The sequence below is a fragment of the Phyllobacterium sp. SB3 genome, assembly GCF_040009165.1.
Classification (GTDB): domain Bacteria; phylum Pseudomonadota; class Alphaproteobacteria; order Rhizobiales; family Rhizobiaceae; genus Phyllobacterium.
In genome coordinates this window covers 1-115,343 of record NZ_JBDYKI010000002.1, presented here as the reverse complement: position 1 = coordinate 115,343, position 115,343 = coordinate 1, and the positions used below count along the sequence as shown (strand labels likewise).

Genomic DNA, 115,343 nt, shown 5'->3' with positions numbered 1-115,343 from the left:
CAACTTCGAGTTGGTCAGACAAGGTGTCGAGGAACCGGACCCGCATGCGATTTTCGGTTAGCGTGCCGGTCTTGTCTACGCAAAGAACCGTTGCGGCTCCGAGTGTTTCGATGACGGCGGGTCGCCGGGCCACACGATCGTGGCCAGGCCGCCGAAAAGCCGAACGATCCGGTTTACAGAGATCTGCAATCGGGTTCGCTCCACGACAATGGATGCCGGCGAAACGCCGATGCGTCCAGCATGCGTGCGGGTTCCGGTGTCCAACACCGTTGCGATCCCATGACCTTTGACGACGAGTGTCGAGGCGTAGACGAAAGGTTGGTCGTCGCCTCCCGGCTCCCCGGAAGTGTCGTTGCCGTCGCCGGCACGCTTGCGGACGGGGACGCTCTCTCCCGTCAATAACGATTCATCAACAACCAGGCCCGAACTATCGTGCAACATTGCATCGGCCGGAATGCGTTCCCCTTCGTCCACAAGGACAAGGTCACCGGGAACGACCAACTGCCCCGCGATGGTACACTCCTTGCCATCGCGAATGACGCGCGCGGACGGCGCACCCAAGGTTACGCAGAGCCGCAAGAGCTTTTTCACTTCTTTGCTGTTGAAAAAACATCAGCCCGATGCTCAAAAAGGCAAATCCAGCCAGCAAAAGCCCTTCCGCAAGGTCACCAATCAAGAGATAAAGCGTTGCCGCCGCAACGAGGAGCAGCACATCGGTTCGGTCAAAATTCCTTTCGCGACAGCGAGACCGACCTAGTGGTGTCTCCCGGCATAGCGTTGGGGCCGTATCGTTCAAGTTGGCGCTTTGCCTCGACACCGGTCAGCCCGGCAACTTTTTGTTTTGGTGGAAGAGCTGCGCTGAAAATCGCTTGAGGCATGGTCGTCTCGTCACGTTGGTCATTCGTTTATGAGTTGGTCAACGCATCATGAAAATCGGGATCGGCGATGTTTCGATCATAGTCCTGGTTACTCCCCCGAAGAGTCGCTCGCGCAGGCGCGAGTGCCCGTATGCTCCCATGACGATCATGTCGGCAGCGATATCAATCGCACGTTGCTTCAAAATATCCGCCACAGCTGAGCCGGATGTACGCAACCGATCGATCCTTACCTTGATGTCATGTCTGGCAAGGTAGGCAGAGATGTTTGCCCGCGCACCAATGTTCCACGCCTCCATCGGCCCGTCTTCGACTATCACGACGCTGACCTCGACGGCCGCCGCCATGACCTCGATGGCTTCGCGCGCGGCACGCACAGCCTCGACCCGCCCGTCCCAGGCAAGCATAACCTTATGCGGATGCATGGTGGCACACCCGCCTGTCGGCACCACCAAGGTTGGTCTTCCGGAGTGGAACAGAGCCCCGTTTAGTGCAGGCGTTTTCAGTGCAGGCTGATGCAGCAGATCAGGTCCGATCAGCGTGAGGTCCGAAAAGCGGGCGCGTTGCCCGATAATTTCGTCCGCCCCGTCCTTTTCACAATAGTAACTGTCGACGTCGGCCTTGAGGCCAGAGTTCTGGACAAGCGATGTGATCTGCTTTTCGCGCCTTTTCATCGCTACAATATCCGCCTCGCGCTCCAGCAACCAGGTTGTGGAAACGACGACCCCATAGCCGCCCATCGGAGTGGGCGCCAGCGATACGATGAAAACAGCCAAATGCGCGTCCAACTCCTTGCAAAGATGGATCGCATTTAAAATCTCACGGTCACATTGATCTATCCCGATGATGCAAAACACGCTCTTGCACGACATGGCAGCTATCCTTGTTTGAGGAACCATATGTTCCATTTTCAGCCATAGGCCGGAGTATTGCAGGGCTCATTGCGTTGGATCAAAGCGCACCGAAAATCTCTTCGATAGGTTCCAGGCCAGCAGGGAGATTTACGATGGTCAAATTGACAGTACTGAGTTCCAAATTCCGCCACGTACGGCTCGTGCTGGCACGCGACAAAGAGCACCCCGATGGCGATCCACACGAAGGATATGACCTTTTGGTGCCCCTCAACGAAAGCGGGCATCTTGATGCAGTTGAATGGAAAGAGAAGCAGAAACTATGCCGCGTCCGGCGTTTTCGACCCAAGGGTGAGGATTTGATCGGGGTCCTGCGGCGAAAGCCCGGAGGGCAATGGTATTTCGACTACGCGCAAGGCGAGTCCGATGACGAAATTGTCTTCAACCTGAGCGATGAAAGCTTTGTCCAGGGAGAATATCTGTCAGTCCGCAACGGCGGAGCAATGCACCCATACAGAATTACTCTCGTGGACAAGCCGTAGCTGGCCAAATTCTGGTGCAAACCTGAGTTTTTCAAAGGAAATGTCATGTCCTACAGAACGATACTCGCAAACGTTAATATCGATGGCCCCACCGCTCCATTTATGGATTTCTCCATCGATTTGGCGACACGGTTCAACGCCCAACTGATTGGCATTTGTGGGGCTGACATCACCCTTCCGATGACGGCACCTGAAGGCGTTATTATAGACGGCGAAACGATGCATCGTCAGAGAGAGGAAATCGAACAGCGCCAGAAGAAAATGCGGCGAGAATTCGAAAGCTTGGCAGGCACCAATGTCTCTCATGAATGGCGCGACGCAATTGCCAATCCGACACGATTTCTGCTCGATAATTCAAGAGTGGCCGACTTGATCGTGACAGGGTGCGAAGACGACTTCACCTTGGGGCACCCTGATAGCTTTATCAATCTGGGCAATATTTTGCTGCAGGCCGGACGGCCCATCTTGGTCGCGGCAAAAGGCACTCGACGCATATTCACCAATACGGCTGTCATTGCGTGGAAGGATACCCGCGAAGCGCGGCGTGCCGTGGTCGATGCCGTTCCATTACTGTGCCAGGCCAGTGAAGTTATCCTCGTCACCGTCGATCGGAATGCGGACATTTTAACGCAGGAAAGCATGGATGATGTTTGCGTGTTCCTTCGCCGGCACGGGATCACTGCGGGCAGCGAGATCATAAGAGACAATCACGAAAGCGACAGCCTTCTCGGTTTCATCAGACAGGTGGACGCGGAGCTCGTCGTATCGGGTGCATATGGCCATAGCAGGGTCAGGGAACTGATATTCGGAGGCGTCACCCGCTCATTGCTTGCGGAAGGCGATTTCAGCCGATTTCTATCAAGCTGATCGTGAGAAGTAACCCCATGCAGGCTACAGATTGAGTGTGGTCCGCATGACGCTTTGATCCGAGGTGTCGCGCGTTACGGAAAAGCCGAATTCCCGGCACAATCCCAGCATGATTTTGTTTTCGCTCAGGATGCGCCCTTCCAGCTTTCTTATCCCCTCCGCCTTTGCAAAGTTGATCAGTTGAACAAGCAACTGCCAACCGAGGCCCCGTCCCTGCAAGTCGGTCCTGACAAGCACGGCGTATTCCGCGACCTCGCGATCCGGGTTGGAAGACAGCCGTGCTATTCCGGCAAGCTCACCGCTGTCCTTGTCCAGGGCAACGAACGCCATGTCGCGGTCGTAATCAAGCTGCGTGAGCCTTCGCAGGGCATCATCCGGGAAGGTCTGGCGCGGAGACAGGAAGCGCAGTCGCAAATCATGCAGCGAAACTTTCGATAGAAATGGAGGATATAAACTCACATCATCCGGCCGGATAGGTCTCAAATGGTAGCTTGTTTCCGCAAGTGACACTTCCTTCTTCCAGTTCGATGGATACGGCCGGATGGCTAGATCGGGATTTGGCCCGGACCGTTTTAAGGCATCCGGACTGATTTCAATGCGCGCATCAAGCGCAACTATCCCGTCCCCATCTGCGAGAAGTGGGTTGATATCCATAGAAACAAGGCACGGAAAGTCGACGATCATCTGGGAAACAGCGGTCAACGCATCGATTATGCTCTCCCTGTGGGCAGCAGGTCGGTCACGAAATCCGGCCAGCAGACGGCCGATGCGTGTCCCGTCGATCAGATCGCCTGCCAGGACGTCGTCGAGCGGTGGAAGGCTAACGGCAGTGTCGTCGATGAACTCCACGCCCGTCCCGCCGGCTCCGAACAAGACCACCGGGCCGAAAACAGGGTCTTGGCTGGTGCCCAGGATCAATTCCTGGGCCTGTTTACGCATGATCATGGGTTGCACTGCAAAACCGTCGATGTGGGCATCAGGCCTTAATGTGCTGACGCGCGCAGCAATTGCTGCCGCGGATTCGCGCGCTGCCCCTGGCGTTGCAATGTCCAGCACCACACCGCCAACGTCAGATTTGTGGGTGAGCGATCTGGAAACCAACTTCACGACGACTTTGCCGCCTCCGGATAGCAGTTCCTCAGCGTGCCGTTCTACCTCTTCCAGGCTCTCCGCCACGAGGGTCGTGGGAACTGGAATTCCGTATGCCGCAATGGCCACCTTGGCTTCCGGTTCGGTCAGCAAGCGGCGGCCTTCAGACGCCGCCCGGTGAAAAAGCCTGTAAACCGCCTCGCGATCAAAGCGCTTGTCGCCATGCCTACTGTCAGGAACACGCATCAGTGCGCGCTGTGCATGGGACCAATCGGACAGATAGGAGATCGCATTGGCAGCTGCGGCCGGGGTTTCGTAGCTTGCGATCCCGGCATCCAGGAGCACACGGCGACCTTCACGGGCTACCCGTTCACCGAGCCAACAGGCGAAGACGGGTTTATTCCCGATCATCCCCAAGTTCGACAACGAAGCAACGGCGGAGGCGGCTTCAACGGGTGACGCCAGTCCGGTCGGGCAATCGAACACCAAAATAACGTCGACCCCGGGGTCGGCGGCTACTGCCTCAACTGCGGCCCTGAATCTTTCCGGCGGTGCATCGCCAACAATGTCCACCGGATTTGCATGTGACCAGCTTTCCGGCAGGCACCGATTAAGACAGTCCATCGTAATTGCTGAAAGCTTGGCAAGCTCACCCTTGTTGTCCATCAACTGATCCACAGCAAGAACACCTGCGCCTCCACCGTTGGTGACGATGCCCACACGCACGTGCTCCTGGATGGGAAATCTTGCGAGGGTTTCCGTGGCATCAAACAGTTCAGCCAGGCCGCGGACGCGCAACACCCCGGCCCGACGCAACGCAGCGTCGGCCACACGATCGGCACCCGACAGGGCACCTGTATGTGTTGTGGCGGCTCTTGCGGCCTCGCTGTGCCGTCCGGGTTTGACCGCAATGACAGGTTTGAGGCGAGCGGCAGCCCGGGCGGCCGACATGAACTTGCGCGGATGGGAAATCGATTCCAGATACATTATGATCGCCTTCGTTCCGGCATCGCCCGCCAGCAGGTCGAGACAATCGGCAACGTCAACGTCAGCCATGTCGCCAAGAGAGACGATCTGCGAAAAGCCGATCTGATTGTCGGCGGCCCAATCGATTAGCGACGTCGCGATCGCGCCCGATTGGGACAGCAGCGCAATCTTGCCGGGCTTCGCATCCATGTGGGCAAAGCTGGCATTCAGTTTGGCACGGGGCAAAAGCAGCCCAACCGTATTGGGTCCGATGATGCGCAACAGATAGGGTTTGGCGGCATCGAGCATTTTCTGCCGCAAACCGTTGGCGTCGTTGAGGCCAGCGGTAATGACCACGACCGCTCGCGTCCCTTTCTCTCCCAGATCACGGACAAGATCAGGGACCGTCTCCGGCGGCGTGACGATTACGGCCAGATCCGGGACGCCCGGAATATCCTGCACGCTATGAAAACAGACCCGCCCGTCAACTATGTTGTACTTTGGATTGACGAACCAGATTTCGCCTTCGAAGCCTCCGTCCACGATGTTGCGCATTACAATGCGGCCGACCGATCCGGCACTGTCCGACGCTCCGATCAACGCGACGGATTTTGGATGAAAGGCGTCTTCAAGGTTTCGAATGCTCACGCGCGTCTCCCTTATTGCTTGTGCTGAACTATGCATACCATCTCATCGTCAACTTTGATCACGATCAAAGGGCGGTCCTTTTGGCAAACTTGATGCGGATCAATGCCGCCATCCAAGGGAAGACTATCGGTGAAAGCCCATACGATAGAACTGAATACCCTTTGTGATGAGAAAGCCCTGCATCGATGCTGTTCCGATCGACACCAAATTATCAAATGTCCGAGGACACGCGGCTTGGCGATGCATATTGGTCTCGCCCTGCTGATCAGTTGATGAGCGAACTGACAACAACAGCAAAGGGGCTTTCTTCTGTCGATGCCGCTAAAAGACTGGCTGCCGCTGGCCCCAATTCTGTCAATGCAACCTATAGTACGACCGCAATACTTACGCTGGCACGCCAGTTCCGCAGCCCCCTGGTGCTCATCCTGGTCTTCGCCGCGGCCGTGTCTGCCCTTGTCGGTGAAGGACATGAGGCAATCATCATTGCCGCCATCGTTCTTGCCAGTTGCTTGCTGAGCTTTACCCAGGAATATGGTGCATCGAAAGCCTTGCAGGCACTGAAGGAGATTGTTGCCCGCAAGGCGATGGTAATCCGGGATGCATCAGAAATCGAGGTGTTGGCAAATGACATCGTACCGGGAGACATCCTGCACCTTTCGGCGGGAAGCCTCATTCCGGCAGACGGAATCATTCTGAAATCCCGCGATTTCAATGTAAGCGAGGCGGCGCTTACGGGTGAAACATTTCCGGTCGTCAAGTCACCGGGCACATCAAAGGCCGGATCCGGTCTTGCAGCGCGCAGCAACACCGTCTTTACAGGCACATCGGTGCGCAGCGGGACCGCTACGGTCCTTGTGGTCAAAACGGGCAGAGATACCGAATTCGCCAGTATTGCCGCTGTCATCGAACGGCGCATCCCGGAGACCGAGTTCGCAAGAGGCATACGCCGGTTCGGTTACCTCATGAGCGAAATCATGCTGGCGATCGTCATCCTAATCCTGTTCGCAAACCTGCTTCTTCATCGTCCTTTGATCGATTCCCTGCTCTTCTCGCTGGCGTTGGCCGTCGGCCTTACTCCTGAACTTCTACCGGCGATCATCAGCGTGACTTTGGCGCGGGGAGCACGCGCGATGGCCAAGAATGGTGTGGTTGTCAGGCGACTGGATGCGATCGAGAATCTCGGCAGCATGGACGTGCTGTGCACCGACAAGACGGGAACTCTGACAGAGGGCGTTATCCATCTCGATGGCTGCCTTGATCTGGAAGGAACGGCATCGCAGCAGGTCGCACTTTGGGCCAAGCTGAATGCGACCCTGCAAACAGGGCTGAAGAATCCCCTCGACGAAGCTATCGCCCACGTCGAAGGGGCAATGGACTGCCTGGCGCACTATGCCAAAGTCGACGAAATTCCTTACGACTTCATACGAAAGCGTTTGTCGGTGGTCGTCCGGGACTTGAAAACGAACGAGAATTTGATCGTTTGCAAAGGTGCCGTCCAAAATGTTCTGGAGGCCTGCACATCTGTTCTGGGTATAAAGGGCCCCCAACCGATCGACGCCAGCATACGGGCAGACATCGAAACGCGCTTCAAAGCGTGGAGCGGTCATGGCTATCGCGTCCTTGGCCTGGCAATCCGGCGGCTTGATCCGGACCGGGCGTTCGGCAGACAGGACGAAACAGAATTATGTTTTGCGGGCTTTCTGCTTTTCCTCGATCCGCCGAAGTCAGGCATCGCCGAAACGCTTGCCTCGCTGGCTAGACGAGGCATCGGCATAAAGGTTATCACGGGCGACAACCGCTATGTGGCAGCCCACCTCGCTGAATCGATCGGTCTTGCCAGCAAAAACATCGTCACGGGTCAGGAACTGGCGCGAATGACCAAAAATGCTCTATTTGCGGCTGTCGCAAGGACAGACCTCTTCGTTGAGATTGATCCCAATCAGAAGGAACGAATCGTCGAAGCTTTGCGAAGCCGGGGCCACGTCGTCGGATATCTCGGCGACGGCATCAACGATGCGCCTGCCCTGCACGCTGCCGACGTCGGGATTTCCGTCAACAGCGCAGTGGATGTTGCGCGGGAGGCGGCCGACATCATTCTGCTTGAGCGCGATCTTGGTGTACTTGAGCGTGGTGTCGATGATGGCAGGAAGACCTTCGCCAACACTATGAAATACATTTCGATCACCACCAGCGCCAATTTCGGCAACATGGTGAGCATGGCGCTTGCTTCCCTATTTCTGCCATTTCTCCCGTTGCTTGCCAAACAGATACTCCTGAACAATTTCCTGTCGGATTTGCCATCATTGGCGATGTCGACCGATAATGTCGATGACGACCAGACCTTGACGCCAAGACATTGGGATATTGCCTTTGTCCGGCGCTTTATGCTGACCTTTGGCCTTGTCAGCAGTGTTTTTGATTTCATAACATTCGGCTTTCTGATTTTTGTCGCCCATGCGACAGCCCAGACATTCCAAACGGCATGGTTCGTGGAGTCACTGGTTACCGAGCTAGCCATCGTTCTGGTCGTCCGCACCAGAAAGGAGTTCTGGCAAAGTCGTCCGAGCGCCTTGCTTGTCTGGCTGACGGCAGGCACCTTTTTGGTCGCCGTTGCGACACCTGTATTGCCATACGCCGCCTGGTTCGGTTTCGTGCCCTTGCCGCTACCGATAATGGCCGGGCTCCTTGCCATCACCATGATATATCTCATTGCTTCTGAAGCCACGAAACGCTGGTTTTTCTCCGGTATGCACCGCCACCCGAAAACAAAGCACATCGCACGAAGAAGCCTCACACATCACTGTCCATAGAGTATGGTCAGTCCTTCAATTCAAGTTTGCTGTTGAGTTCCACTGGATTTTCCTGCTCTGTAGTCCTCCTTGGGAGCAATATGGGGAAACCGCAGCATAATGCCTGCACGTAGTATATCGGGCCTCCGGGGACGGCTTTTGCATCCCGAGCTCTCCTCCCGTTTTGACGGAGTTCGAGGCTATGTGCTTGCCGCCATTGCCGTGTTTGTTGCTTTGTTGCTGCGGCTGGCAATGCAGGACTTGCTTCAGGATCGTGCAACTTTCATTCTGTTCATTCCCTCCATTCTCGTCGCGTCTCTCGCCGGAGGAATAGGTCCGGGACTGGTCGCTCTTGGCCTCTCCTTGGTCAGCCGATTTTACTTGGGCGGGGGGCAGCTCGATAATCCCCAAAACATGGTCGAATTTGGTATTCTGATTGTCATAGGACTGGTAATCGCCTGGGTAGGGGGCCTGCTTCACAACGCGCAGCGGGTGGCCGATAAGACAGTGAGGGATCTTGACGCTCGCGAAGCCCATCTCAGGTCGATTCTGGACACTGTCCTCGATGCGACAGTGGTCATTGAGAAGGACGGAACTATCACGGCATTCAATGCAGCAGCCGTTCGCCAGTTCGGATATACCGAGACTGAGGTAGTCGGCAAGAATGTCCGCGTGCTCATGCCTGAACCTTACCAACGGGAGCACGACGGTTACATAAGCAGATATTTGACGACTGGTGAAAAGCGGATCATCGGCGTCGACCGGGTCGTCGTTGGTAAACGCAAAGACGGTTCGACGTTTCCGATGAAACTTGCTGTCGGAGAAATCAAAACGGGAGATAAAATTTTCTTCACAGGGTTCATTCGAGACCTTACGGAGCGTCAAGAGTCCGCTGCCCGGCTCGAAGAAATACAAGGGGAGCTCGCACGGTTGGCACGGCTCAACGAGATGGGCGAGATGGCGTCGACACTGGCGCACGAACTAAATCAGCCGCTCTCTGCTATAGCAAATTACGTCCAAGGATGTACGCGTCTGTTGCGCGACATGGATGACGCTCTGGCATCAAGAATGAGGGAAGCTCTTGAGGAAACGTCACGGCAGGCCCTGCGCGCGGGTCAAATCATAAGACATTTGAGGGAATTCGTGACCCGTGGTGAAACCGAAAAGGCACGAGAGGACATCCGCAAGCTGGTTGAGGAAGCCGGTGCGTTGGCACTTGTGGGCTCGCGAGAGCGAGGTGTCAGATCAGTGTTCGAATTTGGTCCCGATGCGAAACTCGTCATGGCCGACGGCGTGCAGATTCAACAGGTTTTGATCAACCTGATGCGCAATGCGATGGAAGCGATGCGTGAGAGCGAGGAACGCGAATTGCTCGTCAAAACGAGTCTGGACGCAACAGGGCGGGTAATTGTCGAGGTTGCCGATACCGGAGCAGGCATCGCCGATGACATCGCGGCGCAGCTGTTCAAGCCCTTTATGACCACAAAGCCCGGCGGCATGGGAGTCGGACTTTCAATCTCCAAACGCATTGTCGAGGCCCATGGCGGCGAGATAACCGCAAGAAAAAACAAAAGCGGGGGCACGACTTTCCGTTTCACGCTCCCAGGCATTGAAGATGAGCACAGAGATGGCGATTAACGATTATACTGTTCACATTGTGGACGATGAAGAGGTAGTCAGAAGGTCTCTGGCGTTTCTGCTGACGATGTCCGGTTTCACAGTCCGCGTGCACCAGTCGGCGACCGGATTTCTCGCGGTGGCACCGAGGATCCGAAATGGTTGTCTGATTACGGATCTTCGTATGCCCGATATGAGTGGTGTGGAATTGTTGCGCAGGCTAAAATCGTCTGATCTGCGCATACCCTCTATTGTGATAACCGGGCACGGAGACGTACCTATGGCTGTGGAAGCTATGAGGGCCGGAGCTTTGGATTTTATCGAAAAACCTTTTGAAGATCATCAGTTGATCGAAGCGATAAGGCGCGCGGCCGCAGAGCTGACAGACATCACGGGTGGTTTGGCGGACGTTTCCAGCGTTCAAGCTCGATTGAATGAGTTGACTGACCGGGAGCGGCAGGTCCTTTCAGGTGTGGTGGAGGGCCTTGCCAACAAGACGATCGCCTATGATCTCAACATCAGTCCCCGCACGGTGGAGGTTCATCGTGCCAATGTCATGACTAAAATGAAAGCGAAGAGCTTGCCGGAACTTGTTCGAATGGCACTCAGCGTGAAACTGGATGCCTATTGATTTCGAATCATTCGATCCGCTGAATTGACGCAGCGCAATGCTTTCCCACAAACCCACCGATAAATCATTTGTTGTGACAACCGACAACTCGGTGACGTTTCGAGGGAATCTCATTGTCCAGGTCGAATCAGGTAATTATTGTTGCTCCAGACTGCGGGTTGCGACGCTCTCTTGAGTTTGTACTCGAGGTTGAAGGCTTCGTGGTCCTCACCTTCGAGGCGTTGCCACCTGCCCTTGCGTCGCCTCGGGTGGCAGAATGCGTATGCGCCATCATCGATGAAGAAGCCCTGTTGTACGAGCCATTGGCGTTAGATTTGGTCCGACGAATAAACACGTCTGTTGTGTTGCTGGTAGATCGCTTGCCTCCAGTTCTACAAGCTGCAGGAATCAGAACCCTCCGCAAACCTGTTCTCGGTAATGCGCTGATAAAGGCAATCAAATCAACTGAAGAACCGGCGAGTTAAAATCTACGTAGAAACGCGTAGGTACATAACCGAATTTTATCTCCTGATAATCTCAGCGAATGTCATCCCATCAAATCCTAGGGAAAACAGTCATGCTGGCCTCCACAACAATACAAATGTCGCCACAGCCTGGATCAGATAACGATGCATCCGTCGCCCCATTACCTTTGGCCCTCGCTCCCACGCATCAAAGCTCGTATTATACACCTGGTGCGGAGATCTACGCCCAGGGCGAAAAGGCAGGAACCCTTTATCAAGTCGAGTTTGGTGCCGTCCGCATATATCGATTGCTCGCAGACGGGCGCAGGCAAATCAGTGCATTTCATCTGTCAGGCGAAATCTTCGGGCTCGAAGCCAACGAGAACCATCATTTCTTTGCAGACGCCATAACCGGCACAAATCTGCGTGTGTTTCCGCGCTGGAAGCCCGGCGACATCTTGCAGGAATTATTCTCATTGACCTTGCGCAGTCTGACACGGGCCCAGGAGCATTTGCTTGTTCTCGGCCGTCAGACCGCAGCCGAGCGGGTGGCGGCATTCCTGCTCGATTTGGCCGAGCGTCAGGGCGGGCTGGAACAAGTGGAAATGCCGATGTCGCGTACGGATATCGGCGATTACCTCGGCCTGACGATCGAAACTGTTTCACGGGTATTTTCCAGATTGAAGGACAAGGGAATTATCGCTCTTCCAACCCTGCGCAGCGTTGAAATCAAAAAGTGGAACGCGCTTCGGGCGATGAGCGAGTGAGCGGGTTGAAGCGCATAAGAAACCAGTAAACGATCACTGTATCACCGTGTTCAATGCACTTGGAGCCCGTCAGGTTGACAGTTTGCGTAATTGGTTCATCTCCCCAGCACAGGTAACCCCGTATGCATTACCCCCGACTACACTTTCGCGGCGCGGCCCATGGCGTCGCCGGTTCCTGTTTTGAAATTGAACTGGAGGATGTCCGCATCCTCGTTGATTGCGGAATGTTTCAGGGTTCGAAATCCGAGCGAGCATTGAACTATGAGCCGTTTCCTTTTGACCCTTCGGCAATCAATGCCGTTGTTCTCACTCACGCACACATCGACCATAGCGGCCTTCTGCCCAAACTCGTCAAACACGGGTTTAGCGGTCCCATATTCGCGACGTTGGCGACCGTGGATCTATGTTCGGTTATGTTGCCTGACTGCGTTCATATTCAGGAAACGGAAGTCGAACAATTGAACCGGCGCAATGTCCGCAGGGCAAGCAGACTGTTCTGCCGATTTATACGCCGGAAGATGCGGCTGCCTGCATGCCCCTTTTTCGACCCCGCGAGTACCTTCATTGGTCCGGCAATCGCATGCGGGCGTACTTTGAAGCAGGGTGTCAGGCGCTAAATCGAGCAGATTGCGATAAAATGCAGAGGTTTCAATCCCTGCTGCATCGAATATCCCGCCGGAGCGTTAGACTATCGAGGGCTGGCAATTCTGCCACGGTCCCTGGTTTGCCCGTTGGCACGACTTGCCAGGGTATGACATGGAGAAAGTAAAGAATGCAGATACCAAAGGGTGCGACGGTTGCGGTTGCGGATGGCGAGAAATTCAATCTGTTCCAGAATATCAGTGACGACAACGATCCTCTTCCTGACGCCGATGTTGATACCGAAAGCAATAACGCCAGCAGTGGACGAAAAAGCAGTTCGGCAAATCCTGATCAAGGGCAAGCTGATGAGGATAACTTCGTTGGCGGAATCGCCGAAATTTTAAACAGACGCGTATTGAAGGGTAAAATCACTGACCTTGTAATAATTGCGGCTCCCAAGGCCTTGGGAGAGTTGCGCAAGCACTACCATAAGGAGCTGGAAACGATTTTGATCGGCGAGATTGCAAAGGATTTGACAGGACATTCCATACAGGACATCGAGAAGTCCATTGCAGCCGCCTGAAGAACTACGAAAACGACTGGAGTTAGAGCTCCAGTCGTTGCTCTGAACAGAAATGTCCCGCTAAGTCCGGGGGGCATGTTTTTAAGCGGACCGTCAAACAACTGTTGAGTGAGCCACAACGATGGGTACCTGGCATCTCGTGAAGGCACCGAGATGCCGTTGTGCTCGCTTTCAAGCGGTGAGGGTTGGGATTGAAATGATCTGGTGCGCCTCGCGGTGTGTACTGGTTTCCTATTTCAGAGCGGCAAGCCTTTGCAGAAACACAATGAGGCGTGGAACCGTTGTCTATGACAATGCGTTGACACATTGGCGACACCTGATTGAATCGGGCAGGCGAAAGTAAATTTTAAAATAAAACACTTAAGCATGTGGCTGTTTGGCAACTTTTATTTTCTCAATCGACCACTCCGGTTACAAATACCAGATTAATCCGTAATGGTTCGAAAAGTGTTGTACGTAACAAGCGAAATATAATCTCCTCCACACACACGGCCCGACTTGGGTGATAGGAATTTTCTCATGAATTATGCTTCACGTTATATACTGGCAGGCGTTCTGGCACTTCCGTTTATTGGAAGTGCTTTGGCTGCCGACGCAGTTGATATGGTGCCCGTGGAAGAAGTGGTGATTGATAATGGATCGGGTTTCTATATCGGTTCACTGAGTGCAGCCACTTTCTCTGATGACACCGAATTCGGTGTTGCCGGTGGTCTGGTGAACGTAAACAGCGAATATGACGTTGGGTACTACAGCGCATTGCGCGCTGGCTATAATTTCGGTCGAATGGGTTTTGTATCACCACGCCTTGAACTGGAAGTGGGATACGGTACAGCGTCCATTGACGAGCACAGCGCAGACGGGGTGGATTTTGACTCCATCGATTCATATGGCGATGCGCGGACCATCCAGGGCTTTGTCAACGGTTATATTGATATCCCCCTCTCCGCACCCGGCGATAACGGGTTCCTCAGTGCGGTCACTCCGTATATTGGCGGTGGTGTGGGTGTGATGAACCTTGAATTAAGTAGACAGGGTGTAGGCGGCGTTGGAACGCTGATCGATGACGACGATACAAAGTTTGCTTATCATGTCGATGCGGGCCTCGGCTTCAATCTTCAAAAAATCGGTGTGTTTTCCGGGAGCAGCCTGTTCGAAAATACCACTCTTGATATCGGGTATCGCTACACTGCAGCCGACGATTTTGACTTCACTGCGCGTGACGGTACGAAATCAAGCACGGACTTTAGCAGCAACGCAGTGACAATTGGTTTTCGCAAGCAGTTTTAGGCGGATAAATAAATCAGCTGATCAGCCCGCCCCGGCATCGCGAGAAGCCGGGGCTGTTTGTTCGACTACACCGCCAGACGCAAAGTCATGATGTGCAATGTTATCAACAAAACGGCCAGACAATCATTTTAATCAACGGCGCCACCAAGTGATGCAAACATTGTCCGTTGGCGAAGTTTACTGCTTGCTCCGCTTTTGGGGGAGGACAACCGCAACGCCACCTTGTCTGGCACCGGCTTGCATGTGGGGGCCGGCAGTTTTGGCCAGTTGATCGCACCAGCAATCCCTTAATGTCGGTGGCTTGTTCTTCGGGCTATCATCAGTTCGTCAAACCTGACAGGCACTGTTCTCCAGGATGTCGTTTGCCCCGAACCGGGGATTGTAGTTGGGTGGGATGGTACTAGCTTCTTCGAAGAAATATTCTATTCCTCACCAGCATTTGATGCAGTTTCTGCGGTAGAAATCGCATCAATTGTTCGCAATGTTGAACTAACTGCAGGTTCTGTCGGATCAATTACTATTCGAATGGGACCTGGAACAATATCTCCGAATTGGGACGCGAAAGCGATTTCTGCTGCATCGCGCCCGACCCCGATCCGAACCAATCCGTCGAGATTAGCTTGGCGCGTAGCGTCAAACAGCCACCATCGCCCATCCAGGTAGGCCTCGAATACCGCATGAAAATCGCGCGGTTCAAGACCGTGTGCATAACAGCTGACAAAACGGGCCGGAATTCCAAGCGCCCGGCAAAATGCAATTCCCAAATGTGCAAAATCACGACATACCCCCGCTCTCAGGAGCAAGCTTTCATCGGCCGTTGTCTGCTGGTTTGACGATCCAGGTTGGTACTCGATCTTTTCGTGCAGCCAGTTACAGATTGCCGTGATCCTATCGTGACCTTTCTGCATATGCCCAAACTCCTTGTTGGCAAATGCTGCAAGCCTGTCCGATGGGACAAAACGTGAGGGCAGCAGAAAAGGCATTATATCGAGGGGTATATCGACGATCGGGGTTTCAGATATTTGGCTTGGATCGGCTCTGTATACGTCCAGCATCACTTCGGCCTCATAGTGCAGGTGCAACGGGCCTCCTTGGCAGCAGATGCTGACATATTGGTTCTTTACATCAGGAGAGACATAGATGCGGCGGACATGGTCTGGAGTAATAGTCAGCTGCTCTGTCAAATCGCGATGACTTTGCAGTTTTGCGACCTCAAGATTGAAAATGAAGACAGTTGGACTGATCACTTCATATGAGAGTTCACAGCCGAGTTTGTACTTTACAGCCATATGCAGTCCCTTTTCAAATAAGACGCCGTCATTCGGAATTGGCAACTTTCCTGAGATCTGACAGATCAACGTCTCCGTTTTGAGAGGTAAATCGCAATGAACGCGCTGTGCTTTGCTGCTGAGAGACACCTTGGATCCGGTGATCTTCGGTGTCGTAGAGGGTTAGGCTTGATCCGTCCTTGATGGCGAGTCTGCGGCTTTCCGGAAAAAAAGCGTAATGAAGATCATTTTGTGATCCTGTCGACGAAGCCTGCCCCAATCCGTCTGGCCAGGCCTGCGCTGATGACGAACGAGAGCGATCTCCGCTCCGGCGGTTATGTGACTTCTGTCCTAGGGGAGCATGCCAATCATCCTCCTTTGACACCAATTGAGCGACATCCGCGCACAGAGCTGCAACTTTCTTCTTCAGGTCTGCGTTGAACATGTCACCAATCATAAGCATGCCTCCGCTGGACCACTGCCCCAACCCACCAAGTTCGGGATGATTGAATTGAGCCATACTGCCTCTGCCCGAAGTTATGGCCTGGAGCAAGTGTTCTACCGTCGATTGGCTCATACCGTATCGGTTTGCGATGCTCATCAGGGCAACTGACCGTTCTTCGCTCGCAGCATTCATAGTCTTTCATCCAATCTTTTGTAACTTCAGATCAACCAGGCTCTACCACGCCCTCCACCAGCAACCATGTCGGGCAAGGTTGGTTCCGGGCCCCGCAAACACCTGAGCGAAATACTACAATCAGTATCGTAACCAGAGGATCGCTTCTGAACGGTACAAGCCCTGGTGATGGAGCCCCGTCAATATTTCTCGTTGGAAGCTTTACCCAAGGTGTCGGCAACAACAGCTCCCCGATATCCCATTGGCAGGGGTTCGCCAGTGGTCGTGTCGACCGCAGTTTGATGTTCAAGCTCGGCATTCAATTCTGCTCCAAGTATGAGGATGATGACTGAAATCCAAATCCATACCATCAGTCCTGCTACTGCACCCAAAGCTCCGTAGGTTGCATTGTAGTCGGCAAAATTAGCGAGATAAAACGTAAAACTGGCAGCTGTAGCCATCCATACGAACGTAGAGAGTATCGCTCCGAAAGAAAGCCAGCGCCATTTTGCCTGCTCTCGATCAGGACCAAATCGATAAATTAAAGAAATAGCTCCAATCACAATCAAGCCTGTCAGCGGCCAACGTGCCAAACTGACAAGTACGGTGTTCCAGCTGCCCAGGCCTGCGACCAGCATCAAACGAGGGATGAGTCCGAGGGACCCAAGCAGTATCACGCCAAACAACATGCCTCCGAAAGTGAAAACGAACGAAATCAAGTTAAGTTTTATGAAGCTGCGCGTTTCGTGTTCGCCGTAGGCCACGTTCAAGGCTTCGAAGATTCCCTTGACACCATTGTTGGCACTCCACAGGGCGACCATCAGACCGATAAAAAATCCGAAGCTAAGTACTTTAATATCTTGACCGGCAAGAGCATCAAGCTGTGACTTGATCAACTCGACGGAATCGTTCGGCAGAATGCCTGCAAGCAATGAAGTATTGCCGGCTACTGTAGTACGGTCCGCGAGAAAACCATAGATCGAGACGAATGCAGTCAACGCAGGAAAAAGAGCCAGCAGAAGATAAAACGTCGAGCCTGCTGCGATAAGCATAATGCGGTCTTCCCACAAGGCAGCGTACACCCTCCAGAAAACATCAAGCCATCCAATGGCCGGGACCTCTGACGGAGCCCGCGCATTGCGTCCTCTTCCCGGTTGGCCCGCGCGTTTATGCGAAATACTCTTTACGGTCTTCATTGACATTGCTCGTTCCAAGAGATCGTGGTTTGGAGATAAGGTCCAGGCTCAGCATGATACGTCGAGCTCAAGCCTTCTTTTCATTGATCTTGAACGCTCCATTTTCGGCGGCGCGCGAAGAAGATTTTCGACCAAGTATGTGAGCGCTCGGCGTACTTTTTCCGGGCCCCATCCCGGCTGGATAGCTTCAAACGTGCGATGTGAACTGCGGCTCCTTCTTGAAATGCGAACTCTACATGTCCCCATTGAGGTCGTGCTCTTCGGTGACTGAGGTCCCCGCAGGGGCAATATCGAAACTTCTTGCCTTTCCGTTCAACCATGTCCCAAGACATACAGACCACGTGGAAATGATGGATGGACCACACCCTGAGTGCGCTAATCGCAAGTGTCGGCTCCGGCCAGGCGTGCTCGCTCAGTCACCAATGCATCAATTGCCTGACGGACTTCTTTTAGCCCCCAGCCAGCTATTTGCGCCTCATCCGCGATCGCCAGCATCTCTTTCGTCGAGACTTCTTCAAGAAAACGGTCCCGGAGTGCTTCCATGCAATGCGCGTGTCGCTCCACGGAGCTCTCATATTCGACTTCCGTCAACGGACCGACGATTGCAGCTCTCATCATGGCAAAGAACTCCATTTAGAATAATTTAATGCCGAGCAAACTTTTGGCTTCTGCGATTAATCTTGCGACCACTCGTTAATGTCAGATTAGCACTCGAAAAGGTCCCTCTCGCCGTTTTCGATGAGATGTCACCTGCCAACGCTTGCCTGCAGGCCTGCTCTGCCAATGCCCGCTTATAGCCTTTGCTGCAAGGCCACAGGCTATGAAGAAATCGGACGGCTCCCGTGACTGAATCAATCTTGTGGACTTCACCGGCATTCTTAGCTCCGCAAGCGAGCGCAAATCTGTCTGACATTCCTTCTCCTGATGGCGTCTAGATATTTGTTTCGCGATTAGCACCCATGTCGGGTCGGCCTTCGGATGCGGCTGCAAACAGCATTTTAGCAGCAGCCACCAGCGAATGAGGTCCATCCCAAAACTCTGCTGAATTGGGTACGACGGTAATCAAACGAATATCGGGATCGTCAGGACTGTCCCACCAAGCCTTGGCAAAGGGCGACCACAAATCCTTTATTTTCACTCTATCGTCCGAGACGGTTGCTTCGCCTTCAATAAACAGGAATTCATTACCCGAATGGTTGGCGTAGGAAAGTTGCACACCAGCATCTTTGTCGATATCCGCGACTTTCTCGCTCCCCGCATCTGTGAGGAAATAGATTGCTCCCTCCTCCTTGCGCGGCATGGACGACATCGGCATTTGTTTTTGGCCCGTCAGAAGAAAGCAGGTTTTTATACTTTCGGCTATTTCCCATGCCTTGGCCGGATCTGATGTCATGACATTCCTCCAGTGTACTGGAAGATAACATTCAAATGCGCACATCGTTCCACGGGATTATCCAACTGCAAACAAGCCGGCTCCAGGAGTTAAAACGGGATCCCCGGGATGACCACGACCCCAACCAAGGATAACGCTCAGTTGAGTTCGAATAATTGTGCATCGCAGCAACTATTTCGCATCTGCAGCATTACTGCAGGAGCAGTGTAATCAATTTGCCGCTGAAGAGGTGCACAATGAGAACGATTTCCGATACGATCAAGCGGCTTAACAAGCACCGGATCGCGTTATCGACCGGCAATTCCAACAAGAATGGCCGGTTGGTCCAACTCACCGATTTTGGAACCAATCCGGGGCAGTTGCACGCCTGGTCATACATGCCCGACACACTGGCAACCAATGCTCCACTGGTTGTTGTACTACATGGATGCACCCAATCGGCCAGTGACTACGATATAGGGTCGGGTTGGTCAAAGCTCGCCGAGGAATATGGCTTCGCACTTCTTTATCCGGAGCAACAGCGAACAAACAATCCCAACCTCTGTTTTAACTGGTTTTCAAAGAACGATACCAGGCGTGAAGATGGCGAGGTATTTTCCATCGCCCAGATGATCGAAATTCTTGTGAAGAGACATTCGCTCAACAGAAAGCGTATCTATGTCACCGGCCTTTCCGCCGGCGGAGCAATGGCCGCAGCAATGCTCGCCGCATATCCCGAGATTTTCAATTCCGGCGCTATCGTTGCAGGAATTGCCTACGGAACAGCATCGACCATTCCTCAGGCATTCGACCGGATGCGGGGGCATGGCCTGGAGGACGGTGCCTCACTTGCCACTTATGTCACGCAGGCAACCAGCCACCAAGGACCATGGCCGAAAGTGTCTGTGTGGCATGGCAGTATCGACACGACGGTGGATCCAGTCAACATGGAGGCGATTATCGGGCAATGGGGCAGTCTGCATGGGTTGGACAGGCCGGCTCTAAAATCTACACTCGACGGGCATCAGGTCAGAAAGTGGCAGAATACAGCAGGTGAAACAGTGCTGGAAGCATACACCATTGCCGGTATGGGGCATGGCACTCCCATCAAGAGTGATGGTGAAAACGCTCTGGGTTCTGCCCGGCCCTTTATGCTGGACGTCGGCATTTCATCGACTTGGCAAATCGCCAGTTCATGGCATCTGCTGGATCAGCGCAAAATATCCCGCTCCGCGAAAGATGCCCTTGATCGAGAAACTGCGGCAGCGAAGAGCACAGGCAAAAACCTTGAAGCCATCAGGCAGGGAATTGAAAGTGCTTTGAAGTCAGCGGGGCTTATGCGCTGATCGGGTCAGCGCGGATAATAAAAGAGGAACCTTTGAGATCAGTTTCCGTTGGCCTCGGGATAACAATTACTCAAAGGGAACCCACATGCGCGCACTTTGCTGGCACGGAAAAGAAGATATTCGCTGCGAAACCGTCCCCGATCCAAAAATTCTCGATCCCCACGACGCCATTATCAAAGTAACAAGCTGTGCGATCTGCGGGTCTGACCTGCACCTGATGGGTGGTTTTGTGTCGGGCATGGAGTCTGGCGGCGTCCTTGGTCATGAGACCATGGGTGAAGTCGTTGAAGTGGGTTCAGAAAACAAGAAACTGAAGGTCGGTGATCGTATCGTGGTGCCCTTCACCATAGGTTGCGGACAATGCCGGATGTGCACGTCAGGACTCTGGTCTCTTTGTGAACGCTCGAATCCCGCAGGCAAGAAACAAGCCAAACAAATCGGCTACCCTACCGCAGGCCTGTTTGGATATTCGCATATGTATGGCGGATTTCCTGGTGGCCAAGCCGAATATCTTCGCGTGCCCTATGCCGATGTCGGCCCTATAAAAGTGCCGGATGGACTGGACGACGAGCAGGTTCTGTTTCTCTCCGATATCTTTCCGACAGGATACCAGGCTGCCGAGAACTGCAACATTCAACGGGGCGATACAGTTGCCGTGTTCGGTTGTGGACCTGTTGGATTGTTTGCCATCAAGTCTGCATTCCTTCTGGGTGCCCAGCGCGTCATAGCAATTGACACAATTCCGGAGCGGTTGGCGCTTGCGCGACAGGCCGGGGCGGAAACACTTGATTATACCGATGACGATTTGCAGGAGCAGATCGTCACTATAACCAATGGACAAGGCCCGGATTCAGTTATCGAGGCTGTAGGACTCGAAAGCCATGGCTCAGGGGGCATCGTGGAGTCGCTCGAGACGAAATTTACGGCCATGGAGCGGCCGTATGCGCTTGAACAGGCGATCATGGCCTGCAGACCCGGTGGGACCGTTTCCTTACCCGGAGTCTTCATCAATGCGGTAACCGTACCCATGGGAGCGTTTGTAGGCAAAGGGTTGACCATGAAGACAGGGCAGACCCATGTGCAACGTTACCTCGAACCCCTGATGAAGCTCATTGTCGATGGCGAGATCGATCCATCGTTCCTGATCACACATCGGATTGGGCTGGAGGAAGGTCCCGATGCTTACAAAACCTTTCGGGATAAGAAAGATGGCTGCGTTAAGGTTGTTATCCGGCCGTGATTTCACAGATCCACTATGAGGGACATTGTTATATGAGGCGTGGAGCACTTACAAATCGAGAACGGGAAGAACATGTTCGTCGCGCGCTTCATACGGGCAAGCTGGACACAGCGTTGCAAGGACGAAGATAGATATAAACCGTCTGTAGGAATGGTATTTCGAGAACGCCGCGACGCCGCTCAATACTTTCACATCCAGATCATGGTCCAAATAGCGGGTCTACATGCTGGAGTTGTGGCTGCATTCGCGCATGATCGTTTTCAGGTGCCCCTTCATCCAAATTTCTCTGTGGTAAGTCAGTCCGTTCGGGATATGGGCGCTCGATCGGTCTGGCAATGTGGCAATGATCAATCCGATATGGTTCCCAAACCGCCAGCCCGGATTTTCACGCGGCCATGTGGCGCGGTCAAATCGAGAGCCTGCGCATCGCAGAGAGTCATCGCGATCAAGCCACCAGATGAGTAAGTGGGCTATTGAAAATTTCAGGGAGCGTGATGCCAACAACTGAGCTTGGATAAAACCCGGCAGGATAGGCTGAGATTCAAACCTGCTCACGAAGGCTTCAGGCTTTTGCTGCGATTTCTCCAGACGGCTAGTCATCCAGACCCTTTCCGTCGAGAATTTTCGGCATTGATTTTTCAATTCTCGCTTCACGGGTTTTGGATTGCCTGGCAGACGAAAAATGTAGAAGGTATCCCCTCTGCCGTCCCGGTGTCAGCGCTTCAAAAGCTGTTTTCAAGTCAGGCGTACTATCCAGTCTGGCTTGAAATTCGTGCGGAACTGCAAACTCTCCGGTCTTTTTGAAAACGACTTTCAGGCCCGCTTTCTGTATCTCAATGGCTTCCTGAATATAGGCCTTGATGATGGCTTTCATCGCGGCTATTTCGGACAGACCGGTGAAGCGTATCTGGCGCGCGGACTGCACATTTTTCGTTTGTTGGATCAGCACGCCGTCCGTATCTTTCAATAAAGCGCCCTGAATAAACAGCAGCGCGCAATATTGCCTGAACCCATGGATGAGGACGATATTGCTGCCCCCAAAAGTATAGCAGGGAACGCCCCATTTAAGCTCTTCAGCCAGATCACATTCAAGTGCGATTGATCTCAGTTTCCCGAATTCCTCTTTCCACTGTGTTGACCTGTTCAAAAAGGCATCCACTTTTGGATTGGTAATGCTCTTTGCCATCCCTCATCTCCCTAGTCGATCAACAGACCGCGACCACCCCATTCACTTCTTGGAACGGAACCACCAACCGCAAAGCTGAACGAGACAACTCTGCTTCTGCTGTTGTCAACAGTGCATTTGAAGTTGATATTGTACCAATCTCCCCTGCTGCGAAAAGCTCCCCCGCTGGCATTTAAACCGTAATCCGAAATCCCCTCGCCCGACCGACTGTACGGGACAATCAAATCAGGAAAAGAGCCGGGCCTTTGACGGCGCACCTGCTCAAGCGCCTCGATTGTGCAAAGTTGCTTGATGCGATCTCTGGCCGTCATTTTACGGGCTGACTGCCTGACCCGAAAGCTTGAAAGAGATTCCTCCGAGAAAAGTTGCCTGGCTGGAGCAAGACTGCTCAGCTTCTCTGATGCCCTGGGTTTTGCAGACTCGGCGGCTTTCTCCGGTTCGGGTTGTGGTTTTTCTTCGGGTGCCGGGATCGTGCTATCAGGCGATACAGGTTTTTTGGCGTCTATGGGCTTGTGCGGTTCTGTTGCTTCTTCAGGTTCCGGCTTCGATTCGGCATTATCCGGTTCGGGTGTTGCCTCAGGGCTTGTAACCGGAGGTAACTCTTTTTCGGCAGTCTTCTGCTCGACCTTGGCTGTGGCAGCAGAAAAAGCTGGACTGCCACCTGCGGGTGGAGGCGCTGGTTTCGGTTGGGAGGCTTTTGCAGGTTCAGGTGCCGGAAGTGGTGGTACCAGTTTGACCTCGATGTTCTCTGGCGGCGCTGGTGTTGCCTCGAATGACAGTCCGGTCCACAACAGCAATCCTATGGAAAGATGCAGCACCGCCGAAGCCAATACTCCTGGATTCAATCTCTTCCACGGTTTCGTCGCATAATCGAGCATGGCTGAAAGATAGGCGATCCCGCGGACAAAACCCAGATGTGCGGATAGATTTCACCCAAACTGGACGTTGCAGGGCCGGAAATACGCAGGGACAGCTTGCCGATACCCGCATTTGCACTTGCTGTTGTGCAGGGAGTTTACATTCCTGATTGAACTGAAACCAGGGATCAAAGTGCTTTTTCGAGTTCCGGCAGGATGGTGAAAAGATCGCCCACAAGGCCGTAATCGGCAACCTGGAAGATCGGTGCTTCTTCATCCTTGTTGATGGCGACGATGACCTTTGAGTCCTTCATGCCCGCCAGATGCTGTATCGCGCCGGAAATGCCGACGGCAATATAGAGATCCGGAGCAACCACCTTGCCGGTCTGTCCGACCTGCCAATCATTAGGAGCATACCCCGCATCCACTGCCGCGCGCGAAGCACCGACCGCAGCACCGAGCTTGTCGGCGACCGGAAGGATTACTTCCTTGAATTTCTCGTTAGAGCCAAGCGCACGTCCACCCGAGATGATGATCTTCGCCGAAGTCAGTTCAGGACGGTCGCCGCCTGAAAGCCTGGCTTCGACAAAGGTCGAAAGACCGGGATTGGCAACAGCGGAAACATTTTCAACCGAAGCCGAACCGCCTTCACCGGCTGCGGCAAAGGTTGCCGTGCGCACGGTGATAACCTTCTTGGCATCAGTCGCCTGAACCGTCTGCAGAGCATTACCCGCATAGATCGGTCGCTTGAATGTATCGGCCGAGATGACCTCGATGATATCTGACACCTGCATAACATCGAGCAGGGCTGCAACGCGCGGCAGGATGTTCTTGCCGTTGGTTGTTGCAGCGGCAATGATCGTGTCATAGCCATCGGCAATCGAGACGATCAGCGCTGCTGTTGCTTCTGCAAGGCGGTTGGCCAGATCATCGCTGTCGGCGAGCAGAACCTTTTTAACGCCTGCAAGTTTGGCAGCCTGATCGGCAACGCCCTTGGCGCTCTTGCCCGCAACCAGCACATGCACATCGGAACCGATGGCAAGCGCTGCCGTCAATGCCTTGGCGGTCTGGTCGGAAAGGGTTTCGTTATCGTGTTCGGCAAAAAGAAGAATAGCCATGTGATTTCCTTATCCTTTTCCTTAAAGAACGCCAGCTTCGTTCTTGAGCTTGGAGACCAGCTCCGCAACGTCCTTCACCTTGACGCCAGCCTTGCGACCGCCCGGTTCTTCAGTTTTCAGAACCTTGAGGCGTGGTGCAGTGTCGACGCCATAATCACCGGCAGACTTCTCATCCAGCGGCTTCTTCTTGGCCTTCATGATATTGGGCAGCGAAGCATAGCGCGGCTGGTTCAAACGCAGATCGGTTGTGACGATGGCAGGCAGCGTGATCTCGATGGTCTGCAAACCGCCGTCGACTTCGCGCGTTACCTTGGCCGACTTGTCTCCAAGTTCGACCTTGGAAGCGAATGTACCCTGACTCCAGCCAAGCAATGCAGAAAGCATCTGGCCGGTCTGGTTGGCATCATCGTCGATTGCCTGCTTGCCGAGAATGACCAGCTGCGGCTGTTCAGCTTCAACGACGCCCTTCAAAATCTTCGCAACAGCCAGCGGTTCGACAATATCGTCGACCTTGACCAGAATGGCGCGGTCCGCACCCATGGCCAGCGCTGTACGCAGAGTTTCCTGCGCCTGCGCCGGGCCGATTGATACAACCACGACTTCCTCGACCTTGCCGGCTTCTTTCAGACGAAGCGCTTCTTCCACTGCGATTTCGTCGAACGGATTCATCGACATTTTCACGTTGGCAAGCTCAACGCCGGAACCGTCGCCCTTAACGCGGATCTTTACATTGTAATCAACTACCCGCTTTACCGGTACGAGGACTTTCATGGGGACTCCTTGTATTTTCAGATCAACAGACGGAACGGAACCGCTCGACGCAAATGTCGAGCACTTCATTCGGATCGCGCTTCCACCAGTTCAGCGCAGAGAATATCTCCACCTCGCAGTACCCCTCGTATCCGGCAGATTCGACTGCAGCACGAATAGATTTCAGGTCCGCTACACCATCTCCCATCATGCCCCGGTCAAGCAGCACATCCTGCGTATTCGCAAGCCAGTCGCATAGGTGATAACCGGCAATCCGGTCTGCGCCGAGGCGAAGCAATTCCTGCCCCAGCGTCATATCCCACCAGACATGGTAGACATCGATGGCAACAGTGAGGGCGGGATGCTCGATCTGCTCGCACATATCGACCGCATCGCGAACAGTCACAAGACACGAGCGATTGCCGCCATAGGCCGGATGCAGAGGCTCAAGTGCCAGCTTGACGTTTGCCGATTGTGCCTCCTCAGCCACCCCGGCAACGATCTCGCGCACCTGTTTCAGGCTCTCGGTCATGCTATGCGAGCCCGGCACGATCCCGCCGACACATATGGTCAGACACGAAGCACCGAGGTCTGACGCCATGCTTATCGAAGCACGGAAATCATCGAGTACCGCGCTTCGCGTCGGGGGGGCCAGCGGTCCTACGAGAAATGGTGAGCGGCATAGGCCACTGACAGCAAGCCCGGCTGCACGTGTGCGTTCGCCAATCTCGACGGCCCGTTTCCCGATCTCACGCCGCCAATAGGTGATCGCGCCATAGCCGCGCTGCGCACAGGCATCGATGACCTGCTCCGGCGACCAGCCAGCGCCATGCCCGTCAACATTGTGGCCAAGGGTTGCAGTGTTGAGAGCGAGAGCTGAATGGTCGCCGGTGAAATCACGCATGATCCTGAACACCATAAACTGCAAGCAGCTTGCGCATTCGTTCTATTGCAAGGTCAGGATTGCGTAACAGACCACATGCGTCGGCATGCTTGAACAGGTCGACAAAATACGGCAGCGGACGCATGGCTTGATGGCCGTTCAACATGATGAAGTGATCCTGAAAGCCGTTGAGCCAGGCGAGAAACACGACACCGGTTTTGTAATATTGTGTCGGGCAGCGGAAGATCAGCCGGGCAAGCGGCACGGTTGGATCGAGTGTCTTGTGAAACCCGGCCCTGTCACCGGCTGCAAGCTGCGACATGGCATAGGCAGCAGCGGGAGCCAGGGGGTCAAAAATACCAAGCAGCGCATGAGAGCAGCCTTGCGCGTCACCGGAGATAAGTTCCGGATAATTGAAGTCGTCGCCGGTGTACATTTTAACGCCTTCGGGCAACAGGCGACGCGCCTTGATTTCCTTGTCCTTGTCGAGGAGAGAAATCTTGATTCCGTCAATTTTCGGCTTGTTGTCACGAATGATTGTCAGACAGGTTTCGTGCGCAGCATCAAATGACGACGCTCCCCAATAGTTTTTCAAAGCCGGATCAAACATGTCTCCGAGCCAATGAAGAATAACAGGCTGATCACAGGCAGCAAGAACATCGCGATAGATCGCTATATAATCGTCGGGACTTTCGGCGACTTTCGCAAGCGCCCTGCTGGCCATGAGAATGATTCTGCCACCGAGCTTCTGGATCGCCTCGATTTGCTCAAGATAGGCACGGCGCACATCATCAAGCAACCGTGCATCGGAGACTGCAAGCTGATCTGTGCCCGCTCCATTGAAAACCAACGCGTCGGGAAGCTCCGACTTTGTGCGTTTAATCAGCTCCAGGGCACCTGGCCAATCGAGGCCCATGCCGCGCTGCGCCGTGTCCATGGCTTCGGCAATACCAAGCCCCAGTCCATCAAGATGGTGTCGAAATGCCATGGTTGCATCCCAGTCAATCGCTGCCGGGCCCGAAGGGTCACTGGCCGTGAACGGGTCGGCCACGACATGTGCCGCCGAGAAGACAACGCGATTGAAGTTTCGCGGGAAAGCACTGGTCTCTATCGGGCTTCCGGTCAATTGATAACGCGACAGAACACCTTTGGGATCGGGTAGTTTAATATCCATGAGCTTTCCCTAGAATCGCGAGACCAGCATACCGGCGTCGGCCGAGATAACCTGCCCGGTTGTGTAAGGCAGATCGCCGGTAGCAAGGGTCCTGATGATGCGGGCAACATCCTCCGGGCGCCCAAATCGCGCCAGCAGCGTCAACCCCTCTTGGTCAATGCGGCGCTGATAGGTTTCCCGCACCGCTTTTGTCATGTCTGTCTCGATGACGCCGGGCTGAACATCGAACACAGCAATCTCCTGTGCGCCAAGACGCACGGCAAAGACTTTGGAAGTCATCGCGGCAGCCGCTTTCGACGCACAATATTCACCGCGCTGAACCGCGACGGCGGAAGCATTGGATGATGTAACATTTACGATACTGTAAAACCGGCCATCATTTCGAGTGCGCTGCAGCAGCCGCTTTGCAAAGGCCTGGCTCATGAAGAAATGCGCCTTGGAGTTGATTGCCATGCAACGGTCGTAGCTTTCCTCTGTCACATCAAGCAAATCGCCGCGCGAGAGCACCGAAACACCGGCATTATTCACCAGTGTCGACAGCGGGCCGATGACAGATTCCGCGCGTTCCAGCATGTCATCATGGGCAGCTATGAGGCTGACATCGCCGGCAATTTTGACGACCTTTGCGCCTGTTGCCCTGACAGTCCCGGCTGCGGCTTCAAGCTCGGCATCATCAAGGGGCCCATTCAGTGCAATATCAAAACCTCTCGCCGCCAGGGCAAGCGCGGTTGCCAGACCAATCCCGCGACTTGAACCCGTGATGAAGGCTGCGTGTTTGACCGCTGAACTCATCCCCTTGCTCCATGCCTGACCAGCTCACGCGCGATGATCATGCGCTGTATCTGGTTGGTACCTTCATAGATCTGCGTAATCTTGGCATCCCGGTAAAGCCGCTCGACTTCGAAACCGCGAATATATCCGCTGCCGCCAAAAATCTGCACGGCATCTGCTGTCCTTGCAACAGCCATATCACCCGCGAAGCATTTGGCCATGGAGCAGGCCTTGGTCGCGTTTTCACCGCGGTCGATTTTGATCGCAGCGCTGTGAACCAGCAGACGCGATGCCTCGATGTCCTTTGCCATATCGGCCAGCAGCCACTGAACACCCTGAAAATCGCTGATCTGCGAACCGAACTGCTTGCGCTGCTGCGCATAATCAAGAGCAGCTTCCAGCCCCGCTTGCCCTATACCCACTGCGAGCGATCCAATGCCTACGCGTCCTTTGTCAAGGACGCTCATCATCATGTGAAAGCCCCTGCCCTCTTCGCCGAGAAGTGCCTCGGGCGGCAGAACGACATCGGTAAAATTGAGCGCACCGACCTGACTGGCCCGCTGTCCCATCTTATGCTCCCTGGGCCCGCGCTCCACGCCCTGTGCATGCAAATCGACAATGAAAATGCTCATGCCCTTGTGACCGGCAGCCTTGTCGGTTCGTGCCAGCACGAAGCCGACATCTGCCACGGGCGCATTATGTATCCATATTTTTCCGCCGTTGAGCTTCCATCCCGCCCCGTCACGTTCGGCTGTAGTCCTTATACCCGAAACGTCCGTGCCGGCTTCCGGTTCGGTAATGCAGTAGGCTACTTTGGTTTTGCCGGTCATTGCAGACAAAAGCCATTGTGCCCGTTGATCTTCGCTGCCGTGCCTGACAAGAAGCGTTGTGATCAGTTCGACCAGCCCGCATTGATCTGCAACCGATGCATATCCGCGCGACAGCTCCTCCATCACCACCGAGTATGCAAGAACATCGAAGCCCGGACCGCCCATGGCTTCTGGCACACCAATTCCGAAAAGGCCAAGTTCACCCATCTGCTCGTAAATTTCACCGGGGAATCGTTCGTCCCGATCAAGCGACTCAGCGGCAGGGCGAATGACGTGATCGCAAAACTGCCGGGCCATTTCCTGAACCTGCCTGTGACCTTCGGTGAGGTACATCGGGGAATCCTCCTGATATTTATGTAACCATTTAGTTACTTCGTATCATCAGCCATTTGGACCGTCAAGAGTGGTCTTTTGCCATGTGACACCGGCAATTGCCTTTATCGTGCGGAACACCAGATCCGCTGCAGACTTGCCAATCGTGCCAGGTAGTGTAAATAACCAATTAGTTACTTTACGGGAGGAATGCATGAAACCGTCGGATAAAAGAAAATTCGGGCGCGTAGAACTTCAGGTTACGCCATTCGCATTTGGCACGGCCCCTGTCGGCAATATTTTCCGGCCAATCGAAGAAGCGACCTCGGAAGCAATGATTGAATGCGCCTGGGATGCAGGCGTACGCTTTTATGACACTGCCCCTATGTATGGTCATGGCCTTGCAGAACTGCGGACCGGATATGGGTTGCGCTGGGAAAACCGCGATGATTATGTGCTGTCATCAAAAGTCGGGCGCATTCTCAAACCAAAACGCCGTAGTGAAATCAATTTCGAGCCATGGAACAACGCGGCCGCCAATGAGATGATTTTCGACTACAGCTATGACGGCACCATGCGGTCATTCGAGGACTCGCTGCAGCGTCTTGCCCTTGAACGGCTCGATATCATCTTCATCCATGACATCGATGTATTCACACGCGGTGATGAACAGCCCGAAGTGTTCAGACAGGCGATGGATGGATGCTGGAAAGCTCTTTCGCGGTTGCGTGATGAAGGTGTCGTCAAAGCCATCGGTGTTGGCGTGAATGAATGGGAAGTCTGCCACGAAGCGCTGACGCAACGTGACTTCGACTGCTTCCTTCTTGCAGGAAGATATACACTGCTGGAGCAGGAATCGCTGGACAGTTTCCTGCCGCTTTGCCAGGAGCGCAATGCCGCAGTCATTGTCGGTGGCGGTTTCAATTCCGGAATTCTGGCAACAGGTGCAATCGAAGGTGCCAAGTATAACTACGCGCCGGCACCCGAAGAAATTCTGACCCGGGTCCGTGACATTGAAGCTGTCTGTGCCGAGTATGATGTTCCGTTACCGGCTGCCGCAATGCAATTTGTGGTGGCGCATCCGTCGATACCATCGTTTGTGGCAGGCACACGGACGGTTGAACAATTGAACAGGAATCTGGAATGGTTCAGCCATCCGATCCCGGCTGACTTCTGGTCCACGCTCAAGACAAAGGGTTTTCTCCGGGAAGATGCACCGACGCCTGCCTGAAGGATTTGTCTGAATGCAAACTGAAAATCTGATTTGCGATCCTTCGCTGCGCCTGGCGCCCGGACAATACTATTATGATGATGTCAAACCGGGCAACTGGTACGAAACGCCAACGATCACGCTGCAAGGTGAGCAGATTGATGCTTTTGCAAAAATGTCCGGGGATTTTTTCGTAATCCATATGGATGACAGTGCGGCGCAGGAGCTTGGCTTCCCGCGCCGCATTGCGCATGGACTGCTGGTGCTGGCGCTGGCCGACGGATTGAAGAACCAGTCAGAAACGACTTTTCATGCTGTGGCGTCCCTTGGTTGGAACTGGACGTTTTTACAACCGGTATTTGTGGCAGATCGTCTGTCAGTAAAGATCGGCCTTGTGGAAAAGCTTGCTCCGGGAAAACCGCAACGAGGCATTTTGAGGCTTGCCCTCGAGGTAACCAACCAGGCCGGAAGCATCGTGCAATCGGGCACGAATAAGTTGATGGTCCTTCGGCGTTGAGCCTGGCAAATGGAGACAATCCGAAGCTGTCTCCACTCGTCATTGTCAGGCGGCGCGCGCGGCCGTATCAAGCCCGAACTTTTCGGGGTGGAACAGTTGCGGGTTCATCAATGGCAGGTTGGCGATAACCTGCAAGGGTGTGCCCGCGCGGTCAAGAATATCGCGCTGCAGATCAATGCCCGGTGCAATCTCGGTTACCATCAGCCCCTTCGGTGTGAGCCTCATGACACAACGTTCGGTGACATATGTAACGTCCTGTCCCTGTGCCACGCCGCGCTGGCCGGAAAATGAGATATGTTCCACTTCATCGACGATCTTGGCGATCTTGCCTTCCTTGTCGATGACAAGTTTCCCGTCAACGATGCTGAACTTCGCGCCGGCATTGAAGTATCCCGAGAAAACAATCTTGCGGGCGCGCGATGTTATATCAACAAAGCCTCCTGCTCCGGCAGTCACGTGCGGGCGGGCTGTCAGCTTCGAAACATTCACCGATCCATGGCGATCAATCTGCAGGAAGGAAAGCAGGGATGCGTCAAACCCGGCAGCCTGAAAATAGGCAAACTGGTGAGGTGAGGCTACGAAAGCCTCGGCGTTGGATGAACAGCCAAATTTGAAATCGAGCAAGGGAATGCCGCCGACGGCGCCCTGCTCGATTACCCACGTCACATCGCCGTGCCGGCCTTCCTCAAGGAAAATACGTGGTACATTGGCTGAGATACCAAAACCGATATTCACCGCCCAGCCTTTTTCCAGTTCAGCGGCAACGCGCCGGGCAATCACCTTTGCAACGTTGAACTCCGGGATGCTGAATGTGTCGAGTGGCCGGAAAAGCTCGCCCGAAATTGCAGGGTCATATGGCGTTGCCGTGGTCTGCAGCTGCTCGGGAGCCTCGACAATGTAATCTACCAGAATGCCAGGAACGCGCACATCATGAGGACGCAGCGACCCGGATTGGGCTATACGCTTGACCTGCGCGATGACGATGCCGCCGGAATTACGGCCGGCCAAAGCCAGTTCCATCGCGCCGAGATAAGCGCCTTCATGCTCAAATGTCAGGTTGCCGCGCTCATCGGCGGTGCTTGCCCGGATAATCGAGACAGCAGGTTGGATTGCCGGGAAGTAAAGCCACTCCTCGCCATCAAAGTCGACCTTGCTGACGATCTTTTTCCGGCGGGCAGCGTCATTCATGGCACACCCGTCAATATCCGGGTCGACAAAGGTCTGGAGACCCACTTTGGTCAGAACGCCGGGACGCTTGCTCGCGCCTTCCCGTAATATATCGAAGAGCACTCCGCTTGGCACATTGTACGCGGCCACTTCATTGCGGCCCAGCATCTGCCAGATCAATGGAGGTTCTGCCGATGATGGGCCGGATGGATAGGAACCGCCGATGATCGTCGAAAGCAGTCCCTTGTGTGCCAGATGATCGATCCCCGGCGTACCGAACATATCGCCAGCGGCAATTGGATGGATTGTTGTCAGATTCCGCGGTGCTCCCTCATTGCGGAAGCGCAGACCGATGGCAGCCAGGACAGCATCAGGGCAGCACAGGCCACTGGAGGAATTGACAGCAACAACAGCGCCATCCGGTATGGCGGATGCTGCTTCGGCAGCTGTGCGAATCTTGGACATCATTCCTCCGGTATATTTTTATAAGTAACTAGATAGTTATTATACTATTTGCCCGACTGCCGTCAATTGCCACCTGCATCAGGCAACCTGACGAATTTTCCCCGGCCATCCGGGTCATTTTGCTGCCTGAAGGGTCTTCGGCGGAATTCCGGAGCCTTCGCTTGTGCATCCCGGCTGTTCAATGTAATAAGTAACCAAATAGTGCGTTAAGCAATTTTATCGGGGAGAAAGAACCAATGTCGATCTATTTCGAGAAAACATATCAGAGAAGCTTTGGTACCTTCCCGCTCAAGGGCGAGGAACTTTCGACGGCGGTTTCTCATGCCATCGATGCAGGGTACCGCTCGTTCGACACGGCCCAGATGTACCGGAACGAGGCACATGTCGGCGTGGCTCTGGCGGCAACCGGCGTATCCCGTGACGAATTGTGTATCACGACGAAGGTTCATCCAGACAATTTCGGAAAAGCCAGATTTATAGCATCCGTCGAGCGCAGCTTGAAAGATCTGAAGGTCGAGCGCGTCGACGCCCTGCTTGTTCATTGGCCGCCGCTGGATGGCAATATTGCTCCCTCGCTGAAGCTGCTGGTCGAAGCGAAAAACCGCGGTTTGACCGACCACATTGGAGTGTCCAACTACACGTCAAAAATGATGCGCGAGGCACGGTCGATCATTGATGAACCGCTGATCACAAACCAGGTGGAGTTTCAGCCATTGCTTAATCAGGACATTCTGCTGGACGCGGCTGTCGAGACCGGTATTCCACTCTCGTCCTACTGCTCCGTGGCGCGCGGCGAAGTGTTCAAATACCCGCTCTTTGCCGAGATCGGTGCCCTGTATGGAAAAAGCGCTGCCCAGATTGTCCTGCGCTGGATCTTGCAGAAGGGCGTGCCAATCAACACCATGTCCGTCAAACCTGAAAACATCCGCGCCAATTTCGATGTGATGGACTTTACCCTCTCCAACATCCATATGGCACAGATCGATGCCATGACATCAACCGGTTTTCGTGTGGTTGGCAAGAACCTTGTTCCCTGGGCGCCCGATTGGGACTGACCGCCATGACACCCTCCCCTCGATATTGAGATTGTTGGCATCAGCGCAATGCGTGGTTCGACAGGTGCAATATTGTCTGCAAATGTCTAGCGATTGCCCCGAATAAGATCGCTCGCCTTTTCGCCAATCATGATCGTTGGTGCGTTCGTGTTTGAACCGATCAGGCTTGGCATGATGGAAGAGTCGCAGATGCGCAATCCGTCAATGCCCCTTACGCGCAACTGAGGATCGACAACTGCCATTTTATCTGTGCCCATCTTGCACGTTCCGACCGGATGATATGAGGTTCGCCCGTACTGTTTTGCATAGGCCTCAAACTCGGCCTGAGTTCGCACCTTGTCGCCGGGAAAATGCTCACGCCTGATATATTCCGCCATTGCTGGCTGGTTCATTATTTCGCGGCTTAGTTTCACGCCTTCTGCCGAGAGCTTCAGGTCATCAGGATCGGCAATGAAATTGGGATCAACGGCCGGGTTTTCTTCCGGCCTGCTGCTGCGCAGTGTCACCGACCCCCGGCTTTTGGGACGCAGCGTATAGGAATTGAGCGTGCAGCCTGACCCTGAAGGAATTGCAGGAACGCCTGCTTCGATACCGGCACCGGCGAGGAAATGAAACTGCAAGTCGGGATAGGGCCGGCTTTTGCCGCCGTACCAGAAAGCACCTGCTTCAACGACATTGGAGGTGACAGGTCCCGAATTGAACAGCAGATATTGCAGCCCTGCCCAGATCATCCAATGCGGCTTGTTATACTTGTCGAGGCTTGTCGCACCTTTCAGTTCATAAACGATATCGATGCCGAAATGGTCCGCAAGGTTCTGGCCTACACCGGGCAGATCCTTGACGACGCGAATACCCAGTTTCCGCAAGTGATCGGCGGGGCCTATCCCGGAGAGCATCATGATTTTCGGTGAGCCTATGGCACCGGAAGTAACTATAACCTCACTGTCGGCCTGCGCCTCGATCAGCGCACCTTTCTGCAGATATTCGACACCTGTAGCCCTGTTGGCGGTTACAATGATACGCGTGGTCAAACAGCCCGTCTCAACATCAAGATTGCTGCGATGCATGACAGGGCGCAGATAGGCGACCGCCGCCGAGCAGCGGCGGCCATTGCGGATCGTTGTCTGATAGATGCCGGAGCCCTCTTGCACAGGCCCGTTGAAGTCCGGATTGTAAGGTATGCCCATTTGCTGACATGAGCGCACGAAAGCCCTTGATACAGGACGGGGCTCACGGAGCGTCGATACACCAAGCGGACCCGTCGTGCCGTGATGTTCCGAAGCGACCATTTCGTTGCCCTCGGAGCGGATAAAATAGGGCTGTACATCGGAAAACGACCAGCCTTCGCACCCTTCATCATTGGCCCAGCGATCATAGTCCGCGGCGACACCGCGCGTGAAAATCTCCGCGTTGATGGAACTGCCCCCGCCCAGAACGCGTGCCTGGGCATAGGGAATTTCGCGATTGTTCGCATGCTTCTGTGCAACAGTGGTCAGCCCCCATGTGAGAGGGCCCGTGGTCATTTTTGCAAATCCCACCGGCATATGGATGTAAGGATTCGTGTCCTTGCCGCCGGCCTCGAGCAGAAGCACCCTCACGTCGGGATTTTCCGTCAGTCGCGCGGCGATGACACAGCCGGCCGATCCACCGCCAACGATGATGTAGTCGTAACCCTTGTGCACCATCAGGCCACCCAATGATCCCGACGCCCGAGCGCAATATGGACCGACTTCACCTCGGTATATTCCTCGACGCCATAAATACCGGTCTCGCGACCTGTTCCTGATTGTTTGAACCCGCCGATTGGAAGCTCCGGTCCGCCAGTGATGGTGGTGTTGACCCAGACGCGGCCAGCCTGAATGCGCCGGAACGCATCAGTCGCCTTGTCAAGGCTGGTGGTCCAGATACTGGCCGCCAGGCCATAAATCGTATCATTGGCGATCTCGATTGCCTCATCGAATGTGTCAAATGTCGTGATGGTCAGCACCGGCCCGAATATCTCTTCCCTGGAAATTGTCATGTCCCGATCGACATCGGCAAAGACTGTCGGCTGGATGAATTGTCCGGTTTTGCCGGCAAAACGATCACCTCCGCAAACAAGACGTGCCCCTTCCTTTTTGCCGATGGCAATATATTTCAGGATCGTATCGTTCTGCGTGCCGGTGATGACAGCACCCATCTGCGTGTCCGGGTCGAGCGGATCACCAATCCGCACGCGCGCGAGTTTCTCTACGATCAAGGTTTCAAAGTCCCTGGCAACAGATTTTTCCACCACCAGCCGTGTCCCACCGACACAGCATTGCCCGGCATTGAAACACATGCCGAAGACAACGCCATCGGCGGCGTCATCCAGATTGGCATCAGCAAAAACCACCTGAGGGTTCTTTCCACCGAGCTCCAGTCCCAGCTTCTTGAAGTTTCCGGCGGATGCCAGAAGCGTCCGCTGACCAACAGCCGTGGAACCGGTAAATGACACCATGTCGATATCGGCATGTTCCGTAAGGGCCTGACCGATTTCACTGCCGCTGCCGGTTACGACATTGAACACGCCATCGGGCAATCCGGCTTCAGACAGTATCTCCGCCATGATCAGCGTTGTCGCGGATGTGACTTCACTCGGCTTGGCAATGATAGTGCAACCTGCTGCCAGAATGAACGGCACGCGCTCCGAAAGAATGAAAAACGGGAAGTTCCATGGTGTGATCAGGCCGACAACGCCGATAGGCTCGCGCGTCACCAATCCCATCATCCTGTCGCCAAGATTGTTGAATGAATCGCCGTGCAGGGCCCGGGCAGCGCCCGCAGCATATTCATAGATGTCTGCGCCGCCTTCCACCTCGCCGCGCGACTGGCTGATCGGCTTTCCGGTCTCGAGCGTCTCCAGCAACGCAAGTTCATCCAGCCTTTCGCGGATACCATTGGCTGCCTTCAGCAGCACTGCAGACCGCCGGGCACCGGAAAGGCCGGACCAGCGACGGTCTGCAAAGGCCTTGCGGGCGACAATCACCGCGGCGTTGAGATCATCCGTGGTGCAACGTGTAGTCCGCGTCACCGCAACATCATGTGCTGGGCTCTTGCGTTCGAATATCTCGCGGGAACCCGCATCAACCCATGAGCCATCGACAAAAAAGCCAAAGCTGCGTGGTTCTGCCGGCAAAGAGGCAATGTGGTTGCTCTGATCCATAATATTCTCCGGTCTTGACGGGCGCGCGGTCAAGCCGCTGCGCCAATTGAAATCTGAACCTTCAGAGCCTCCGGATGATCCGGCAATGTTTCAAAGGTTGTCTGTATGTCCTCAAGGGATGCGCTTCGACGCGTGAATGCCTTCGTGTTGAAGCGGCCATGAGCCAGCAGCGACAAGGCGTCGTGCATGTCTTCGCCCATTCCGGCAACAGAACCCTTGATCGAATTCTCCCGCAGCACTGTGCGCAGAAGTTCAAGGGGGATTGTGTCGTCGGGACCCGGGATGCCGAATGCAGCAACATGGCCGCCAGGTCTGATCAGTTCGAACGCAAGTGTGTATAGTTTGGGCAGACCGACACTTTCGATGACGACATCCGCACCACGCCCTCCGGTTCGTTTGAAGACTTCGGATTTCAACTTGGCCGGATCACTCACCACAATATCGGCACCTGCATCCAGAGCCATAGTTGCACGCCGGGCAAAAGGCTCTGCAACGATAATGGGAGCAGCTCCGACAAGCCGCATCATCTGCACATGCAAATTGCCTATTGGTCCGGCGCCCAGAATGACAACGGATTGCCCGAAGCGGACATCGGCCTTTCGGGCGGCTCGAACCACACAGGCAACGGGCTCTACGAGAGCTAGGAGATTGAACGGTTGATCGCCTTGTGCCGGAATGACCAATCGACCTGGCACGGCAACATATTCAGCAAAGCCACCATCACGCGAGATGCCGATTTGCTGCATTTGGGCACAGTTGAGGATTTCATTGCGGCGGCAGTAATAACAATGGCCACAGCCGATATTGATATCGGCGACAACCCGCTGGCCTTTGTGAAACCGCGAAACATTGATGCCTGTCGCTGCCACAGTTCCCGAAAATTCGTGACCGGGAATTATTGGCAGACGCTCCGGTGCGTAGTGACCGTTGAACATATGCACGTCAGTTCCGCAAATGCCGCATCTCTCAACCTTGACAAGCACATCATCGGGCCCGCAATCCGGTAGCGGTACATCTCTGACCTCGAATTTCCGGGGCGCAGTCAAGAGTGCTGCGCGCATGGTTTCCGGCAGTTCGGCAACGACACTCACTTGACTGTTCTCACTTTGCTGCGGTCTATCGTCAACGCGATGGCCACGATGAGAACGAGGCCGAAGAATATCTGCTGAGCCGTTGCAGGCACATCGAGATAGAGCATGCTGGTGCGAACAACCGCGACGATCAGGGCACCTATTGCCGTGTTGAGAACACCGCCAACACCGCCGGTCAGTGGCGTTCCACCGACGAGAACGGCAACAATTGCCGGAAGCAGAAAGCCGTTGGCGATGACGGGCGAGCCTCCTGAAAGCTTGACTGCAAACAGCAGCCCGGCGATTGCGGCACATGCGCCCGACATGCTGAACGCAATCATCTTGTAGCGATCGACATTCAGACCGGACGCGGATGCGGCGAGCTCGCCTGCTCCAATGGCTTTGAGCACTCGGCCGACAACCATGCGGCGTTCGATCACAAGGCCGATAACGAGCAAGACCGCGGCGATAAGCATTTCACGCGGCAGCCCGGCGATATTCCCGGTCATCCAGCCAAAGGCCTGCTCGCGCATGGCGGCATCCATATAGAGCGCTTTCTGACCGGAGGCATATTGGCCGACTGACAGTGCCACACCGCCAACGGCCAGGGTCGCTATGAAAGAAGGTACCTTGAGCCGTGTCGAAACAAAGCCTGACACCAGACCGAAGACCGCGCCGATTGCAATGCAGGCGAGCGCCGCAAACCCGCCCATGAGCGGCAGGAGCAGTGTTGCCAGAACAGTCGTCATATTTGCTACCGACTGGGCAGAAAGATCTATGCCACCGATATAGATGACGAAGGTTATGCCGAGCGCCATGATAAACAGCGTCGAGATATCGCCGGCAAGTTGCAGAAGATTTTCTGGCCGCAGGAAATTGGGATCGAGCAGACCGACGAATATCGCCAGCACAACCAGTGTGATCCACGGAAAGTGCTTTTTGAGTTTGTCGAGGTTCATCGCGTCAGGTCCTAGATCATGTAATGAACGAGGTCGAAAAGCGAAGGCCTGGCGCCCTGCTTGCAATCGAACTGTTTCTGGATTTTACCGTCCTTGATGACAGCGATCGTATGTGAGAGCCCAATGGCCTCCTCCAACGTATCGGCGATCAGGATGATGCCTGCCCCATCGGCATTCATTGCCCGGACCATATCATAGACATCTTCCTTGGCGCCGATATCCAGGCCGCGCGTCGGGTGATCGAGCAGAATTATATCCGAACCGCCGCTCCGCCATTTGGACAGGACTACTTTTTGCTGATTGCCGCCCGACAGGTGACCGCAATCAGCATATTCGGAAGGCGCCTTGATATGGAGCTTGCTGATCCATTCGCGCGCCGTGGCTTTCTCTTTCGGTATCTTCAAAAAGCCCGCGCTGCTGTAGTTCCTGAGCTGTGAAAGCGTAATATTCTCATAAACGCTCATGCCGGACACAATGCCCTCGACCTTGCGTTCGCGCGGAATATAACCAACACCGCGAGCCACGCTGTTGCGGGCATTGAAGGAACGCACCCTGTCGCCCTTGATGCTGATCGTGCCGAACAAGGGGCGCTGCAATCCGAAGATGCTGCGCAGTATGGCTTCACGACCGGAACCTTCAACGCCGACCAGCGTCAGGACCTCTCCGGCATGCAATTTCAAGGATATGTCGTAGTATTTTCCCGGCAGACTGACCTTGTCGAGTTCCACCAGCACTTTCTCCGGCAGGTAAGGCCGCTGCTTTTCCTCGCGATAATATTCCTTGTCGATATCGCGGCCGACCATCCTGCGTTGAATGTTTTCGGCAACCGCTTCGGTGGAAACAACATGATCGACGACTTCCCCGTCCTTCATCACATAGATGCGATCAGCAAGTTCAAGGACCTCATCGAGCCTGTGCGAAACAAATATGAACGATGCACGCGAGCGCAGTTCACGTACGAGCCTGAAAAGCAGTTCAACCTCTTCCTTGGCCAGCACCGAGGTGGGTTCGTCGAGAAGGATAACAAGATCACCGTCTACGCGTTCTTCGAGTGTCAGGACCTTTGCAAGCTCTACCAGCTGGCGCTGTGCAAATGACAGTTTCGACGTGATCGTCTTCGGGTCGATTTTCAGCTTGACCTTCGCCAGCTGAAAGCGTGCGGCTGCAGCCATTTTCTTCCAGTTCACCACACCGAAGCGGACAAATTGCTGCTCGAAGCCGAGGAAAATGTTTTCCATTACGCTCAGGTTGCCGATGAGCGACTGTTCCTGGAAAACCATGCCGATGCCTTTTTGCATGGCCTGTCGCGGGTTCTCGAAACGAACAGCTTTTCCATCAATGAGCACTTCGCCGCCATCATGCTGGTAAGCGCCGTAGATGATCTTCATCAAAGTCGACTTGCCTGCACCGTTCTCACCGACAAGGCCGATGATCTCGCCTCGTTCGATCCTGAAATCGATACCTTTCAATGCCCGGACATTGGGGAAATTCTTTTCAACTTTGCGCAGCTCAAACATGATCCGCCCTCACTTCACGAATGCGAGCGATTTGCGATCCGTCGACAGAACGACCGCGATGATGACGAGAACACCAAGAACCCCATCCTGAATGTAACGGGGCAATCCCATGACAATCATTCCATTGTTGATGACATTGACGATCAGGACTCCGACAAGCGTATTCCACACCCCGCCGCTGCCACCCCAAAGTGCTGTGCCGCCAACGACGATCGATGTGATTGCAACGAACATGAAGTTGTAGCCGGTTGCTGTTTCGGCAATACCGATCTGGGCAACCGCAAACAGGGAACCAATGGCATAGAAAATACCCGCAAGGGCAAAGCCGATGATCCGGACGCGCCTGACATTCAGACCGGAGGCGTGTGCGAGATCTTCACCGCCGCCTACGGCATAAAAATTGCGGCCAAGAGTTGTATGACTTTGGATGAACCACGCGGCTACGAGCACAAGTAGAGCCACGTGTACCATCAGCGGAAAGCCCAGATATCGCTCGGTCAGCAGTGCGCGGAATATGGGGTCTTCCACCCGTATTCGGTCGCCGCCGGTCATGACGAGAGACAGACCGATACCGACAAAGCCCATGCTGAGGCTCGCCATGAATGACGGAATTCGCAGGGCGACGTGGACAATACCATTGATCAAACCGAACACCGCACCGACCAGGCAGCAGGCGGGAATTGCGATCCAGGCCCAGCCATCCAGCGTTCCGCCGAGAGCCATGAAGATATAGGCAAAGACTACGGCGCAGACCGCAACCGCACCTTCCATGGACAGGTCTATGGATCCCATAATGACAATGAATGTCGTGCCGACGGCAATCATCAACGGTGGCGTTGCCGATATCCCGACGCGCGCAAAATTACGCAGCGACAGAAAGTTGGGATTGACGACGGTGAAGAATATTATCAGCGCCACGAGCACCAATACCGGTGTCCATTTTTGCAGTTCGTCGCGATTTGGCAAGCTCAACACCTGTGCCTCCTGCCGGATGACGGTGCCGCGGCACCGTCATTTCCCATCCCGGAATTTGTTTTGATTGTGCCGGGAGGACGAGCACTCGCCCTTCCGGTAAAGCCAGACCTGCCTGGGGTTCCTCAGTAGGTGATTGCACCGTTTGATGGACCCCAGTAGTCTTTCCAGTCATATCTGGGAGTAGAGTCGATATAGTCGCTCTTGAACTTGTCCGCGTCATCCTTGGTTATAAGGATTGTCGGACCGTAGAATTCACGATGTTCCCTGGGCTCATCCGACGGCTTGAATGCGCCGGTGGCCGCATAATAGGCAAGAGCCGAGGTTATGCCGCCGCCCCAATAGGGATTGGTGTAGACGGTCGCCAGGAGCTCCCCGGCCGCCACAAGATCGACCGCCTGGGCATTGCCGTCATAGGCCACGACAGGAACCTGCCCGGTCATCCCTTCAGCCCGTAGCGCCTCAAGCACACCATAGGCCATTGTATCATTGGCGCAGAAAACCCCCGTAATTTCATCGCCAAAGCGTGTCAGATAGCTGGCCATTATACTGTTGGCCTTTTGGGTATCCCAATCTGCCGCCTGATAGTCCAGCAGCTTGATATCGGGAAAATTCTTGAGAGCGTTGTCCATTCCCTTGCGGCGCTCGATTGCCGGATTGTTCGAGGCGATACCGCCCAGTCCAACTATACCGCCCTTGCCGCCCATCGCCTTGAAGAGGATTGTTGCAGTCTGCTCTGCCGGACCGACGTCGGACCAGCTCATATGCGAGACGTAGTTGTCGCCGAAATCCCAGGGGTGCAAGTCGTCGGTCTTGTTCCAGATGGTGGAAACATAAGCGCCCTTTGCAACAACTGCCTCAACCACCGGACGTGCGTTGGGAGAATCGTTTGTATCGATAGCCAGCGCCAGCTTGCCATTGGTCTTGCCGAGCAAGGCCTTCACATCGGAAAGCGACTTTTCACTGCTGCCCTCATTGATCAGATTGACCAGATCGCCCTTCGACTTACCGAGGCTTTCGACAAAAGCCTCCCCGCCGGAGACGATGGCATTCCAGTAAGGATTGGTGCGGTCACGATAGCTCCAGGCAATCGTCGGGCCCTGAATCGCCGCACGCGCGAGCGACGAGCCAAACATACTCGTTGCCGCAACACCGCCAACGCCAAAGGCCGACGCCAAAAGGAAATTGCGGCGACTTACAGTTTCCTGTTCGATAAACTTTTTGATGAATGACATGCGTTCCTCCCGGTTGCTTCTACCGCAGATCTGCCATGCCGGTTTCTCCCGGGCATATAACGGTCTGCGTAATGACTTCAGCCAGCGTCTGAGCATGGCTTACGCACTAACCAGTTACTTTATTAAACGCGTTCTGTCAACGGCGCACGCTCTTGCCAGTCGATTGTTGGCGTGCAAGCATCTTGCTGCAAATATAAATAACCTGTTAGTTCTTCAGTGGAGGCAATCCAGCCGCCGCTCTGCTGTTCAAAATGGAATTTGATGATAGGCTGGGACGATTCGAAGCGACCGTGCCGGTCAGCAGTGCCGACGGCGCCAATTGCAAATATGGGAAACCGGAATGGCCACACCAGCAAAAGCAAAACCGCGGTTGCGCGATGCCGAAGCCACCCAGAAACGCATCCTGGAGGCCGCCAAGAAAGAGTTTGCCAAAAACGGCCTTGGCGGCGCACGCGTCGACGTTATCGCGGAGCGTGCCGCCGCCAACAAGCGGATGATCTATCACTACTTCGAGAGCAAGGAGGCGCTCTTTCAACGGGTTCTCGAAGACGCCTATACCGATATTCGCCAGGCCGAGCAAAAGCTGGAACTCGACCATCTGGATGCGCGGGCGGCTCTTGAGACTTTTGTGCGATTTACATGGAAATATTACCTGTCCAATCCGGAATTTCTGACGCTGGTCAACAGCGAGAATTTGCACAAGGCCAAGCACCTCAAGAAGTCAAATGTCATCCATGTCTTGAGCCGGCGCCTGGTATCGATGATGGAGAAGCTGCTCAAGCGCGGAGTTGAGGAAGGTGTTTTCCGGGATGGTATCGACCCTGTTCAGCTGAACATCACAGTCGCGGCCATTGGATATTATTATCTGACAAACCGTTTTACCGGATCAATCCTTTACGAGCAGAACCTTATGGCTCCGGAGGCCCTGGAGAAGCGACTGGATTTCAACGTCGAGACCATCATGCGTCTCGTGTCCAGCTAGACCGGGAATGCCAGCAGCTTTTATTTTGCCCGGCACACAAAAACAGCTTCGCATTTTGCTGCGTTCCGTTACTCTGGTCCTGCGGAATTTGACCTTCGCCAAAAAAGAGGATGGAACATGAAGAAACTGCTTCTAGTCACCGCCATCATGGTGGCATGCACGTCGGCAGCAAGTGCTCAGGACGGTGCCGTCATAAGGATAGCCACAGAGGGGGCCTACCCGCCATTCAATATCTTGAATGCGGACGGCACGCTTGCCGGGCTGGACGTCGATATGGCAAATGCTCTTTGCGAAGAAATGAAGGCAAAGTGTACAATTGTCGCTCAGGATTGGGACGGTATCATTGTCGGGCTGATCGCCAGGAAATACGATGCAATCATCGCATCGATGAGCATCACCGAAGATCGCAAGAAGCAGATCGACTTCACCGACAAATATTACACAACACCGCTGGCAGTCGTCATTCCCGAAGACAGCGACATTGCAGGCGTGACGGTCACCGATATGAAGGACAGGACTGTTGGCGCGCAGGCCGGCACGACGCAGGCGAACTACGCGACAGACGTTTACGGCAAGGCCGATGTAAACGTGAAGCTCTATCCAACTCAGGACGAGGCTGCTGCCGATATGACCAACGGCCGTATCGACGCGTTGATCTCGGACAAGTTTGTGGTTGTGGACTGGCTCAATAATGCCGGAAAAGACTGCTGCAAAATGCTGGGCGACGTGCCCGGCACGGAGACCGAAGCAGGCATTGGCATCCGCAAGGGTGATGATGAACTGAGGGAAAGGTTCAACAAGGCAATTGAAGCAATTGTTGCCAATGGAACGCACAGAAAAATCGTTTCGAAATATTTCCCCTTCGACATTTACTGATTTTCTTCGGCAAGCCGGCTTCAATCCGCCACGGCACTGCAGGTTCCATCACAGAACCGGTGGACAACCCGTTCGCAAGACTTACGCCGGCCCCCATTACCGCTGTGGGGGCTGGAGCGAAGCCGCACCGGTGGTACGGAATCCCGCTTGCCATTACTTACGACTGAAAAACTATTTTTGGGTCTTCGTGGACCTTTTTTCTATGTGACCGTTAGCAAATTGGGAGGGTAACAACAAGGGGAGCTCCCAAGACGTATTCGGTTCAGTAAATCTCTTCCTCCTGGTAATCAGCCCGAGCTATCACAACTGATGCAAGAGCTGGTGCCAGACACAAACGTCATGCTGCCCGACATTGCTGGTTTTCTCGGTTTCTTCAACTTTGACAGCAACGATGAAAAGCTTTGGGTCGTGGTCTCCCGCTTCTTCCGCTATCTGACCGACAAAGCGTGCGTCATTGAAATACTGGTTGACCCTGTTCCAGAATAGCTTCCGCTTAAGAAAAGCTAGTTCAGTTTTACAGCAGGTGTAAGCAGTCTTACCGGCACCGTCCAGAACGGATAATCACCGGTCGGATCGAGTGTAACAGCCAAACACGGCTCTCCCAACATACGGCTATCGCCAGCAGCAATCCCGTAGTCTGGTTTCACGCAGGTGAAAACGATACTTCCTTTGTGAATCCAGTAATTAGGTTCAGGGAAATACGGAACGTCCTCCAAAAGGATATACGCTTGGAAATTATCGGGAATTGAGATTGTGGCCATGTGTCGAGCGTCAGGCCGAAGAGAATTGCAGACAACGGCCAGATGCTCTTACACACCTTCGAAACTTTAAGTCGATGAAGAAACCGCGCCATTAAAAACCCTACGCGGGAACAGTCACGGGACGATCTTTTTCATTGAGTGCGCCACGGGCCAAATACGCTCTTCCCTTGGCCATTTTGAAGAGAGGCATAAACTCAAATTTAACATTTGTTTCGAGCGCAAAGCATATATGCAGGATCGCCATGTTTCCTACGTTCAAAAAACGAAGTTTAGTTCGCTTTTATTCTAATCAAAAAGCATTAGCTCTCGACGCATCTCTCCGAGCGCCCTAAAACAACGTGAGCATTAGAGTTGGGTTGCAATACACTTGAGGTGCGAATGGAATACGAATTCTTCGACGCTGGTTTGATTCAGGCAGATCGCATTCTTCGCATTTCCACGGTGCTTGGGCTTGATGTTTTTCTCGCCGAAAAGATGGACGTTCGCGAGGAAATCAACGGACTGTTTGAAATCCATGTCGGTGTCAAATCCAAGCGCACTGACCTCAAGCCGGAAGAACTTGTCGGAACACTTGCCGATGTTTCGCTGGAAGTTGCCTATGGCGAGCGCCGTCCGTGGAACGGGCTGATAACAGGCTTTCGCGAAGGGCCACCGGTTTCGCGTGGACTTCGCTCTTATCAGCTGACCATCCGGCCGCAATTGTGGCTGCTGTCACAGCGTTCGGATTGCCGCATCTTCATGGATATGACAGCGCTGCAGATCGCCGAGACACTGCTGTCGGAACACGGCATCAAGGCTGCCGTGACGGGCGGCGTTATCAATCCGCCGGCACCGATCCATTATTCCGTGCAATGGAATGAGACGGACCTCGCCTACCTCACCCGCCGCCTTGAGGCTGATGGCCTGTTCTATTGGTTTGAACACGAAGACGGTGAGCATACGCTTCATATCGCCAGTCATCCCTTTGGATATACGGAGGGTCCTGAGACGGATGTGCGGTTTGCAGCAGGTTCCACCGACAGGAACCACATCAGCGCGTTTGCACGAGATTACCAGTTCACACCCGGAAAGCGGGCGGGCGGCGACTGGAACTTTGAGATGCCGAAGGGACCACAGGGAGCGGTCACTCCTTCGCTGGTGTCCCTGCCCAAGAATGCCGAATATGAGCTGTTCCATTATCCGGCCAAGGCGATGGATCAATCTTCCAATGAAGCGGCTTCAAAGCTTCGCATGCAGGCGGTTGAAGCCGATCACGAGAAGATTGAAGGAGCATCCACAGTCAGAACGCTTGCAGCGGGCCGCAAATTCAAACCTTACGAAGTCGCTCATGCCGAGCACGTGTTTGAAGAATATGTGGTCACCGCCATCGTGCACCGGATTGTTGATCATTCCTACGAGACGGCGGAAGACGGCTCGCTTGATTATTCCAACAGCTTCATTGCGCTTCCCTCAAGACTTCCTGCAACACCGCACCGGACAACACCGCAGCCGAGGGTAGACGGCTCGCAGGTTGCCATTGTCGCCGGACCACCCGGCGAGGAAATCCACCCGGATGAATACGGCCGCATCAAAGTATGGTTTCCATGGCAACGCAACCGCGCCAGAAAGGACGGCTCCGACACCTGCTGGATACGCGTCATGCAGTCATGGGCTGGCAGCACATTCGGCTCGCAGGTCATTCCGCGCATCGGCATGGAAGTGATGGTCACCTATCTCGAAGGCGATCCTGACAGACCCGTTGTGACCGGCATCGTGCCAAATCCAAGCACGAAAGTCCCATACAAGCTGCCGGAGAACAAGACACGTACTGTTTTAAGGTCCAACACACACAAGGGCCAGGGCTTTAACGAAGTCTCCTTCGAAGACGAGAAGGGCAAGGAGAACCAGTTCTTCCATGCCCAGAAAGATCAGACCACGCGGGTTTTGAATAACCGCACGAAGCGTGTTGACGCCAATGAGATTTCATCGGTAGGTGCCAACCGTGCCGTTGAAGTTGCAGGCAACCAGAAGCACGAAATCGGCGGCTCGATGAACATGGTGGTCGGCGGGACAGGTGCCGGTGCATTGGGCCTTGTCGCACAGGTTGCCGGCCTTGCCGGACAAACAGCAGGCTTGATGCAGCAGGCAGGACAAGTTGCCGGAGGCGCGCCCAACCTTGTCAACTTCGCCATGTCACTGGGCCAGTCTGCACTCGGCTTTCTCTCGGCAACTGGCCTTGGTGCACGCGATGGCGTTGTCTCCGGTCCAAGCCCCCGCTCCGATCAGGGGACGGCACTTGCTGCGTCCGGAGACGGCATGGGGCAAGCCACCGGAGCCCTGTTTCAACTTCCCGGTATCATGAACACCATCGTCGGCAATTTCAAATCCGACACAATCGGTGTTGCCAGAGCCGAACAGATCGGCGTCAGCAAGGTAACGAACATTGGATCAACCCACTTTACCCGGATTGGCAAAGAGCAAAACACCAGGGTCGGCGAAACAATCAAGATAGAGGTTGGCCAGCTTTATAATATTGTTTCCGGGGAGAAATATCATGGTGAGGCGAAGACTTGGGAAGTCTATGCTGATGACGAGATACGCCTGTCTGCTCCCGGTGGATATATCACTATCAACAAGAAGGGTATCAAGCTCTACGCTCTCAAAATCGATATCGAAGGCAATGCAATCAACTTCAAAAAGGGCGGCCCGGGCAAAGGTGCGTCCTGCCTCAAGAAGATGTCTCAGTCACAAACGCCTTTCGTGAGAGTGTGAGAACCGTATGGAGACCCCAAAGCTTGATCTTCCAAATGCCGAAAATGCTGCCCGGGCATTTCGTGCAGCATTGGACACATTACCCGGACCACTCTTTGCAGTACTTGATGGCGGCCAATTTGATGATTTGGAAGATGAGCTTGCCGACGCCGGTATTACCAGTCGCTCTCTGTTTCTCGGTGGTGGTGATGAAGCCATGCGTCGCGATGGGCCATGGCTGGTCGCTCTGAACAATCGCAAAACGAGCACGCACATAGAGGAACTCGCCCTCGAAAAGCCATGCGCTGTGTTCTGGTCATGCCATGAAGGCGAACAGGCACTCTGGCGGCACCTTCGGAGCATCAATGAGATCATGATCCCGGATGATCGTATTGAGGGCAATGACGGGAAGTCGGGTACTCCGGTCAAATATGAACGTGTGCTTTTTCGCCATTGGGATCCCAACGTGCTTGGAAGCTTCCTGCCATTGCTCACGGCTGAGCAATTCATGCGCCTCTTTGGACCGGCAACGGCCATTCTCATAAATGCCACAAGTCAGGGCGGGCTGAAACGTGCACTGCGACCAGAGCACTCCTCGAAACCAACCAAAGGCCTCCTCACAATTCGCAGAGATCAACTCGCAGATGTGGATTCTGAGCGCCGGGCCGCCTATTGCAAGCAAATGTCTGCGCACCTCCGGGAGATGGCGCCACAAGAAACGGCCGGTATGAGTCAGCAGGAACTGAATGACCGGGTTTTGAAATACGAAGCGTCGGGCAATCAGCTGGGGTTAACCCAAGAACGATCTCTTGGCATATGGGGATTTCTTATGATCGCCAGCGGCGATCGGTTCGAGCATCAGCCGGAAATTAAACGGTTTGTGCAATCAGGCCCGGGCACTCCGGACGAAAATATGGAGACACTTCTCTATCAGATGACTCGCCTTGCAGGCACAGTTGGAGAGGTGAGCTAATGCCTTGGCTCGGTCTCGGCGCCCCATTGCTGGCAGGTGCTGGTGGCGGGGGTACTATAGCACTGGGAGGCGCCGCTGCAACGACGGCCACGGTTTCAACAAGCACTATTTTAGGTGGTGCAGCTATTGTTGGAACGGGGCTGCTCTTGAGTGGGGATACTCCCGTGATGTCAGAATCGGCCGTAACCGGCGCGTTTCCAGGTCTCACGCCGGAGCAGCAAGCGGAGCGGCTAAAAAAGGTTCAAGAGCTTGCAAAAGGGCTAGCTGCAGCTGCTGCCGCCTCATGCGCAACTGGCAATTGCTGTCAACGAACCATTGTTATTCCGCATTCTCGAGCACCGGAATCTGCAAAGCACATAGACGCGGCACAGGCCGCAGGATTTCCGAGCACGTTGACATATGATGCGAACCCGTCAGCAGCCCGCGCTCGCCGATATCAATCCACAACGGGAGTGCCACGCATAGCGGGATATGAACCGGATGAATATCCACCAGCTTCCTTTGTGGAGAATAATGGAAACGCCAGCGTTTGGAATATTCCAAAAAATGACAACAGGGTATCAGGTGGTATAATTGGAGCGAACTTAGTAGGCGTGCCTCCGGGTTGCCGAATTACAATAGTCACGGGACCATGATAATGCTTACATCACTTAGCGTAATGATTAACTATGGCCAACTGATTATATATTTGCCATCCGTCAAACGTCCGGGGCATTTATGGGGCGAAAATGAACTGAAACAAGGTTTTGCATGGTCCCCCGGAATTGTTAGCCTTGCAGTACCCGAACATGCTTTCATTTGTCTTGTGGAAATCGAAATTACTAATGATTTCAAACTCTCGCCAGATGCGATTTCCTGCTTACGCGTGCCCTTCGATATTTCTGAAACGCCGGTTAATGTGGGCTCTATTTTTCATTATGATCAGGTCACAATCGAGCAAAACAAGTACAGCCTGATCTATGAGGTCCTCCCGGGGAGAGGAATCTGGGAAATTGATGAAAACGGAGAAAAAGAACAAGGGGAAAATAGCTACGTTCTGAAAATTTGGCTTATCCCAGGTGAGGACGACTCCTTTGAGATCTTAAAGACGGGCGGCGCAGTCGAGACCGATAAGATCTTAAGTCATCTGACCGATTTGGCGTGATGTTTCTTTAGTGAAGAAGACATTGTAGATTGGATTAACCCTATGGAGTACGCACCACCACTCTCGTAAAGCGCACGTCCCTTCCGTTCCCGTGGCCCTGAGTTTCCTCTATTGGAGCTGGTAACGATTAAATGACACAACAAATCCCAAATGCTGCATTTTTCAATCAGGTTGATCTGGACCGTATAGAAACCAGTAGGTTGATTTTGCGTCCGCCAGTCTACTCGGATGGCCCTGGGCTACATGAGCTTTTATCGGACGCTGATATCTGCCGGTACAGTCCCTTTCCTCCCTTTACAAACATTGCAAATACTCAGTTTGCAATTGTCGAATGGCGTGAAAAACGTGCGCAAGGGCTCCGCACTTATGTTGGTGCCACTAGATCCGACCCACGGACTCCAATCGGTTTTCTCCAAGTTGGAGCTGATGAGGAACTGGGCGGCGTGATATCTCCTAGGAAAAGCGGCGATGGCATAGCCACAGAAGCACTACAGGTCGTTATCGCAGCATTAGAACTTCGCAATGCGTGGACCATAATTGATGCAGAACATAGCGGTCTCATCCACACACTTGAAAAAGTGAATATCATACAAGAAAAAGCACTTCCAAAGTACAGAATTCATCCTCAGATTTCACCGGAGAAGCGAGATTGTGTGCTACTCCGTCAGCAAAGCACTTGAGTAAACCACAGCGCCGGTGTGCGCATGTTTTAGTTTACTAATTGTTCCACGCAGGAATACAGTTGGTTCTATTGGCGGGTCGTGCAGCAGCCGGATGGATCGCCAACTAAAAGAGCAGCAAGACACCATTAACAATATGGATCCGGAAAAACTTGCCGATAATATTAAGAACTACAAAGGACGGCCAGCTGGAGATGCAGCCGCTCGCCGCCAAACGCGCGAGGATTATCGCCGAACGGAAACACGAAAGTTAAGTGAACAATATCAAGCTGGTGGTGTAAAAAACTTCGCAGAACAAGCAGCCAAGAACGTAGCGACGAAAATGGCAGATATGAATGCAACCCATACGCTAAATTTGGTTGCGGGTGGTGATGGGTCTCTATCTGGCATGGGTGACGCTTCGGTAAACAAATCCATGGGCGCGCAATGGAATGGTGGGCGATCCAAGCAATTGCTGGCTCATGCAGATGAAGCCAAACGGAAAGGGAAAAAAATGGGTGTGACATTGGAAGAGTGTCCGCCCAAGGGCGGTAAAGGCAGCAAGGAAGGCATGGGGGGAGCAGATACTCCGGCACCGGGAACAGGCGACCCCGGCCCGCCACCTACAAGTTAAAATCAACCATATACCTTGACCTTATACATATAAAATTTAGAATCGTGCTCATGGCAGAGCTCTTCCTACCCTTCAAAAAAGCCCTTGAAAAATTTGGCACTCCCGAATTAGGTGAGAAACTGTCGCAGGCGGATTTTAGCGCCTATCGCGGCAGGCTGCCGGACAGCCTGTTGCAGTTCTGGGAGCAATATGGCCTTGGCGTCTGGATGAAAGGTTATTTCCAATTCTGCAATCCGGAAAAATACCGCTCCATCCTCAAATTCGTGTTCGGCAATGATCCGGAGTTCCGGCCAGAGCGAAGCCATGTGATTGGCTTCTCAGCATTTGGGCAACTGCTGGTGTGGAATGAAGATTACAGAACCATGTACATAGATATGCTCTATCATGAGGTTTTATGCCATGAGCGCTTTAAGCCAGAGCCAGAAATTAGCGGCGATGTCACCATTGGTATAGCAGTTCATGGCGTTGATGATGAAGCCAATGATCCACCAGATCAGAACGGTAACGATCTCTATAAACGTACTCTAAAAGCTTGTGGCGAACTGGCCTATGGACAGATTTATGCACTCCGACTTGCTCCGGCGCTCGGCGGGGCCATTCTTGTTGAGAATTTCCGACCCGCTTCGGCGCTCGCAGCCATGGCCATTTCTGCTCAGACCGCCCCTTTTGAATTGCGAGATTCGACAACGCCGCAAGTAAAAGCGGTTCGTTTGATGGGTATGGAGTGAGATGTCAGGCCAGCCCGTCACAATCAAAGGCCATATGCATACTTGTCCAATGGTTGATCCGGGACCGAAACCGCATGTTGGCGGGCCGGTAGTTTCAACCGGACAGAGCTTCGTGACCGTCAACGGTGTTCCGATTGCAACCGTTACAGACAAATGTCTTTGCAGCGGCGTTCCAACAACAGCAGCCATTACCGGCGGCTCATCAGTTGCGAAAATTAATGGCAAGAAGGTTGCTCGTATCACCGATGGCTGCGAACACGGTGGCAAGCTGGTTCAGGGTGTGGATTGGTTAACCTTCGAATAAATGCCGGTCAATTAACATACTTTTGTTCTTGGATAATCATTCATCAATAGCTGTCCGTGTCGCCGCTTTGAAATGACGGAGGAATTTTTCGATACTGAACTACGAAAGTATGAGCTATATCGGGACAAGGCCGCAATAAAATGAAATATTCAGATATATTATTTACGTCAGATAAATATAGACTAGTAACGGTATTTATTTCTATTGAAATATCGTTGGTAAAAATGCTAACAGATTCATTATATACTGATACAATGTTCTTTATTGCCCTTGTGAACTTAGGTGTTGCCTGTTATTTTCTATCTCACAAACGCGGTTCGTGACGTTTCTCCGACCTCTCTCGTCTATGTAAGCCATGGGACCAACCCGCGCAATCGTTCCACTGTCTTCAACTCACCGCTCCATCAATGCCGTCTCATGGGTAGGAAATAACTCTTCATTATGCGACAGCGGGTAGACCTCGATATCCATCAGCACCTCCTCTGCAGGCGCAGGGCGCGCCGATACATATCCGAGACAGCCTTGGCAGAGCAGCAAGCAACAATAACTTTGACAGATGTTACAAATGCACAAGATACATCAATTGTATAAGAAATTCATAGAAGATTTGGTCGGTTTTGGTAATAGCGGTGGAAAATGATGAGAGCGATGATAGGGGCCCTTTTCGATACTTTACTTGGCGTGATGGGATATTTGCTAATGTTATCTGCATTCATGGTGTTAGGAAGTGCTTTATTTATGGGACTTCCTGATTTCAGCGTACTCAACATACTGATAACTATATGCGCGATTGGCCTCTTTTTATTAGGTCTCTGGTTAAACAATCGAGTGACCCGTTAGGGAGGAGTTTAGGCGCCGCTAGTGCGCGCTATGTACTTCGGTGACAGCAGAAGTGCCGGACAGCAGATAAAAATGGGGATTATCGGCACTCCTGATGGATGTAGATTAACCATAACGACAGGACCTAAGATGATTACAGAGTTCGCAGTAACGGTTGTCTACACTCAGATCGTTGTTTTCGATCCTGGCATCCCACAAACTGAACTTGAATGGTCGGAAGATCATGTGGCGCAGGGCTTCACATGGATGCCTGGGAATGTAGCCTTTGGCGCTCCCGACCACGATGGGAGTTGTCTGTTGCAGGTCGACACAGCCCAAGAGCTTCAAGTCAACCCGTAAGCATTATGGGCTGTTTGTGTTCCATTTGATGTCGCTTCGGCCCCGATATCGATCGGGTTAATATTCAACCCACAGCCCGTATCGATACCAGAGGGCAAGTATAACTTGCTATTTGAAGCCTTACCTGGGACGGCCAGCTTAGATGGGGAATATGCATTCGTGTTTCGCCTTAACTTTATAAAATCCGATAACCAGAATTTCGCGATTGTTAGGCAGGGGGACGGGCTAACTACGGATAAGGTTCTACGCAAAGGCCCTTGATGATGGGTGTGCAAAAATGAACTTTAGCAGCGCTAGCGGTCTTACCACAAAGTTTCTGGGCACAGGCCGTATCGAAACCAAGCATCTGATTCTGCGTCCATCGAAGGTGCGGGGCAGATTCCACAAATCCAGACCGCCGATCTATCGATGGGAAACGGCTGTATCCCGGATCATGGATCAGCCCGCTTCAACGATTGATATTTGGCATTTTTGATAAAATTTCGACGCACATCGCTGGCCGCGAATGCTGGTTGTGGTGGGCCGCTGACCATGACGGATCTGTTCTGTCCAAACGCGTTATTGCCGTTTGTAATACAGTCGCAATCCCTTCAAGGTTTCCAGCAAGCTAACTTGCGCTAATTCGATGATGTTCATCGGATAGCTTCCCAAGTCCACATGCTTCCAGGATTAAGGGCCGTTCACCAGTTGGAGGATTAACTGGTGGATATTGCCACCTCCGCTCATCTCATCACGGTCAAAATCCCGGCTTTTCTGGCGTTGCCGCATTGAAAGCTCGGAAAGACGAGGCTGCATCGCGGCACGAATTTTTCGGCAACCGGGATCATTCGCTACAGACAGGCCCACGGTCGATGCTTCTATCGCATGGACCATATCCTTGATCATTTCGCCGTGCACCAATTCGTGTTTTTTTACTCCGGCAATGAACCTGTCCCAACTTTTCTGCACCGTATCCGGCAGACGCCCGGAGGGCTCAGGCAAAGTATAGGTGATTATGAGCTTCGGCCGTGCAGTGACCAACGTGCAGGCGTTATCAGCCTGCCGTTCATACTTTCTGTTCCATGTAAGCTTGAAATTAGTATGCGCAACGGTCCGAATTCTGCCACCGAGCTGCGGACCCTTTTGGCCGATTGAAGCATAAAGCTCGGCTCCGGATCTTCCGGCGATTGCGTAAGGTTCTATATGTTCAACGGCTTTCCACTGAGCCAATGCCGTGTGTGGCATTATCAACAAAAAGGCAGATAGCAGGAAAGCGAAACAAACAGGTGGTTTCAATCTAGCCTCGACTGGCACTGCAGATGTTCCGAAATGAAAGCGAACATACACACAGTTGCAGCGATTCGACCATCCCTGCTCTTGGGGATGGCGTCCCTCCCGCCGGAACGGGAGGGGATAGCAAGTGAATTAGTTCACTGAACTAAGTGTCATCGACGTCCCGGTTGCCGCAACATTGAGACCGATCTGACCCGTCACGCTGACGGCCTGAAGGTGAATTGACCCCGAGGTGCCGCCGAACAGAACATTGGTGCCGATACCTGCGCCAACCGTGGCTTCAGCAGTGGCTCCGCGATAGAGACCGCTCAAAGAACCATGATGATATCCCGCTGTCGGTGCAAACACCGCCCAGATCAGTCGGCTGCGTGTCGTGAAGCCAAGATCCACACCCAGCTTTTTGATAGCGCCAGAGTAATTATCAACGCGCTCGCCGCCCATCGTGGAGCGGAATGCGCAGTCAACTTCCTTAGCTGAACCAAGGACATAGCCAACACCACCGCCGATTGAGCAATCGAGGTAACCGATCTTCACGCCATTGCGTACATCCGGTTCTTCGTATGTTTGTTGCTGCATGTCGGCGGCTTTAGCTATTGTTGTACCAGCCATTGCCAGTGACCCCACGGCAAGCGCCATTGCAAGAGTCTTATTCATTCTTCTCTCCTTCTAAAATTCTGACCGGTACAAAGCACCGGGATTGTCCCGTCCACAAATTCGGCCACAGATCAGAACGTTATTGCAAACGATCCCTGTCGGGAAAGGTTGCAAGACGCGTTAGAAGGTGCCCGAAGGCGCAAATGACAGACATGTTCACAATTCAACGGGCATTAGGACATTTTAAAGGCATTGTGTGCAGCGTGGCCCGGCAAAGCGATAGTGACCCTGCGAAAACTCGCGAGCCGGATGCCGGAAATACACCCAGAGGAACCAACGCGGTCATGAAAAGCTCTGCATTCTCTCAACATACCTGCTGCTACCGAAGAGCGGCGAGGAACAACGCTTATCGGCCAAATCGACCTTGCGTAATAAGTCTTCCGCGCGCAGGCCTGAAGCTTCTCCGGAGATTAAAACTCTGAAACGCCGTTCCTGACCGTCTGCATGGTAAGTTGATTTCCTTTCGGCCGGATATCCGATCCCAACTTTCACATGTCGTTACGGGGACCGCCGATGCCCATATTGGGCTATTCGTTGCTGTACGTCCAGAGCCATTGAAAGCCAGCTATCCGTATCCATCCGGTTGGTTCCTTTCGATAGCCAAGCTCTACTCCGGTATGGCCTTTACGTGGGGCGGTAAAAAGGCAGCCAGCTCGGCAAAAGACCTCTCCAAGTGGTTTGAAATCGCAAGGCCGATCTCAGAACAGAATTATTGCTCCATTTTAATGGGTTGATTTTTAAGAGATAAAGCATTAAATGTTCCATTAAAAGGGGCAATTAATGCGGCTAATGCTTCAAATCCATTTTGATGGTGAGTGGCATCAAGCTGCTACACTCGAGATAAACGACGACGACGCTGGCTATCAGGGCGCCTCGATCATTGACTATGACCTCGATTATTTCATTGCCGCAGCATCTTACGATTTCGCATCAGGCAAAGCGGTCTGCGACCTTCGTGCGCTGTCTGTCCGCTATCCGGTGGACCTCGAAAACCGATATAGCCGCCATTGGGCCCCCTTCCCTTCTGGACCTGATGCCGCAAGGACATGCTAGGCGAAAGCTTGCTGAACATCTTGGACTCATCGAAGCATCCCGCGAATCCGATCTTCCCCTGCTTCTTCGATCGGCGACGGGAGGAATCGGAAATATCCGGATCAGGGAAGCGGCAGACGCGGAAGCGGAACGTTTGCGCGGTATGCAGCGCCAGGGCGTTACCGAGGTGGATATTCTGACGCGATCAGACCGGTTCATCGAAGTTGCCGATCGCTTCGAAATGCTCGCCTCCGGTTCAAGCGGCCTACAGGGCGAGTGGCCAAAAGTTTCGATGACCCAGGCGAGTGACGGATTATATTATCCAGACAGCGTCGTCACTGACGACGAGGCAATGCGTCATATTATTGTCAAACTGGTTCGTAGCGCCGAGCCAGTGGATCGCCTGATTCTCGAAGGAGAAGCGCTCTATTCCCGTATTGCTCTCGAAATCGGCATGAATGTCAGCGAAGTCTCAACTTATGCAGAAGGCGTACTTATTATCCCCCGTTTCGATCGGCAAAAGGGGAAGAATGGCCAAATGGTACGCCTTGGGCAGGAAAGCTTGGTGTCTGCCATTGGTGTGGCCGATTTCAGCCATATCGGAGCGCACGAAAACTATATCGACATTCTGAAGCGGTACTCAGCCGATCCGTTCGCCGATACAGTTGAATATCTGAAGCGCGACATTGCCAACCTGGCGCTCGGCAATCCTGACAATCACGGTCGGAACTCGGCGCTGAGCAAGCATCCTGACGGGATGATCCGGCTGTCGCCGCTATTCGACTTCGCACCCATGCGCCTTGCCAAGGAAGGGATCATTCGCTCCACGCGCTGGGCCTCTATGCGCGACGCCGGCCGCGATCATCTTCCCGATTGGAAACTGATTTGCGCCGAGCTCATGACCGACCCGGATGAACAGGCGCGCCTTGTAATTGCGCTCGGTGAATTTGCCGAGCGGCTCAGACAAGCACCCCAAATGGCGAAAGACATCGGCGCGCCACTCGAAATTCTTGATCGAGCCATGGGCCGCTGCACCGAGATTGCCGAAAGTGTTTTAGTGGCCTGCGCGTAACGCCGAAAAGGAGCAGATCAAATGGCCCGCTGGAAAAAGCCCACGAAAGACGAAATTCTGGAGTATCGCCGGAATTTGGCAGAGCGGTCTCGCCACGGTGCACTGCGCCTGCCCGGCGCAGTGCTGGAAATCCGCAAGAGCGTTGGGATGACACAAGAGGAATTCTCTAAAACCCTCGGTCTTACGCGGCGGCAAGTTGCAGAAATTGAAGCTGGCACAGCAAATCCGACACTTGACACACTAGATAAGATCGGTCGGCTGTTCGGGTTCACTGTCGGTTTTGTACCAAGGGATACGCATGAGGGCACAGCAAAATCGCCGTTCAGCTGACACTTAGAGATACAAAAACTGGTGGGATCATCTTGGTTGCACCATTGCGATGAACTCGTATAATTGTCGAGAAGAACGGTTCGACTTCGGTCAAGAAGACAAAATTGGTATATTCGCCAGCGCAAAACAAAGGCACGTCACGATGTCGGAAGTCATGTCGTGGGAACAAATGGCAGACCATCGAAAACCACGTGCGCTGTCGAGCACGACTTTGCCCAACAGAAAGACCACCAGAAATCTTCATTCGAACCATTAACAGGGCGACGGGGCAACGACCATCGAGATTTTCATCGGTATTAGCCAAGGGCAGTTGTTGATGGCATCTGCAACCGAGTTCGAGAATCGTTGGAACGCTGTGGGTTCTCATTCCCTCAGCCGCCGCACCATAATGACGTCGTCAATTTCCCCGTCATGATCCAGTAGTCCGCCGGGGATGCGGCCAACCTCGATGAAGCCATGGCGCTGATAGAAGCGCGAGGCCGCCAAGCTCTCAGCGTTGACCGCAAGTTCAATCTGCAAAATCCCCTCTCCCCTTGCAAAATCGATGACCACGTCCAGAAGATTTTTGGCAAAACCTGTGCTGCGAAAACTCTCCCGCAAATATACCATGACAAGCGTGGCGCGATGGGCCATCTTTCGCGGACGAAACCGCTTCACCCCCATGATACCGATGGGTTCGCCATTGTTGAATGCAATAAAGACGGGGTCATTCAGCCTCTGACGCCATTCGTCGTCAGAAAGAATGCCCCAATCCTCAAATCGGCTCGCGAAAGATGACGGTTCGGCACGAAGCGCTTCCAGCCGAATTCGTCGGAGCCTCGCCATCGCTCGTTCGGACGGTCGAACCGGTCAGAAACGTGCCATGAACGACAACGTGCGTGCCGATCTCGATATATTGGCCGGAGGTTGCGACCACGCTCTTGATCTGTGGTGCAAAGCCCCCGCGCCAAAGTCCCCGCCCGCGATAGCTGCGCTCGCGCGCTTTGTGGAAGGAGGCGGTCACAGGCGGGCACACGAATACCAGATCGCCGTTCTCGACCGGCCGATCCATCGTGACGATGCGCCACAATCCGATCTGTTCGCTGGGGTCAGGTTCACCCGAAACCCTCCGAACCATGCGGTGCCTGCGACAAGTGCAGGCTCTCGGTCTGCCTGAGGGTCTTTGCGGTGCGTTCGTGGGAGGCGAGTTGCTGCACGGTGCGCATGAGCGGCCATGCCTTTACAAGCTTCCCGCGCTCGAGCGGACCGAGGCCTTGCGCCGCCTTGTCGAAGATGCTGCCGGAAGCATGGCGCGCTGCATTCATGAGCAGGGTACGCTCCCCAAACCGTTCCGCCACTGCCTTGCCGAACGCATCGATCTCGGCCTTGATCTCGCGGTTGCTGACAGAATAGCCGATGGCCCCCGCCACATCGTTGCGGTCGATGGCGTCGCGGGCCTGCTCCAGCACAAGGTGTGCCGCCGGCGAGAGTGCCGGAATGTCACTCAAGACGCGATTGCGCAGTGCCCGTTCTTTATCGCCCGATGAGAAAAACCACGAACGATTGTTTCCGACAATGACACGAAGGTGACAAACCAGGCGTTCTTGAACGGTACCGGGGAGCCACGTTGAGTATCAGCGGCTCGATCACGCACCATTCAAAGTCTGTCAGGTCCTATCGGCTCATGGTAAGTCCTCAATCAGAATTCGGCGCGATGTGACAGCTCCGGTCGGCAAGCGACCTCACTTGTGGACATTTGTCGAATTGGTTGTGCCGCTGTAAACCAGTCGCTAACAAGGTGCCGCGGCCTGGGCGGAGGATAGAAGGAAGCGAGGGACTAATGTGCAGGCGGACTGCCGACGTCATTTACACTGAAGAAATCGTGCGCGATGCTGTCAGGTCTTTTGTTTGGCAGCGGGGTATTGCCACCCAGAAAGGGTTGTGGATGGCAGAGGCTGTGTTGATTGCTTTCCTTGTTTGGTTGCTTTGGAAAGGGGAACAGGGATGGCAGGTTGGCGCCGTGGGCGTCGTAGTTTTTCTTCCCCCTGTTTTTATTATCACGATGTGGGTTGCACACTATCGCAACACAGTCGGAAAATTCCGCAGAATGCCGAGCCATCAAGCCGAGTTCACATTTCTTGATGAAGGATTTGAAGTCATCTCCGAATTGGGTGCGGGGAAAATCCCGTGGTCCGGCGTCACGGAGATTTGGGAGAGACCAGATTACTGGATGATATTTACTGCCCCTAGCCAGTTCACGACGCTGCCGGTTCAAACCATAACGTCAACTGATCTGGAATTTCTGCGATCTAAAGTGCCATCGGCACCGTCGGGCAAATCGTGAAACGCACGGCAGAAGATCCGTGCTGATTTTCAGAAAAATTTCTGACGTAAAAGTCATCTCGAAACCTGCCATTCCGGTTTCCACTGCCATCGCAGGCGTTTGCGTTTATGGGCTCACGGCCGGGTTAAGACAGCGGGTAATAACACATGATGGTTACTATCTTTGCCGTGTATGTCATATAAGTAATGTGCCGCTCATTACATTACTGAGCTTGATTGTATGGCTGACGGGCCGAGCGCAATTCAGTACAACTTCTCGAAAAATAGGACAATCAAATCAATGCAGTATAGATTTTTCCGAAAGCCGCGTTCTCCTCGTCGTTGATATGTCACCATTTGTAATTTACTAACAAACTTACTCGAAGTGCGCGAAATTAAACAACAGTGATTCGACTTCCCAGAGGCCAATACTGCATGCATCGTTCCCTCCGCTCGTTAAAATCAACCACAACTTTAGGCGGGCAAATCCTGCTCCTCGGCGTGGCTTTCATCGGGGCCGGCCTGCTTGCGCCAAGTATCGCTGTTGCACAGCAATATTGGGATGGTCAGGACACAATGGGAGGGTCGGGCGTTTCAGGTGGTGATGGAATATGGGATGACACCTCGACCAATTGGACCGATGAAACGGGAACGTCGAATTCGACCTGGCTAGGGGGTGTCGCGGTCTTTTCCGGCAATCCTGGTTCGGTAACGGTCAACTCCCCTCAAAATATTACCGGTTTATCTTTCCGGACAGACGGCTATATCATTCAGGGTTCGAACCTTAATCTCGTTGGCATAGAAAACGAATTTTCTGTTGACGAAGGTATGTCCGCCTCCATCAATTCTGTGGTTTCCGGATCCGGCGGGCTCGCAAAGACGAGTGCCGGCACACTGGTTCTGACCGGTACCAACAGCTATTCAGGCGGCACAACGATCAGTGACGGCATCCTGCAGCTTGGCAATGGCGGAACCAGTGGCTCGCTGACCGGTAACATCACCAATAACGGTCAGTTTGTATTTAACCGCTCCGACGAACTAGCGCTTGATGGCGATATCAGCGGCGGTGGGAGCGTCAGCCAGATCGGCAGCGGCATCACGATCCTTGCCGGCACGAACAGTTATACCGGCGGGACAACAATCACTGACGGAACATTATCGGTTTCCGCTGACGAAAATCTTGGCGCCGCAGATGGCACCCTGACACTCAATGGTGGAACCCTGCAGGTGACGGGAACGGACTTTGTGGAACTTGGCACAAACCGTAACTTCACCATGACGGGCAATGGCGGTGGTATCGACATATATAATGCGGCCAACTCGTTTGTCATGTCTCAAATCCTGGACGGCAATGGCGGCTTCAGAAAAGAAGGACTTGGTGAGCTTGTCCTTGCAGGCGACAGCAGCGGTTTTGCAGGTGCAACGGAGATTCTAGCCGGCACCCTGCTTGTCGATAACAAGCTGGGTGGCAATGTCAGCGTGCTGGATCAGGGGACACTTGGCGGTAACGGCACAATCGGCGGCAATGTTGATATCGTTGATGAGGGAATAATTGCTCCGGGCGGAACTGTTGGCAAGCTGGCAATCGATGGAGATCTTACCTTAAGTTCCGGGTCCAGTTCTGAATTTGAGCTAGGTGCACTTGGCAAGAATGATTTCATTGCTGTCGGGGGGAACCTGACACTGGATGGAACACTCAATCTCTCGAACGCCGGTGGAGCAAACGGCAATGCAGAGATCGGTTACTACCGCATCATGTCCTATGGCGGCAATCTGACTGACCACGGCATTGCAGTCGGATCTGTTCCGGGCGGTTTGCCTGGAGCTGATATCTCTGTTGATGTGCAACAAAGCGGCTATATCGATCTGGTTGTTTCGGACGGTACCGAGCAATACTGGAATGGTGATGATGACGAGGGAGGCAGCGGCACCTGGAATAGCAATACCGATTGGGTAAATGCAGATGGCGGAACGCCCGCTCCTTTTACGGGCGGCACAGCTATTTTTCGCAATCTTGGCAGTGAACCCGAGAGCTTGGTAACGATCAACGGTTCGCACAGCGCAGAAAGCCTGCAATTTGTCACCAATGGATACAGCCTTGTCTCGGGTGCGAATGGTACTTTGGTCTCGAATAATCTGTTCCGGCCTATGGAACTGCGTGCTCTTGAGGGTGTGAGCGCATCAATCGAGGTGCCAATCGTTAGGGGCTCATTCGGGGCGTGCGGCGGCATTGAGAAAACTGGTGGAGGTTCCGTTAAGCTCGGTGGCGCCAACAGCCATTGCGGAACGACGATCAGCGATGGAACGCTGTCGGTCTCGGCCGATGAAAATCTCGGCACGGCAAATGGCTCACTGACATTGAACGGCGGGGTTCTGCAGGTTACGGGAACAGAGCTGACAGGACTTAGCACAAACCGCAATCTCACCATGACCGGCAATGGCGGGGGTATTGATGTTGCTGCGGCAAACAACACCTTTACCGTATCGCAAGCCCTGAGTGGCAGCGGCGCCTTCAGCAAGCAAGGTGCTGGCACACTGGTGCTGACCGGTAACAACAGCTATTCAGGCGGCACAACAATCAGCGACGGCATCCTGCAGCTTGGCAATGGTGGCATCAGTGGTTCGATGGTTGGCAACATCGCCAATAATGGCCAGCTTGCCTTCAACCGCTCGAACACGCTGACATTTGGCGGGGATATCAGCGGCAGCGGCAGCGTCAGCCAGAACGGCAGCGGAACCACGGTCCTTACCGGCACGAACACCTATACAGGCGGGACAACGATCCGTGGCGGAAAACTGTCGGTCTCGGCGGATGAGAATTTTGGTGCAGCAAACGGTTCGTTGCGGTTGGACGGCGGCGTCCTGCAGGTTACGGGAACTGACCTGACAGAACTCGGCACAAGCCATGATTTCACCATGACTGGCAATGGCGGGGGTATCGATGTTGCTGCGGCAAACAACACCTTTACCGTATCGCAAGCCTTGTCCGGCAGCGGCGCCTTCAGCAAACAAGGTGCTGGCACATTGGTGCTAACCGGTAACAACAGCTACACGGGCGGCACAACGATCAGCGGCGGCGTCCTGCAGATCGGCAACGGCGGCACCAGCGGCACAGTAACCGGCAACATCGCCAATAATGGCCAGCTCGCCTTCAACCGCGCCAACACGCTGACATTTGGCGGCGGTATCAGCGGCAGCGGCAGTGTCCGCCAGGACGGCAGCGGAACCACGGTCCTCACCGGCACAAATACCTACACGGGCGGGACAACCATCAGCGACGGCATCCTGCAGGTTGGCAGTGGCGGCAGCAGTGGTTCGATAGTTGGCAACATCGCCAATAATGGCCAGCTTGTCCTCAGTCGTTCCGATACATTGATGCTTGGTGGTGCGATCAGCGGTACTGGCAGCATCACTCAGAGTGGCCTTGGCACCACTGTGCTTACCGGCACGAACAGCTACACGGGCGGTACAACAATCAGCAACGGCGTCCTGCAGCTTGGCAATGGTGGCATCAGTGGTTCGATGGTTGGCAACATCGCCAATAATGGCCAGCTTGCCTTCAACCGCTCGAACACGCTGACATTTGGCGGGGATATCAGCGGCAGCGGCAGCGTCAGCCAGAACGGCAGCGGAACCACGGTCCTTACCGGCACGAACACCTATACCGGCGGGACAACGATCCGTGGCGGAAAACTGTCGGTCTCGGCGGATGAGAATTTTGGTGCAGCAAACGGTTCGTTGCGGTTGGACGGCGGCGTCCTGCAGGTTACGGGAACTGACCTGACAGAACTCGGCACAAGCCATGATTTCACCATGACTGGCAATGGCGGGGGTATCGATGTTGCTGCGGCAAACAACACCTTTACCGTATCGCAAGCCTTGTCCGGCAGCGGCGCCTTCAGCAAACAAGGTGCTGGCACATTGGTGCTAACCGGTAACAACAGCTACACGGGCGGCACAACGATCAGCGGCGGCGTCCTGCAGATCGGCAACGGCGGCACCAGCGGCACAGTAACCGGCAACATCGCCAATAATGGCCAGCTCGCCTTCAACCGCTCCAACACGCTGACATTTGGCGGCGGTATCAGCGGCAGCGGCAGCGTCCGCCAGGACGGCAGCGGAACCACGGTCCTCACCGGCACGAACAGCTACACGGGCGGGACAACCATCAGCGACGGCATCCTGCAGGTTGGCAGTGGCGGCAGCAGTGGTTCGATAGTTGGCAACATCGCCAATAATGGCCAGCTTGTCCTCAGTCGTTCCGATACATTGATGCTTGGTGGTGCGATCAGCGGCAGCGGCAGCGTCAGCCAGAACGGCAGCGGCACCACCATCCTTACCGGCGACAGCAGCGCGTTTACTGGCACGACAGATGTTACATCAGGCAGGCTGCGCGTAGACAATAATTTGGGTGGTGATGTTAATGTCGCAGCAGGAGGGCAGCTTGGCGGCAACGGAACAATCGGTGGCAATGTTGACGTTGCAAGTAGCGCAACGATTGCCCCGGGTGGCTCAATCGGTCGTTTGTCAATTGGCGGTGACCTGACCCTTGGCGCTGGCTCCACTTCCGAGTTCGAGCTCTCAACGCCTGGCACCAATGCAGACCGAGGCAGCAGTATAAATGATTTCATTGCTGTTGGTGGCAATCTGACACTTGACGGGACACTTAACCTGTCGAACGCTGGTGGTGCTGGCATCGGTTACTACCGGATCATGTCCTATGGCGATAGCCTGACTGATAACGGCCTTGACATTGGAACATTGCCAGATGGCCTGGGTGATGAGATATTTACGATCGATACAACAGCAGAGAGTGGATATATCGATATTGTTGTATCGGATGGAACGGAGCAATATTGGAAAGGCGACGATAACGCCGGCGGCAATGGCACCTGGAATAACGATACTCTGTGGGTGAACGAGGATAGACAAGGCCCTGCTCCTTTTGGGGGCAAGACAGCGATCTTCAAGACCCCCACCGGCGTTGCCTTAGGGGGAGTGGTGACCGTTGAAGGCCCGCAAACGGTGGAAAGCCTTCAATTCGTCAGCAATGGGTATAGTCTCGTTGCCGGCACGAATGGTGCCCTGGTAGCTGGTGATGCAACCAAACCCATGGATCTCCGTGTCCTTGAAGGGGTAACCACATCTATTGACGTACCAGTTACCAGCGGTGCCGGTGGCTGCGGCGGCATTGAGAAAACCGGTGGAGGTTCGGTTAAGCTCGGTGGCGCCAACAGCCATTGCGGAACGACGATCAGCGATGGAACGCTGTCGGTCTCGGCCGATGAAAATCTCGGCACGGCAAATGGCTCACTGACATTGAACGGCGGGGTTCTGCAGGTCACGGGAACAGAGCTGACAGGGCTCAGCACGAACCGCAATCTCACCATGACCGGCAATGGCGGCGGGATTGATGTTGATGACGTGGGTAACACCTTTACCGTATCGCAAGCCCTGAGCGGCACCGGTGCCTTCAGCAAGGAAGGTGCTGGCACACTGGTGCTGACCGGCACGAACACCTATACGGGCGGCACGACGATCCGTGACGGAAAACTGTCGGTCTCGGCAGATGAGAATCTCGGTGCAGCCAACGGTTCGCTGCGGCTGGACGGCGGCGTGCTCCAGGTGACGGGTACGAGCTTTGCGGAATTCGATGCAAGTCGCGATCTCACTATGAGCAGTAATGGCGGCGGGATCGATGTTGCTGCGGCGAACAACAGCTTTACCGTATCGCAAGCCCTGAGCGGCACCGGTGCCTTCGGCAAGGAAGGTGCAGGCACATTGGTCTTGACCGGCACGAACAGCTATTCAGGCGGGACAACGATCAGCGACGGCATCCTGCAGATCGGCAACGGCGGCACCAGCGGTTCGGTGGTTGGCAACATCGCCAATAACAGCCAGCTTGCCTTCAACCGCTCGAACACGCTGACATTTGGCGGGGATATCAGCGGCAGCGGCAGTGTCCGCCAGAACGGCAGCGGAACCACGGTTCTCACCGGCACGAACACCTACACGGGTGGCACAATCGTCAACGCGGGAACCCTGTTGCTAAGCGAAGGAAGCACTCTCGGTGCGTTGAACGGAAGTACAACTGTCAATGGCGGCCTGCTGCAACTGGGTGGTACATCGCAGACCCAGGCCAATTTGTCGTTAACCGGTGGCGGTGCCAGTCTTGTCAATGACAAAACCGGTGATCGTTTTAATATTACTTCTAATTACCAGGGTGGGCAGTCGGGGCAGATTTCGCTCGACATCGACCTTGTAGCTGAAACCGCCGACGTCGTTACAATTGGTGGTGTTGCGATGGGGAAGATGAATCTTCACCTCAATAATATTTCCGAAGTAACAGAACCTGTTCTTGGGAGCTCCATCCTGTTGGTCGACATTCAGGGGTCTGGAAATGACCTTGCCGTCACTGCAGATGGTTTGCCCACCGGTGGCGTTGTCCGTTATGACCTTGTCCGCCAACCTGCCAGCGGCGGTAACGGATACCAGTATGTGGTTAAATCCGGTGTCGACGGGAATGCTGCAAGCGCTGTCGTTTCAGGTTTTATCGCTGCCCAGAACGTCGTTGCTTCATCTTTCTTCAAACCCTCCAGCGGTCTGGTCTCGGCGCCAATTGATCCTGACAAGAATCAATTCGGCATTGCCCCCTGGATGCGGACCAATTCAGGCATGTCAACAATCGAGACGTCAGGAACAATCCGGCAGCCTGATGGGACGCTGATTGATACGCCCGCCAAACTGGATTCCCGGTATATAGGCTATCAGTTTGGCTTTGACGGCGGCTTCTTCAACATCAATGATACAGACGCCAACATCAATTTCGGAGTTACCGCAGGTCAGATATTTGGTAGTTCCGATCAAAAAAACTATGACAATACAACAGATTTCCAATCTGTTTTCTATGGCGCCTATGCCGCCTTTACCAAAGGCCCGCTTTTCCTCGATCTGCAAGTCCGGCAGGAACTGACTGATTATACTGTCAATGTGAATGACGAGGTGTTTCAAATTGGGGGCGAGAAAGTTTCCGGAACCCGTAACTCTATTGGCGGCTCAGCTTCTTACACCTACGCGCGCAACGACTGGAGCTTCATCCCTGCTGTTGGCTTTACCTACTCGATGAACCAGACAGACGACCTCTCCATACCGCGCAATATTCTTCTGAACCAGAAAGAGGGGAAAGTTCGCTTTGATGATGTGGAGAGCATGATCGGCTTTGGAGGATTGACTGTTTCCAGGAATTATTTCGTCCTTGATGATCGTATTCGCCTTTCACCGTTTGTTACGCTAACGGCCTATCACGATTTTGCCGGTGACATTGATGCAACGATGGTCATTGACCAGAGCAGCGCCAATCCGATCGTCCTTCCCGTCAAAACAAAGCGGCTTCAAACCTATGGGGAAGCAAGCATCGGCATGAATCTATTGTCCTTGACGGGCAAAATCGGTGGCGCTGAGCGATTGATGGTTGGAAGTGTGCGGGGTGATTTCCAATTCGGCGAAGATGTCGTCGGTGGTGCATTGACAGCACAGTTCCGCATGCAGTTCTGATCAAGATAAACTTTTCATTGCGTTGATGATCGAGAGTCTTGCTCTTGGATGTTGATTTCCGTGCGGAACTGAACCGGGATTGAGGTGAATCCCTAGGGCCGAACACGGGGCACGAAAAAACCGATACGCTCAGTTGGCCTCAACTGGAGAAGGCTCGTGAAATCCCGAGGATCATCATTGAAGAAAAGCCGCGACATGCCGTCAAGGAACGCTTTTTACCTCAAGGAGGTAACCGCATGAGCGCACCGTTTTTATTGGACAACGCCGCCCTGGACCGGTTTTCAAGGCTTTTCTCAACCGGCTAAGATGAACGTCCACCGCTCTTAAGTCGGTACTTTCACCGTCGGGCCAAGCAACATCGACCAATTCTTCTCGGCTGTGGACGCAATTGGGATATTGCAGCAAATGAAAAAGCAGCCGAAATCCGATAGGGCCGAGATCGAGCCTGCGTCGCTTGAAAGTGGCATAATGTGCGTCCAGATTTATCTCGAAATGACCCTTACGCAAAATTCGAACGGTGCGCTTTGGATGGTACTGCGCAACATCGTCGTCGGCTGGAGAGATACCACGAAGAAATTGCAATAATTTATCAGGCATAAGCGGACGCACAAAGCTATCTTCGACACCGGCCTTTATCAATTTGACGAACCGATGTGCATCGCCGGGACTCAGAAGCGTGGCAATCGGGACGCCCTCCGTCGCATCATCAGATTTGAACTGCCAACATAATTCGATAGCAGCGTCATAATCGTCGCAACAGTCCACGATGATTGCGTGGAGTCTCTCTTCGCAAGTAATTCGCCTCATCTCCGACAATTCAGTGGCCACGACGCTTCCATAGCCCTCAGCTTCAAGGATATATCTTAAAAGTACGTAGAGCTCACCATCCTGTGAACAAACTGCGACTATTGGCTTGACCATCGGATTGCTATCTTTCAGTGAACGCCGCTATTTTAAGGTTCCAAATATTTCCGGGGAAGTTGATGCGAGCATGATCGCAGTGTTCAGGGAGCAACAATTTCACCGCCATTGATATCGATTGTTGCTCCGTTGATGAAACCCGCAGTTTCACCGGCAAGGAACGCGACAAGCGCTGCAACCTCCTCGGGTTTTCCTAAACGTCGTGACGGAATACGCTCAAGAGCAGCATTGTTCGACGGTCGATCAACAGGCCCTGTCATGTCAGTCAGGATACGACCCGGGGCTACAAGATTGACTGTAATTCCGTGATTGGCATACGGTTCGATCAGCGCTCTTGCCAAGCCCGACAAGGCTGCTTTGGAGGTTACATAACTTGCACCGGCAATCTTGGGACGCCCACGGGCTGCTACAGAGCCGACTAGGACGATGCGGCCAAATCCTGCTTCCACCATGTCTCGTAGTACAGCTTGGCAGCATAGCATTGCACCGGTCAAATTGATGCTGATCACTCCATTCCATTCACTGAGCGCAATTTCAGAAAACGGCAGGGCGCCATTTGCACCCTTTGGCGAAATCCCGGCATTGCAGACAAGGATTGTTGGCGCAGCCCATGTTGTTTTTAGTTCCGCAAAAAAAGCTGCAATGGCTTGGGGGTCTGCGATATCAGTTGTGCGGGCAAAAATATTCTCCGGTCCGAATTCCCGGCTGAGGCCTGCAGCCGCGGACACGACATTGTCCTCGCCTTGGCTGAAAACACCAACACGATGTCCCGAACGCAGCAGCGACCGGGCCGTTTCGAAGCCAATGCCAGTGGTTCCACCCGTGACCACGGCGACACGCGACTGTATCCTGTCAATACGCAGTGGCTGTCGCTGGACGGCTACGCCGCGCTGGTTTGCGGCAACGCCTTCAAGCCGAGCGATATCGCCACCGGCCGAAAAGATGTATTTCTCAACATCCCCGCTTCAGTCTTGCGCTCTTATCCGGGCATTGGCCGCGTCATCATCGGCTCACTCGTCAACGCCATGATTCAGGCCGACGGTGCCTTTAAGCGCCGCGCACTTTTTGCACTGGATGAGGTTGACTTGCTCGGCTATATGCGCGTGTTGGAGGAAGCACGTGATCGCGGCCGGAAATACGGCATCAGCATGATGCTGATGTATCAATCGGTGGGTCAGTTGGAGAGGCATTTCGGGAAGGATGGCGCAACTTCCTGGATCGATGGTTGCGCGTTCGCCTCATATGCCGCGATCAAGGCGTTCAACACGGCCCGCAATGTCTCGGCCCAATGCGGGGAAATGACCATAGAGGTGCCGGGCCGATCCCGTAACATCGGCTGGAGTACAGGAAATGGCGGCACGCGCAAATCGGAAAGCGTCAGTTTTCATCGTCGCCCCCTGATTATGCCGCACGAGATCACCCAGTCAATGCGCAAGGATGAGCAGATCATCATCGTGCAGGGACATAGTCCGATACGTTGCGGCCGGGCGATCTATTTCCGGCGCAAGGACATGGATATGGCAGCGAAAGTCAATCGTTTCGTGCGGATCGGATAATCCACTCTACGCTCGCTATGTCCCATCCATGTCATTGTGGTTGAATGATGCGCTCAACTTGTTCGAACTGGAAAATATGACTGGTGATACCATTATGTCAAACGTCGTGACTGGCGAATGCCGGCTAACTTGCGCGGCCATCGCCGCTACGGGCGACGTTGTCATTGGAGACGCGAGCGGTAGGGTGGCGGCCTGGAGCCGGTGATCGTCTTGCGGCTGATTTGGGGGTTCCGAACGGAGAGACCTGCGGTCTGAAATGACGCCGGCCCTGTTTCCAGGGCCGGCAATCCATAGGTCAGGCTGGATTGTTCCAGAGGATGACCTTTCGGTTCGGCTCACCGCCGGGGGCGGATGCGAGATTGCCGAAAATAACGCCGATCTCTGGCGCTTCCAGCTTGACAGAGAGGTATTCTTCACCGGTCTGCCGGGCAATACGGTTCCAGCCGGCGCCGATCTCGAAGCCTGTCTTGCGGTGGATAATGCGGTAGTCCGGGGCTTCTTCGGTGGCCTTGTTGGCGTTCGGGACGATGGCGATCGGGGCATTGACCCGGATGGTGGCGAATACGCCTTCGAAACTGCCGTCAGTCTTCTGTGTCAGCGTTGCGATCGTGGTGGCCATGTGACTTACTCCTGTGGTTGCTCGGGACCATTCCCGATGGCGCCCAAAGAAGGGGCCGCGCCGCAGGCGTCACCGAAGCGAAAGCGAAGGGGAACCCCCTTGCGGGGTTGACGCTGATCGCCGCCGGCACCTTAGGCGACACGAGAAAAGGGAATGGTGTTGAAGCGGCCAGATGCAGGAGACCGAACCGCATGGCCATCCAGTCACCGCCAGACCCGAAGATAGCGGCAGCCGTATTGCGTCGCCTTCCAGGCTTTGCCGGCATCCCTTCCGGTTCCACCAGCGCCCCGCCCCCTGCCGTCAAGGGGGGGCTACTGTGATCCCTCGCAGATCTGGGTATCGATCGCTGGCCACGCAGGATAAACAGACCGAATTCATTGGCGGATTTGATAGCGGACGCACGGCCGGCGATCTGCGGGAACAAAAGGGCGGCAATGGTGGTTGCCTTATTTGTTCATGTTCATCATAAACTCTCTCCGTGAGAAAAGAACTGACCGGCATGCCCAGGCGATTTCCAGCTCCCGCCAGCTATCCTCGTTGGCTCGTCTCCTCCCAACGCCGCCATCAGACCCGCTCAAGCCATGAGCTTCAACGACATTTAACGGGATAATGAGCGAACACCGGAAGAGATTTTACTTTCTTATGTAAGATAGTATAATAGATGAGCATCGTGCTAAATCTTTAGGGACGGTTTGGACTTTTCCAATCGAAGAAAAGAACAATGATGTGCGACATTTTCTGATCGACGACACATTGTTAGATGAAGACTCTCGATGCTTACAAACAAAGGCGCTGGCCACGACGCCCGTGCAAGGAACTGCCGGTTGCGATCTATATCGCCCGGTTGGAAGCATCAACACCCCGTCAAACGCATGCCGCTCTGGGGAGATGACCATGATCCAAGGTGCCTTTCCGCGCGCGGCGTTATGTGTGTCCCGATCATCACTGACTCCCCTTTCCCGCCTTCTCTGCTTAAAGGCTTTGTAACTTGCATGTATATCTCGTTTAAGATATACAGATATTCATAGAGTGATATATTCGGAGTGCCCAACATGTCCCTTTTTATTCGAGACAACGAGGTCGATGCTCTGGCTACGAAGATTAAGCAGCTCACAAATGCACGGACAAAGACCGAGGCAGTTAAACGTGCTCTGCAGAATGAGCTGGCCCGTGCTCAAAAAGCCATACCGTTAAGGGACAGGATCAGGGAAATTCAGAACGATATACGTGCAAGAATGGGTCATGCAAAACCTGATTTTAACATGAAGAGATACACCGACGATATGTGGGAAATCTGATGTTTCTCGATGCATCGGCAATTGTGGCCATTTGTGCCAGCGAAGAAGATGCGGGGTATCTTATCGGCAAAATTGAGACAGCAAAAAAACCGATCTATTATTCCTCGCTTTCCATGTTTGAGGCTGTGATGAGCTTGGCCCGCATCGTATCCATTTCTTTGTATGGAGATCAGAAGCCGACACCGCCCGATCTTATCGACCAGGCACAGCAAGACGTTGCCAGGTTTATGGAGACAATTGGAGCAGAGGAGATGTCGGTGAACGGTTCCCTGCACCGCACGGCAATTCAGGCAGCCAAAGCATATGGCCGTTTTGTTGCGCACCCCGCCCGGCTGAATTTTGGAGATTGCTTCTCCTATGCCTGTGCGAAAGAAAAACGGGTGCCACTCCTCTTCAAAGGCAATGATTTTTCCCAGACCGATATCAATATGGTTTAGTATCAACCTCTCACCTGACAGTTTGCGTTATCAGGCGAGAGAGAGGTGAATCTTACGCCAACAAAGCGGGACATAGGGAATAAGGTCGTGAACCGGTGCCAAAACTGGGGCCTAGCCGTGTTGATGTTCACGACCCTGCAGAGCTGCTGGCTTTGACTACGTCGTCGTGGCGGTAGTAGACTTCGCTCACGCGGAACCGACCATCAGCGCGTTTGCACTGCACGACGACATCGATGGCAACTTTCAAAAGCGCGCGGATATCATGCCTTTCGAGGTCGTGGCCGCCTTCCGATTCCTTGACCAGCAATGTTAGCTGTTCGAAGGCAAGGCGCGCGGAGTCAGCATGAACCGTTGTGATTGACCCGGGGTGCCCTGAATTCACATTGCGGATGTAGTAGAATGCCGTTCCATCTCGCAGTTCCTGCAACAGAATTCGATCTGGTCGCATGCGCATGCAGGATTCAAGCAGATCCTTGGCACCAATCTTCGCTATGCCCTGACCGCCTTTGGAATAAAACAGACGTACGTGGTTGGATTGAGGGATAATCAGCTCGGCCGTATCCTCTATCGCAATAATCCGCTCACTTGAGGGAATATGACGGATCAGCGCCTTGGATAATGTTGTCTTGCCGGATCCCGTTGCACCTGAGATGATAATATTTTTCTTTGCATAGACTGCTTCCCGCAGGAATACCTTATAAGCTCTGTTCCTGTAGAGCTCCAAAAGCTTGCGATCCGACGCATTGACGTCTCTTTGGGCTTTCGCCGTCCCCTCAAACAGGCCGCTCTGATCAAGATCGTCCAAACTCAGCGATATGGATGATGGCTTTCGGATCGTGACACTGACGGTTCCCTTGGTCGTTGCTGGCGGTATCACAATCTGTATACGCTCATCGCCTGGCAGCGTGGCAGACAGGATCGGCCACGTTTCGTTGATCGACTGGTTGGAGTAGCTCGCAACAGCGCGTGCGAGACGCATTAGCTTGCCAAACGCCAACTCCGGCAGATCGTGGTTCTGCCATCCCGCCGTCCCTTCGGTCAGGATCTGTCCTGGTCTGTTGACGATAACCTCAAAGAGCGAATCGTCGCGAAGATAAGGCGAAAATGGCGCCAGAAGCGTCCGCACGACAGTAGAATCTGCCCCTTCGGTCATCGGCATATCTATTTGGTGACCAGAGTTGATGTCGGGCTGAAATCCCCGAGCACAGCACGATCGTAAATCCGATTTCTCGACTCCGTGACACGAAGCCGGTAGACCTGTGAGAAATCGAGATCTCTCGCCACGAAGACCGCGATCAGTTCGCCCTGGTGCTTCAAAAGCGTAGGCGGGATATTGATCGATTGCTCCACGGCAATCGCAGCTGCCTGCTGACCGGCACTCGTGGTGTTTTGCGCCTCGACATCACCTTCGCGCAGCCGATTGTTCGCATAGGAGGTCGCATCACCGACAATCGAAAGCAGGATTGCGCTACCAAAGCGCTCCCACCAATGGGTGTCGACGTAGCCGTTGATGCCGGCGCGTCCAAGCGCATCGGTTGCAGGCGAGGCGAGCGTAATAATCACGCCCCTGGGCGTCTTTGCACGGTTCCACAACACGAACAGGCGTTTCTGGCCGCGGCGCAGGCCTCCCCGGTATTCGCCTACGATCTGCGTGCCCTTCTCCATCAAAACGACGCGGCCATTGTCCGACATCACATCGCGGTTGATGACACAGCTTACAAAGCCCGGCTGATCTGAGGAAAGCGCTGTCTCCAGAACGCAAGGGATCGAGGTTCCCATCGCCACGATGAGGTTTCGGTTGCCGAGTATACCCGCACGCGAGCCTTGCAACTGCGTCGGTGTCAGCGTCCTGTTGAACCGCTGATCTTCGTCTTCGCCGTTCGAACCAGAAGCACCGCGATCAGCGTCGAATGGAAGGTAGTTCGACGGCGGATCTGATCCCTGTTCATCGTTCTGCCCCCCGGTAGGCGGTGTCTTTTCGCCGCCATAGGCTATAACCGGCGACCGTCGAGCAGCATCAAGGAGCTTGTCATCCTCATCATTCTGGTCCTTTTCACCCGCGCCTGGTGTCGGCAGTTGGACTTCGGCCGGCTTGATGACCGGCTGGGCCGGCTCCCTGGCCGGTTCGAAATCCGACGTTTGGCGGATAACAATCCGCTCCGGTCGGGTTGTTTCGTCCGGCCTGCTCTGGCCGCGCATCGACCAAAGTGCAAAGGCGATAAAGGCGACAACCGCCATGGCAACCGCGCCGCGCTTCAAGATCGGATTGTTCTCCATGAGGAGGCCGGTCGATATTTCCGCGCGCTCTCCCGGGATCCGGGTGTCGTCTTCCTCGGCCATGAAATTTCCCTATTGTGGACTGAATGGTTACATCTTGATGACGCGTTCGACGGAGGGCGACGTTGTATCGGTATCCGGATTGATGCCGAGGCGATCATAGGCCTCGTTAAACACGCACAGCACCTCGCCACCCATACGTAGAATGAACTTGCGGCTGATGGCATGGACCAGCACCAGGTTGCCATCCGTGGTTTTCGGGACGAGGCTTTCAGTGCCGTCGGAGTTTTCCATGTAGATTGCTGGCATGTCCCGGTTGCCGGCAAAGGCGAAAGTGGTGATCTTGCCGTTGTCGTAGACCGCCTGCGGTTCGAGTGTGGCGGTGCCTTGTACGGAATAGCGCCAGTTTCGCGGGCCAAAGGCCTCATGAAGTGCCAGCACCTCATCCGCTTTGCCGGCATCACTTGCCTGCCTGCGTACCGCAGCCTCCAGACGGCGGCGCTCCGCCTCATCGGCCGGATAGCGATATTTTACATAGAAGTAGGTGTTCTGTCCGGCTTCAACCGTGCCGTTGCGCACAGTCAGTTCCATCTGATAGCTTCGGGTCGAACCGTCGCGTCTGGTCGTCACAACCGAGATATTGGTGACCGGCTGGTTTTCCCGCGGCTTGAGAAACAGGATGTTGCCGGCCGGCGCCACCTCCCATGCCACGCTGTTGCCAAGTGCGACGTGAGCGATCTCCTCGCCGGTTGCAAATTCGACCTGAACCGAGGATCGCAGCGTCGCGACGATCCTCGTAATATTGTATGGCTGATAGTCTACGAAACGGACGCGGCTGTCTTGTGATGCGCCGCGGGGCACTTCCAGCGCCAGCCCGGTCGAGCATAGACCCAGGATCAGAGCAGAAACAACCAGGAATCTCTGTCTCAATTTACGGCCTCCGGATCAGCCCGATATTCACTAACGGCAAATCCCAGGGGATTGACCAGCCTGTCGGTGGATGACATCGGCGTATTGACGTAAGAAAAGGTAAGTGTTGCCACCCAGTGCGTGGTACCAACATCATCTCCCCGGGTGATCGTCCGCGTGTAGCGGACAGAAACAACATTGGCGTTGATCAGCGAAATGGATACAATGTTGATGCGTGACACGACGCTGCGGCCGTAAATATTTTGCGGCGAATCCGGATTGCTGCCCCGGTAGAGCGTCGCGAAACGGGTCTGTTCCGGCTGCGCTGACAGCAAGGCAACCGTGCGGAAATTCTCCCTGGCCTCGCTCCAGATGTAACTTTCGCGGGCGCGAACATACCTTGCCGCAAAATATTTGGTGACGGCCTCGTCATAGGTGCCGGGATTAGACGTCAGCGCGGAGACAACATCGACGATCCCGGTCGAATTATCGACGCGAACCACGAAAGGCTCCACCGTTTTCAAGGGCGTAAGTCCTGCAATGGCGAAGACGGATACAACCGCAATAATGCCGGCACAACCGGCAGCAAGCCAGGCAATACGGGCCGAGCGTTCAACCTGGATCAACCGATCCTGATCGAACCGGCGCGCCCTGTCGAAATAGCTTTTGAGATTATCCGGCGTAATCATGTCACTCGTTCTCGCATGGCAGGTATGACGCTGCGACTTCAAAACGTGCAATGGCGGCCGGTGTCACAAAAGCCGGTTCCGCTGCATAGGAAGCAGCACGGCTTGCCGGGTCCGCGGGAATGGCCTTCGACGTCTGCTGTTTCAGTTGACCGGTCGCCTCCCACTGCCACATGGAGCGGTTCAGCGGTCGCCGCGAATAGCCATCACATTTGGGCAGGGTTTGCGTCAACGAGCTGCAGGCGGAGATTATCCCGGCAAGAAGAACCCATGAAGCGATACGAAACATGTGCAAACAACCTGTCCGGTGTCTTGAAGCGAGCATCATCATTCGCTCCTTCCCGCACTGAAGCGTCGCCCCACTGAGCGCGCACCACGCTGGACCGCACGTGCGCTGTGCGACGTTGTCCGGGCAAGGGTCCCCTCGTGAGCGTCGCGAGCGGCGCCATATCCGTAGGTCAAAGATGCCCCGCCTGCCGCGAGCGCTGATGCAATGCCGGGCAACTGATAAAAGACGTAAAGTGCTGCAAGGCAGATGGCGCAGAGGGCGATGGGGCGCATCATAACGTCGCTGTAGCTCTCGATCGCCGTGAAGGTTGTATCGATACAGGTAATCAACAGCGAACCGATCGCGATGACCAGAACCTGGAGTATAACGAAATTGGCAAGCTGACCGATCCAGGATTCGGTGAAACGGCGGGTGGACCGGAACATCGCAAGTGCGACGAAGATTGGGCCGATCGCAAGTACGATGGCAAGTGCCAGCCTCGCATAGAGCGAAACAATGTAGCCTATGGCAGCGACGATGAAACTCGCGCCAATGACCATCATCCCGCCGATACCGGTGACGATATCGACTGGCCACGATGCACGGGCCCAGACCTCGTAGGCGCACTTCTGGCCCTTGTCGAGCAGACTGTCGAAGGTAGAGGCACCTGGCGCGGTACCGGCGTTCAGAGCCTGGGAAATCTCTTTCGGCAGCGTCTCGAAGAACAGATTGGTTACATAGGTCTGGTATTCGCCGGCGTTTCTCACCAGCATGACGATGATCGCAAGCTTGATTGCCCGAAAAGCAAACTCAAGGATAGGCTCCTGCACGGAACCACGCAGGACAATGTAGCCATAAAGGACGACGTAAAGGGTCAACGCCGCAGTGAGTGGACCACTTACCCAATCGGCGATGTTCGAGGTGCCGGAGGAGATGAAGTTTTCCAAAGGCGTCTTGAACTGACCATCCACGAAGCTGAAGACCTCATACATTGCCTAGCCTCCGAACGATTTGCGCATGCGTTCAAGACGCATTTTGCCATCAGCCGCCTGTGCATTTATGCAGTTGGTTGTCCCCTGAAGCTCGCCGGGATTGTTGCGGCATTTGCCAAGAAGCTTCGTAAGCAAAGCATCATCGGCCATCAGTTCATCAACGGTATAGGTCTTTTCTGCCTCGCCTGAACAGGCTGACAGCGCCAGCGCGATGACCGCAAAAATTGCACGTTTCATTTGAGCGCTGCCCCCATTGCGTCCATGCGTTTTCGCCAGTCCTCGGCTTTACGCTGGTCTTCGACCCGCACCTGTGCCTGCTGGACCATCTGCAAACCCTGCATGCGCAGTGCGTCTGTTTGCAGGAAAGCCGTTTCCGCCTGCAGCCGCGTCTGCAGATCGGCAATATCCTTGGCATCGGCAGCATTGGAAATCTGCCGGCGCAGTTGATCGATGCCGTCAATGCGCCTGGTGGCTGTATCGTAAATCTGCTGACCCAGGCTCAACTGCCCTGCATTCTGGTTCTGCAGGCGAGATAATTCCTGAGCATAGAAATCACTGGTATCCGTGCGATAGGTCGAATTCTTCTCAAGGAATTTCGACGCGGATTGACCCAAAACGCCCTCGCCCGATCCTTTAAACAGGCCTTCTATCGCATTGAAATCCTGTGGCAATGCCTTGCGGATTGAAGGATCGTTCAGCAGGCTCGCAACATCGGCCATGTTGGTAATCTTGTTCAGCGCTCCGTAAAGTTGCTGAGCCTCTTTGATTTGCCGGTTGAGGGCGTCGAGCTGAGATTTCAGCTGCGTGATACTCTCGATATGTTTGGCAATTGCCGTCTGATCAATGACGGGAATGCCCTGCGCGTGCGTCATATCTGCCGGGAGCATGACAGCGGCTATCGCAAGCGCCGCCAGTTTTCTGTTCAGGCTGATCATTCCGCTCTCCTTCTTTGTTGAAACACTGGCAGCCAGTCCTCGCGCCGTTCGCCGACTTCGCGACGGATTGCATCGGCAAGTTCGACGTTTGCGGTGCGGCCGGACAATATGGCAAGCTCGTCGCCAAAGCCTCTGAGATTCAGTTCGGCGACAACACTGTTATGCCCTTGCTTGACGATGAAGCGCCGGCTTTCGACCGCAAGTTCGCGTGAAACAAGTTCGAATTCGCGTGCGGTCAGTTTGAAGCCTTCGACGTAGTCTGCACGGTTGCCGCGCGGGTTCGGAAGAAATATCTGCGTGGGGCATTGCTCGATAATCGTGTGAGCGATCGAAGAGACAATGGCATCTCGCGGGCTCTGCGTGGCAAACAGCATGAGGCCGTTCTGCTTGCGGATCGTCTTGAGCTTGTTTTGCGCCAGGTCACGAAAACTTTCATCCCGGAGCGCCTTCCAGAACTCGTCGATGACAATGATAATACGGCGACCGTCGATCAACTGCTCGATGCGGAAGAACAGATAGGCCATCAACGGGATGCGGATTTCCTCATTATCAAGGAAATCAGTCATGTCATAACCGATAAATTTGGCACCGATCCCGATGTCATCGGACTCGTTGTCAAAGACCCAGCCGAGCGGCCCTTCCCTTTCCCACCGCCGTAGTCGCGAGGCAATGCCTTCAGGATCTGTGTTGTTGAGGAACGTGCGCAAGGCGCCGACGGAGCGTCGCTCCCTCGGCAGATCAGCCAATCCGTCGACCGCCGCAGCGATGTCGCGCAATTCCATGACGGTTAGCTCACGCTTTGCCGATCCAGCCAGTTTACCAATCCACTGCGCCAGGAACACTTTATTCTGCTCATTAAGCTCGAGTGCCTTCAGTGGCGCGCAGCCGGTGGGAGCGCCGTTACGCAGCGGCAGGTATGTGCCGCCGACAGCGCGCACGAAGAGATCTGCCCCTCGATCCTTGTCGAAAAATACCATGTGCGGATTGTGCTTTTCGAGCTGGGAGAGCATGAAGTTCAACAGCACCGTCTTGCCGGCGCCCGAAGGGCCGCACACGAAGGTATTGCCAAGATCGCTGTGATGAAAATTGAAATAAAATGGCGAACCGGACGCAGTTTTAAGGATGGCGACTGCCGGCCCCCACTCATTGCCGTCCTTCTGGCCGGTCGGATAGGAATGATAGGGAGATAATGCCGCGAAGTTCCTTGACGTGACGGCGCCCGAACGCGCCCGATAGCGGAAATTGCCGGGCAACTGTCCCCACCATCCCGCTTCAAGCCCCAGGTCTTCTCGGGCGACTACCGCACCGCCATTGGTGAGGTAGGCTCGCGCCTTTGCCATATGGTCAGTAAGGACCTTCACAGATGGGGCAAAGACGGACAACACCAGGTGATGCTCGCCCAGGACAAACCGGTTTGATTCCAGATCGTCCATCGCATCACCAAGCTCGTCGATCTGCGATGCTGCCTTGTCACCGCTACTGACCATCTGGTTTTGTTTCCGTCCCATGATCGACCGGGCATCGGCTTTCGAGGCGAATGCGAAGGATTGCGTCAAAATGAGTTCGAACGGCGCGGTCAGAATGCCGTCCAGCAAACCGCTGCGGGTGGTGGCCGGATATTCCTTGATACCGAACAATCCGGCATATCGGCTGTCAGCCTCATGACGAATTTCGGCGGTTTCGCGACCAAAAATGACCCGATCCGAATAGATTGCCGAGGAGATTTTTCCTTCTGTCAGAGGAACCGGCTCGCGTCGTCCGCCAACGATCTGGTGCAGGACTTCGCTTGGCTCGGAGAACAGAACTCCACCCTGCTCGTAAAGCGACAGAATGCGCGGCTCGAAGCGTTTCAGACCTGCGGTGACATCGGCGATTTTGTCCCGCAACTGCTTCACCGCGTCTTCGTCAGGTTCTGTTTCGAAACCCCGCGCCTTTCGCAGGCGGGAAAAGAAATCAGCGGCTTTCCTGGCTGGATATCGAGCGGGATGCCATATCAGGGACAGGTAAAGATCGTTGCGAAACAGATCCTCGCCCACCATACGTTCACGATATTTGGTATTCAGGCCATGGGAAAAGGAAGTACTGAAATGGCCGTCGGGATAGGTGTTGTCGCGGCGGCGGATGACGTGCGTCCACAGCGCCAGCCGCTCATCGGCGATATTGCGATAGAGCGTATTCAGACTGCGGTGAAGACCGTTGAGGTCCAGGACATCAGACGTTTCAAAAGAGACGCCGTCAACCGCGAGCATCACCATCATCGCTCCGGAATCGAGCGCAATGATCGTCTCGTCGACATGGCGGATATAGGGAATAAAGGTCTCCGGCCCAAGTTCGCGAGACCGCAACGTTGCGATGCTAGGCAAGGTTCAAATCCCTTTCATCATAGTGTCTGGTGAGTTTTAGCGGCGAAAGCGTGGCTCCACGCCAATAGGATGTATTGCGCGACCGTCCCCGGGTTTGGATCCACGCGACGAGAATCCTGAACATGTTGTGATCATGTTTGACCAGGGCCCGGAAGACGAAGTGGAAGACAATGCCGACAAGCGCGTAGGCGATCGAACCGGCGGTAATGTAAAGGATCGTGGTCAGCATGATATTCGCGCCCATCGCCTCCATCGTCACGCCCGCGATCATCGCTGGCCGGGTGCAGGCGAGAAAAAGCATGTCTTCTTCAAGGCTCGCAATGTTCTCCATATCGCTCAACTCAACTCCCGACGATGGTGTTTACCAGTTCGGTGGCACCGAAGATTCCACCGATACCGATGATCCAGAAGCCGGCGCGGCGCAGATCCATGTAGCCAAACATCCATGCTATGCAGATGATGATCACGGCTATGACCGCCAGCAGACGGGCGATGTTGCCAGTCAGCATGTCAACGATGTTCTGCAGAACTGTTTCGATACCGGCTGCTTGAGCAAATGCCGGTTCAACCAGGCAGGCGACAATTGTGATCGCCGTGACAACAGAGGCTGCAGCAGGACGAATACCGGTTTTCGGGTTCATTCACTTTGCTCCGGCTGGTTGTTGTTGAAGACAAGCACCGATGATCGCCGTCGGGAGCCGTAAACATCCCATGACGCGGCTTCGGTGGCTGGCGAAAGAGGTTTTGTCAGGGGCCGCGCAACATGACTGTGGGACCGATCGATAGATCTGGCCTGCTCATGCGGCTCCGCAAGGACCAGAGCATCAAGCTTTGGAGCCAATTTCTTCATCTCCTGGCGAACTTGTTCGTCATACCTGACCGTGGCACCGAGGGAGGGATCATTGCGGCCATAGTAGGACTGGAGCATCACTGTCTCGGCCTGTGCCGCCGTGGCGCCGCCTCGAAGGGCGAGCCGATAATAGCCATCGAGAAGAGTGGCCGTTGCCCTGAGGTTCAGGCAGGGTTCGAACGCTTCCGAAATCGAGAGCTTCAGCTTGCGGAGTTCCTCCACGCTGATAGCGCCAAGACCGATCTGGACATCCTGGTGATCGGCGACGAGAGATGTCGCAAGTTCAATTGCCTCAGCTTTCGATGTCGGCTGCGCGGCAAGGGGTTTGCCGCTATTGGTGCGGATGGCGAAGGGCTGAAAACCACTCTCCAGACTGATGACACCTGCAAGCGTCTGCACTTCGATCACCGGCGCGCAACTTTGCGCGATTTCTATGAAAGCGGCGGCCATCGGTCAGTACCACACCCTGTGCGAATCTTTGCCATCGATGCTGACATCGACATAGTGCGGTTGCGATCGCACATTCGGGCGCTTGGTCGGATATCCAACGCACTGGTAACGGTTCCCCTGCCGCCGCCAGTGCGGCGACAGAACCGGACGCCCGTCGATCGTAGGATCACTTCTGTCTGAGCAGACTTCACTGCGCACAGGCAGCAAGGCTGTCGATACGCAGGTTGCTTTGCGTCCGCGCCTGTCGTAATCGCTTTTCAGTCTGTATGCCGTTTCACAGTAGTAGGGCTCATAGCCTGGACGGGAACTTTGAAAGCCAACGCCGCTGCATGTCGGGAACGCGTGGCCCCTGGCCAGTTCCCGCCAGAGTTTCTGGATCGGCGGCCGGCATTGCCCATATTGTGTGGGGCCACCGGGATTGGAGAGGCACAGGATAACCTGACATCCCCAATCACTTGCCTGGGCTTTGACAACAGGAGCAAGATAGAGTGGTGTTATGCTGCAGGTCGCAAGCAATAAACTGAGCAGAAGGTTTTTCATGGAAAGCTCCCTCCGAAGCGGTAGAAGACAGTACAGACTGGAGATGCCACTCCGGTCATGCGCGTTTATACTATCTTATATAACACAGTAAAATCTGATGGCAAGAGCACTTAAATCACAATGGCACAATCTCGCCTTTTCAGGGCTGATCCTGCATGAAATCCTCGATCACCCCATTGAGGACGAAACGCCCCAGGCAAGGTTGAAGCAGGTTGGCATGATGACAATCCTGTACAGCATGAACCAGGCCCACCAACAGCTAACCCTTTCCAATATAATGGAAATCACGGCTTTAACGCGCAGTGGCGTCAAAGAGACCGTTGATCTTCTGGTGAAGCGGGGAATATTGGAAGAGACGATCGTGAAGAACTCTATGGGGCGTGGAACGGCGCGTCAGTTCAGGATTTCCGAGACGCTTCTGGAGAAGCTGAGCTCCTTTGCGCCTTAATAATCAACGGATTTTAAGTGACTTTTTTAGGATTTTCAGAACTGTGATTGGTAGAAGACGTCGTCACGTCCGGGACAACGACAAGGGCTGCTCTCATAGCGAATCAGGTTTTTCGTTAACGCTGAGGACGAACAGGCACGCCAACAAAGAGACGAAAACAGAAATGAACAGCGCCCATCAGGCAGTTGCAAGCGCGTGCCTGTGACATGCGTGAGTAAAGCAGGCGCATCGCAACAGGACCTTGCGACAAGAGGTCTACGCGGATTTTAGGGCTTCGGTCAGTAAAAACCGCGACGAGCAATTGGAAGCAAAGTTATAATAGTGGCAGTTTTGTCCGTACCATCGGAGGGGTACGTTCGATGAATGAGCTCATTGCTTTTATGTTTATAACTATTGCCCAAATACTCATTACCACTCAACAGAGCTCCTATTTAACAGTTTGGCGGCATAGATCGCGGCTGTTGACAGACAACCAGCGAACAGAACGTTGGACGATAGATCCAGGCAGGACAACCTCGATCGAAAATGCAAGCGTGGAGATGTTGGCTCGCCATCGGGAAGCATAAGGTGGGTGAACCGACCTGCTCTCACAGAAACAAGCTGGCTTTACGCCAAGTTTGTAATGTTTCGCATCAAGCGCTTTAACCAATTATCGTGATATTCACTCTAACACACTGTTTCATAAGTTAAATTTATGAATCTTGGTCTTACGCGAGAAGTGATGCATGTCGATCTGTTGGCGTCAGACGTTAACGTTGACGAGTTTGACGCTTTGGTTTTGCCCCGCGGACAGATCAATCCGGATGTTCTGCGCCGCGACGATGACGCAATGCGGATTGTCAAAGATTTCCTTCGCTCAGGAAAAACCGTAGCCGCAATATGTCATGCTCCGTGGCTGTTGGTTGAAGCCGATGCTCTTCGCGGAAAGAATGCCACCTCTTATTGGTCAATCAAGACAGATGTTAAAAATGCCGGGGCCAGTTGGAAAGATGAGGCCGTCGTGACCGACCAGGGGATTATTACCTCCCGTTCTCCCGAGGACTTGCCCATGTTTGTCGACAAAATTGTCAAGGAAGTCGAAGAAGGAACCCACGATCGCCGTGCAGCATAACGGATTCATCGTCAGCTTTTACGCTTCAAGTGCGCGAAGTCGGCGATTCGATAACCTATAATCTGAACGGCAGTGGTTTTCTTTCATAGAGATGGCCTGATATCTATTGTCCGGCCATGTCTCCTTCTGTGTCCAGACTGAGGACAGGATAATGCTTGCTCAGCGCTGTAATCAAGTCCGTGGGAGGCGCGCCAGTCCCTGCCCTTCGCCACCGTATTTCAAATGTGACAACGATCCCGGCTCCGTCGCCATTCCGGACCAGCTTGAGGAAATTCGTCGTATATCCGAGTGGCGCAACAAGAGCCTCGATATCCGGCACTGGATCCTTGTCGTTATCGACCTTTATGGCAAGCAGGGCCTTATGCTCCCTGCGAATGTGTGGATTGGCCCATTTAAATATCCATAATACCAGGAGTGTGATAGCCACAGCTGCCCCTGCGAGCTCCAACTGTCCTCCACCAAAGGCGAGGCCTATGGCGGTCACGACCCATATTGTGGCTGCCGTTGTAACTCCTATGACCAGATTACCACGCTTCAAGATAGCGCCGCCGGCAATGAAACCCACGCCAGTCAGAATGCCCAAGGGAAAGCGCAGAACATCCGTGGCCAGATCGGAACCGCCAGACTTGGCACCTGCAGCCAGAAGGAGATTTGCCTGGATCATCGCGACATTCGCCGCCAATCCGACAAGAATTGTGGTCCGGAATCCGCCGCGTGACCGCTGGCTTCTCGGTTCAAACCGATAAGCGCACAGCCAACAACGGTCAGGACCAGCCGAATGTGGCGCAACTGGATTTGCAGCGGCCGTTGAGCAAGGAATTGCGCGACAGGCTAATAACGACCATCTGCAGTTTCATGGAGCGTGGCATTGCAGACGCCGGCGTTTTAGGAACTTTGGCCTGCAATCGCGAGCGAGCATTGAGAGCCAAAGCAGAGAAGAACAAGCGTATCGCCGAGCGCCGGAAGAGGAAGGAATTGCGCAAATCTCGAAGTGGCAGTTCTGCGCCTGAATAGATCGCGCAGAACTGACTCGCAACAAGAGCCTTTCCGACTCATGAAGTATTTAAGGGCTTAGCGCAGGCGTGGCTCTGCTTCCTCCAGACGGTCCAGCAGCTCTCTAAAAACGTCATCATTGGGAATTATACTGAAGCGGGTGCCCATTGCTTCTTTGAAGGAGCGATCCCTCATCTGTTTGAGCAGGAGCACCTTGCTGGTGTGGTCATTTTTGATTGTTTTTTCACCGGAAGACACTCCACTTCTCAATGCGACAACAGTCTCAAACGTCCGTTGTTCCATTGCACCGGGCGAAGGTGTAATGGAGTCTGAAGCAAGCGGTCTTGGGGGATTGCAACATGAGACGTCTGAACCACAAACTGGAGTGCAAGGATTGCGGAACGATCTATCTTAACATTCCGGACGATGTGAATGGAACGACGGCCATTGCATGCAGCACGTGTGGCCAATTTCTCGGATACTGGGGTGAACTTTCCCGCGATTTCGACCGACAAGGCGGACAAGATGGGATTTTTGAACTCAAGGACGGCCAGATAGAGCGCAAGTCCTAGCGGAACCGATTGGCAGCACGCGTCGTTCTCCGACTCATGGAAGATTTACCGTTCAAAGAAGTAACCGTGATGACCCGCCAAGTCGGGAGCATGAAGGTCATAACCTCCATCATGCAGGCGGCAGAGTTCATTGTGAACGAATGGCCGGGAACTGATAGCGAAAAGCTGGACATTGCCAAGCATGCACTGATCAAATGCTATGACGGGGAGATGTCTCCCGGCGTTGTCCGTATGGCATTCATAGAAGCTGCCAAGGAAGCTGATATCTACGTCGAAGCTCCGGGCCGTCCGGTATCAACCGGCAAGGCGGAGAAATGGCGCAAGGGCAATATGAGGCGTAGGGCGTAGGAGCATACTATGAATAGACAAGCAGCTTGGATACTCGTGGCAATGGTGGCTCTTGTTGTGATCGCATTTGTCGTATTGAGTCCACTTCAGAACAGATCGACGGATGCGCAGCCCTCCCCTCACGCGCTCGACCAAACTCAATAGCTGGAAGCAAAAAAGAGCCGCCTCATCCCGAAGGACAGAAACGAGGGATAGATTGACAACGTTGTGCATGTGAATGTTTGATGTGCGGAATCGGGCCGAACAATCTGGAGGGGACGAATGCCCAGTTTCAACATGAGATATATTCTGATCGCGCTTGTACCGCTGGCTGTTGCCGGTTGCGTCAGCTCTGAAGACCAGCGAGCAATGGATCGGGATAAGTGCGCTTCATATGGCTATCGACAGGGATCAAACAGTTTTGCTGACTGCATGATGAATCAAGACCAGAAACGAGCCGACGACCAGCAGCGCACAATGGATGACCTGGAACGACAGGATCGAAGAGACCGGAGGCGACTGAAAGATCTCGAATCCACTGCCGGGTCTAACATCATCGATGACCGGCCCCAGTACGATAAAGACGGCAGTCCGAATTTTGACATTCAAGGCAACTATCAAGGATGCCATGGTATCGGCTGTAAGGTCGACAACCCGGATCAGTGACACCCAGTGAGCAAGTGATGGAAGTGGGTACAAACCGCCGAAAGTTCTGACGCTTGCATGTCGCTGGTATTTCGCGCATGCCATTCATCGAAGCTGCCAAGGAAGCAGATATATACGTTGAGGCCGCTGGCCGTCCAGTATCAACCGGCAAGTCAGAGCAGTAGCGCAAGGGCAAGTTGCGGCGCGGGGCGTAACATTGGCTGAAATTGTTTCTTACATTATTGTGACTTGATCGGACGCGTTCGATGTCGCAGTCTGTGTAAATGCTTGACCTCATCATTATAATTGGATGCGTTGGTGCAACTTGGCTCGGATGCGCCTACTTCCCGCGAAATCCGCTCGGCTAGACTAACAATTTCACCTGTTTGCAGCCTGCACGCCTGTCGCCACACAAATGAGGATATGCATTGTATTGGTTTGAATGGATCCTCCACTCCTTCGCCGCGCTTGCGGTATTGGCAACGGCTGCAGTGGGAGTGAAGGAATCCAGTCGCTTGCATCGACGGCGCGTGGAGCGCGAGCAACGAAAGAGCGATAGAGCGCGGCGCTAGAGAGATATACAAAGCGCCGTGCACCATCGACTTGATGGATTGAGAAAGATGCGACGCATTAACCTCGCTAGCGAGGCCGTATCGGAAAGGTACTCACAACAATTATTTACTGTGAAGTAATCCTGCCGGAGATATATGAGCAGAGCCCGGCCATCTGAAGGTAGTTTGACATGGCCAAGAATTCAGCGTAACTGTCAGTTCTCGATATTGCTTGTTAGACTTTTGTTATCGCACGATGGCAACGTGCCCTGGACGAACTTCCCCCTTCAAAATCGAAATCATCATCCGCTATGCTTTTTTGCATTGCGGTCTCTATAATTGCTATGAAAGGGTTCGTTATGACCACTGGCACAGTTAAATGGTTCAATTCCACAAAAGGCTTCGGCTTCATCCAACCAGACAATGGCGGGACCGACGCGTTTGTCCATATTTCCGCTGTTGAACGAGCAGGTTTGCGTGAGATCGTAGAGGGCCAGAAGGTCGGATATGAACTCGAACGCGACAACAAGTCCGGTAAAATGTCTGCTTGCAACCTGCAAGCCATCTAATAGTTGGTAATCGCTTTCCTTTGATCACGGATGTACTGGCACTGTCGTAAGCAAATTACCCAAAAGGTCAGGCAATTGTCTGGCCTTTTTCATTTCTAGCGGAGACTTTCAGAAGCTTTCCCGCAAACTCAGAATACTCAAAAGAGAGGTTTGAATGCCAGATTCAAGTAGTGAGTTGCACGCAAGCAATACTGCTTGGCAAATTGCCATGCAGGAGATTCTACGGATAGTTGTTCGAGATATCTATAAAACGGGCGATGAGGGTGTTTTCAGATCTCACATCAAGCGCATTGAAGAGGCAGCAGTGGACAATATCTACAGTGGATTAATGCTTCGGGGCTCGGATCAATGGACAGAAACGCTTGTCAAAGAGAAAGCTAGCAACTTCGTGACGACACTACTCACGTCATTTACATACGATAAAGCTTAGCCCTGTTTGCGGATACTGTGGGGGCGAAAAGGATACTAGCGCCCCTCCCTGATGTAAACACTAGATGTTTTCCTTGGTGATGATTTATTGTACGTTGGGAGTGCTGATTACGGGTCAGCAGAGGTCTGATGCAGATTTCACTCCAGAGGTTCCAGCATCAGACCTCACCTTTAATCTCTTGTTGAGGATACTGGGTCAGAGTGTTGCAAGCTGACAGGCGCAAAACTTCAGCAAGAAACCGGTCTGCCGCTTAGTGTATTGGCAGGCCGGTTTTGCTTCCCATTCCCATTGTCTGTTGCTATGACTGCTCCTGCTGGCCTCTGCCAAGTACAGTGTGGGGCCCCGGGGATATCTGTCGTAGGAAGCAGGTGGAACCGGGCCTCGACCCTAAGCCCAAGCTAAACACATTGAGCTAGGCCGCCCATCTTGAACATTTAATAAAATTTGAATTAACTGGTCTATGCCATCCCCCCGAGACGGCAAAACGATCCCAGCGCTGATTTTGAACTAGCCCTTTGTCGGCGCTGGGATTTCCGGAACCTATTGGATTGGTGCGTGTTGGTTAAAGGCTGACTGGGGATAATGGTCAGCACGGACCCGGTGCACTCTCCTGCCCCAAGCATAGTTGCATCGGGTCCACACTCTCCTGAATGCAACAAGCCCGTTCTTTGGCGCTAGAGCGTCGGCTTTTCTGACAGAATCGAGATGCTTTTCTGAAATGTGATTTCGTGATTCACTTCCTGCTGGAGGTGATTTGCAATGACCAAGGCTTGCTCGCTTGATCTTCGGCAACGCACAGTGCGGTTTGTAGAGGCAGGTCATTCCCGTCATGCGGCTGCCCATCATTTTGGCGTCTCGGTATCGTTTGCTGTAAAATTGATGGCCTCTTTCAGCGCTACCGGGAGCGTTGCAGCCAAACCGGAAGGTGGCTGGCGATATTCGAAACTGGACCCGCACCGGGCCTTTCCGGTGCGCCGCATTGCCGAGAAGGATGATATTACCATGCGGGAACTTGCCGGAGAGTTTGCTGCTTCGGGCGTTCAGATCACGCCTGCAGCGATCTCCCGCCGGTACCGGCGCAATGGCTACCGTTTTTAAAAAGACCTAGCTGGCCAGCGAACAAGAACGACCGGACATCCGATACGCCCGTGAGACCTGGATCCATGGCCGCCAACCTGTCATGCAGAACAATACCCATCGCCTTGTCTTTCTGGATGAAACCAGCACAAACACCAGGATGGTACGGTTGCGTGGACGGTGCCTGAAAGGTCAGCGGCTCAAATCCCATGCACCCTTCGGACATTGGAAAAGTCAGACCTTCATTGCCGGTCTGCGATGTTACGGGCTGACCGCACCATGGGTCATTGATGGTCCAATGAACCGCATCACTTTTGATACCTATATCGAGACCCAACTTGCCCAACCCTTGAACCTGGCGATGTGGTCATCCTTGATAATCTGCCTGCCCATAAAAGCATGCTCGCAGAAGCAGCCATCCGCGAACGTGGTGCCTGGATGCTCTTTTTACCGGCCTGCTCGCCAGACTTGAATCCAATCGAAATGGCCTTTTCAAAACTTAAAGCCCATCTACGAAAGGCTCGCGCGAGATTCTTTGATCTCCTCATCGAGGCCATCGGTGATATCTGCAATCTCTACCAGGCTGAAGAATGCTGGAATTACTTCAAGGCAGCAGGCTATGCACCACATTAACGGCACGATGCTCTAGGCCAATGAGGTCTCGCAACCAGGCAGCTAGAGCGGAACGCTGATTCTGTGAATCAGATGTCTTCCGTTGATCGAAGAACTGTGATTCAACCAGCCTGGAGGTGTCTCATGGGTATATGTCGATCAGAGGATTTGCGTCTTCGTGTTGTTGAGGCGGTTGCAGCAGGCAGTTCGCGCCGAGCGGCCGCACAGCGATTTGCGGTGAGCGTGAGTTCAGCGATCCGCTGGAGCGCACGTGCAGCCAGCGAGGGCGCTCCGCGACCCCGCAAGCAAGGCCGCCCAGCAGGCAAAGGTCCTTTGGCGGATCATCTGGATTATCTGGTTGGGGTGGTTGAAGCCACGCCGGATATCACCATGCCGGAACTGGCGGCACGGTTGCAGGCGGACCGGAACGTTGTTGCGGCCAATGCATCGCTCTCCAAACTGCTCTGCCGCGCCGGGTTCACATATAAAAAAACAGCTGATGGCATCGGAATGCGCACGCGCTGATGTTGCCGAGCGACGAAGGGTTTGGATCAACCGCAGGCAGCCGCGGATGCGGCGGCAACCATACCGGCTGGTGTTCATTGACGAGACTTCCGTCAACACCAAAATGACCCGTCCAAGAGGGCGGACAAAGAAGGGCAAGCGCCTCAAGGCCAGTGCTCCGTTCGGCAAGTGGGGAACCCAGACATTCATTGCCGGCTTGCGCCATGATGCGCTGACCGCCCCTTGGGTGATCCCGGGTGCAATGGACCGGGAGGCCTTCAATATCTACATCGAAACGCAACTGGCTCCGACGCTTGCTCCCGGCGATGTCGTCATTCTTGATAATCTCTCGGTTCACAAGAGCGCCAAGGCCGAAGCCGCTGTACGTCAACGCGGCGCTTGGATGCTCTTCCTACCGCAATATTCGCCCGATTTGAATCCGATCGAAATGGCCTTTTCAAAACTGAAAGCACACTTGCGAAAGGCTGTCGCCAGATCCTTTGATCTCCTCATCGAGGCCATCGGTGACATCTGCAATCTCTACCAGCCTGAAGAATGCTGGAATTACTTCAAGGCTGCAGGTTATGCACCACATTAACAGCACGATGCTCTAGCACGGACCCGATTTCTCCTTGGTCACGGGTGCTTCCATGCGGTCAATTTTTCTGACGAGCACCCGGAGCTATTGTAACTTGCGCGGAATTTCCAAACCATTTCCGACCGCTTGAGTATCCGAGAGAGGCAATGCGGGGATAGCAGATCGCTGCAAAAAATCCTCTGCTGGTTCAACCAGCGAAACGCGGCTCAGAAACTCCCTTGATCCCCAGTCCCGTGATTGTAAACAAGCTGCCGCGCAGGACTCCATCGCCCGGAAATTTTGGCAATGGCGGCTTTGCCATGGATGTCACATAAATAATGTCCAAGTCCGGACCGCCGAACATAATACTGGTGACTTTTTTCACCGGCATATCGATAATGCGGTCTACCGTTCCATCAGGCCGGTAGCGCACGACCTTGCCATTGTAGACTTGTGCATTCCACAAGCAACCTTCTGCATCGACCGTTGAGCCATCGGCAGCACCTCCTGTCGAGGTATCGACCTTGGTAAAGGTCCGGCGGTTGGACACGTTGCCGGTGGCTTGATCATAATCATAGACCCATATCTCACCCGACCAGGAGTCGGCGAAATAGAACAGACTTCCATCCGGGCTCCAGCATGGGCCGTTCGAAACGATGATACCATCATCGAGCTTATGTACACTGAGGTCGGGATCGACACGGTAGAGCGCGCCGTTCGGACCGCTTTCCATCATGTCCATTGAACCGGCAATAAATCTTCCCTGTTTATCGACCTTGCCGTCATTGATGCGGTTACCCGACTTGTCCGGTTCGGGATCGTGGATGAGTTCGAGGTCACCGGTCTTGAAATCGAGCAGATGAAATCCACGCGCCAATGATACAATCGCGCCATTGCCGTCCTTGCGCAGCGCCATTGAGCCGATCTTCATCGGAACATCCCAGCAGCGGATTTCCCGGCCATCTGCTGTGGCACGAAAAACCCGGCCGTCAAAGCTGTCGATCCAGTAGAGCCGCTGTTGCTCAACGTCCCACAAAGGGCCCTCACCCAGCGTAGTCTTTACGTCCACCACCACATCGATTTTCATGTTCTTTCCCTTATCCCTTGAAACGCGGTTCCGGTAAACCGCGAACGCCAAGCCCATGGACAGCAAACATGCATCCGGCCTCGCGTTCGCGGTGGTATTGGTTGTTGAAGGGCCGAGCCATCGACGTAACGAAGGCGATATCAAGCTCCGGCCCGCCAAAGGTGATACTCGTGGTCGATTGCACAGGCAGACCGATAATACGATCGATCACCCCGCTCGGGTCAAAGCGAATGAGCCGCCCGGAATAAACCTCGACGCTCCAAACGTAGCCTTCCGCATCGACAGTTGCGCCGTCGGGATAGCCGCGTAGGCTGTCAAGAGTTGTAAACACGCGACGCGATCCGACATTACCTGTAGTGGTGTCATAGCTGTATGCATAAATCACCTTCTTATGACTATCTGCAAAATAGAGCGTCGAACCGTCGGGACTGAAACACGGCCCGTTCGAGCAGATGATGCCGGTGTCGAGTGTGTGCAGTGAAAGGTCAGGATCAAGGCGGAACAGTGTACCGACCGGATCGCGCTCCTCGAAATCCATCGAGCCAGCAACAAAACGTCCCTGACGGTCAACCTTTCCATCGTTGAGGCGCGGACGAAGCTCTCCCGGGTGGGTCTCACGCAGCAGGCCAACGGCCCCTGTTTCGAAATCCAGTGTGTGAAATCCATTGCGCAATGAAACGACAGCGCCACCCTGTTCGCGCAATGCCAACGATCCAACCGGCTCCGGCAAGTTCCAGGTTTTGCGGTCGTTGCCCTTGGCATCGCAGGAATAGACCGCAGGCGCGTAGGAATCTAACCAGTAAAGGCGTTGTTCCTCGACATCCCATAGTGGACCTTCGCCGAGCTGGTTCCGATCCTCGCTGAAAACCTCGATCCGCAGCATTGTATCCTCCTAGAACGCGACCATGTCGCCGCCCTTGAGTTGCAGTATTTCTCGCGCATCATCCGGTGTTGCCACCTCCATGCCGAGCCCTTCGATGATCTTGCGTGCAAGCAGGACTTGATCGGCATTCGACTTTGCCAATTTTCCCTTACCGGCCCAAAGGCTGTCTTCGAGGCCAACCCGGATATTACCGCCGAGCGCTGCCGCTTGGGCAGCAATGCGAAGTTGGCTCGATCCCGCGCCGAGCACCGACCAGCGATAATTGGCACCAAAAAGACGATCCGCGGTCCGTTTCATGTGGGCGACATCTTCAGGATGAGTCCCGATTGCGCCAAGAAGCCCAAAAACGGACTGCACGAAGAATGGCGGCTTGACCAAGCCCCGATCGGCGAAGTGCGCGAGATTATAAAGATGGGCGATGTCGTAGCATTCGAACTCAAATCGCGTGCCGTTGTCGTAGCAGGTCGACAGAATATATTCGATGTCTTTGAAGCTATTTCTGAATACCAGATCGCGTGTTGCCTCCAGATGCGGTTTCTCCCAATCGAACTTAAACTCTTTGTATTTGTCGACGAGGTGATATAGCCCAAAGTTGATTGAACCCATATTGAGCGAAGCTACCTCTGGCTTGAAAGTTGCCGCTGGTTTCACCCGCTCCTCAACCTTCATATAGGGACTGCCGCCGGTGGTGATATTGATTGCGGCATTGGTGTTCTGTTTGATCCGCGGCAGGAACTTGGCAAAAGCCGCCGGTGTTTGATCCGGCTTGCCGGTTTCCGGATCGCGCGCATGCAGATGCAGGATCGCCGCGCCCGCCTCGGCCGCAGCGAGCGCTTCCGCCGCTATCTCATCAGGTGTAATGGGCAGATAGGGTGACATTGTCGGCGTATGGATCGCACCGGTTATGGCGCAGGTTATAATGATCTTGCCCTTTGCGCTCGAACCGCTTGTCAGTCGTGTTGTCTCGCTCATTGTCCGAACTCCCGCGTTGATTTCTTCTTGTGGACTGCGAGCGCCATGAGGCGACGATCGCGCCAGATTTGCCGATCGACCAGTCTTTCTTTTGGTAGCTTCTCGCGCCTTCCGGCCTCCACGGTCTCCAGCACGTCACCTGCCCAATCAACACGGCGCTGCATCTGGGGGAACAAGCGCTCATAGATTATTTGATAGCGCTCAACATAGTCGCGTACACCGCCAGGTGCATTGAGATCGATGGTCTCGAATGGCCCCATGAATGACCAGCGGAGTGCAAGTCCATCACGAATGCCGATATCGACATCTTCGACCGTCGCATATCCATCAGCTACGAGACGGAAGGCTTCCTCAAGCAATGCGCCCTGCATACGGTTCATGATAAACCCGTCGAGTTCGCGTTTCATCACAAGCGGCGCGTGGCCTGCCGCCACCAAAAACGCGCGGGTCCGTTCGACGACCTCTCTTGACGTCCAAGGTGCTGGAACCACTTCGGCTGCTGGAATAAGATATGGCGGGTTGATGGGGTGAACCACGAGACAACGCTCGCGGTTTTTCAGGTGCTCGGTGAACTTCGACGGCAGCAAGGCTGAAGTCGAGCTAGCGATAACAGCTGACGGGTCGGCTGCCTCGTCAAGAAGCGAGAAAACCTTGATTTTTGTCTCAAGATTCTCCGGGGTATTTTCCTGGATGTGGACCGCGCCCGCCAGAGCCTTCACCAGGTCTGTTTCCGCAACGATGCGCGACAAGACCGCCTCCGGCGAGTTCCCATTGAGCAGATCGTTTTGCTCAAGATCGACAAGCACATCGGCAATATATTCATGGGCCTTGGCCACGGCATCCGGCGCCTGATCCCACAGGCTTACCTCAAAGCCGGCACGAGCAAAACTGATGGCCCATGCTCTCCCGATGAAACCGCTACCGATGATCGCTGTCTTTTCCATCTCGACCTCACAGAGTTTCGACATTGCCATCAACACCGAGCGATTGGCCCGAAATGTTGCTGCCGGCATTGGATAGCAAAAACGCGACCATCGTTGCGACATCGTAGGGACTGACCATCCGCCGCAGCGAAATTGTCTCCAGATAGCGCCCGGTCATTTCCTCGTGCGAGACGCCAAGTTGCTTGGCACGGTTGCTGATGACGTTTTCCATGCGCGGTCCTTCGACAATGCCGGGCAGGATCGCGTTGACGCGAATAGCGTGCGGTCCGAGTTCCTTTGCGAGGCTCTGGGTGAGACCTATCACACCGAACTTGGCTGCAGAGTATGGCGTGCGAAAAGCATAACCATGCTTGCCGGCAGCAGAAGACATATTGACGATCGATCCCTTTCCAGACGCCTTCAACATGGGTACAGCACGGCGCGCGCAGAGAAATTGTCCAGTCAGGCAGATGTCGATGCAGCGGCGCCAGTCTTCCGGGTTGATCTCGTCGACGCCGCCGGTCGGACCGGAAATCCCGGCATTGTTGATCAGCGCATCGAGACCGCCCAGCGAAGAGGAGACTTCCTCGAACATACGGTCGACATCTTCCTCGCGGGAGACATCAGCCAAGGTCGCATGCGCCAGCGATATGCTGTTGTGCGCTTCGTTCAGCAGCGATTGGTCTATGTCACAGATTGCGACACGGGCGCCAAGCCCTGAAAGGGTCGCAGCAATTGCGTAGCCAATGCCAGAGCCTCCGGCCGTCACCAGTACTCTTTGTTCACGCAAACCGCCAAGGAACTCTTCTGCAGATGCCGGAGCAATCCTGTTCATAATTCGTCCTTTCCTAAGATCGCTTCTCACGAAGCGCAATGACCGCAGCCAGCACCACAAGACCAAAGAGAATCGCCCGTGTTGCATATGGCAACGTCGTTCCCGCCAGGAACATTTGCAGCGCGGTGAGAAGCAACACTCCGCCCAACATGCCGAGATAATGGCCCCGACCACCGGTGATCAGTGTTCCACCGACCACGACGACCGCAATTGATGGCAGCAGATAATCATCGCCCATGCCGAGACTCGCTTGCCCCGAAAAGCCGGTGAGTAACGCTCCGACAAGTCCTGCGCAAAAGCCGGAAAGCACATAGACCAGAATGAGCGTGCGCCCGACGGCGATGCCCGAAAGCTGGGCAGCCCGCAGGCCATTGCCGATGCCGTAGACCCTGCGTCCAAAGGCCGTGCGGCCGAGCAACAATACGGCGGCGATTACAAATAACACCATGAATGGAACGACCGGAGTAACAGCCAAGATCTTGCCCGTCATAAACCAGCGAAGCATCGGAGAGGAAAAACCGGCAGGCGTTCCTTGGGAATAAACAAGCGCAAATCCCTGCAGGATGCCGTTCATCGCCAATGTCATCACGATAGGCGATATGCCAAGTGCGACGATACCTACGCCATTGATGAAGCCTATGAGGCAAGCAACAAGCAGGACCGCAGGCAAAGCATAGACAAGAGCCGCGTCAGAACCATTGACGATGCCTGCGAGCAGAATGCCCGTTATCCCGATGGTCCAGGGAACCGAGAGGTCAAGCCCGCCCGTCAGGATCACCGTCCCCTGCCCCAAGGCCAGAATAGCGAGGAACGCGGAGAGCACAGCCAGAGAATTCCAGTAGGTCGGGTTCAGGATAGCCCGTCCGAGCCAGAGCTGAGTTACAATGACGACCGCCAGGAGACACAGATAGGCTGGCAGCGCATAACGGATCGTTTCGCTGTTTCGCGACAGGAATGATGAGGCAACCGGTTTGCCCGCCGCAGACGATGGCATCTTCATTCGCCGGTCGGTGCGATCGAGTTGCGAGGGCAACAAGCCCTGACACCACGCGCTGTACTGGGCTCGCGCACCGCGCAACTGCTTGGCGAGTGTCGAACTATAGGAAATCGATCCAGCGAGTACTGCAAGGATCAGGATGGTTCCTTCAGCTATGGTGGAATAATAGGCCGACACATTGAGAACCAGAAGAATATTCACAACCATCATAAGGATATACGCGCCGAAAACCGTGCCAAGCGGTCCACCACGGCCGCCACCAAGGCGCGTGCCGCCAACAACGACCGCCGCGAACATCGACAGAAGCAGTGGGTTGCCAACCAGTGGATCAGCGCTACCTGTCTGTGCGCTGATGAAGACACCGGCCAGGCCATAGCAACCTCCGGCGATCACATAGACCAGGAATTTGGTGAGCTTGACCCTCACACCAATGGCCGCAGCTGCGTCGGGATCGCTCCCGACAGAGTAGATCGCTGCCCCGAACCGCGTGCTTTTCAGCCAGAGCCAGGCGAGCAGAACGACACCGATCAGCACCAACGGCATAGGTAGCCATCCAGGGACTGCGTCACCCAGGTAGAACGTGCCTAAGTCAGGCGCGACGTACCCTCCGGGCTTATCCATGACCAGCAGGGTCAGGCCCTGGATAATGAACATAGTCGACAGCGTGACCACGATGGGCTGCAATCGCAAAAATGCGATGAAAATTCCGTTGAACGCCCCGGTCAGCATACCAACACCAATACCCACACAGGTCCAGTACAGCACACTTGTCTGCGCCGCCGCCGGATCCATACTTTGAGCAAGGACGACATTGACCAATGAAATCACCGCACCGGCTGACAGGTCGAAACCACCGGAAAGGATGACAATCGTTTGTCCGATTGCAGCAATCGCCGATGTTGCGCCGCCACTCGACAGAAATGAAATGTCGAAATAGCTGAGCGGCCCGGTGCTGACGAAATCAACTAAAGCAAGGAGACCAAGAAACATGGCGATAGCGATGAGCACGCTGCGTTTTTCCGCAGATATGCTGAACGCGGACGTCCAGTTGCGACGGGCAGTCGTCGAGGTCATCATCGTCATTCTGCTGCCTCTTTTGCTACACTGTCGTGGCCAAGCGCTGGTCGCATGATCGAGGCTTCGGTCAGTTGATCGCGTGAAAGTGTTGCCGCAATGCGACCGTCATAGAGGACGAGAACCCGGTCGCACAAATGCACGAGCTCGGGGATCTCGGTCGAATGCAACAGGATCGAACCTCCAGCGTTGGTGAAGTTGCGCATCATGACGTAAAGCTCGTGCTTGGTGCCGACATCGATACCGCGGGTTGGATCGAACAGAAGCAGGATGCGGCTTTGGGCGACAAGCCATTTGGCGATCGCAATCTTCTGCTGGTTGCCTCCGGAGAAAGCTCCCGCTCGCGTCCAGAGGGCGCGCTGGTCAATCTCAACGGTGCCAAAGGCAGAACGCACGGCTTGCCGTTCAAGATCGCCTTGAATCAGTCCGAATCGCGAAAACCTGTCTATGACCGGCAAGGATGCATTGAGGGTTCCGCTCAGCTTCAGGAAAAGGCCCTCCGTCTTTCGGTCCTCAGGCACCAACCCGATCGCAATATTGGGCCTGAGTGCATCGGCTGGTGAGGCGAACCGTACCTTGCGACCGTCAACGAGGATATTTCCTCGGGTCACCTGCGTCATGCCAAAACATGTCAGGAAAAGGTCGAGCTGGCCCATACCCTGTAGTCCGGCAACGCCAAGAATTTCGCCTTTCCGTAGATCGAAACTTGCATCGCGCAGCTTGTGACCCGCCTGCAGGTCGCGGACGCCCAGCACCGGTGCTCCAAACGCAGCTTCACTTTTAGGCCGTGCAGGGAACGTCTGCGTGATGGATCGCCCGACAATGCTTTCGATGACTTGCCCATCGGTAATTGAGGCAACTGCGCAGGTCGTTATGTGCCGGCCATTGCGCAAAATTGTCAGCGTGTCACAGAAGGCGCGCACCTCGCGCATGCGATGCGTGATGAAAACGATTGTCGTGCCTGCCGCCTTCAGTTTTGCGATGATCCCGCCCAGCCATTCGACATCGCTGCCCGCGAGTGTCGACGTCGGCTCGTCCAGCAGAAGAATTTTGGGTTTGCGATAGAGTGCTCGAGCTATCTCTATTTTCTGCTGGATGGCGAGGTCGAGCGTACCGACTTCCGCATCGAGGTCGACTGCAAACTCGAGCTCCTGCAAATGCTGCTCTATCGCTGTACGGGCCGAAGATCGGCGGATCATCCCGGTGATCCCTATCGGCGCATAAGGCATCAGCATATTGTCGAGGACCGTCAGGTCCTTGACCAGTGTCATTTCCTGGAATGCAGTCTGGACGCCCAGCGCATGCGCGGCTCGCGGTGCTGTCAGCGCCGCTCTTTGGCCAAACACGGATATTTGTCCCTCGTCAGGGCGAAGTAGCCCCGAAAGCAACTTGACGATGGTTGATTTGCCCGCACCATTTTCGCCGAGCAAAGCATGAGTGCTTCCAGGCTCGATGTGGAAAGATACGCCATCCACGGCAACCGTGGCGCCAAACGCCTTGCGAATGTCGGTCACTTCAATGGCGCATTGTTCGAATGGAGAGTTCATCCCATCGGTCCTGCTCAATTCATCGGGATTAGCCATCTTGCGCGGAGCGGATAGCCCCTCCGCGCAAGCATATCCTCAGTTTTCTGGCTGACCGACCAATGCGGCATTGAGACCGACTTCCGGTGTCTTCTCCGAGAAGATTGAAGCAAACCAGCCCGGGTTGGAGACAATGGACGGTTTGAACACGTTGCAGCCGTCTTTCATTTCCTGCCACGTACCTTCCTGGCACAGTTTGATGGTCTCGTTAGTCACCAGAGGCAGCGGCAATACAGTCTTTTTCGGAACTTCTTTGCCTTCAATCGCATCGACGGCAAGTTTCAGCGCAAGCGCGCCAGAATAAGGCGGGGACGCATAGGAGATTCGCGGCGCGCCCATCGGTGCGTAGGGAGGTGTTGCACCCTCAGCTTCGGTTCCTGCGGGAAGCATCTGAATACGGCCGCCATTCGATCCTTCGCCGGCACATGGGAGAAGCTGTTCCGGCTTCTTTCCGGCTTCGAGCTGCATCGAGTTAGCCGTAAAACAACCGACCTGCATCCAAAGCCCGTTAATGTCGTCCCAGTTGCGGGTTGCCAATATCTTGGAGAGTTCCGTTCGCGCAACAGCTTGGCTCCACATGCCAACTGCTTCGCCAACGATCTTGATATCGGGATGCTTGGCGAAAACTTCCTTCGCCGCTTTGGTGCGAAGATTATCAACTGATGTGCCCGGCACGCCCGTGACCGCAATGATGTTGCCCTTGCCATTGAGCTCCTTGACGAGCCATTCCGCCGTGACACGCCCGGCCTCTTCCTGATCGATGGTTACGTTGTGGGCACAAGGTTCACTGACCTCAGCATCATAAGCGAAGACCTTGACACCTTTTTCACAGGCGTTCTTGATCACCTGGTTAAGCGCGGTCGGTGAGATTGGATAGATGACAATGGCTTCGGCTCCGGCCTGAACCATGGCATTGATCTGCTGAATCTGCCTTTGGGCATTTGGACCAGCAACCTGAACCTGGAGATCGACCTTGTCAGTGTAGTCTTTATGAGCGGCAATGGCCTTTACCATATTGGCGGCCTCGGCCTGCCAGTCATTGCCGATAAAGCTCATACTTAGAAATATCTTGTGTTTTTCCGCAGCGTCGGCGTGGCCGATCGTGAACATGCCCGTGGCAATGCAGGCGCCAGCGGTTGCGCGCCGGATGATTGATCCAATTCCCATTATAGTTCCTCCCTCAGGAAAACATCTCCAAGCGGGCTCCTCTCCCACTCGTCGTTCCTATTTTAAGCGTAACAGCATTTGATCAAAGATCAATAATAAATTACCATTGATCGTGCATAAGGACTATTAGATTAGGAGAAACTCTTGACGCGCTGGGGTTACCGCTGCATTCCACGTAGAATGGCACCACTGCGAAAAAGGTGAATAATGGCTGAAGCCGGTTACAGGAGACCAGGGGTCGAGATTCTCCCGCTTTCCAAGGAGACGTTGCAGGACCGTGTCTATCGCCAGATTGCCACCTTGATACTCGAAGGCGACATCGTCCCGGGCGAAATGGTTCCCGTACAAAGTCTTGCCGACGCTTTCGGTGTCAGCGCCATGCCGGTCCGCGAAGCTTTACGGCGCTTGACAGCGGCCAATGCATTAACGGTTGTTTCAGGACGCTCCATCGGTATACCGCGGTTGAGCCGCGCCAAGCTCACAGATTTGCGCAATGTTCGTATTGAGATCGAAGCGCTTGCCGGCAAATGGGCCGCCGCACGCATTCAGAACGAAGAGCTGGAAACCCTCCGATCACTGCTGGAAGCACTGGAGAAAGCCAATGCTTCCGGGGATATCAAATCCTACCTTCGCGCAAACTACGCTTTCCACTTCTCGATTTACCAAGCCGCTGGGTCGGGAAGTATTCTCAATATTATTGAGAACCTTTGGCTGCAGGTCAGCCCATACTTCAACATGCTGCACGATTCCGGCAACTACACCAAGGCCAACGAACACCATCAATCTATGTTCGCCGCGCTCGGCGCTCACGATGAGCGCGCGGTAGAAGCGGCGATACGAGCGGATATCGACGCCGCATATTATGTGCTAGTCGATTTGGTCAGCTAATCCAGTAACGTTAACGGGGTCACTGCAGGTAATACTGGCGAGCCTAGTCGCGTTTTTCACGCCGGCATCGAATTCCATAATGCTCGCTGACATGCTTTTATCGCGACAAGCGTTCCAACCCGGATACCACCTCAAAGAAATTTGCAATGGCAGCAACTTCATTGGCCTGCCAGACATCGAGCAGAGCACTGGAAACAGGATTCCTGTCGTGTCGGTGAGCCATGTCGTCATCGATCGTTTGAAAGCCGGCTTGTCTCCCGAACAGATCGCCGGCCGGTTGAAGCGAGAGCCGCACAGTCCACACCGGCTCTGCCATGAGACGATGTATCGTTACGTGTACTCTGAAGATGGCCGATCCCAGGCTCTTGCCCGTCACCTGCCCGAGCGTCGGCGCAAACGAAAGCTGCGCTATGCACGAAGGCCGAGAAGTCTTGTGTTTCCGGACTTTATGGCCATTCGCCACCGTCCCGCACAGATCAATGACCGTGGCCAGTTTGGCCATTGATGGTGTGGATACCCCTTCCCCGGCCGTAGCGAGATCAAGCATACTGCGAGCGAGGGGCTTAACTTAGCACGGGAGAAGGTGTTCATGGAAAGCGCAGCAATAATTGGTATCGATCTCGCTAAATCTGTATTCCAACTGCATGGAGCCGACGCCGCTGGCAAACCGCTGTTTCGGAAGAAACTGACGAGAGACCAGTTGCAGGTCTTTCCAGCAAGCCAACCGCCGACACTTGTAGCGATGGAGGCTTGTGGTTCGGCGCATTATTGGGGACGCGAGAGTGGTGCCTTTGGCCACGATGTCAGGCTCATTCCACCCATCTACGTTAAGCCCTTCGATAAAAGACAAAAGAACGATGCCGCTGACGCCGAAGCCATCAGTGAAGCTGCTGTCCGGCCAACGATGCGGTTTGTTCCAGTGAAGTCTGCCGAACAGCAGTCAAGAGCGATGGGCTTTAAGACACGAGACCTTCTGGTTCGTCAAAGAAACCAGATCGTCAACGCTTTGCGTGGCCATCTGTTGGAATATGGGATTGTTGTTCCTGCGGGCCTCACTTTTGTGCGTAAACTTGAACGGGAGATTGAAGATCCTGATACGTCATTGCCTTTGCTGGTCGTTGAGCTCGGGCGTCTACTTATCGACCAGATCCAAAGCTGCAATACGAAGATAGCTGTTGTCGAGCGACAGATTAAAGAAGAAGCGAAGCGTGATCCTGAGGCCCTACGCCTGCAAACCGCACCAGGCATTGGTCCCGTCAGCGCTATGGCCATCAAAGCTTTCGGACCGAATATGCAGACCTTTCGTCGTGGTCGTGATTTTGCGGCCTGGCTGGGTCTTGTGCCTCTGCAGAAATCGACTGGCGGTAAACAAAAACTTGGTCGTACTTCGAAAATGGGACAACGAGACATCCGCCGACTGCTGATCATCGGTGCGATGACCCGGATCCGATGGGCGATCAAGAATGGAGCCCCCGAAGGCTCGTGGCTTCAACAAATGCTTGAACGCAAACCGCGATTACTCGTCGCTATTGCCCTGGCAAATAAAACAGCACGGGCGATCTGGGCCATGATGACAAAAGGTGAAGAATATCGGGGAGCGCGTATTTCGGCTTAAGACCGAAACAGACAGCTCCGATTATGTGAGGAGGACGTTGGAAAGTAAGGGCAAACAGATCGGCAAGATCGAGATCAGGAAAACCAAACCTTCCCCAGGGGCTTCGCGCCCGTGCCATTGATATGGACCTGACCTTCGCATCGCCATACCGGCCCGCGGCATGAGGCCGCTTAATCAGAGGCCTGACACATGACCGTAACCGATCTCACGTTCGAGCAATCCAAAAAAATCCTTGCATTACCAGGGGTATCCACACATGGGAGGGTGATCTGATGATCTTTCGCAAGGAATACGGCCATGCAAACATTGCCACACTGGTGGAGCGCAAGAGCCGTTACACCGTCCTGTTTCGCAACAATGACCGGCCATCGAAACCGATTATGGGGCGTCTGATCAATGAACTTTCAACACTCCCGAATTTGGCAAGACAAAGCATCACCTTCGACCGGGGCTTCGAGTTCGTGTCCTGGCGCGATCTGGAGGCCGGGATGGGAATGAAGGCATGGTTCTGCGATCCGCAAGCGCCCTGGCAAAAAGGCTCTGTCGACATGAACAAAAGGGTGCGACGCTACCTGCCGCGCGATGCCGATCTCCTGTCCCTTCCCAATCAATCCGTGCGATCAATCTGCGAGCGGCTGAACACGACACCCCAAAGTGTCTCGGCTACAGGACACCAACTGAAGTGTTCAGGCAGCAGCTCGTTGAAATTGTATCGCTGTCGGAATAGCCTGCCCCGCCCCGCCGTTGCATTTGAATGGAACCCACACGCGAGAGCGGCCACAGGGATATGCCGGCCACAGATGTGGCGACGATCGCAGCTCCTCGATCTACCATGGTCCTTCTCTTCATCGGCCTGATCCACTTTGAGGCAAGAGGCTCATCAATTGTAAAATGCACCTCGTCGGGTGCATTTTATGCCAACCAGACCCAAGCCAGTGTTAGTCGATTTTTGCCTTTCCCGAGCGCGTGTAATCGTACGACGAACCGTCCAGGTGCAATATTGCGGCACGCCCAAACAAGTTGGCCGTATTGATTGTAAAACATATCCCAAACAGAGCCGCGTTGTATCCCGCCCTCCTCGGCAGCCGTCGCTGCTGTTCGCGCAGGCGACGGCCACGGCCCCAACTGGTGCGATGGCAGCTATGGCGGTGTTCTGCGCCTTAACAGGTGCGGGCAGTCGAAAGAAAAAACGCTGCGTCGTGCGAGCTCAGACTCAAGATCCTGCCTAATTGGATCTTGCGCTTTCAGATAAGCCCGACAGATTTAGATCTTATTCCCGTTTGTATTGTCCTGTAGAATCTTTCGCTTGAAGTCCGGCAGTCCCGAATTAAGAGGGCAAGGTGGAAGACAGCATTTTAGCGATCAAATTACATTAATATAGGCATTTGCTCGGTCAAGGCCCCCCCAAGGTATTGGGGCGAAATGAGCGGTGCCAAACAAATAGCAATGACATAGGGATCTGTCTTGTGAGTACCGCCCCTTGACAACCAATGCGTATCACGCAATTATTCAGCTATCGAGCAATTGATCGATAGCTCTTAAGGCTCGCTGGAGGGCGCGCCGTGTCAGGGAGGACACAATGAAGATTTTGAACGTTATCGCGGCAGCGATGCTATCTACGGCGCTTGGGATCATGCCCTGCTCCGCATCGGCTCAGGAACTTGCCGGTAAGAAAATCGGCATTGCCGCGCGGGAAATCACCAACGATTACAATCGCGACATCATCGCGGGTGCCACGAAGGTGTTGAAGGATGCCGGCGCTGACGTCGTTGTAACCGATGGCGGTAGCGATCCTCGCAAACACAATGAGAACATTGAAAGCCTGATCAACTCCAAGGTTGCCGGCATTGTCGTTCAGTTGGGCGATGCCCAACAACTGGCTCCTGTGGTTGCCAAGGCGACAGCGGCTGGCATTCCGGTCGTCACGACGTCTGTCGGGTCAAAAACCGAAGGCGCTATCGCCGACGTCGGTGGCGACGATGCCCTGATGTCCGCTATGATGAGCCGAGCACTGCTCTCAAGCATCGACTACAAAGGTGATGTCTACGTTTTCTGGGTGCCCGGTGCGCCCTTGCTTGAAACACGCAAGCGCATTCTTCAGGCCGTCGCCGCCGATTATCCGCAAGTCAAGCTTCACGAGGTGCCGACTGAACACAGCGCCGCCAAGGTCCAGACCCAAATGGAGGATCTGCTGACAGCGAACCCGGAGCCCGGCAGCATCGCAGCAGTGTGGGGTGCTTACGATCTATTGGTGTCAGGCGCAGTCGAAGCGGTGCGCCGAAACAGCCGCAACGAAATCAAGGTCGCGGCAATCGACGGCGACCGAGTTGGCTTCCAGATGCTGCTCGATGAGGACAGCCCTTTTGTAGCAACTGTCGTTCAGGACGTTCCACGCATCGGATCGCTTGCAGCAGAAGTTCTGATGCAAAAGCTGGCGGGCAAATCAGAGTTTCCAAGTACTCTTTTCACAGATGCCTGGCTCGCCACACATGCAAACGGAGTTGCCGCGGCCGAAAAGCGTTGGGGACCGGCCGTATGGGATGACATGTCCATTCCCCGGGCCGATGTCGAAGGCCGCTGGCCGCAGGACGGGCAACTGCTGGTTGTTCATCCGATCCTTCCCTGATGAACACTTGTAACAGAGGCGGCTAATCAGCCGCCTTCTGCCTCGCATCCAACCGGAATCTATTATGTCTATGGTCGAACTCAGAGAAACCGCTGAAGATCGTCGTGTTCCTGCTTTGGAGTGCCGATCCATTTGCAAGGTATTTCCAGGCATCGTTGCCTTGGATGACGTTTCCATTGCGATTGACAAGGGCGAGGTACACGCCTTTCTTGGACAAAATGGCGCCGGGAAATCGACCTTGGTCAAGGTACTGACCGGGGTTTATCAGCCCGAAGGCGGGGAGATATCTGTCGACGGAAAAACCGTAAAACTTCGCGACCCGCGTGACGCCGAGGCAAATGGCATCGTGATCGTCCATCAGGACCAGCAACTGGTTGCCCAGTTCGATGTGACGCGCAATGTCTTTCTTGGCAACGAAATTGTCAAATCGGCCGGCATGCTTGACTTTCCTGCCATGCGCACCGCCGTGAAAGCTGCGCTCACGCGCGTCGGTGCCGATTTCTCTCCGGATACGCTGGCGCGCGATTTAAGCGTGGCCCAGCGCGAACAGGTCGCGATTGCCGCCGCTCTCATCCGCAATCCGAAAATTCTCGTGCTCGATGAACCGACGGCGTCGCTTAGCGATAGCGAAGCCGATCTGCTGTTTGCGATCGTTCGTGGATTACGGGATCAGGGCGTAACGATCATCTACATCTCGCACTATCTGGATGAAGTGCTCGATCTTGTTGACCGCGTCACCGTTTTGCGCGACGGAAAGCGCGTTGCCACCTTGCCGGTCGGTGAAACCAGCAGGGAAGCCATCGTCAACATGATGGTAGGGCGAGATATCAAACAGCTTTATCCGAAAGAAGAAGTCGCGATCGGCGCACCCCTTCTTGAGGTTCGCAATTTCTTCCAGGGACATATGGTACGCGGCGTCGACCTGACTGTGCGCCGCGGTGAAATCTTCGGCATTGCAGGATTGATGGGGGCCGGCCGCACGGAACTCGCCTTGTCGCTCATAGGGGCCCTGCCTCGCGCTGCGGGAACCGTCATGCTGGATGGCAAACCATCCAATCCGCGCAACCCGCGCGCCGCCAAACGGGAAGGTTTCGCCTTGATCCCGGAAGACCGCAGGCATGAGGGCTTGATTACCGATATGAGCGTGCGGGACAATCTCACGCTCCCGAATATTTCCCGCTGGGCAAAATTCGGCATCCTTAAACTTGGTCAGGAAAAACAGGCGGCACAGGATCTCGTCAAACGCCTGTCTATCCAGCCTCCCAATATCAACCAGCAGACGAAGAACCTCTCTGGTGGAAATCAACAGAAGATCGTCATTGGCCGCTGGCTCACTGGCAGTGCGGAGATATTCCTGTTCGACGAGCCAACGACCGGCGTCGACGTCGGCTCCAAGGTCGAAATCTACAAGCAGATGGTCGAACTTACACGTCGGGGGGCAGCCGTCATTCTGATCTCCTCGGATTTTGAGGAAATCGCCGGGATGTGCGACCGTGTCGCGGTCATGCACAAAGGTGGCGTGAACGTGGTGCTGGAACGTGAGGGCGTAGACCCCGCAACGCTTCTTTATTGGGCCACCGGCAGTACGGAATCGAGAGATGCGAGGGCACCAGCGGGAGCGCTTCCTCGGTTACCCGAGGCCACCATCCCCCTTGGTCCGGGCAAGCTGACCCGCTGGGGCACCGTTGCGGGCATGCTGTTTGCCCTGCTCGTCGTAACGGCCCTGGCACCACAGTTTCTTTCCCTCGGCAATGTTTTCGATGTGCTCAAGCAGGGTAGCGTTCTCGCCTTCATCGCACTTGGGTTGACCGTCGTGCTGATTGCAGGTGGCTTCGACATGTCAGCAGGTGCCATAAGTCAATTGACGACCAACCTTGCCGCTGGCGCACTGATTGCCGGAATGGGGACGGGAGCCGCGCTGATCTTCGGTGGATTGACGGGCATGGCTATTGGTGCCGTGAATGCGTTGCTTGTGCTTGCCTTCGGCATGCCACCCTTTGTCGCGACTCTTGGCACGATGTTCGTCGCAATGGGCGGCACCCTGCTCTACAATGGTGGACAAGCCCTGACACTGTCCAATCAGCCGACCTTCTTCTTCATTGGTCAGGGGTATATCGGACCGGTTCCCTTTGCTTTGGTGCTCCTCGTGGCAACGACGCTGGTCCTGCATTTTGTTCTGCGCAAGACCCGGCTGGGCATGCGGATGTATGCCGTTGGTCAGAACCTGGCAGCGTCCGAACTGCGCGGTATCGGACAGCGTCGCTATGCACTCGCATCCTTTATGATCGGCGGCTTGGTACTTGGCCTTTCCGGTGTGGTGCTGGCGTCCTATAGCTATGGGGCATCAGCGTTGGCGACGGGGATCGATTTCCTGATCAGCGCACTGGCGGCCGCCTTCCTCGGCAGCACCCTTTCCAGAGCCGGAGATCTCAACGTCATCGGGACTGTTGTCGCTGCGCTTTTCCTTGCTTCCCTTTCCAACGGATTAATCCTGATCGGTGTTTCGAGCCAAGCCCTGCCTGGCATTCAGGGAATGGTCCTCATCCTGTCCATAACGCTGGGCGTGATCCGCCGACGCGACATTGGTCAGGTCCTCATTTTCTAAGGTTAGGGCGATGAACCATACGATGATATCTCGAACAACGACTGACAGAGGGTTGGATTTCTTGCGGACCTACGGTGCGATCATCGGCATGATCGCCGTCCTTGCCATCGTCTACTTTCTGAAACCCGCCTTCCTTAGCCCCGCCAATGTCGCAAACGTCATCCGTCAGAGCACAATTCTCATCATTCTGGCGCTGGGCCTTACTGTAGTGATGTCGATGCGGGGCGTCGATTTATCGATCGCACAGGTTGCCGACGCTGCGGGCCTCATTGCGGCGATGATGATCATCCAGGGTTACCCGATCTGGGCCGCTTTCCTGGTCCCGGTCATTTTCGGCTTGGCCGTCGGCACGGCAAATGCCATTTTGATGGCCTATATCGGCATTCCCGCGATCATCGGCTCACTGGGCATGATGTTCATCGTCCGTTCCGGCGAGCTCATACTGACAAATGGTGCGGAGCCCCAGATACTTTTTACCCTGCCGCGGGGCGTGACGAAACCCTTTCTTTTTCTTGGACAGGGTGCCGTCGGACCTGTCGCCACCTTGATCCTGCTGGCGCTCGCCGTGCTGGCGGTGATCTTCGTTTTGATGCGCTACACCCCCTTTGCGCGGCATGCCAAGGCAGTCGGCTACAACGTTCGAGCAGCTTTTCTCGCAGGTATCGACATCAGAATGGTCTTTGGGGCTGGATTTGTTGTTGCCGGAATACTTTCTGCGGTCGCGGGTGTCGCGCTTGTTTCCCGAACCGGCATCGCCCAGCCGCGCGGAGCAGAGCCCTATCTCCTTGATGCCTTCGCAGCAGTGTATCTAGGAACGCTTGCGTCGCGCCGGGGTGAAACCAACGTGCCTGGCACCGTTATCGGCGGCCTGTTCATCACATTTCTCGGCAATGGCCTCACTATTCTTGGACTTGGCGCGCCTTATCGCTTTGCCTTGAACGGCGCTTTTATTCTTCTTGCAATGGCCATCGGCGGCCTGAAACGAAAAAACTAAACCGGAGGTTCACCATGATTATCGACGCACACAATCATCTCGGCATTCGCCCCGGGGCCCGGCAAACCGGCGCGGATCTTGTCGGCAAAATTGATGCGGTTGGCGTCGACAAGGCGGTGATGTTTCCCTTCGTCGAAGGCAACTTCACAAATGAGCCAATCAAAGAAGCGTTCGATCAGTTTCCTGACCGCCTCATTCCATTTTGCGCGGTCAATCCCTGGCAGCCCGATGCGGCGGACGAGGTACGTCGCTGCATCGTTGACTGGGGTTTCAAAGGGCTGAAGCTTCATCCCACAATCAACGGCTTCCATCTTTCGGATCCACAACTGGTGGATCCGCTGTTCAAGGTCGCCGAGGAATTGGACATACCAATCATTGTTCACGGTGCCAGCGATCTTCTGAATAGCCCACCGGAATTCGCACTGATGGCGCAACGCTTTCCCAAGGTCTCGCTGTTGATGGCGCATATGGGGTTCTTTTGGTCTGTCGACCAGGCGATCAGCTTTGCTCGGGAGTTTCCCAATCTCTATCTTGAGACATCGCGTGCGCCGATTTTCGAGATTCAAACTGCTGTCCGCGAACTTGGCCCTGAAAAGGTTATCTGGGGTACAGATTCGCCCTTCGTCGATTACGAGTGGGAATTCAAAAAAATGGAGCGTGCAACGGCCGAGGTGGGGGGGTATCAGAAAATTGTCGGCGGAAATATTGCGCGCCTTCTGAAACTTTAGGGCCTATCATCCAGGGAATTCGGTAAACGATGTCTATTCTTTACAAGCTCAATCGACAGTCAACGATCTCAAAGAGTCTCCTGCGATGAGTGCAGGCGGGGAGAAGATCGAACTCAATGGCGATCGCAGGCTTGATTTAGCCGCACGCGCGGCCTGGTTATATTATGAGAAGAGCAGAACGCAGGATCAGATCGCCATCGAACTCGGCGTCTCCCGTCAGATCGTTCAACGGCTGATTGCCTTGGCGCAGAGCGAAAAGCTCATTCGATTTCAACTCGTTCATTCAATGACCGAGTGCATTGAGCTGGCAGAACGGTTGAAGGAAGCTTTCGGTTTGCAGTTTTGCGATATTGCCGTCAATGAACTTGGCAATATCGAAGACATCCCATCCGTGGCCCAGATGGCGGCGCTCTACCTCGAAAATATCCTCCAGCAGAAAGCCCCGCTGACGATCGGCATTGGCAATGGCAAGACCATGCGCGAAGTTTCACAACGACTGCGCCCTATGAACAGGCCGCAGCACAAATGCGTATCGTTGATGGGCAACCTGACGCGAGACGGGCGCGCAAGTCACTATGACGTTGTGACCTGGCTTTCCGAACGTATAAACGCCCAGTGTTATCCATTGCCCATGCCCGTAGTTACGAACACCATCGAAGAGCGCACTGTTCTACAGGCACAGCACGGCTATAACATTCTGCGTGGGCTCGTCGAGGAAGCCAGCCTGCTGATGATGGGCATCGGCTATTGGGGGCCTGAAGCCTCCTTGTACATGGATGGTTTCATGACGGCGGCCGAGACCGGGCAAGCAATGGAAAGTGGTGCGATCGGAGAACTTCTTGGTAGCGCGATCGATGAAGACGGCTGTCTTGTATCTGCAGCCTACCATAGCCGGCTCACCTCATTTCCACTGCAGCACCCTGCGGAAAAGCCGACGATCATCGTCGCATCCGGCGGAACACGCGTAGCTCCAATCAAGGCGGCGTTGAAGGGCCAGCTGGCAAATGGCCTTATAACCGATGAAAACACCGCTCGGCTTATTTTGGGGGAATAGCCGCGTTCGGTTCCCGCTTACATCGCGCGTTTATAGATTGATTTTCCTATAGATTTGGCAGGCATCGTCAATCGCGCTTGTGATCAACATTGTGCTTGATACGGCGGTATCTCGATTTGCGAAAACTGTTCCGACCTCCACTGTAAGGAACTTATCGAAAACATTCCTATCAAGCACGCTGAATTCGTAAAGCAGATCGCCGTTGACGTTTCGCAAACGCTCTATGGAGGAAATGGAAAGCCACGGCGATGTCGATGATGATCTTACTTACGCAGCCGAAACCATCGCCAATATGTGGACAGGCCTTTCCGTGGTAGCTGCGAACAAGCTTCGCGTCACGCAAGGCTTGGCACCAATTGATTTTCCTCCTGACCATACTAATAGAGAAAAATGACCAAACCGGAGTTGTACCTGCCAATGCGCACTCGGCGGCAAGCGGATCATTGCCGAAACGGTCGAGAAAGACTGGAGCCAGGATTGTCGCAGAAGCGGCATTCATATTCTGCCCGGCACTATATAAATCTCGGCATCGGTCGTTTTATTCAAACTGGCTGCTTATCGATAAATGTTCGTTTAAAATGCCGATAATGGCGGACTTTCCATCGAATCCAATTGGTTCCTGGAATTCTACAATCCCTTTTTACGGCATTTCGGCACCCGTTGCCGAGAAGGGCAAGGGCAGAGCTTAAAAGAAACCCCAGCGCAAGGCCGGGTTTCCTCTTTGGAGGACAGAGAAACAGTATTAGAAACTATGCTCGCATTCTGGTTTCGTAGTGTTCTGCAGCTTCCTGAAGTGTTTCTTCCGCCCATTGATTTAGGCTCTTGCCGGAAAGCTCAGCAGCAATAGCTGCGCGGCGATGCGTTTCCGGGTGGACACGAAACATCATTTTGCCCGAGTATGGCTTCTGAGGTTCTTTGCCAATCTCGGCACAAGTCGCAATGTAATCATCAACGGCCTCATGAAAAGCCTGCTTGAGTTCTACAACGCTTTGTCCATGAAAACCGATCACATCGGAAATACCCGCAATCCGACCGAAGAAAATTTCATCTTCATTGTCGAATTCGATGCGGGCGAAATAACCCTTATATGCCATCATGCTCATGGTTGTACTCCTATCTGTATCAGGAATTCGCGAGCATCGCGTACCTGATATCGCTTGGCTTCCTTATTCGGATGAGGACGATGGAAGCTTGCAATTATACCGTCTTTCTCGAATTTCACGCGGGAACCGTTTCCCTCAATGACGGTCGAGCCCACGGCAACAAGCAGGTTTTCAATGGCATTCCATTCAATTGTGCCAGAAACAGGGTCTTTGAAGATTGCCGCCAGAGTTTTAACCTGCTTGTTGTTCATGGGGCCAATATAGTAAGTGCTAACACTTTATGCAAGCAAAGTTTGTCTCAGGGCGTATCACAAGCTACCAAGTATCAGGGTCGCAGGCGGGTTCCCCTATTGCGATAGCCGGGACGGCCGAGATGGCGGCCGCTTCTCCCATCATATATGCGGCCGACTGGGCCCGAACAGAACCGTGGACACCTGTATCGCTGGAGGGGCGTCACCCGGCCTGCTCAAAGGTTCTCGGCACCCTCAGGGACGAGAATGCTGTAGGGGATACCTACAGGATCTCCGACACCGAGTTTCTCGGAGCTTTCAAAAGCCTCCAGAAGGGTATTTGCCCCCGGGCACGCACGATCCGAGGCACCATCCCGACAGCTTCACACAGAACAAATGCCTCCCTGGGCTGCCATGCGTGTTTGCTTCGAGAGTATTTTTCCGCGCTCCATTCCATTCATGTTTGTTTCAGTCGTCATTGAATTCGCCGATACAAAAACAAAGATCACATCGTGTTTGGCTGCACGCAACAGCCTGTCGGGGAAAACGAGTTTAAAACATCGAAACTAGCCCTTTATTATCTGTGGCAGGTGAACCGGAACTGAATTGCTGCCCGGTAGTTTTACCTGGGGTGGAAAAATACTCTTCACAAATTCATCATCAAAGGTGTGCTTGTACGATCCGCTTGTATGCAGGCCGGAACCAATTGATCGTCTTGCATGCCGGGCATCATTCAAGCGTAACCATGCCAAGTCGGCAGTGGTTTGTTTAACAAAATTCAAGTCTTGGGCGACTCTTGGAGCTCACCCTGGAGGCAAAGGCGAGGAACATGTCAAAGCTCGGAAAGACAGCGATCCCGGACGCGAATTGGCCAGACCAGCCAAAACTTCTCAGGACTATGATCGATCAGGTTCCGGATTATCTTTTTGTCAAGGATGTGGATTGCCGCTTTGTGATCGCCAACGAGGCCGTCGCTCACATTCACGGTTTTGACAATCCAGATGAGATGAGCGGAAAAACTGACTTCGACCTGCATGATGCTATCTCTGCCGCCAGATTCTTGGAGATCGAACGCCGTGTCATTTTCTCCGGAATTCCAATGGTAGACATGGAAGAACGTGTGATCGACGCAGTGACAGGCAAGGAAAGATGGCTGTCAACGACGAAGGTCGCCATGCGCAACGACGAGAATCTGGTCGTGGGTCTCGTGGGTATATCCCGTGATATTACCGCTCGCAAACAAGGCGACTTTCTAAGGGATGAACAGGCGGCAATTCTCGAAATGATCGCCGTGAATTTTCCCTTGGAAGTGATCCTCGACCGTCTTGTCAGGATGATGGAGAGTCAGCTCGAGGGCGTATTCGGCTCAATTTTGTTGATGGATGAGAATGGCACACGTCTCAAGCATGGCGCCGGGCCAACTCTTCCACAGGCATATTCGCGCGCAATCGACGGTCTCGTCATCGGCCCCGACGCCGGTTCTTGCGGAACGGCAGCCTATCGTAGTGAAAGCGTGATCGTAGCAGATATTTCCACTGATCCATTGTGGATCAATTTTCGGGATCTGGCAGCGGCTCATCAGCTGCGGTCCTGTTGGTCGGCCCCTATCCTCTCACACCAAGGTACTGTTCTCGGTACTTTCGCACTGTATTCCGCCGATGTGCGTTCTCCCGGACCTCCGGAGATAAATCTGACCACGATTGCGACCCGCATCGCTGCAATCGCCATCGAACGCAAGCTGGCTGAAGATCGAATTCGTTTCATGGCCTATCACGATATGCTGACTGGCCTGCCTAACCGTATTCTGCTGACTGACCGACTTACGCAGGCAATGCTACAGTCGAAACGACACAACCCGTGGGTGTCCGTGGTGTTTATCGATCTCGATAATTTCAAATTTGTGAATGACAGTCTTGGCCATACTGCTGGAGATGAACTTTTGAAAGTCGTGGCCCAGCGGATGCTTGCCTGCGTGCGTTCAACCGATGCTGTAGTACGCCTCGGCGGTGACGAATTTGTCATCCTGCTTACCGATTTACCTGCAAACGCCGACGGCATTTCTGCTGCCATGCATAAGATCAGGGCGGCAATTGCCGAACCTGTAATCATCGCAAATCAGCCATTTCACGTCACCTGCAGCATGGGTGTCGCGACATTTCCACAAGATGGAACCGATGCGGAGACACTTATCGCCAATGCCGATGTTGCCATGTACAAGGCCAAAGATACCGGTCGTGACAGCTTCCAGTTCTTCACGCCGGAGATGAACATCAAGGCGCATGAGCGACTGGCCTTGCAGGATGGCATCCGCAAAGGCATTGCCCGATCCGAATTCTATCTGCTTTATCAGCCACAGATACACCTGAAATCCGGACGGATATTCGCAGTGGAAGCGCTGGTGCGTTGGCAACATCCAGTGCTTGGGCTCGTTCTTCCGAACGAGTTTATCCCCTTGGCCGAAGAAACCGGA

General features: G+C 54.2%; 110 protein-coding genes and 4 pseudogenes (1 of these 114 running past the window's edge). 55 read left to right on the top strand and 59 right to left on the bottom strand.

The window, feature by feature from the left end:
* Together ABKW30_RS07025 and ABKW30_RS07020 are read right to left on the bottom strand one after the other, a co-directional pair.
* Positions 1-133, bottom strand: the 5' portion of a protein-coding gene (locus ABKW30_RS07025) for an HAD family hydrolase (RefSeq protein ID WP_348597831.1). Its footprint begins 719 nt before the window's first position; 133 of the gene's 852 nt are visible here — the first part of the coding sequence; it begins with the start codon at positions 131-133; its stop codon lies beyond the left edge, outside the window.
* Positions 76-591, bottom strand: a complete 516-nt coding sequence (locus ABKW30_RS07020; RefSeq protein WP_348597830.1) for a hypothetical protein — start codon at positions 589-591, stop codon at positions 76-78. Before ABKW30_RS07020 ends, ABKW30_RS07025 begins: the two co-directional genes overlap by 58 nt.
* Here ABKW30_RS07020 and ABKW30_RS07015 point away from each other — a divergent pair.
* Positions 536-757, top strand: coding sequence for a hypothetical protein (locus ABKW30_RS07015; protein ID WP_348599013.1), 222 nt, complete (start codon positions 536-538; stop codon positions 755-757). The genes ABKW30_RS07020 and ABKW30_RS07015 overlap by 56 nt on opposite strands.
* Before the next feature lie 159 nt (positions 758-916).
* On the opposite strand, the gene ABKW30_RS07010 is transcribed toward ABKW30_RS07015, so the two are convergent.
* Complete coding sequence (locus ABKW30_RS07010) at positions 917-1,747, bottom strand: universal stress protein (protein ID WP_348597828.1); 831 nt, start codon at positions 1,745-1,747, stop codon at positions 917-919.
* A 134-nt stretch (positions 1,748-1,881) separates the two neighbouring features.
* Between ABKW30_RS07010 and ABKW30_RS07005 the strand changes: the two genes are divergently transcribed.
* Together ABKW30_RS07005 and ABKW30_RS07000 are read left to right on the top strand one after the other, a co-directional pair.
* Positions 1,882-2,268 (top strand): hypothetical protein, encoded by a 387-nt coding sequence (locus ABKW30_RS07005; protein WP_348597826.1) that lies wholly within the window; start codon positions 1,882-1,884, stop codon positions 2,266-2,268.
* A gap of 45 nt (positions 2,269-2,313) precedes the next feature.
* The gene (locus ABKW30_RS07000) at positions 2,314-3,135 is read left to right on the top strand and encodes a universal stress protein (protein ID WP_348597824.1); all 822 of its coding nucleotides are present in this window, start codon (positions 2,314-2,316) and stop codon (positions 3,133-3,135) included.
* Positions 3,136-3,159: 24 nt separating this feature from the next.
* On the opposite strand, the gene ABKW30_RS06995 is transcribed toward ABKW30_RS07000, so the two are convergent.
* Positions 3,160-5,838 (bottom strand): bifunctional acetate--CoA ligase family protein/GNAT family N-acetyltransferase, encoded by a 2,679-nt coding sequence (locus tag ABKW30_RS06995; protein WP_348597823.1) that lies wholly within the window; start codon positions 5,836-5,838, stop codon positions 3,160-3,162.
* 215 nt (positions 5,839-6,053) lie between these two features.
* Between ABKW30_RS06995 and mgtA the strand changes: the two genes are divergently transcribed.
* The 7 genes and pseudogenes from mgtA (at position 6,054) to ABKW30_RS06960 (ending at position 14,537) form a co-directional block, all read left to right on the top strand.
* Complete coding sequence (mgtA, locus tag ABKW30_RS06990) at positions 6,054-8,648, top strand: magnesium-translocating P-type ATPase (RefSeq protein WP_348597821.1); 2,595 nt, start codon at positions 6,054-6,056, stop codon at positions 8,646-8,648.
* Positions 8,649-8,747: 99 nt separating this feature from the next.
* A complete protein-coding gene (locus tag ABKW30_RS06985) occupies positions 8,748-10,265 on the top strand; it encodes a PAS domain S-box protein (protein ID WP_348597819.1) in 1,518 nt (505 codons plus the stop codon).
* Positions 10,261-10,875, top strand: coding sequence for a response regulator FixJ (gene fixJ, locus ABKW30_RS06980; protein ID WP_348598971.1), 615 nt, complete (start codon positions 10,261-10,263; stop codon positions 10,873-10,875). The genes ABKW30_RS06985 and fixJ overlap by 5 nt, the downstream gene beginning before the upstream one ends.
* Positions 10,876-11,431: 556 nt before the next feature.
* Positions 11,432-12,085: a helix-turn-helix domain-containing protein gene (locus ABKW30_RS06975; RefSeq protein WP_348597818.1), complete on the top strand. Its 654-nt coding sequence runs from the start codon at positions 11,432-11,434 to the stop codon at positions 12,083-12,085.
* Positions 12,086-12,207: 122 nt separating this feature from the next.
* A pseudogene (locus tag ABKW30_RS06970) lies at positions 12,208-12,608 on the top strand (MBL fold metallo-hydrolase); the annotation flags it as partial.
* A 249-nt stretch (positions 12,609-12,857) separates the two neighbouring features.
* A complete protein-coding gene (locus ABKW30_RS06965; protein ID WP_348597817.1) occupies positions 12,858-13,250 on the top strand; it encodes a host attachment protein in 393 nt (130 codons plus the stop codon).
* A gap of 519 nt (positions 13,251-13,769) precedes the next feature.
* The gene (locus ABKW30_RS06960) at positions 13,770-14,537 is read left to right on the top strand and encodes a porin family protein (protein WP_348597815.1); all 768 of its coding nucleotides are present in this window, start codon (positions 13,770-13,772) and stop codon (positions 14,535-14,537) included.
* Positions 14,538-14,959: 422 nt separating this feature from the next.
* On the opposite strand, the gene ABKW30_RS06955 is transcribed toward ABKW30_RS06960, so the two are convergent.
* The 5 genes from ABKW30_RS06955 to ABKW30_RS06935 form a co-directional block, all read right to left on the bottom strand.
* Entirely contained in the window at positions 14,960-15,826 is an 867-nt protein-coding gene (locus ABKW30_RS06955) for a transglutaminase family protein (protein ID WP_348597813.1), read from the bottom strand.
* Between the two features lie 28 nt (positions 15,827-15,854).
* Positions 15,855-16,325: a hypothetical protein gene (locus ABKW30_RS06950; protein WP_348597811.1), complete on the bottom strand. Its 471-nt coding sequence runs from the start codon at positions 16,323-16,325 to the stop codon at positions 15,855-15,857.
* Between the two features lie 296 nt (positions 16,326-16,621).
* Entirely contained in the window at positions 16,622-17,623 is a 1,002-nt protein-coding gene (locus ABKW30_RS06945) for a YihY/virulence factor BrkB family protein (RefSeq protein WP_348597809.1), read from the bottom strand.
* A gap of 369 nt (positions 17,624-17,992) precedes the next feature.
* Positions 17,993-18,235 carry a hypothetical protein gene (locus tag ABKW30_RS06940; RefSeq protein WP_348597806.1) on the bottom strand — a complete coding sequence of 81 codons (243 nt, stop codon included), beginning with the start codon at positions 18,233-18,235 and terminating at the stop codon, positions 17,993-17,995.
* 313 nt (positions 18,236-18,548) lie between these two features.
* Positions 18,549-19,010 (bottom strand): pyridoxamine 5'-phosphate oxidase family protein, encoded by a 462-nt coding sequence (locus tag ABKW30_RS06935; RefSeq protein WP_348597805.1) that lies wholly within the window; start codon positions 19,008-19,010, stop codon positions 18,549-18,551.
* Between the two features lie 236 nt (positions 19,011-19,246).
* Here ABKW30_RS06935 and ABKW30_RS06930 point away from each other — a divergent pair, with 236 nt between their 5' ends.
* The gene (locus tag ABKW30_RS06930) at positions 19,247-20,335 is read left to right on the top strand and encodes a PHB depolymerase family esterase (protein WP_348597804.1); all 1,089 of its coding nucleotides are present in this window, start codon (positions 19,247-19,249) and stop codon (positions 20,333-20,335) included.
* Positions 20,336-20,420: 85 nt separating this feature from the next.
* On the top strand, positions 20,421-21,575 hold the full coding sequence (locus tag ABKW30_RS06925; RefSeq protein WP_348597802.1) for a zinc-dependent alcohol dehydrogenase: 1,155 nt from the start codon (positions 20,421-20,423) through the stop codon (positions 21,573-21,575).
* A gap of 592 nt (positions 21,576-22,167) precedes the next feature.
* Here ABKW30_RS06925 and ABKW30_RS06920 read toward each other — a convergent pair.
* The 8 genes from ABKW30_RS06920 to ABKW30_RS06885 form a co-directional block, all read right to left on the bottom strand.
* Positions 22,168-22,761: a YdeI family protein gene (locus ABKW30_RS06920; protein WP_348597800.1), complete on the bottom strand. Its 594-nt coding sequence runs from the start codon at positions 22,759-22,761 to the stop codon at positions 22,168-22,170.
* 11 nt (positions 22,762-22,772) lie between these two features.
* Positions 22,773-23,606, bottom strand: coding sequence for a DUF930 domain-containing protein (locus tag ABKW30_RS06915; RefSeq protein WP_348597798.1), 834 nt, complete (start codon positions 23,604-23,606; stop codon positions 22,773-22,775).
* A 200-nt stretch (positions 23,607-23,806) separates the two neighbouring features.
* The gene (locus tag ABKW30_RS06910; protein WP_348597796.1) at positions 23,807-24,736 is read right to left on the bottom strand and encodes an electron transfer flavoprotein subunit alpha/FixB family protein; all 930 of its coding nucleotides are present in this window, start codon (positions 24,734-24,736) and stop codon (positions 23,807-23,809) included.
* Between the two features lie 21 nt (positions 24,737-24,757).
* The gene (locus tag ABKW30_RS06905) at positions 24,758-25,507 is read right to left on the bottom strand and encodes an electron transfer flavoprotein subunit beta/FixA family protein (protein WP_348597794.1); all 750 of its coding nucleotides are present in this window, start codon (positions 25,505-25,507) and stop codon (positions 24,758-24,760) included.
* Positions 25,508-25,529: 22 nt separating this feature from the next.
* Entirely contained in the window at positions 25,530-26,390 is an 861-nt protein-coding gene (locus tag ABKW30_RS06900; RefSeq protein ID WP_348597792.1) for a sugar phosphate isomerase/epimerase family protein, read from the bottom strand.
* Positions 26,383-27,543: a dihydrodipicolinate synthase family protein gene (locus tag ABKW30_RS06895; RefSeq protein ID WP_348597791.1), complete on the bottom strand. Its 1,161-nt coding sequence runs from the start codon at positions 27,541-27,543 to the stop codon at positions 26,383-26,385. The genes ABKW30_RS06900 and ABKW30_RS06895 overlap by 8 nt, the downstream gene beginning before the upstream one ends.
* A 9-nt stretch (positions 27,544-27,552) precedes the next feature.
* Positions 27,553-28,335 (bottom strand): 3-ketoacyl-ACP reductase, encoded by a 783-nt coding sequence (locus ABKW30_RS06890; RefSeq protein ID WP_348597789.1) that lies wholly within the window; start codon positions 28,333-28,335, stop codon positions 27,553-27,555.
* The gene (locus ABKW30_RS06885; RefSeq protein ID WP_348597788.1) at positions 28,332-29,477 is read right to left on the bottom strand and encodes an acyl-CoA dehydrogenase family protein; all 1,146 of its coding nucleotides are present in this window, start codon (positions 29,475-29,477) and stop codon (positions 28,332-28,334) included. The genes ABKW30_RS06890 and ABKW30_RS06885 overlap by 4 nt, the downstream gene beginning before the upstream one ends.
* Positions 29,478-29,670: 193 nt before the next feature.
* Here ABKW30_RS06885 and ABKW30_RS06880 point away from each other — a divergent pair, with 193 nt between their 5' ends.
* Complete coding sequence (locus ABKW30_RS06880) at positions 29,671-30,687, top strand: aldo/keto reductase (protein ID WP_348597786.1); 1,017 nt, start codon at positions 29,671-29,673, stop codon at positions 30,685-30,687.
* A 13-nt stretch (positions 30,688-30,700) separates the two neighbouring features.
* Positions 30,701-31,183, top strand: coding sequence for a MaoC/PaaZ C-terminal domain-containing protein (locus ABKW30_RS06875; protein WP_348597785.1), 483 nt, complete (start codon positions 30,701-30,703; stop codon positions 31,181-31,183).
* Between the two features lie 45 nt (positions 31,184-31,228).
* Here ABKW30_RS06875 and ABKW30_RS06870 read toward each other — a convergent pair whose 3' ends face one another.
* Positions 31,229-32,815 carry an acyl CoA:acetate/3-ketoacid CoA transferase gene (locus ABKW30_RS06870; protein ID WP_348598970.1) on the bottom strand — a complete coding sequence of 529 codons (1,587 nt, stop codon included), beginning with the start codon at positions 32,813-32,815 and terminating at the stop codon, positions 31,229-31,231.
* Positions 32,816-33,051: 236 nt separating this feature from the next.
* Between ABKW30_RS06870 and ABKW30_RS06865 the strand changes: the two genes are divergently transcribed.
* Positions 33,052-33,870: an aldo/keto reductase gene (locus ABKW30_RS06865; protein ID WP_348597783.1), complete on the top strand. Its 819-nt coding sequence runs from the start codon at positions 33,052-33,054 to the stop codon at positions 33,868-33,870.
* Positions 33,871-33,956: 86 nt separating this feature from the next.
* On the opposite strand, the gene ABKW30_RS06860 is transcribed toward ABKW30_RS06865, so the two are convergent.
* From ABKW30_RS06860 to ABKW30_RS06830, 7 genes are all read right to left on the bottom strand, one after another.
* Positions 33,957-35,555: a GMC family oxidoreductase N-terminal domain-containing protein gene (locus tag ABKW30_RS06860; RefSeq protein ID WP_348597781.1), complete on the bottom strand. Its 1,599-nt coding sequence runs from the start codon at positions 35,553-35,555 to the stop codon at positions 33,957-33,959.
* Positions 35,555-37,054 carry an aldehyde dehydrogenase family protein gene (locus ABKW30_RS06855; protein ID WP_348597780.1) on the bottom strand — a complete coding sequence of 500 codons (1,500 nt, stop codon included), beginning with the start codon at positions 37,052-37,054 and terminating at the stop codon, positions 35,555-35,557. Before ABKW30_RS06855 ends, ABKW30_RS06860 begins: the two co-directional genes overlap by 1 nt.
* A gap of 29 nt (positions 37,055-37,083) precedes the next feature.
* Positions 37,084-38,145, bottom strand: coding sequence for an alcohol dehydrogenase catalytic domain-containing protein (locus ABKW30_RS06850; protein ID WP_348597778.1), 1,062 nt, complete (start codon positions 38,143-38,145; stop codon positions 37,084-37,086).
* Positions 38,142-39,083 carry an ABC transporter permease gene (locus tag ABKW30_RS06845; protein WP_348597777.1) on the bottom strand — a complete coding sequence of 314 codons (942 nt, stop codon included), beginning with the start codon at positions 39,081-39,083 and terminating at the stop codon, positions 38,142-38,144. The genes ABKW30_RS06850 and ABKW30_RS06845 overlap by 4 nt, the downstream gene beginning before the upstream one ends.
* A gap of 11 nt (positions 39,084-39,094) precedes the next feature.
* Entirely contained in the window at positions 39,095-40,600 is a 1,506-nt protein-coding gene (locus ABKW30_RS06840; protein ID WP_348597775.1) for a sugar ABC transporter ATP-binding protein, read from the bottom strand.
* 9 nt (positions 40,601-40,609) lie between these two features.
* On the bottom strand, positions 40,610-41,575 hold the full coding sequence (locus tag ABKW30_RS06835; RefSeq protein WP_348597773.1) for an ABC transporter permease: 966 nt from the start codon (positions 41,573-41,575) through the stop codon (positions 40,610-40,612).
* Between the two features lie 122 nt (positions 41,576-41,697).
* Entirely contained in the window at positions 41,698-42,807 is a 1,110-nt protein-coding gene (locus ABKW30_RS06830; protein WP_348597771.1) for a sugar ABC transporter substrate-binding protein, read from the bottom strand.
* Positions 42,808-43,147: 340 nt separating this feature from the next.
* Here ABKW30_RS06830 and ABKW30_RS06825 point away from each other — a divergent pair, with 340 nt between their 5' ends.
* The 11 genes from ABKW30_RS06825 (at position 43,148) to comJ (ABKW30_RS06775) (ending at position 53,777) form a co-directional block, all read left to right on the top strand.
* Positions 43,148-43,789 (top strand): TetR/AcrR family transcriptional regulator, encoded by a 642-nt coding sequence (locus ABKW30_RS06825; protein ID WP_348597770.1) that lies wholly within the window; start codon positions 43,148-43,150, stop codon positions 43,787-43,789.
* A 117-nt stretch (positions 43,790-43,906) separates the two neighbouring features.
* Positions 43,907-44,665 (top strand): transporter substrate-binding domain-containing protein, encoded by a 759-nt coding sequence (locus ABKW30_RS06820; protein ID WP_348597768.1) that lies wholly within the window; start codon positions 43,907-43,909, stop codon positions 44,663-44,665.
* A gap of 321 nt (positions 44,666-44,986) precedes the next feature.
* Positions 44,987-45,151 (top strand): hypothetical protein, encoded by a 165-nt coding sequence (locus tag ABKW30_RS06815; RefSeq protein ID WP_348597766.1) that lies wholly within the window; start codon positions 44,987-44,989, stop codon positions 45,149-45,151.
* A gap of 653 nt (positions 45,152-45,804) precedes the next feature.
* Positions 45,805-48,177: a type VI secretion system tip protein TssI/VgrG gene (gene tssI, locus ABKW30_RS06810; protein WP_348597765.1), complete on the top strand. Its 2,373-nt coding sequence runs from the start codon at positions 45,805-45,807 to the stop codon at positions 48,175-48,177.
* A gap of 7 nt (positions 48,178-48,184) precedes the next feature.
* The gene (locus tag ABKW30_RS06805; RefSeq protein WP_348597764.1) at positions 48,185-49,129 is read left to right on the top strand and encodes a DUF4123 domain-containing protein; all 945 of its coding nucleotides are present in this window, start codon (positions 48,185-48,187) and stop codon (positions 49,127-49,129) included.
* 637 nt (positions 49,130-49,766) lie between these two features.
* A complete protein-coding gene (gene comJ / locus ABKW30_RS06800; RefSeq protein WP_348597762.1) occupies positions 49,767-50,273 on the top strand; it encodes a competence protein ComJ in 507 nt (168 codons plus the stop codon).
* 131 nt (positions 50,274-50,404) lie between these two features.
* Positions 50,405-50,953 carry a GNAT family N-acetyltransferase gene (locus ABKW30_RS06795; RefSeq protein ID WP_348597760.1) on the top strand — a complete coding sequence of 183 codons (549 nt, stop codon included), beginning with the start codon at positions 50,405-50,407 and terminating at the stop codon, positions 50,951-50,953.
* A gap of 94 nt (positions 50,954-51,047) precedes the next feature.
* The gene (locus ABKW30_RS06790; RefSeq protein ID WP_348597759.1) at positions 51,048-51,566 is read left to right on the top strand and encodes a polymorphic toxin type 15 domain-containing protein; all 519 of its coding nucleotides are present in this window, start codon (positions 51,048-51,050) and stop codon (positions 51,564-51,566) included.
* A gap of 50 nt (positions 51,567-51,616) precedes the next feature.
* Positions 51,617-52,294, top strand: coding sequence for a GAD-like domain-containing protein (locus ABKW30_RS06785; protein ID WP_348597757.1), 678 nt, complete (start codon positions 51,617-51,619; stop codon positions 52,292-52,294).
* Position 52,295: 1 nt separating this feature from the next.
* A complete protein-coding gene (locus ABKW30_RS06780) occupies positions 52,296-52,598 on the top strand; it encodes a PAAR domain-containing protein (protein WP_348597755.1) in 303 nt (100 codons plus the stop codon).
* 969 nt (positions 52,599-53,567) lie between these two features.
* On the top strand, positions 53,568-53,777 hold the full coding sequence (gene comJ, locus ABKW30_RS06775; protein WP_348597753.1) for a competence protein ComJ: 210 nt from the start codon (positions 53,568-53,570) through the stop codon (positions 53,775-53,777).
* Between the two features lie 669 nt (positions 53,778-54,446).
* On the opposite strand, the gene ABKW30_RS06770 is transcribed toward comJ (ABKW30_RS06775), so the two are convergent.
* Positions 54,447-55,001, bottom strand: coding sequence for a DUF922 domain-containing protein (locus ABKW30_RS06770; RefSeq protein ID WP_348598969.1), 555 nt, complete (start codon positions 54,999-55,001; stop codon positions 54,447-54,449).
* A 180-nt stretch (positions 55,002-55,181) separates the two neighbouring features.
* Entirely contained in the window at positions 55,182-55,703 is a 522-nt protein-coding gene (locus ABKW30_RS06765) for a DUF992 domain-containing protein (RefSeq protein WP_348597751.1), read from the bottom strand.
* A gap of 780 nt (positions 55,704-56,483) precedes the next feature.
* Between ABKW30_RS06765 and ABKW30_RS06760 the strand changes: the two genes are divergently transcribed.
* From ABKW30_RS06760 to ABKW30_RS06750, 3 genes are read left to right on the top strand one after another with little or no spacing between them, the layout of a single operon-like run.
* Positions 56,484-56,756 carry a hypothetical protein gene (locus tag ABKW30_RS06760; protein ID WP_348597749.1) on the top strand — a complete coding sequence of 91 codons (273 nt, stop codon included), beginning with the start codon at positions 56,484-56,486 and terminating at the stop codon, positions 56,754-56,756.
* Positions 56,737-57,807 (top strand): HipA domain-containing protein, encoded by a 1,071-nt coding sequence (locus ABKW30_RS06755; protein ID WP_348597747.1) that lies wholly within the window; start codon positions 56,737-56,739, stop codon positions 57,805-57,807. The genes ABKW30_RS06760 and ABKW30_RS06755 overlap by 20 nt, the downstream gene beginning before the upstream one ends.
* Positions 57,808-57,828: 21 nt before the next feature.
* Positions 57,829-58,137, top strand: a complete 309-nt coding sequence (locus ABKW30_RS06750) for a helix-turn-helix transcriptional regulator (RefSeq protein ID WP_348597746.1) — start codon at positions 57,829-57,831, stop codon at positions 58,135-58,137.
* 363 nt (positions 58,138-58,500) lie between these two features.
* On the opposite strand, the gene ABKW30_RS06745 is transcribed toward ABKW30_RS06750, so the two are convergent.
* The 3 genes from ABKW30_RS06745 to ABKW30_RS06735 are packed head-to-tail and all read right to left on the bottom strand — an operon-like array spanning position 58,501 to position 59,624.
* Complete coding sequence (locus ABKW30_RS06745; protein ID WP_348597744.1) at positions 58,501-58,962, bottom strand: GNAT family N-acetyltransferase; 462 nt, start codon at positions 58,960-58,962, stop codon at positions 58,501-58,503.
* On the bottom strand, positions 58,892-59,254 hold the full coding sequence (locus ABKW30_RS06740; protein WP_348597743.1) for a S26 family signal peptidase: 363 nt from the start codon (positions 59,252-59,254) through the stop codon (positions 58,892-58,894). Before ABKW30_RS06740 ends, ABKW30_RS06745 begins: the two co-directional genes overlap by 71 nt.
* Positions 59,232-59,624 (bottom strand): hypothetical protein, encoded by a 393-nt coding sequence (locus ABKW30_RS06735; RefSeq protein ID WP_348597741.1) that lies wholly within the window; start codon positions 59,622-59,624, stop codon positions 59,232-59,234. The genes ABKW30_RS06740 and ABKW30_RS06735 overlap by 23 nt, the downstream gene beginning before the upstream one ends.
* A gap of 374 nt (positions 59,625-59,998) precedes the next feature.
* Here ABKW30_RS06735 and ABKW30_RS06730 point away from each other — a divergent pair, with 374 nt between their 5' ends.
* Together ABKW30_RS06730 and ABKW30_RS06725 are read left to right on the top strand one after the other, a co-directional pair.
* The gene (locus ABKW30_RS06730) at positions 59,999-60,460 is read left to right on the top strand and encodes a YcxB family protein (protein WP_348597739.1); all 462 of its coding nucleotides are present in this window, start codon (positions 59,999-60,001) and stop codon (positions 60,458-60,460) included.
* Between the two features lie 413 nt (positions 60,461-60,873).
* Positions 60,874-67,992, top strand: a complete 7,119-nt coding sequence (locus tag ABKW30_RS06725; RefSeq protein ID WP_348597737.1) for an autotransporter-associated beta strand repeat-containing protein — start codon at positions 60,874-60,876, stop codon at positions 67,990-67,992.
* A gap of 201 nt (positions 67,993-68,193) precedes the next feature.
* Here the strand turns inward: ABKW30_RS06725 and ABKW30_RS06720 are convergent, their stop codons facing one another.
* A complete protein-coding gene (locus ABKW30_RS06720) occupies positions 68,194-68,820 on the bottom strand; it encodes a response regulator transcription factor (RefSeq protein ID WP_348597735.1) in 627 nt (208 codons plus the stop codon).
* A 176-nt stretch (positions 68,821-68,996) separates the two neighbouring features.
* Positions 68,997-69,776, bottom strand: coding sequence for a 3-oxoacyl-ACP reductase FabG (gene fabG / locus ABKW30_RS06715; RefSeq protein ID WP_348598968.1), 780 nt, complete (start codon positions 69,774-69,776; stop codon positions 68,997-68,999).
* Between fabG and ABKW30_RS06710 the strand changes: the two are divergent.
* Positions 69,771-70,469: pseudogene (locus ABKW30_RS06710) on the top strand (type IV secretory system conjugative DNA transfer family protein); the annotation flags it as partial. The gene fabG and the pseudogene ABKW30_RS06710 overlap by 6 nt on opposite strands.
* Positions 70,470-70,764: 295 nt before the next feature.
* Here ABKW30_RS06710 and ABKW30_RS06705 read toward each other — a convergent pair.
* The gene (locus ABKW30_RS06705; protein WP_348597733.1) at positions 70,765-71,088 is read right to left on the bottom strand and encodes a DUF736 family protein; all 324 of its coding nucleotides are present in this window, start codon (positions 71,086-71,088) and stop codon (positions 70,765-70,767) included.
* A 191-nt stretch (positions 71,089-71,279) separates the two neighbouring features.
* Here ABKW30_RS06705 and ABKW30_RS06700 point away from each other — a divergent pair, with 191 nt between their 5' ends.
* The 3 genes from ABKW30_RS06700 (at position 71,280) to ABKW30_RS06690 (ending at position 72,823) form a co-directional block, all read left to right on the top strand.
* Positions 71,280-71,408, top strand: coding sequence for a hypothetical protein (locus ABKW30_RS06700; protein ID WP_348597731.1), 129 nt, complete (start codon positions 71,280-71,282; stop codon positions 71,406-71,408).
* A gap of 732 nt (positions 71,409-72,140) precedes the next feature.
* A complete protein-coding gene (locus ABKW30_RS06695; protein ID WP_348597729.1) occupies positions 72,141-72,386 on the top strand; it encodes a type II toxin-antitoxin system VapB family antitoxin in 246 nt (81 codons plus the stop codon).
* Positions 72,386-72,823, top strand: a complete 438-nt coding sequence (locus tag ABKW30_RS06690) for a type II toxin-antitoxin system VapC family toxin (RefSeq protein WP_348597727.1) — start codon at positions 72,386-72,388, stop codon at positions 72,821-72,823. Before ABKW30_RS06695 ends, ABKW30_RS06690 begins: the two co-directional genes overlap by 1 nt.
* Before the next feature lie 127 nt (positions 72,824-72,950).
* Here the strand turns inward: ABKW30_RS06690 and virB11 are convergent, their stop codons facing one another.
* From virB11 to ABKW30_RS06625, 13 genes are read right to left on the bottom strand one after another with little or no spacing between them, the layout of a single operon-like run.
* Complete coding sequence (gene virB11, locus ABKW30_RS06685; RefSeq protein WP_348597725.1) at positions 72,951-73,976, bottom strand: P-type DNA transfer ATPase VirB11; 1,026 nt, start codon at positions 73,974-73,976, stop codon at positions 72,951-72,953.
* A gap of 8 nt (positions 73,977-73,984) precedes the next feature.
* Positions 73,985-75,163 (bottom strand): type IV secretion system protein VirB10, encoded by a 1,179-nt coding sequence (gene virB10, locus ABKW30_RS06680; protein ID WP_348597723.1) that lies wholly within the window; start codon positions 75,161-75,163, stop codon positions 73,985-73,987.
* Between the two features lie 27 nt (positions 75,164-75,190).
* Positions 75,191-76,030 (bottom strand): P-type conjugative transfer protein VirB9, encoded by an 840-nt coding sequence (gene virB9, locus ABKW30_RS06675; RefSeq protein WP_348597721.1) that lies wholly within the window; start codon positions 76,028-76,030, stop codon positions 75,191-75,193.
* Positions 76,027-76,698 carry a virB8 family protein gene (locus ABKW30_RS06670; RefSeq protein WP_348597719.1) on the bottom strand — a complete coding sequence of 224 codons (672 nt, stop codon included), beginning with the start codon at positions 76,696-76,698 and terminating at the stop codon, positions 76,027-76,029. The genes virB9 and ABKW30_RS06670 overlap by 4 nt, the downstream gene beginning before the upstream one ends.
* 1 nt (position 76,699) lies before the next feature.
* Positions 76,700-76,984, bottom strand: a complete 285-nt coding sequence (locus tag ABKW30_RS06665) for a hypothetical protein (protein WP_348597717.1) — start codon at positions 76,982-76,984, stop codon at positions 76,700-76,702.
* A 38-nt stretch (positions 76,985-77,022) separates the two neighbouring features.
* A complete protein-coding gene (locus tag ABKW30_RS06660) occupies positions 77,023-77,955 on the bottom strand; it encodes a type IV secretion system protein (RefSeq protein WP_348597716.1) in 933 nt (310 codons plus the stop codon).
* Between the two features lie 3 nt (positions 77,956-77,958).
* Positions 77,959-78,192, bottom strand: a complete 234-nt coding sequence (locus ABKW30_RS06655; RefSeq protein WP_348597715.1) for an EexN family lipoprotein — start codon at positions 78,190-78,192, stop codon at positions 77,959-77,961.
* Positions 78,189-78,890 (bottom strand): P-type DNA transfer protein VirB5, encoded by a 702-nt coding sequence (gene virB5, locus ABKW30_RS06650; protein WP_348597712.1) that lies wholly within the window; start codon positions 78,888-78,890, stop codon positions 78,189-78,191. Before virB5 ends, ABKW30_RS06655 begins: the two co-directional genes overlap by 4 nt.
* Positions 78,887-81,253 carry a VirB4 family type IV secretion system protein gene (locus ABKW30_RS06645; RefSeq protein WP_348597710.1) on the bottom strand — a complete coding sequence of 789 codons (2,367 nt, stop codon included), beginning with the start codon at positions 81,251-81,253 and terminating at the stop codon, positions 78,887-78,889. Before ABKW30_RS06645 ends, virB5 begins: the two co-directional genes overlap by 4 nt.
* Entirely contained in the window at positions 81,246-81,584 is a 339-nt protein-coding gene (locus ABKW30_RS06640) for a type IV secretion system protein VirB3 (protein WP_348598967.1), read from the bottom strand. Before ABKW30_RS06640 ends, ABKW30_RS06645 begins: the two co-directional genes overlap by 8 nt.
* 10 nt (positions 81,585-81,594) lie before the next feature.
* Positions 81,595-81,894 (bottom strand): TrbC/VirB2 family protein, encoded by a 300-nt coding sequence (locus tag ABKW30_RS06635; RefSeq protein WP_348597708.1) that lies wholly within the window; start codon positions 81,892-81,894, stop codon positions 81,595-81,597.
* Positions 81,891-82,553: a type IV secretion system protein VirB1 gene (locus ABKW30_RS06630; RefSeq protein WP_348597706.1), complete on the bottom strand. Its 663-nt coding sequence runs from the start codon at positions 82,551-82,553 to the stop codon at positions 81,891-81,893. The genes ABKW30_RS06635 and ABKW30_RS06630 overlap by 4 nt, the downstream gene beginning before the upstream one ends.
* Positions 82,554-82,556: 3 nt before the next feature.
* Positions 82,557-83,093 carry a hypothetical protein gene (locus ABKW30_RS06625; RefSeq protein WP_348597704.1) on the bottom strand — a complete coding sequence of 179 codons (537 nt, stop codon included), beginning with the start codon at positions 83,091-83,093 and terminating at the stop codon, positions 82,557-82,559.
* A 97-nt stretch (positions 83,094-83,190) separates the two neighbouring features.
* Between ABKW30_RS06625 and ABKW30_RS06620 the strand changes: the two genes are divergently transcribed.
* Positions 83,191-83,541, top strand: coding sequence for a MarR family transcriptional regulator (locus ABKW30_RS06620; RefSeq protein ID WP_348597703.1), 351 nt, complete (start codon positions 83,191-83,193; stop codon positions 83,539-83,541).
* 727 nt (positions 83,542-84,268) lie between these two features.
* A pseudogene (locus ABKW30_RS06615) lies at positions 84,269-84,652 on the top strand (DJ-1/PfpI family protein); the annotation flags it as partial.
* Positions 84,653-84,755: 103 nt separating this feature from the next.
* On the opposite strand, the gene ABKW30_RS06610 reads toward ABKW30_RS06615, so the two are convergent.
* Positions 84,756-85,316 (bottom strand): MgtC/SapB family protein, encoded by a 561-nt coding sequence (locus ABKW30_RS06610; protein WP_348597701.1) that lies wholly within the window; start codon positions 85,314-85,316, stop codon positions 84,756-84,758.
* A gap of 50 nt (positions 85,317-85,366) precedes the next feature.
* Between ABKW30_RS06610 and ABKW30_RS06605 the strand changes: the two genes are divergently transcribed.
* Positions 85,367-85,666 (top strand): hypothetical protein, encoded by a 300-nt coding sequence (locus ABKW30_RS06605; RefSeq protein WP_348597699.1) that lies wholly within the window; start codon positions 85,367-85,369, stop codon positions 85,664-85,666.
* 57 nt (positions 85,667-85,723) lie between these two features.
* Here the strand turns inward: ABKW30_RS06605 and ABKW30_RS06600 are convergent, their stop codons facing one another.
* Entirely contained in the window at positions 85,724-85,903 is a 180-nt protein-coding gene (locus ABKW30_RS06600) for a hypothetical protein (RefSeq protein WP_348597698.1), read from the bottom strand.
* A gap of 101 nt (positions 85,904-86,004) precedes the next feature.
* On the opposite strand from ABKW30_RS06600, the gene ABKW30_RS06595 reads away from it, so the two are divergent.
* From ABKW30_RS06595 to ABKW30_RS06565, 7 genes and pseudogenes are all read left to right on the top strand, one after another.
* Entirely contained in the window at positions 86,005-86,217 is a 213-nt protein-coding gene (locus ABKW30_RS06595; protein ID WP_348597696.1) for a hypothetical protein, read from the top strand.
* A 69-nt stretch (positions 86,218-86,286) separates the two neighbouring features.
* Positions 86,287-86,565, top strand: coding sequence for a DUF982 domain-containing protein (locus tag ABKW30_RS06590; RefSeq protein WP_348597694.1), 279 nt, complete (start codon positions 86,287-86,289; stop codon positions 86,563-86,565).
* 261 nt (positions 86,566-86,826) lie between these two features.
* Positions 86,827-87,210, top strand: a complete 384-nt coding sequence (locus ABKW30_RS06585) for a hypothetical protein (RefSeq protein ID WP_348597692.1) — start codon at positions 86,827-86,829, stop codon at positions 87,208-87,210.
* An 889-nt stretch (positions 87,211-88,099) separates the two neighbouring features.
* Positions 88,100-88,309 (top strand): cold-shock protein, encoded by a 210-nt coding sequence (locus ABKW30_RS06580; RefSeq protein WP_348597690.1) that lies wholly within the window; start codon positions 88,100-88,102, stop codon positions 88,307-88,309.
* A gap of 154 nt (positions 88,310-88,463) precedes the next feature.
* Entirely contained in the window at positions 88,464-88,739 is a 276-nt protein-coding gene (locus ABKW30_RS06575) for a hypothetical protein (RefSeq protein WP_348597688.1), read from the top strand.
* Positions 88,740-89,498: 759 nt separating this feature from the next.
* Positions 89,499-90,449, top strand: a pseudogene (locus ABKW30_RS06570) (IS630 family transposase).
* A 123-nt stretch (positions 90,450-90,572) separates the two neighbouring features.
* A protein-coding gene (locus ABKW30_RS06565) for an IS630 family transposase (RefSeq protein ID WP_348597686.1) occupies positions 90,573-91,530 on the top strand; the annotation gives its coding sequence in 2 pieces (ribosomal slippage) (positions 90,573-90,923 and positions 90,925-91,530; 957 coding nt in all).
* A gap of 187 nt (positions 91,531-91,717) precedes the next feature.
* On the opposite strand, the gene ABKW30_RS06560 is transcribed toward ABKW30_RS06565, so the two are convergent.
* From ABKW30_RS06560 to ABKW30_RS06525, 8 genes are all read right to left on the bottom strand, one after another.
* Positions 91,718-92,596 (bottom strand): SMP-30/gluconolactonase/LRE family protein, encoded by an 879-nt coding sequence (locus ABKW30_RS06560; protein ID WP_348597684.1) that lies wholly within the window; start codon positions 92,594-92,596, stop codon positions 91,718-91,720.
* Positions 92,597-92,606: 10 nt separating this feature from the next.
* Positions 92,607-93,479, bottom strand: a complete 873-nt coding sequence (locus tag ABKW30_RS06555) for an SMP-30/gluconolactonase/LRE family protein (RefSeq protein WP_348597683.1) — start codon at positions 93,477-93,479, stop codon at positions 92,607-92,609.
* 9 nt (positions 93,480-93,488) lie between these two features.
* Positions 93,489-94,451 carry a 3-keto-5-aminohexanoate cleavage protein gene (locus ABKW30_RS06550; RefSeq protein WP_348597681.1) on the bottom strand — a complete coding sequence of 321 codons (963 nt, stop codon included), beginning with the start codon at positions 94,449-94,451 and terminating at the stop codon, positions 93,489-93,491.
* A complete protein-coding gene (locus tag ABKW30_RS06545; protein WP_348598966.1) occupies positions 94,448-95,395 on the bottom strand; it encodes a 3-hydroxyacyl-CoA dehydrogenase in 948 nt (315 codons plus the stop codon). The genes ABKW30_RS06550 and ABKW30_RS06545 overlap by 4 nt, the downstream gene beginning before the upstream one ends.
* A 7-nt stretch (positions 95,396-95,402) precedes the next feature.
* Positions 95,403-96,209, bottom strand: a complete 807-nt coding sequence (locus ABKW30_RS06540; RefSeq protein WP_348597679.1) for an SDR family oxidoreductase — start codon at positions 96,207-96,209, stop codon at positions 95,403-95,405.
* Positions 96,210-96,222: 13 nt separating this feature from the next.
* Complete coding sequence (locus ABKW30_RS06535) at positions 96,223-98,196, bottom strand: ABC transporter permease (protein ID WP_348598964.1); 1,974 nt, start codon at positions 98,194-98,196, stop codon at positions 96,223-96,225.
* Positions 98,197-98,285: 89 nt separating this feature from the next.
* Positions 98,286-99,827: a sugar ABC transporter ATP-binding protein gene (locus ABKW30_RS06530; RefSeq protein ID WP_348597677.1), complete on the bottom strand. Its 1,542-nt coding sequence runs from the start codon at positions 99,825-99,827 to the stop codon at positions 98,286-98,288.
* A 75-nt stretch (positions 99,828-99,902) separates the two neighbouring features.
* Entirely contained in the window at positions 99,903-101,030 is a 1,128-nt protein-coding gene (locus ABKW30_RS06525; RefSeq protein ID WP_348597676.1) for a sugar ABC transporter substrate-binding protein, read from the bottom strand.
* A gap of 207 nt (positions 101,031-101,237) precedes the next feature.
* Between ABKW30_RS06525 and ABKW30_RS06520 the strand changes: the two genes are divergently transcribed.
* Entirely contained in the window at positions 101,238-101,918 is a 681-nt protein-coding gene (locus ABKW30_RS06520) for a GntR family transcriptional regulator (RefSeq protein WP_348597674.1), read from the top strand.
* 97 nt (positions 101,919-102,015) lie between these two features.
* On the opposite strand, the gene ABKW30_RS06515 is transcribed toward ABKW30_RS06520, so the two are convergent.
* Positions 102,016-102,420, bottom strand: coding sequence for a hypothetical protein (locus ABKW30_RS06515; protein WP_348597672.1), 405 nt, complete (start codon positions 102,418-102,420; stop codon positions 102,016-102,018).
* A gap of 87 nt (positions 102,421-102,507) precedes the next feature.
* Between ABKW30_RS06515 and ABKW30_RS06510 the strand changes: the two genes are divergently transcribed.
* The 8 genes from ABKW30_RS06510 to ABKW30_RS06475 all read left to right on the top strand — a co-directional run bounded on the left by ABKW30_RS06510 (position 102,508) and on the right by ABKW30_RS06475 (position 111,934).
* Positions 102,508-103,533, top strand: coding sequence for an IS110 family transposase (locus tag ABKW30_RS06510; protein WP_348597670.1), 1,026 nt, complete (start codon positions 102,508-102,510; stop codon positions 103,531-103,533).
* Between the two features lie 272 nt (positions 103,534-103,805).
* Positions 103,806-104,390, top strand: a complete 585-nt coding sequence (locus tag ABKW30_RS06505) for an IS30 family transposase (RefSeq protein WP_348597668.1) — start codon at positions 103,806-103,808, stop codon at positions 104,388-104,390.
* 722 nt (positions 104,391-105,112) lie between these two features.
* Positions 105,113-106,159 carry a substrate-binding domain-containing protein gene (locus ABKW30_RS06500; RefSeq protein ID WP_348597666.1) on the top strand — a complete coding sequence of 349 codons (1,047 nt, stop codon included), beginning with the start codon at positions 105,113-105,115 and terminating at the stop codon, positions 106,157-106,159.
* A gap of 64 nt (positions 106,160-106,223) precedes the next feature.
* On the top strand, positions 106,224-108,764 hold the full coding sequence (locus ABKW30_RS06495; protein ID WP_348597664.1) for an ATP-binding cassette domain-containing protein: 2,541 nt from the start codon (positions 106,224-106,226) through the stop codon (positions 108,762-108,764).
* A 10-nt stretch (positions 108,765-108,774) separates the two neighbouring features.
* Positions 108,775-109,758, top strand: a complete 984-nt coding sequence (locus ABKW30_RS06490) for an ABC transporter permease (protein ID WP_348597662.1) — start codon at positions 108,775-108,777, stop codon at positions 109,756-109,758.
* Positions 109,759-109,772: 14 nt separating this feature from the next.
* Positions 109,773-110,486 (top strand): amidohydrolase family protein, encoded by a 714-nt coding sequence (locus ABKW30_RS06485; RefSeq protein WP_348597661.1) that lies wholly within the window; start codon positions 109,773-109,775, stop codon positions 110,484-110,486.
* 85 nt (positions 110,487-110,571) lie between these two features.
* The gene (locus ABKW30_RS06480) at positions 110,572-111,540 is read left to right on the top strand and encodes a sugar-binding domain-containing protein (RefSeq protein ID WP_348597659.1); all 969 of its coding nucleotides are present in this window, start codon (positions 110,572-110,574) and stop codon (positions 111,538-111,540) included.
* Between the two features lie 202 nt (positions 111,541-111,742).
* Positions 111,743-111,934 carry a hypothetical protein gene (locus tag ABKW30_RS06475; RefSeq protein WP_348597658.1) on the top strand — a complete coding sequence of 64 codons (192 nt, stop codon included), beginning with the start codon at positions 111,743-111,745 and terminating at the stop codon, positions 111,932-111,934.
* A 355-nt stretch (positions 111,935-112,289) separates the two neighbouring features.
* On the opposite strand, the gene ABKW30_RS06470 is transcribed toward ABKW30_RS06475, so the two are convergent.
* Positions 112,290-112,643 carry a type II toxin-antitoxin system HicB family antitoxin gene (locus tag ABKW30_RS06470; protein WP_348597656.1) on the bottom strand — a complete coding sequence of 118 codons (354 nt, stop codon included), beginning with the start codon at positions 112,641-112,643 and terminating at the stop codon, positions 112,290-112,292.
* A complete protein-coding gene (locus ABKW30_RS06465; RefSeq protein ID WP_348597654.1) occupies positions 112,640-112,894 on the bottom strand; it encodes a type II toxin-antitoxin system HicA family toxin in 255 nt (84 codons plus the stop codon). The genes ABKW30_RS06470 and ABKW30_RS06465 overlap by 4 nt, the downstream gene beginning before the upstream one ends.
* 808 nt (positions 112,895-113,702) lie before the next feature.
* Here ABKW30_RS06465 and ABKW30_RS06460 point away from each other — a divergent pair.
* A partial coding sequence (locus tag ABKW30_RS06460) for a diguanylate cyclase (RefSeq protein ID WP_348597652.1) occupies positions 113,703-115,343 on the top strand: 1,641 nt, incomplete at its 3' end.

What these genes read in the sequence shown, in the direction of transcription:
- ABKW30_RS06665 (WP_348597717.1), bottom strand. Translation starts at nt 76,984, where the DNA reads ATGTTTCGTATCGCTTCATGGGTTCTTCTTGCCGGGATAATCTCCGCC.
- ABKW30_RS06930 (WP_348597804.1), top strand. Translation starts at nt 19,247, where the DNA reads ATGAGAACGATTTCCGATACGATCAAGCGGCTTAACAAGCACCGGATC.
- ABKW30_RS06640 (WP_348598967.1), bottom strand. Translation starts at nt 81,584, where the DNA reads ATGGAGAACATTGCGAGCCTTGAAGAAGACATGCTTTTTCTCGCCTGC.
- ABKW30_RS06975 (WP_348597818.1), top strand. Translation starts at nt 11,432, where the DNA reads ATGCTGGCCTCCACAACAATACAAATGTCGCCACAGCCTGGATCAGAT.
- ABKW30_RS06960 (WP_348597815.1), top strand. Translation starts at nt 13,770, where the DNA reads ATGAATTATGCTTCACGTTATATACTGGCAGGCGTTCTGGCACTTCCG.
- ABKW30_RS06515 (WP_348597672.1), bottom strand. Translation starts at nt 102,420, where the DNA reads ATGGCCAAACTGGCCACGGTCATTGATCTGTGCGGGACGGTGGCGAAT.
- ABKW30_RS06825 (WP_348597770.1), top strand. Translation starts at nt 43,148, where the DNA reads ATGGCCACACCAGCAAAAGCAAAACCGCGGTTGCGCGATGCCGAAGCC.
- ABKW30_RS06905 (WP_348597794.1), bottom strand. Translation starts at nt 25,507, where the DNA reads ATGAAAGTCCTCGTACCGGTAAAGCGGGTAGTTGATTACAATGTAAAG.
- ABKW30_RS06895 (WP_348597791.1), bottom strand. Translation starts at nt 27,543, where the DNA reads ATGGATATTAAACTACCCGATCCCAAAGGTGTTCTGTCGCGTTATCAA.
- ABKW30_RS06465 (WP_348597654.1), bottom strand. Translation starts at nt 112,894, where the DNA reads ATGAACAACAAGCAGGTTAAAACTCTGGCGGCAATCTTCAAAGACCCT.
- ABKW30_RS06540 (WP_348597679.1), bottom strand. Translation starts at nt 96,209, where the DNA reads ATGAACAGGATTGCTCCGGCATCTGCAGAAGAGTTCCTTGGCGGTTTG.
- ABKW30_RS06575 (WP_348597688.1), top strand. Translation starts at nt 88,464, where the DNA reads ATGCCAGATTCAAGTAGTGAGTTGCACGCAAGCAATACTGCTTGGCAA.
- ABKW30_RS06505 (WP_348597668.1), top strand. Translation starts at nt 103,806, where the DNA reads ATGATCTTTCGCAAGGAATACGGCCATGCAAACATTGCCACACTGGTG.
- ABKW30_RS06885 (WP_348597788.1), bottom strand. Translation starts at nt 29,477, where the DNA reads ATGTACCTCACCGAAGGTCACAGGCAGGTTCAGGAAATGGCCCGGCAG.
- ABKW30_RS06595 (WP_348597696.1), top strand. Translation starts at nt 86,005, where the DNA reads ATGAGACGTCTGAACCACAAACTGGAGTGCAAGGATTGCGGAACGATC.
- ABKW30_RS06725 (WP_348597737.1), top strand. Translation starts at nt 60,874, where the DNA reads ATGCATCGTTCCCTCCGCTCGTTAAAATCAACCACAACTTTAGGCGGG.
- ABKW30_RS06740 (WP_348597743.1), bottom strand. Translation starts at nt 59,254, where the DNA reads ATGGTTCGGAGGGTTTCGGGTGAACCTGACCCCAGCGAACAGATCGGA.
- ABKW30_RS06545 (WP_348598966.1), bottom strand. Translation starts at nt 95,395, where the DNA reads ATGGAAAAGACAGCGATCATCGGTAGCGGTTTCATCGGGAGAGCATGG.
- ABKW30_RS07000 (WP_348597824.1), top strand. Translation starts at nt 2,314, where the DNA reads ATGTCCTACAGAACGATACTCGCAAACGTTAATATCGATGGCCCCACC.
- ABKW30_RS06480 (WP_348597659.1), top strand. Translation starts at nt 110,572, where the DNA reads ATGAGTGCAGGCGGGGAGAAGATCGAACTCAATGGCGATCGCAGGCTT.
- ABKW30_RS06620 (WP_348597703.1), top strand. Translation starts at nt 83,191, where the DNA reads ATGGCAAGAGCACTTAAATCACAATGGCACAATCTCGCCTTTTCAGGG.
- ABKW30_RS06790 (WP_348597759.1), top strand. Translation starts at nt 51,048, where the DNA reads ATGGATCGCCAACTAAAAGAGCAGCAAGACACCATTAACAATATGGAT.
- ABKW30_RS06910 (WP_348597796.1), bottom strand. Translation starts at nt 24,736, where the DNA reads ATGGCTATTCTTCTTTTTGCCGAACACGATAACGAAACCCTTTCCGAC.
- ABKW30_RS06700 (WP_348597731.1), top strand. Translation starts at nt 71,280, where the DNA reads ATGGCCATCCAGTCACCGCCAGACCCGAAGATAGCGGCAGCCGTATTG.
- ABKW30_RS06690 (WP_348597727.1), top strand. Translation starts at nt 72,386, where the DNA reads ATGTTTCTCGATGCATCGGCAATTGTGGCCATTTGTGCCAGCGAAGAA.
- ABKW30_RS06670 (WP_348597719.1), bottom strand. Translation starts at nt 76,698, where the DNA reads ATGATTACGCCGGATAATCTCAAAAGCTATTTCGACAGGGCGCGCCGG.
- ABKW30_RS07015 (WP_348599013.1), top strand. Translation starts at nt 536, where the DNA reads ATGACGCGCGCGGACGGCGCACCCAAGGTTACGCAGAGCCGCAAGAGC.
- ABKW30_RS06760 (WP_348597749.1), top strand. Translation starts at nt 56,484, where the DNA reads ATGCGGCTAATGCTTCAAATCCATTTTGATGGTGAGTGGCATCAAGCT.
- ABKW30_RS06625 (WP_348597704.1), bottom strand. Translation starts at nt 83,093, where the DNA reads ATGAAAAACCTTCTGCTCAGTTTATTGCTTGCGACCTGCAGCATAACA.
- ABKW30_RS06555 (WP_348597683.1), bottom strand. Translation starts at nt 93,479, where the DNA reads ATGCTGCGGATCGAGGTTTTCAGCGAGGATCGGAACCAGCTCGGCGAA.
- ABKW30_RS06630 (WP_348597706.1), bottom strand. Translation starts at nt 82,553, where the DNA reads ATGGCCGCCGCTTTCATAGAAATCGCGCAAAGTTGCGCGCCGGTGATC.
- ABKW30_RS06610 (WP_348597701.1), bottom strand. Translation starts at nt 85,316, where the DNA reads ATGATCCAGGCAAATCTCCTTCTGGCTGCAGGTGCCAAGTCTGGCGGT.
- ABKW30_RS06865 (WP_348597783.1), top strand. Translation starts at nt 33,052, where the DNA reads ATGTCGATCTATTTCGAGAAAACATATCAGAGAAGCTTTGGTACCTTC.
- ABKW30_RS06965 (WP_348597817.1), top strand. Translation starts at nt 12,858, where the DNA reads ATGCAGATACCAAAGGGTGCGACGGTTGCGGTTGCGGATGGCGAGAAA.
- ABKW30_RS06880 (WP_348597786.1), top strand. Translation starts at nt 29,671, where the DNA reads ATGAAACCGTCGGATAAAAGAAAATTCGGGCGCGTAGAACTTCAGGTT.
- ABKW30_RS07005 (WP_348597826.1), top strand. Translation starts at nt 1,882, where the DNA reads ATGGTCAAATTGACAGTACTGAGTTCCAAATTCCGCCACGTACGGCTC.
- mgtA (WP_348597821.1), top strand. Translation starts at nt 6,054, where the DNA reads ATGTCCGAGGACACGCGGCTTGGCGATGCATATTGGTCTCGCCCTGCT.
- ABKW30_RS06985 (WP_348597819.1), top strand. Translation starts at nt 8,748, where the DNA reads ATGCCTGCACGTAGTATATCGGGCCTCCGGGGACGGCTTTTGCATCCC.
- ABKW30_RS06920 (WP_348597800.1), bottom strand. Translation starts at nt 22,761, where the DNA reads ATGGCAAAGAGCATTACCAATCCAAAAGTGGATGCCTTTTTGAACAGG.
- ABKW30_RS06535 (WP_348598964.1), bottom strand. Translation starts at nt 98,196, where the DNA reads ATGTTTCTTGGTCTCCTTGCTTTAGTTGATTTCGTCAGCACCGGGCCG.
- ABKW30_RS06490 (WP_348597662.1), top strand. Translation starts at nt 108,775, where the DNA reads ATGAACCATACGATGATATCTCGAACAACGACTGACAGAGGGTTGGAT.
- ABKW30_RS06870 (WP_348598970.1), bottom strand. Translation starts at nt 32,815, where the DNA reads ATGTCCAAGATTCGCACAGCTGCCGAAGCAGCATCCGCCATACCGGAT.
- ABKW30_RS06530 (WP_348597677.1), bottom strand. Translation starts at nt 99,827, where the DNA reads ATGAACTCTCCATTCGAACAATGCGCCATTGAAGTGACCGACATTCGC.
- ABKW30_RS06550 (WP_348597681.1), bottom strand. Translation starts at nt 94,451, where the DNA reads ATGAGCGAGACAACACGACTGACAAGCGGTTCGAGCGCAAAGGGCAAG.
- ABKW30_RS06840 (WP_348597775.1), bottom strand. Translation starts at nt 40,600, where the DNA reads ATGTTTGAGCTGCGCAAAGTTGAAAAGAATTTCCCCAATGTCCGGGCA.
- ABKW30_RS06495 (WP_348597664.1), top strand. Translation starts at nt 106,224, where the DNA reads ATGTCTATGGTCGAACTCAGAGAAACCGCTGAAGATCGTCGTGTTCCT.
- ABKW30_RS06830 (WP_348597771.1), bottom strand. Translation starts at nt 42,807, where the DNA reads ATGTCATTCATCAAAAAGTTTATCGAACAGGAAACTGTAAGTCGCCGC.
- ABKW30_RS06560 (WP_348597684.1), bottom strand. Translation starts at nt 92,596, where the DNA reads ATGAAAATCGATGTGGTGGTGGACGTAAAGACTACGCTGGGTGAGGGC.
- ABKW30_RS06655 (WP_348597715.1), bottom strand. Translation starts at nt 78,192, where the DNA reads ATGAAACGTGCAATTTTTGCGGTCATCGCGCTGGCGCTGTCAGCCTGT.
- ABKW30_RS06860 (WP_348597781.1), bottom strand. Translation starts at nt 35,555, where the DNA reads ATGGTGCACAAGGGTTACGACTACATCATCGTTGGCGGTGGATCGGCC.
- ABKW30_RS06525 (WP_348597676.1), bottom strand. Translation starts at nt 101,030, where the DNA reads ATGGGAATTGGATCAATCATCCGGCGCGCAACCGCTGGCGCCTGCATT.
- ABKW30_RS06485 (WP_348597661.1), top strand. Translation starts at nt 109,773, where the DNA reads ATGATTATCGACGCACACAATCATCTCGGCATTCGCCCCGGGGCCCGG.
- ABKW30_RS06855 (WP_348597780.1), bottom strand. Translation starts at nt 37,054, where the DNA reads ATGGATCAGAGCAACCACATTGCCTCTTTGCCGGCAGAACCACGCAGC.
- ABKW30_RS07010 (WP_348597828.1), bottom strand. Translation starts at nt 1,747, where the DNA reads ATGTCGTGCAAGAGCGTGTTTTGCATCATCGGGATAGATCAATGTGAC.
- comJ (WP_348597762.1), top strand. Translation starts at nt 49,767, where the DNA reads ATGCTTACATCACTTAGCGTAATGATTAACTATGGCCAACTGATTATA.
- ABKW30_RS06765 (WP_348597751.1), bottom strand. Translation starts at nt 55,703, where the DNA reads ATGAATAAGACTCTTGCAATGGCGCTTGCCGTGGGGTCACTGGCAATG.
- ABKW30_RS06875 (WP_348597785.1), top strand. Translation starts at nt 30,701, where the DNA reads ATGCAAACTGAAAATCTGATTTGCGATCCTTCGCTGCGCCTGGCGCCC.
- ABKW30_RS06660 (WP_348597716.1), bottom strand. Translation starts at nt 77,955, where the DNA reads ATGTATGAGGTCTTCAGCTTCGTGGATGGTCAGTTCAAGACGCCTTTG.
- comJ (WP_348597753.1), top strand. Translation starts at nt 53,568, where the DNA reads ATGATTACAGAGTTCGCAGTAACGGTTGTCTACACTCAGATCGTTGTT.
- ABKW30_RS06580 (WP_348597690.1), top strand. Translation starts at nt 88,100, where the DNA reads ATGACCACTGGCACAGTTAAATGGTTCAATTCCACAAAAGGCTTCGGC.
- ABKW30_RS06845 (WP_348597777.1), bottom strand. Translation starts at nt 39,083, where the DNA reads ATGAACCTCGACAAACTCAAAAAGCACTTTCCGTGGATCACACTGGTT.
- ABKW30_RS06770 (WP_348598969.1), bottom strand. Translation starts at nt 55,001, where the DNA reads ATGCCACACACGGCATTGGCTCAGTGGAAAGCCGTTGAACATATAGAA.
- ABKW30_RS06940 (WP_348597806.1), bottom strand. Translation starts at nt 18,235, where the DNA reads ATGATGAGAGCTGCAATCGTCGGTCCGTTGACGGAAGTCGAATATGAG.
- ABKW30_RS06955 (WP_348597813.1), bottom strand. Translation starts at nt 15,826, where the DNA reads ATGGCTGTAAAGTACAAACTCGGCTGTGAACTCTCATATGAAGTGATC.
- tssI (WP_348597765.1), top strand. Translation starts at nt 45,805, where the DNA reads ATGGAATACGAATTCTTCGACGCTGGTTTGATTCAGGCAGATCGCATT.
- ABKW30_RS06585 (WP_348597692.1), top strand. Translation starts at nt 86,827, where the DNA reads ATGCCCAGTTTCAACATGAGATATATTCTGATCGCGCTTGTACCGCTG.
- ABKW30_RS06695 (WP_348597729.1), top strand. Translation starts at nt 72,141, where the DNA reads ATGTCCCTTTTTATTCGAGACAACGAGGTCGATGCTCTGGCTACGAAG.
- ABKW30_RS06510 (WP_348597670.1), top strand. Translation starts at nt 102,508, where the DNA reads ATGGAAAGCGCAGCAATAATTGGTATCGATCTCGCTAAATCTGTATTC.
- ABKW30_RS06755 (WP_348597747.1), top strand. Translation starts at nt 56,737, where the DNA reads ATGCCGCAAGGACATGCTAGGCGAAAGCTTGCTGAACATCTTGGACTC.
- ABKW30_RS06705 (WP_348597733.1), bottom strand. Translation starts at nt 71,088, where the DNA reads ATGGCCACCACGATCGCAACGCTGACACAGAAGACTGACGGCAGTTTC.
- ABKW30_RS06470 (WP_348597656.1), bottom strand. Translation starts at nt 112,643, where the DNA reads ATGAGCATGATGGCATATAAGGGTTATTTCGCCCGCATCGAATTCGAC.
- ABKW30_RS06890 (WP_348597789.1), bottom strand. Translation starts at nt 28,335, where the DNA reads ATGAGTTCAGCGGTCAAACACGCAGCCTTCATCACGGGTTCAAGTCGC.
- virB5 (WP_348597712.1), bottom strand. Translation starts at nt 78,890, where the DNA reads ATGATCAGCCTGAACAGAAAACTGGCGGCGCTTGCGATAGCCGCTGTC.
- virB11 (WP_348597725.1), bottom strand. Translation starts at nt 73,976, where the DNA reads ATGACCGAAGGGGCAGATTCTACTGTCGTGCGGACGCTTCTGGCGCCA.
- ABKW30_RS06785 (WP_348597757.1), top strand. Translation starts at nt 51,617, where the DNA reads ATGGCAGAGCTCTTCCTACCCTTCAAAAAAGCCCTTGAAAAATTTGGC.
- ABKW30_RS06520 (WP_348597674.1), top strand. Translation starts at nt 101,238, where the DNA reads ATGGCTGAAGCCGGTTACAGGAGACCAGGGGTCGAGATTCTCCCGCTT.
- ABKW30_RS06925 (WP_348597802.1), top strand. Translation starts at nt 20,421, where the DNA reads ATGCGCGCACTTTGCTGGCACGGAAAAGAAGATATTCGCTGCGAAACC.
- ABKW30_RS06500 (WP_348597666.1), top strand. Translation starts at nt 105,113, where the DNA reads ATGAAGATTTTGAACGTTATCGCGGCAGCGATGCTATCTACGGCGCTT.
- ABKW30_RS06590 (WP_348597694.1), top strand. Translation starts at nt 86,287, where the DNA reads ATGACCCGCCAAGTCGGGAGCATGAAGGTCATAACCTCCATCATGCAG.
- ABKW30_RS06935 (WP_348597805.1), bottom strand. Translation starts at nt 19,010, where the DNA reads ATGACATCAGATCCGGCCAAGGCATGGGAAATAGCCGAAAGTATAAAA.
- ABKW30_RS06950 (WP_348597811.1), bottom strand. Translation starts at nt 16,325, where the DNA reads ATGGCTCAATTCAATCATCCCGAACTTGGTGGGTTGGGGCAGTGGTCC.
- ABKW30_RS06795 (WP_348597760.1), top strand. Translation starts at nt 50,405, where the DNA reads ATGACACAACAAATCCCAAATGCTGCATTTTTCAATCAGGTTGATCTG.
- ABKW30_RS06780 (WP_348597755.1), top strand. Translation starts at nt 52,296, where the DNA reads ATGTCAGGCCAGCCCGTCACAATCAAAGGCCATATGCATACTTGTCCA.
- ABKW30_RS06945 (WP_348597809.1), bottom strand. Translation starts at nt 17,623, where the DNA reads ATGTCAATGAAGACCGTAAAGAGTATTTCGCATAAACGCGCGGGCCAA.
- ABKW30_RS06635 (WP_348597708.1), bottom strand. Translation starts at nt 81,894, where the DNA reads ATGAACCCGAAAACCGGTATTCGTCCTGCTGCAGCCTCTGTTGTCACG.
- ABKW30_RS06750 (WP_348597746.1), top strand. Translation starts at nt 57,829, where the DNA reads ATGGCCCGCTGGAAAAAGCCCACGAAAGACGAAATTCTGGAGTATCGC.
- ABKW30_RS06805 (WP_348597764.1), top strand. Translation starts at nt 48,185, where the DNA reads ATGGAGACCCCAAAGCTTGATCTTCCAAATGCCGAAAATGCTGCCCGG.
- virB10 (WP_348597723.1), bottom strand. Translation starts at nt 75,163, where the DNA reads ATGGCCGAGGAAGACGACACCCGGATCCCGGGAGAGCGCGCGGAAATA.
- ABKW30_RS06820 (WP_348597768.1), top strand. Translation starts at nt 43,907, where the DNA reads ATGAAGAAACTGCTTCTAGTCACCGCCATCATGGTGGCATGCACGTCG.
- ABKW30_RS06745 (WP_348597744.1), bottom strand. Translation starts at nt 58,962, where the DNA reads ATGGCGAGGCTCCGACGAATTCGGCTGGAAGCGCTTCGTGCCGAACCG.
- ABKW30_RS06900 (WP_348597792.1), bottom strand. Translation starts at nt 26,390, where the DNA reads ATGCGTGATTTCACCGGCGACCATTCAGCTCTCGCTCTCAACACTGCA.